Origin of the sequence: Streptomyces pyxinicus, from assembly GCF_024753135.1 — a bacterium.
In the GTDB taxonomy this organism is placed as follows: domain Bacteria; phylum Actinomycetota; class Actinomycetes; order Streptomycetales; family Streptomycetaceae; genus Streptomyces; species Streptomyces pyxinicus.
Genome location: NZ_JANUGP010000003.1, coordinates 1 through 115,033, shown reverse-complemented (window position 1 = coordinate 115,033; position 115,033 = coordinate 1). Strand labels below are relative to the sequence as shown.

Genomic DNA, 115,033 nt, shown 5'->3' with positions numbered 1-115,033 from the left:
GTGGAAAAGGCAACAAACGGGGCGGAGCATGCTTTACCCATCGGTCACAATCAGTTCGTGATCACGCAACACCCTTCCTTCACAGTGGTTGCATGACTCCAGATATGTCTGATGTGACCCGGACGAAGCACGGGCGGCCCGTGCACCACTGGCGGCGGGACGTCGTCGAGCTGGCCGCGCTGTTCACCGCCGTCGCCGTGGCCGACGCGGTGGCGAACCTGATCGGTCACGGGCCCGACGGCCCGGCCCTGCTGATGATCTCCGCGATGGTCCTGGCGGCGACGGCGGGCTTCCATGTGTGGTGGGCGAGGCGCCACGGCCACGCACCGCCGGCCGGTGATACCGGCGCCCGGCCGGCCGTGGGGATACGGCCGGCCGGGCCCGTCGAGCGGAGCACCGCCGGGGAACCGGGCGCCGGCACGGACGACGGGCCCGGGCCCGGCGCGCTGTGGCGGATGCGCACCACGGTGAAGGACGAGCCCGGTTCGCTGGCCGCGTTGTGCGCCGCGCTGGCCGGGCGCCGGGTGGACATCCTGAGTCTCCAGACGCACCCGCTGGCCGACGGCACGGTGGACGAGTTCCTGCTGCGGGCGCCCGGTGAGCTGTCGGCGGCGGAGATCACCCGGGGCGTGTCGCTGTCCGGGGGCCGGGACACCTGGATCGAGCGGGCCGACGCTCACGATCTGGTGGACGCCCCCACCCGGGTGCTCGGCCTCGCGGCGCGTACCGCGCTGGACGCCGCCGAACTGCCGCTGGCACTGCGGCAGTTGCTGGGCCGCTGCACGATCCGTTCGCTGCCCGGCTCCCCCGTCGGCGGCGGCCGGGGTGCCGAGCCGGTGCCGGTCGAGGGAGTGCTGGAGGACACGGTGATGCGGCTGCGGGCCCCGGAGGGCGGGGTGCTGACCGTGGAGCGGCCGTATCTCCCCTTCACGCCGACCGAGTTCGCGCGGGCCCGGGCGCTGGTGGAGCTGGACGGCCGGCTCGGCCCGCGTATCCCGCGCGGCCACGACGTGCTGACGCTCGCGGAGGGCGACGACATCACCGTGCGCCGGGTCGACACCGGGGATCTGGTGGCGGCCAGGGAGATGCACGAGCGGTGCTCGGCGCGGACGCTGGAGCTGCGCTACCACGGCCCGGTCCGGGACGCGGACCGCTACCTCAACCACCTGCTCAGCCCGCGCTTCGGGCGGACGCTGGCCGCGCAGACCTCCTCGGGGCGCGTCGTCGGGCTCGGGCATCTGCTGTGGGACGGTGACGAGACCGAGGTCGCGCTGCTGGTCGAGGACGAGTGGCAGCGGCGCGGGATCGGTGCCGAACTCCTCGGTCGGCTGGTGGCGTTGGCCGTGGAGGCCGGCTGCGAGAGCGGGTACGCGGTGACCCGGGCGTCCAACACCGGCATGGTCGCCGCGATGCGCGGCCTCGGGCTGCCGCTGGACTACCAGGTGGAGGAGGGCACGCTGGTGATCACGGCCCGCCTGACCCCGTCGTCGCCGGCCGCGCGCCCGCCCTACGATCCCGCCCAGCGCCACCTCGGCACCCCGGCCCACCGCGACTGACCGGCCCACCACGGGCAGGGGGTGCCCCAGCACACCCCCGACCCGCCGTCCCGGTGCCCCCTCACCAGGTATGTCGGCCCCTGTCGTAGCCGGGTGCGCCGGACATCGATCCCCGCGACCGCCGGGATGCGCCGGACGGCCGGTCACGTCACCCGGAACCCGGCGGTGGGGTGCCGGCCGCGCTGCGCGTTCCGATGACGCGGCCGTGAACGACTGGCCGACCGGCTGGGTGAACGTGGGCGAGGTCGGGGTGGGATGCCGCCCCACTCGGTGGGATCGAGTGCCGGTCTGGCGTTCGGGCGCGTCGAGAGAACCCGGCGGTCGCGGCAGCGGCACGCGACCGCTCCGCGCACCGCTGCTCTTGCCGGCCCCGGTCCCCCAGGCGCGCCCCGAGGTGTGCGCGGCACCGCCGCACCTGATCAGCGGCGCCCGCGCCCGGCCGGCCGCACACGGCCGCCCCTGCCGGCCGTCCCCATGTCGGCGCTGGACCCCAGCCGTGCCCCGACCACGCGCGGCACCGCCGCACATGATCCCCGCGCATGATCGGCGATGCCCCGGCCCGGCCCCTCGGCCGTCAGGCCGCAGCCGTCCGCCCCGCGCTCCCCCGCGACAGTGCCCAGCATCACCTTGCCCGATCTGCGCCCCGGTCGCGGCCGCCCGGACCTCAGTGGCTCCGGCTCGCCGTGACGGCGTTCGCCCTCGTCCCCTCCATCCCGGCCGGGTGTCCCGGGGAGCCCCCGAGGGCCTGGTCCAGGTCGGCCCACAGGTCGTCGGCGTCCTCCAGGCCGACCGAGAGGCGGAGGAGTTTGTCGCTGACGCCGGAACCGCGGCGGTCGTCGGCGTCGACGATGCGGTGGCTGATGGACGCCGGGTGCTGGATGAGGGTGTCGACGCTGCCCAGGCTGACCGCTGGGGTGACGAGCCGTACCCGGGAGATGACCTCGTGGGGGTCGCCGTACACCTCGAAGGCGATCATCGCGCCGCCGAGCCGGGGATAGCACACCCGGGCCACGCGCGGGTCGGCGCCGAGCCGGCGGGCCAGTTCGGCGGCGTTCGCGGAGGCGGCCCGGACCCGCACCGGGAGCGTGGACAGGCCGCGCAGCAGCAGGTAGCCGGCCAGCGGGTGCAGGACACCGCCGGTGGCGAACCGGATCTGCCGCAGCCGCCCCGCCAGTTCCTCGTCGCACGCCACCACGCCGGCCAGTACGTCCCCGTGGCCGCCGAGGTACTTGGTGGCGCTGTGCAGCACCAGCCGGGCGCCCTGCTCGGCCGGGCGTTGCAGCACCGGGGTGGCGAAGGTGTTGTCGGCGAGCAGCGGCACGGAACCGCAGGCGTGCGCGACGGCGCGCAGGTCCAGTTCGGCGAGGGTCGGATTGGCCGGGGACTCCACCATCACCAGGCCGGTGTCCGGACGCAGCGCGTCGGTGATGCCGGCCGGGTCGGTCCAGGTGACCTCGGTGCCGAGGAGCCCGGCGGTCAGCAGGTGGTCGCTGCATCCGTACAGCGGCCGTACCGCGACGACGTGGCGCAGGCCCATGGCGGAGCGGGCGAGCAGGACGGCGCTGAGGGCGGCCATGCCGCTGGCGAAGGCGACCGCCGACTCGGTGCCCTCCAGGCGGGCCAGGGCGGTTTCGAAGCGGGCGACGGTCGGGTTGCCGAGGCGGCCGTAGACGGGCGGGCCGACCGGGTCGGCGCCGTCGCCGGCGAAGGCGTCGATGCGGGCGGCCTCGGCGCGGCTGTCGTAGGAGGGGTAGGTGGTGGACAGGTCGATCGGCGGGGCGTGCAGGCCCTGGCCGGCGAGGTCGTCGCGGCCGGCGTGCACGGCCTCGGTGGCCAGGGCTCTCGGTGCGGTGCGTACGTCGCCGTAGGCACCGGTGCTCGCTGTGTCCATGCGCGGAAGGGTGAACATCGAACGGTTCTCCTGAGCGAGACGCCGTGCTACGTTCGGCATATGGCCGAATCTGTCGTACTGGATCCGGTGGATCTCCATCTTCTGCGGCTGTTGCAGAACGACGCCCGGACCACGTACCGCGACCTCGCCGCGCAGGTGGGGGTGGCGCCGTCGACGTGTCTGGACCGGGTGGCCCGGCTGCGCCGCTCGGGGGTGATCCTGGGGCACCGGCTGCAACTCGATCCGGCCAGACTCGGCCGTGGCCTCCAGGCGTTGCTGTCGGTGCAGGTGCGTCCGCACCGCAGGGAGTTGGTCGGGCCGTTCGTGGAGCGCATCCGGGCACTGCCGGAGGCGTGCACGGTGTTCCATCTGACCGGGCCGGACGACTACCTGGTGCATGTGGCCGTCGCGGACATGGCGGACCTCCAGCGGCTGGTGCTGGACGAGTTCACGGCGCGGCGGGAGGTCACCCGGGTGGAGACGCGGTTGATCTTCCAGCAGTGGGAGTGCGGGCCGCTGTTGCCTCCCGGCCACGCCGAGAGCTGAATCCCCGGTTACCCGGGTGACGCGGTGATCCTCTCCGTACGAGGATGGGCCGCATGTCTGAGACCCAGAGCCCGCTGCCCCGTCAGGTCGCCGACGCGTACGTGGACGACCTGATCGCCCTCGACCCGGTCACCGGTACCTACCTCGGTGTGAAGGAGAGTTCGAGCCGCCTGCCCGACTACTCGCCGGCGGGCCGGGAAGCGCTGGCCGAGCTGGCGCGGACGACCCTCGCGCGGCTGGACGAGGCGGAGCGGCGGCCCGGCGCGGACAGCGACGCCGAGCGGCGCTGCGGGCGGCTGCTGCGGGAGCGGCTGACGGCGGAACTCGCCGTGCACGAGGCGGACGAGCACCTGCGCGCGATCGGCAACATGGCCACGCCCGGCCACGCGGTGCGGGAGATCTTCACGGTCACCCCGGCGCAGACGGACGAGGACTGGGCCGCGATCGCCGAGCGGCTGCGGGCCGTGCCCGGCGCGTACGCGGGCTACCGCGAGTCGCTGCGACTCGGCCTGGAGCGCAAGCTCTTCGCGGCTCCCCGGCCGACCGGGACGTTCATCGGGCAGCTCACCGAGTGGGCCGGCACGGACGGTTCGGGCCGGGGCTGGTTCGAGGACTTCGCCGCCGCCGGCCCGGAGGCGCTGCGCGCGGAACTGGACGCGGCGGCGCGTGCGGCGACCGTCGCGGTGGTGGAACTGCGGGACTGGCTGCGGGACGTGTACGCGCCGGCCGCCGAGGGCGCGCCGAACACGGTCGGCCGGGAGCGCTACGCTCGCTGGGCCCGCTACTTCAACGGCACCGACCTGGACCTGGACGAGGCGTACGCGTACGGCTGGGCGGAGTTCCACCGGATCCTCGCGGAGATGCGGCGGGAGGCGGAGAAGATCCTGCCCGGCGCCGCGACCCCGTGGGTGGCGCTCGCGCACCTCGACGAGCACGGCCGGCACATCGAGGGCGTGGAGGAGGTGCGCGTGTGGTTGCAGGACCTGATGGACAAGGCCATCGAGGACCTGGACGGCACGCACTTCGAACTGGCCGAGCGGGTGCGGAAGGTGGAGTCGCGGATCGCCCCGCCCGGCAGTGCGGCGGCGCCGTACTACACGGCTCCGACCGAGGACTTCTCCCGGCCGGGCCGCACCTGGCTGCCGACGATGGGACTGACCCGGTTCCCGGTCTACGACCTCGTGTCCACCTGGTACCACGAGGGGGTGCCCGGCCATCACCTCCAGCTCGCGCAGTGGGCGCACGTGGCAGAGCACCTCTCGCGCTACCAGGCCACGGTCGGCGGGGTCAGCGCCAACGCGGAGGGCTGGGCGCTGTACGCGGAGCGGCTGATGGACGAACTGGGCTATCTGACCGACCCGGAGGAGCGGCTCGGCTATCTGGACGGGCAGATGATGCGGGCGGTGCGGGTGATCATGGACATCGGCATGCACCTGGAGCTGGAGATCCCGGCGGACTCGCCGTTCCATCCCGGTGAGCGGTGGACGCCGGAGCTGGCCGAGGAGTTCTTCGGCGCGCACAGCAGTCGGCCGGCGGACTTCGTGGAGAGCGAGCTGACCCGCTACCTGACCATCCCGGGGCAGGCGATCGGCTACAAACTCGGCGAGCGGGCCTGGCTGCTGGGCCGGGAGAAGGCGCGGGCACGGCACGGGGAGGCGTTCGACCTGAAGGCCTGGCACATGGCGGCGCTGTCCCAGGGCTCGCTGGGCCTGGACGACCTGGTGGACGAGCTGGCCCGGCTGTAACGGGCGGGGACGGACGCGGGCCGCCCGGATGTGACGGACACGGCCCGGCGGCCACGGACGCGTCCCGGCTCGCGGCTCGCGGCTCCCGGCTCGCGGCTCGCGGCTTCGGCTCCCGGCTCCCGGCTCCCGGCTGTGAGGGCCGTACTCCGGCGGCCACGAGCGCGGCGACGCGGCCGGTTCGGCGGGCGGGCTGTCGGCCGTACGGCCCTGTTCCGCTGGCGCCCGCGAGCGCCGCACCGCTAGCTGGGGGCGGGAGCCGAGCGGTGGAGGTGGCCGGTATGCGGGAGAAGGGGCCGGGGCAGGAGGCGCTGGAGACGCCGCGGGCCGCCGCGCTGGCCGGGGTGGTGTTCGCCCTGCTGCTGGCCGCCGTGATCGTGCTGGTGCGGCTGGGACTGCCGGAAGGCGCGGACGCCGCCACGGCGCAGTGGTTCACGGACTCCGGGCAGCGCGACGCCTTGCGGACCGCGCTGGCGCTGGTGCCGTTCGCCGGCATCTTCTTCCTATGGTTCGTCGGCGCCGTCCGGGCGCACGTCGGCGCGGGCGAGGACAAGTTCCTCGCCACGGTCCTGCTGGGCAGCGGCCTGGTGTTCACGGCGACCTTGTTCGGGGCCGCCGCCGCGGCCGATGCCGTACTCGACGTGGGCCACTCCGGCGGAGCGGCGCCCGTGCCGGAGACCTGGGGCTTCGGCCGGGACTTCGCGTACACGCTGATGACCGGGTACGCCATGCGGATGGCGGCCGTCTTCGTCTGCTCCATGTCGGTCATCGGGCACCGGCTCGGTGTCCTGCCGCGCTGGCTGACGGTGCTCGGCTTCCTGACCGCGCTGACACTGCTGTTCCTGTCCTCCAACGTCCCCTGGGCGGAGCTGGTCTTCCCCGGCTGGTCGCTGGTGCTCAGCGGCTACATGCTGGCCGTGGCCCGCCGCACCCGGCCGGCCGGGGCCTGACCTCGGCGAGGCGCCTGACCTCGGCGGGGCCCGGGTGAGCCGGTCACCCGAACGGCGCGCCCGGCGCGCGGCGCCCCCGGCCCGGCTCCCATGCTGGCGTGCGGGACAAGACCGCCGTCCGGAGACGCTCGCACGCCACGGGCGGCGCCCTCCGGGCCTGGCCACCGGAAAGGGCGGAGCGTCGATGAGGCTCGTCGTCGATCTCAACAAGTGCCAGGGATACGCGCAGTGCGCGTTCCTCGCCCCCGACGTCTTCGCCATGCACGGCGAGGAGTCGCTGATCTACGACCCGCGCGCGCGGGAGGAGCAGCGGGAGCGGCTGGCCCGCGCCGTCGCCGCGTGCCCGGTGCAGGCGATCACCGCCGACGGCCTGGAGGGGGCGGCCGGGGCGGAGGCGAGCGCCGGTATGGGCGCCGGGGATGCCTCCGATGCCCGCTGACCACCTGGACTGGTTGCGGCGGGAGGGCCGGATCGTCGTCGTCGGCGCGTCGCTGGCCGGTCTGCGGGCCGCCGAGACGCTGCGCGCGGAGGGCTTCACCGGTTCGCTCACCATGATCGGGGACGAGCCGTACGAGCCGTACGACCGGCCCCCGCTGTCGAAGGGCGTGCTGCTGGGCAAGGCGTCCCCGCTGCACACCGAGCTGCCGCACCGCCGCGAGATCGACGCCAAGTGGCGGCTGGGGGTCCCGGCGACCGGGCTCGACCTGTCGGCGAAGCGGGTACGGCTGGCCGACGGCGACGAGGTGGAGTACGACCGGCTGCTCATCGCGACGGGAGTGCGGGCGCGGCCGTGGCCGAAGGAGGACGAGGCCCGGCTGGACGGGGTGTGTGTGCTGCGCACCCGGGAGGACGCGGCCGACCTGTACCGGCGGCTGAAGGCGGGGCCGCGCCGGGTGTTCGTCATCGGTGCCGGGTTCGCCGGTTCCGAGGTCGCCTCGGCCTGCCGGGAGATGGGCATCGAGGTGACCGTGGCGGAGCGGGCCGGTGGCCCGCTGGTGGGCGCGCTCGGCGGGGTGGTCGGCGCGGTCGCCGCCGACCTCGCGGTCGAGAACGGCGTGGACCTGCGCACCCGGGTCACGGTGACCTCGCTGGAGGGGGACCAGGCGGGCCGGGTGCGGGCCGTGCACCTGTCCGACGAGAGCACCGTCGAGGCGGACGTGGTGGTCGTCTCGCTGGGCTCGGTGCGCAACACCGACTGGCTCGCCGGGTCCGGGCTCGGCGCGGGGCCCCGGGGCATCGCCTGCGACGCGGGGTGCCGGGCCTTCGACTTCCGGGGCATCGTCACCGACGACGTGTTCGTGGCCGGTGACGTGGCCCGCTCCCCGCACGCCCTGTTCGGCTACCAGTTCCTGTCGCTGGAGCACTGGGGCAACGCCGTCGCGCAGGCGGAGACCGCCGCGCACAACATGATCTGCCACGGCGCCGACCGCCGGCCGCACCTGTGGATGCCGGCGTTCTGGTCCTCGATGTTCAAGGTGAACATCAAGTCGGTCGGGGTGCCGCCCATGGGCGAGCAGATCATGATCGCGCAGGGTTCCCTGGCCGAGCGGCGGTTCGTCGGGGTGTACGGGCACAAGGGCCGGATCGTGGCCGCCGTCAGCTTCGACAACACGCGGTGGCTGGAGTTCTACCAGCGGCAGATCGAGCGGGGGGCGCCGTTCCCGGTGGAGTACCCGACGGTGGACCGGCGCCCCGAGGGCCGGCAGCCGGTGGACGCCCAGTTCCCCGACCCGTCGCTGCCGACCCACGGCCCGATGGTGACCATGAGCGGTTACTCGCCGGCCGACCAGCAACTGGTCTTCCACCCCGCCCGCCACTGACCGACCGACGCCCCGAGGAACTGCCATGCCACAGCCCACGCTGCTGAGCCGGATCACCGACTTCGCCAACCGCGCGAACCCGTACCCCCTCTACGAGGAACTGCGCGCGGCGCCGGTGCTGCACGAGGAGGAGGACGGGCCGTACGTCCTCAGCTCGTACTTCGACATCGAGGCGCTGCTCCACGATCCGCGGATCAGCTCCGACGCCCGCAACCTGGCCGCCGCCGGGGACGACGAGCTGGCCGGGGACGAGACGGGCGGGCTGCCGCCGTCGTTCCTGCGGCTCGACCCGCCCGAGCACGACCGGCTGCGGCGGATCGCCAACAGCGCGTTCGGGCCGCCGCACCGGCCGCGGCGGATCGAGAACCTGCGCGGGGACATGCGGCAGACCGTCAAGGAGCTGATCGACGGCTTCGGGGACGAGCGCCGGATCGACCTGGTCGACCAGTTCGCCTATCCCTTCCCGGTCACGGTGATCTGCCGGCTGCTCGGGGTGCCCCGGGAGGACGAGCCGAAGTTCCGCGGCTGGGTCGATCCGCTGGTGGCGAGCCTCGACCCGGCGGCGGGGCAGGACACCGGCGGCGAGTTCCAGAAGTCGGCGCAGGAAGCGCGGATGCAGCTCGGCATGTATCTGGCCGGACTGGCCGAGCAGCGGGCCAAGGAGCCGCGCGACGACCTGCTGTCCGACCTGGTGAACAGCGAGGGCCCGGACGGCGCCATGACGATGATGGAGGTGCTCAGCACCTCGGTGCTGCTGCTGATCGCCGGGCACGAGACGACGGTCAACCTGATCACCAACGGCATGCTGACGCTGCTGCGCCACCCCGAGGTGCTGGCCCGGCTGCGGGAGGACCCGGGCCTGTCGGTGCGGATCGTGGAGGAACTGCTGCGCTACGAGCCGCCGGTGCAGCTCGTGCCGCAACGCACCTGCATCGCCGACGTCGAGGTGCGCGGGGTCACCATCCCGAAGGGCTCGCGGATCTGGCTGGTCCTGGCGGCCGGCAACCGGGACCCGGAGCGGTTCAAGGACCCGCAGCGCTTCGACCCGGACCGCGAGGACATCCAGCACCTCGGGTTCGGCAGCGGCATCCACAGCTGCTTCGGCGCGCCGCTGGCCCGGCTGGAGACCCAGATCGCCCTCTCCGAGCTGGCCCGGCGGCTGGAGAACCCACGGCTGGTCGAGGACCCGCCGCCGTACCGCCAGAACGCCGTACTGCGCGGCCCACGGCACCTGAACATCGAGTTCGACGGACTGCGCGACTGACCGAGCCGGCGGGGGCCGGGTCACCACCGCACCGACGCGTGCACGGCTGACCGGCCGGGCAGGCCCGGGTCACCACCGCGTCGACGGTGCCCGCGGCTGACGGGGCGCCCGGCGCGGGTCAGTCGCGGGTCAGTCGGGTCTGTCCCCAGTCCGCCGAAGCCGCTGCCCCGCCCGAGCCACGTCTCGGGACCCGGCACGACCCGGCCCGGCCCACGCACACCGCGTATCGGCCCGGCGCCAGCGGGACGCGGAGACGGTCGGCCGGGGCCGGGTCGCCGCCGGGCGGCACGGAGTCGAAGAGGTCGACCGGGCCCGGGACGGTCCAGTGGATCTCCTCGTTCCATTCCACTCGGCCTCCGCCGGCGCGGTGGGGACGGCGGCGAGGAGTTCGGCCTCGGAGCCGACGGCGGACCGGCGGACGAAGGTGCCGTGTTCGGGCAGGTACGGCGTGGCGTCCGGTTCCTCGCCGAGGACGAGGGCGGCGCTGTCACCGACCGGCAGGACGCCGACCGGTCCAGGGGCCTCGCACGCCCGGTCGTAGTCGGTGTCGAGGTCCTCGGTGTCGGCGCCCGCCCAGAACGGCAGCATCGCCTCCGGGACGGCGATCAGCGAGCCACCTCCCGACTCCACCCACTCCAGCACGCCTTGGTCCGCGTATCGAGCCACGGACAGGCAACCCGCCCGGGCCGCTCTCAGCAGCCGCAGGCGCCCGCCACCGGAGCGGTCAGCGGATCGGCGGCGCGGTGGGCGGTCCCCTGCCAGGTCTCGTAACCGAGGCCCTCTCGCGCCCAGTACTCGAAGCCGCCGAGCAACTCCTTGACCTGGTAACCGAGTTCGGCGAGGGCGAGGGCCGCACGGGCGGCGCCGTTGCAGCCCGGCCCCCAGCAGTACGTCACCACCGGCATGCTTCGGTCGAGGAGTTGGCCGGCCTGTTCGGGGATCAGGGCGGTCGGCAGGTGGCGGGCGCCCGGGATGTGGCCCTGCTCCCAGGACTCGGCGGACCGGCTGTCGACGAGCGTGAAACCGGGGTCGCCGCCGGAGGCGAGGGCGGCGGCCACGTCGGAGACGTCGGTGTGGAAGGCGAGGCTCGCGCGGAAATGGGCGGCGGCCTCGGCGGGGGCGGCCGGGGGGACGCTCAGCACGGGGTGGCCGGAGGTGGTGTGGGTCATGTCCGGAAATCTACGGGCGGTGTCCGGCTTCCTGAACCGAGGATCCCCGGTGCTCCCCTTGCCCGGCCGCTGTTTTCCCTGCTGTTCCTCGCGGATGACCGTGTATTCCCCGGACGCCACCGACTGGCGCATCCTCGAAGTCCTCCAGCGCGCGGGGCGGGCCGGCTACACCGAACTGGCCCGCGAGGTCTCGATGTCCCCGAGCGCCGTCACCGAGCGGGTCCGGCGTCTGGAGGAGGCGGGGGTGATCCAGGGCTACGCGGCGGTGGTCGACCCCGCGCGTCTCGGCCTGCCGATCCTGGCGTTCGTGCGGCTGCGCTACCCCAACGGCCACTACAAGCCCTTCCACGACCTGGTGGCGGTGACGCCCGAGATCCTGGAGGCGCACCACGTCACGGGCGACGACTGCTTCGTCATCAAGGTGGCCGCCCGCTCCATGCCCCACCTGGAGGAGATCGCCGGGAAGATCGGCGCCCTGGGCTCGGTGACCACCAGCGTGGTGTACTCCTCGCCGCTGCCCCGCCGCCCGCTGGGGCGATGACTCACGCCCGCTGCCGCAGCACCGACCCCGATCTCCCCTTGACGACCTCCAGTTGGGCATGGACGCGGCGGCGCAGGTCGGCGACGTGGCTGACGATGCCGACGCTGCGGTCGCGTTCGCGCAGGGAGTCGAGGACGTCGAGGACCTCGTCGAGGGTCTGGTCGTCGAGGCTGCCGAAGCCCTCGTCGATGAAGAGGGTGTCCAGGCGGACCCCGCCGGCCTCGTCGGTGACGACGTCGGCGAGGCCGAGCGCGAGGGCGAGGGAGGCGAAGAAGGTCTCGCCGCCGGACAGGGTGGCCGTGTCCCGCTCCCGGCCGGTCCAGGCGTCGACCACGTGCAGCCCGAGCCCGCTGCGCCCGCGTCCGCTGCGGTCGTCGGAGTGCACGAGGGTGTAGCGGCCGGAGGACATGCGCTGGAGGCGGGCGGTCGCGGCGGCGGCGACCTGCTCCAGGCGGGCCGCGAGCACATAGGACTCCAGGCGCATCTTGCGCTCGTTGTCGGCGGCGGTGCCGGCGGTGAGGGCGGCGAGCCGGGCGACCCGGTCGTACTCGTCGCGGAGTGGGGCGAGGTCGCGTACGGCCCGGGTGGCGCGCGCGGAGAGGCCGTCCAGTTCGGTGCGGCAGCGGGCGGCGGCGTCCCGGGCGGAGGCGGCGGTGCGCAGCCGCTGTTCCGCCGTCGCTGCGGTGCGCTCGGCCGCGGCCGGGTCGGCGGCCGGCCGCCGGGCGGCCTCGGCGGTGTCGGGCTCGGCGAGGACGGCCCGCACGGCGGCCTCCTCGTGCTGCCAGGCGTCCAGGCGGTGCTGGAGTTCGCGGTGGGCGGCGGTGTCCAGCAGGGCGGCGGTCGCGGCCTCGGGGGTGTCGAAGCCGGCTCGGTAGGCGGCGTCGGCGAGGCGGGCGTCGGCATCCTTGAGGCGCTGGGCGGCCTCCTCGGCGGCGCGGACGGCGTCGGCGGCCCGGGTGAGCAGCGCGGCCCGCCGCTCCAGGTGCGCGGCGCGGGCGGCCACGCTCTCGGCCGCGCCGCGCGCCTGCGTCAACTCCGCTTGCAGCGAAGCCTGTTCGCGCTCCAGTCCGTCGCGCCGGGTGAGCCGGGAGGCGACCCGTACGGCGGCCTGCTGGCGGTCCGCGAGCCGCTGTTCGCGCTCGCGCTCGGCGTGCCGCAGTTCCTCGTGGGCGGCGTGCAGGGCGGAGGCGTCGTCCCGGGCGCGGACGTATTGCCGTGCCAATTCATCCGTCTCGGCGGCCAGTTGTCCGGTGGGAATGTCGCCGGCCTCGGCGGTGGCGGCGGCGAGGGTTTCGCGCAGGACGCCGAGGCGCCGCTCGTCCTCGGCACGCTGTTCGTCGGCGCGCTGGTGGGCGGCCAGGGCGCGGTCCTCGGCCTCCCGGTCGACGTGTCCGGCGACCTTGCGGGCCGGTGCCGGGTGCTCGGTGGCACCGCAGACGGCGCAGGGTTCGCCCGCGGTGAGGTGCGCGGCGAGTTCGGCGGCGATGCCGGTGAGCCGCTGCTCCTTGAGGTCGAGCCAGTGCGCGCGGGCGTCGAGGGCGCGCTGTCCGGCGGCGCGGGCCCGGTCCTGCGCGTCCGCCAGGTCGGCGGTGAGGGCGTCCCGGGTGCGGGCGGCGGTGAGCCGCCGCTCCATCGGCTCACGGCGGACGGCGAGCTGCTCGGCGCGGGTGGCGGCATCCTGGGCGGCGTCGACGCGGGCCTGGAGGGCGGCGCGGGTGGTATCCCAGTCGGCGAGCCAGGCGTCGGCCTCGCGCAGGACGTCCTCGTCGGCGCGCTCCTGCCGGTCGAGTCCGGTGCGCTCCTCGACCAGCTCGGCGAGCCGCCGCTCGGCGCGCCGGGCGGCGTCCAGGCCGCCGAGTTCCTCGGCGGTGCGGCGGGCGGCGGCGGCGAGTGCGCTCGCGCCGGCCTCGGTGTCGGCGGCGGGCAGCGGGTCGAGCGCCCGCGCCTTCGCCCAGGCGGCCCGGCGGTGCTCGCGCTCGGCCTCCTCGCGCAGGTCCAGCGCGGGCGTGACGGCCTCCGCCTTGCGGGCCCGCTCCATCCGGTCCAGCGCCTCCCGGTGGGCGCCGGCCCGCTCCCGGAGCCGTTCGGCACGCTCCTGGGCCGCGGCGAACCTGCCCTGCAGCCGGGCCAGTTCGCGTACGTCGGCGAGGGCCCGCTGTGCTTCCGCGTGGGCGGACTCGGCGGCGCCCAAGCGCAGGTGGGCGTGGGTGAGGCGCTCGCGGACGGTGCTGCGGGCGATGGCGGCGGCACCGAGGACGGCCTCGGCGAGTCCCGGGTCGCCGGGGGCCAGCTCGGGCAGCTCCATGACGGCCCCGGCGGCCTGCTGCATGCGGTGGGCGTCGGCGAGCAGGGCCGTGTCGCCCTCGCGCACGCGTGCCTCGGTGGTGCGGCGGCGCTCGGCGAGGCGCTTCTCCGCATCGGCGAAGCGGCGGGTGTCGAAGAGCCGGCCGAGCAGCCGGCCGCGCGCCTCGGCGTCGGCGCGCAGGAACCGCGCGAAGTCGCCCTGGGGCAGCAGGACGACCTGGCAGAACTGCTCGCGGCTCATGCCGAGCAGCTGGGTGACCTCCTCGCCGATCTCCTGGTGGGAGCGGCTGCGGTCCTTCCAGGCGCGGGCGGTGGTGTCGTACTCGCGCAGCCAGGTCTGGGCCTTGTCGACGGTGGTGCCGGTGCCGCGCAGCTTGGGGCGTTCCCAGGGCGGCTGCCGGGTGATCTCCAGGCGGCGTCCGGCGACGGTCAGTTCGAGGCGGACCTCGGTGCGGGTGCCGGGGCCGGCGTGGTCGCTGCGCAGGTTCATGCCCTGGCCGCTCTGGCGGGCGCCGGGGACGGTGCCGTAGAGGGCGTAGCAGACGGCGTCGAGGACGGAGGTCTTGCCGGCGCCGGTCGGGCCGTGCAGCAGGAAGAGGCCGGCGGCGCCGAGCGCGTCGAAGTCGACGTGCTGCGCGCCGCCGAACGGCCCGAAGGCGGTGATGTCCAGCCGGTGCAGCCTCACCGGGCGACCTCCCGGGCGGCGTCGTCGGCGCGCACCGCGTCCAGGGCGTCGCGCAGCACGGCCGTCTCCCGGGCGTCGGGTCCGGCGCCGCGCACGTGGGCGACGAAGTCCTGGGCGATCTGCTGGTCGGTGCGGCCGGCGAGGCGCCGGGCGTAGGACACCCGGGGGTCGTCCGGGTCCCGGTCGGGGGCGAAGACCAGGCTGAGGGTGTGCGGGAAGCGCTCGGTGAGCCGGGCCATCGGGTCGGCCGGGCGGACGGTGTCGGTGAGGGTGGCCTCGACCCACGCCTCCTCGTGCCGGGTCAGCTCCGGGTCGGCGAGCAGGTCCTCCAGGGTGCCGCGCAGGCGGGCGAGCGGGCGCGGCACCGGGCAGTCGAGGCGTTCGGCGGCCACCGAGCCGTCGGCGCCGAGGTCGATCAGCCAGGTGCTCTTGCGGTGGTCGGCCTCGGAGAAGGAGTAGGCGAGCGGGGAGCCGGAGTAGCGCACGCGCTCGGTGAGGATCTGGCAGCCGTGCAGGTGCCCGAGCGCCACGTAGTCGACGCCGTCGAAGACACCGGCCGGTACGGCGGCCACTCCCCCGACGGTGATGTCCCGCTCGCTGTCGCTGGCCCGGCCGCCGGTGACGAAGGCGTGGGCGAGGACGACGGAGCGGGTGCCGGTCGGGCGGCCGGCGAGGTCGGCGCGCACCCGGTCCATGGCGGCGCCGAGGACAGCCTCGTGACCGGCCCGCTCGACCCCGAACTCATCCTTGACCAGGGCGGGTTCGAGGTACGGCAGCCCGTAGAACGCCACGTCCCCGTGGGCGTCCGGGAGCAGGACCGGGGTGCCGACGGCGGCGGGTTCGGTACGCAGGTGGACGCCGGCCCGGCCGATGAGTCCGGCGCCGACGCCGAGGCGGCGGGCCGAGTCGTGGTTGCCGGAGATCATCACCGTGGGCACACCGAGGCCGGCGAGCCGGTGCAGGGCGTCGTCGAACAGCTCGACCGCGGCGAGCGGGGGCACCGCGCGGTCGTACACGTCACCGGACACGACCACCGCGTCGACCTCGCGCTCGCGCGCGGTGCCGACGAGGTGACCGATGAACTCGGCCTGGGCCCCGAGCATGTTCACCCGGTGGAAGGCCCGGCCGAGATGCCAGTCGGACGTGTGCAGGAATCTCATGATTCACGAGACTAACGGCAGGGTCGGACATCACGGACGCGCCCGCAGATCGTCGCGGCTGTCCTCGGCCGGCTACAGGGGCCTGGACGGCGTCGCCACCGGAAAGGTTCGGCGATTTCCGGCCAATGTGAGAAGAAGCACCCCTGGTGTCCTCTCCCTCCTCTAGATTGACTGCCCTGTTCGAGCGGTACTTCGGGGGGAACAGCTATGGATCCGGTGACGGCTGTGGCGGCGGCGGGGGTCGCGCTCGTGGTCAAGGGAGCGCTGGAGTCGGCGGGTCAGGAGGCCGGTCGCTCTGGCTGGGCCGGCGGCGCCCGCCTGATCGAGCGGCTCCGCGTCCGGTTCCGGGGCGACACCACGGCGGAGCACGCCCTGGAGCGGGTCGCCGGCACCCCGGACGACGAGGCCGCCCAGCAGGCCCTGCAACGGCAGCTCGCCGCGCACATGCTCCTCGACCCGGACTTCGAGACGGAGATGCGGCGCCTGGTCGACGAGGCCGTGGCCGCCCAGGGCCGGTCCGGCGCCCAGATCAGCGCGGCGCTCGTCAAGAACGCCCAGGTGTTCAACGGCAAGGTCGAGGTCCAGGGGAACTGGACCACGTCGTAGCGCCCGTCGGCGCGCCGCCGACGGGCTTTCGCACCGACGGCGGCTGCGCCTCCTTCGTCACACCCGTGCGCGTGCGGGGCGCCCGCACGGCGCGCCCCGTGCCGCGTCCCCCGCCGGCGACCGCCGACCGCACCACAGATCCGAAGGCCGAAGAAGACCGCACATGAGCGAGGACAGCTCCACCGAGAGCCGCCGGCCCACCGCCGGCGCCCCGGACCGCACCGACGATCCGCCCCGGCACCGGGAGAAGGAACCCGCCGGACGCGACCCGGGCACCGACCGGGACGGCACCGAACCCGCCGAGCGCGACCGCGCCAAGGAGACGCCGGCCCCGCGCTCGGACGCCGAGGAGCGGGACGGCCCGATCAGCGAGAAGGACGCCCTGCGCTCCCTGGCCGAGGGCAGCGGGCCCGACGACGCCGAGCGGTCCGAGGCGCTGCGCGCCGGGGCCATCGCCGACGAGATCGCCCGGCGGCTGAGCGCCGACGCCGCCGGGACCCGCATCGGCACCCTCGCCCTGTTCAACGCGGATGTGAGCTTCGGCGGCGGCTTCCACACCGGTGGTGCGCGCACCGGCGGCCCCCGGCCGCCCGGCGTGTCCGTGCTCGCGCTGGACGCAGCCGACATCGGCGGCCACACCGAGCTGTTCGTCACGCCCGAGGGGTACGCCGAGGCGCTGGACGCCCTGTGCGAGCAGCGGGTGCTGGTCCTCACCGGGGCGCCGGGCAGCGGCCGGGAGGCGGCGGCCGTGAATCTGCTCGGGGAGGCCCTGGCGATGGACGGTGGCGGCGCCGGCTGCCACCGGCTGCTGACCCCCGCCACTGTGCTCGGCGCCGGCTGGGAACCGCCCGTCAAGAACTCCGGCTACCTGGCCGCCCTGGACGACGGACCGGCCGTCGACGGGGAGTTCGCCGCCGCCTTCCTCGACGGGCACGGCACCGCCCGGTGGTCGGCGGTCGTCGCCGCCCTGCGCGCCCACGGCTGCTTCCTGGTCCTGACCGGCGGCCACGATCTGGACGCGCTCGCCGCCGGGCCGGCCGGCGACCGGCTGGCCCGGCATCCGCTCGCCCCGGTCGACCCGCTGGCCATCGTCGAACGCCGGGTGCTCGGTCACGGCGGCGGCAGCGACGCCGAGTCCGAGCTGCACCGGCTGCTGGAACGCACCGGGGCCGCTACGGCGCTGCGCGAGCAGCCCACGGCTCGCAACGCGGCACGGCTCGCCTCGGTGATCCGCGCCGACGGCGACGTGGCCGCCGTGGTGGCCCAGTTACGCGACCCGAGCGAACAGGTCCGCGCCTGGTTCGGCCGGCACCGCACACCGGACGCGGTCTCCTTCGCGCTGGCGGCGGCCGTGCTGGAGGAGTGCGGCTACCTCACCGTCGCGGACGCCGCGGTGCGGCTGCGCGCCGCCCTGGTCGGACCCGAGACCGCCCCGCCCGACCTCCGGTTCGCGGACCGGCTCGGCCATGAACAGCAGTGGATCCGGCTCGACGCCTCCCCCGAGGGCGGTTTCGCCCCGCCCCGGGTACGGTTCCGCAACGCGCTGCTCGGGCAGGTCATCCTCGGCCACGCCTGGACACTCCTCGACGGCCGTCGCGAGGCGCTGCTCGACTGGCTGCGCGGCCTGCTGAACCACCGTGACTTGGAGGTGCGGGCCCGGGCCGCGGTCGCCGCCGGCGTGGTGGCGCTGGCCGACCCGCACCACGCCGTGCACCGCTTCCTCACGACCTGGGCGGGCAGTACGTCCTGGCCGCTGCGCCAGGCCGCCGCCACCGCCCTCGGCGTCGCGGGCAGCCGACCGGAGACGGCGGAGGGGGTGTGGGAGCTGCTGCACCGGTGGGCGCGCGGTGACGCCTCCGCCCAGCAGCGCCGCCTCGCGGGCACGGCGGCGAACGCCGTGGGCGGCCTGCTCGGCCGTACGGCCCCGGAGCGGGCCGTCGCCGTCCTGCGCGACGCGCTGGACCGGAAGGACGACTGGGGCACGCTGCCGTCCGTGGCGTGGGGCGGCGTCCACCTGATCCACCAGGGGCAGAGCGCGGCGGTCCTGGACGCCTACCTGACCTGGTCCGAGCCGCAGGACCTGTCCCCGATGGTCGTGAAGTCGCTGTCCGCGTTCGTGTTCGCCGTGACGCGGCCGTACGAGGAGCCGGTCGTCCCCGCCGTCGACAGCCGCCGCGGCACACCGGTGCCCGGCGTCCCCGTACTCCTCGGCGACCTGCCGCGGCACCACGACCGGCTCGCCGAGCTGTGGGCCCGGGCGCTGGCCCGACGGCCCGTCCAGGACTCCGCGCTGGAGGCGCTGCGCCTGTGGGTGAACGAGTACGCGGACAGGAGCCCCGGTTCCCTGGACGCCCTCGCCGCGTTGCTGGTGTCCGTCGCCGCCCGGCCCGGACGCCACCGGGAACGGCTGGCCTGGTGGCTGGAGAAGTGGGCCCGTGACCGCGAGCGCCCGTCGGCCAACGCCGCCCGCCTGCTCCGGGCTCTCGACCGCGCCCGTTGAGGCGCACCGCCTCGACGGCACCGACAACAGCACCCGCAAGGAAAGGGGGAGACATGGAGGAGCAGACCTACGACCCGGTCCTGGGCAGCGAGGACGTGCCCAAGTGGCGGCTGGTGAACCCCTTGCGGCCACCGGCTCCCGGCCGGGCCCTGGTCCTCGTCAGGGACAGCGGCCCTTCGTTGACCATCCGCAGCGGCGAGGAGATCCCCTCGTCCCGGTTCGGGTCGTACCGCCGAGTGTTCACCGTCGACATGACCGAGCACCGGCTCGTCCTGGACATCCCGCTGCTCAGCCGGGACCCCACGTTCTCCTTCCGCAGCCGCGTCGACCTGGTGTGCCGGGTCGCGGACCCTGCCGAGGTGGTCGCGCGCGGCATCCGCGACATGAGCGGCGCGCTCTACGGCTATCTGCGCCGCACGCTCCAGTCGGTGGCCCGGAACCATGACATCGCCGAGTTCCACGACACGGAGATCGCGCTCAACGCGGCTCTCGTGGGGTTCGGCGGCGACGACGCGATCCGACTGCGCAACATCCAGGTCGAGTTGCTCGTCGACGAGGAGGAGATCGCCACCAGCGGGCGCGAGTACCGGGACGTGGTGCGCGAGACCCGCCTGGAGGGCATGCGGCGCAGACGGCACCTGGACATGGTCCGCGAGGAGGGTGTGGACGGACTGATCGCCGCGATCATGGAGAAGGAGGGCCCGCGTGCCGCCCTCGCCTGGATCGAGAAGGGCGAGGCGGAGAAGCGCGAGGTACGGCGCGAGGTCATGCGCATGGTCCTGGAACGCGGTGACGCGGACCGGGAGCCCTTCGAGCAGGCGGAGTTGGAGCGCGCCGTGCTGGACGAGGTGCTGCGCGACGGCGACGGCCTGTTCGAGACGGCCACCCGGCGCGGACGGCTGCGTGGAAGCCTCGCCCGCGCCCTGGAACCGGGCACCGAGGGCGACGACCACACCGTTGACGAGGACTCGGGCGGGCCCGCGCCACTCAAGGGGGAGGTGCTGCGGGAACCGTACGCGGACGACACCGGGCGCGGACCGGGCGCCGGGGATCCGGGTGCCGGGGACGGCGGGCGTGACCGGGACGCGGGCCGTGCCCCGCGCTCCCGGCTGTCCGGCACCGGGGGCCGTCGCTCCGGCCCGGCCGCCACCGCGGGCCCGCCCGCGGACGAACCGCTGCCCGGCGTCGGCGGCGGACGGGACGGGACGGGTCGTCTCACCAAGCGCGACGAGTACGACAGCGGGAGCCGTTCCGGCGAGCGTGCCGGGGCCGGCGGGCTGGCCGACGGTGGAACGGCGACCTTCACCGGCGCCGGGTACGACGCGGCTGACCGGGCGGCCGATGACCGCGCCGCTTCCCGCGACGGCGGTCTCACCGGACCGGGCGGTGGCGGCAGCGGCGGGCCCAGGGTGAGCCGCGTGCGCGGCACCGCCAAGAGGCGCCTCGGCGCCTCCGGAAGCGACGAGGAGCGGCGATGACCGGCCATCAGGACCACAGGGAAGCACCCACGGCGCCGGCCGGCATGCTGTCGCCGTACCCGGCCGCTCCACCGTCCGTCCCGACGCCCTGCCCGGCCGGCCCCCCGGACCCCGCGTCCCGCGCCCCCGTCCAGCCCCCGCCCCCGCCGACCCCTGCCTCCTACCAGCCCGATCCGGCGCCGCCGGACGCCCGGCCGACCGGTACGGCGGACCGGCCGCCGGTGCCGCAGCGGCTCTGGTGCGCCGACGAGGAGGGGCTGCTGGCGCTGTCCGTGTGGACCGAGCGGGTCGCCGGGCGGGGCGAGGACGCCGAGCCGTTCGTCGCCCATCACCGGGCCGGCCTGCAGGGGATGCTTGCGGTCTTCGACGGGTCGGGCGGCGCCGGTGCGGCCCCCGTGTGGCAGGCGTCCGACGGTGCGAGCCGTACCGGCGCCTGGGTGGGCGCCCGGGTGGCGCGGCTGGCCACGGACGTCTGGTTCCACGACGTCACGGTGGAGGGTGAAGAGGCCACGCCGAAGACCCTGCGGGAGTACCTCCGGTTCTTCCTCGGCTACGCGCCACAGCGGCGCAGCAAGATCAGCGGCACCATGCGGCGCCAGCTGCCGACCACGCTGGCGGGCGTGCACTACCGCGTGGCCGGCAACGGGTACGAGCCGCAGGTGGAGCTGCAACCGCTGTGGGCCGGTGACTCGCGTGCGTACGTGCTGCGTCCGCGCACCGGGCTGCGGGTGCTCACCCGGGACCACACCCGGGAGAGCGACGCCCTGGAACTGCTGCGCACCGATCCGCCGATGACCAACCTGGTGTGCGCGGACCGGGAGTTCGAGATCGCCGGCCGGCGGCTGGCCTATCCACTGCCCTGCGTGCTGGTGGCCGCGACCGACGGGTTCTTCGGGTATGTGCACACCCCGGCCGACTTCGAGACGCTGCTGCTGCGCACCCTGCGCGACGCCGGCACCGTCGAGGAGTGGGCCGACCTCGTCCGGCGGGAGGTGCAGGGCTACACGGCGGACGACGCCTCGCTCGCCCTCGTGGCCCTCGGCTACCACGGCTTCCCGGACCTGCGCGCCCAGTTCGCCTCGCGTCATGAGGAGTTGACCGTCCGCTACGTCCGCACTCGGCCCCGTGGCCTGGACCGCCCCTCCCTCGCCGCCGACGGGACGGGGGGCCGGGTGACCGGAACGGAGGACGCCGCCGGACTGCCCGCGCGGGTCCGCCTCTGGCAGGACGACACCTGGCGCGCCTACCGCGCCGGCTACGAGACCGATCTGCCGCCGGCACCTGAGGAGCACGCATGAAGAAGGGCGACCTCATCGGGGGTTACCGCATCGTCAGCGAGCCCACGAACGCCAACGGCGGTAAATGCATCTGGGCGTTCGCCGAGAAGGGCGGCGGCCAGTACTTCGTCAAGCGGTTCCTGGAGCCCAAGCGGCCCCGCGACGACGCGGCGGACTCGCGGAGCGTACGCATCCGGCGGCAGCTGGCCCGCGAGTTCGAGGACCGGCACCGCACGATCATGGAACGGCTGCGTCCGGACGCGCGCGGCGGCGGCAACCTGGTGCTGGCCACCGACTTCTTCCACGAGGGCAGCACCTACTACAAGGTCACGGAGCGCATCGACACCTCCAGCCTGGAGAAGCCACAGACCCTGGAGCCGCGCAACAAGATGGTGCTGCTCAAGACCCTCGGCAACAGTCTGCAGCAGTTGCACGACATCGACGTCGTACACGGCGACCTGAAGCCGCTGAACGTCCTGGTGCAGAGGCGGGACGGTGCCGCGTTCCACACGGCGAAGCTCATCGACTTCGACGACTCCTACGTCTCCGGCCGGCCGCCGGAGCCCGACGACATCGCAGGCGACTCGGTGTACGGCGCGCCCGAGTGGCGCCGTTTCATGCAGCGCGACGAGTCGGTCGGTCCCGAGCATCTGACGTGCGCCGTGGACGTGTTCGCGCTCGGGCTGATGACCCATCTGTACCTGACGGGCGACCTGCCGCACCACGACGGCCGGTACGGCTCACCGGCCGACGCCGTCAACGCCGGTGAACTCCTCGACCTGGACACGCGGCTGTCGGACGAGATGCTGGGCCTGCTGCGGGCCATGACCACCCGTGCCCCGGGCGGCCGTCCGCGCGTCGCGGCCTTTCTGAAGGCGCTGTCCGACCCGAAGGTGTGCGCGCTGCGGCACCGGCGGCCCGGCAGCAGCAGAACCAAGGCACCGGCGGACGAGACGGCGGCGGCCACGGCAGCGGAGACCACGAAATCGTCCGGCCCGGGTGTGCGCACCAGCAGGATCAAGGCGAAGAACCTCGCCTCGGCACCGCGTCCGCGTACCGCGACACCGCCGCCCGGCTCCACGGGCACCGAGAGCCCCCGGGATGCCGGGGACACCGGGAGCCCCGCTGCCCCCGCCGCGCAGCCGGCCGCCGAGACGCCGGTGGAGCGCACCTCCCGCGTGCGCATCAACCTCGGTGACCGGCATCGCCGGCCCGGCTCGTCCTGAGAGCCGGACCCATCGACCGACGCATCCCGCCCGCACCGCCCAGGAGACATGGAATGAGCAACATCGAGCAGTACCAGGGGAACCTTCAGTACGCCGTCGACATCGTGCTGTGCATCGACGCGACCGGCAGCATGTTCCCGGTGCTGGACAGCGTGAAGTCGAGCGCGCTGCAGTTCCACGACCGGCTCAACGACGAGATGGCGAAGAAGGGCAAGGCGATCAGCCAGCTGCGGCTGAAGGTCATCGCCTTCCGCGACTTCGGCGACGACCCCTCGACCGCCATCCAGCAGACCGGGTTCCTCCGGCTTCCGGACCAGTCGAAGGACTTCGAGGGGTTCGTCCGCGGGATCGACGCCTCGGGGGGCGGGGACATCCCCGAGTCCGGTCTCGAAGCGCTCGCGCTGGCCATCAACTCGCCCTGGGAACAGGGGCTCGACCGCAGACGGCACGTCATCGTCATGTTCACCGACGCCCCGGCCCACCCGCTGGGCACGCACGCGTCCGCGCCCTCCTACCCGGCCGGAATTCCGGGCAGCCTGGACGACCTGTTCGAGCAGTGGGGGTACGCCCGCAGCCAGACGTCGGTGATGGAGCAGTCGGCCAAGCGGCTGGTGCTGTTCGCACCGGATCAGGCGCCGTGGTCCGACCCCATCGCCGAGGAATGGGACCTCACCCTGCACTTCGCCTCCAAGGCCGGCGAGGGCCTGGAGGAGTTCGAGATGGACGAGATCATCGAGACGATCGCGAACAGCCTGTGAGGTTGGACTGGCCAGGCTTCGAGCTGCGGTGCCATGAGGACGGCCGGCTGGCCTTCTACTGGCACCGCTACAGCGTCATCGAGTCGAACGTACGGCACTGCTCGCAGGTGCGGTTGCTGCCCCAGGGCTCGGACGGACTGTCCCAGTGGGTCTTCCATCTGCGCTTCCCCGAGGGACCGACGCCCGGACTGCTCGTGGTCCGGGTGGACGTGCCGGCGGACCGGCAGGAGGAGGCGGCGGACTACACCGACGTGCTGCGGCGCCACTTCGGCATCCCCGAGCAGGTGGACGACGCCGAGGACGAGTCGGAGCTGCGGCGGGTGCCTCTGAACACGCCCCACTGGGTGGCCGCGCCCGTGTCCGCCGACTCGGAGGAGCTGTTCGCCGCGGTGATGGCCCGCGTCGAGGGCGACGCGGGCTGACCGGGCGGCCGTAGGTCGACGAGACGGACACGAGAAGGAGGAGCTGCACGAGGTGGCGGCATCGACCAACTGGCGCTGCGTGGACTGCGACACGTTCAACGAGCCCGCGGACACGTCCTGCGCGGTCTGCGGCGGCGGTCGGCGTGGCACCGCCCCGCCCCGGCCGCCGGCCACGCCGAAACCGGCCGCGAAGACGGGCACGACCACGAAGGCGGGAACCGGCGCGAAAGCGGGCACGGCCACGAAGGCGGGAACCGGCGCGAAGCCCAAACCGGTCGAGAAGCCGAAACCGAAGCCGGCCGCCGCATCGGGGGCGAAGGAGGGAAGCTCCGGCGGCGGTGCCCGGCCGGCCGCCAAGCGGCCCGGTGGGGCCGCCCGCCCGCCCGGCCCCTGGCGCTGCGCCGAGTGCGACACGAACAACGGGCGGACGGACACGTCCTGCATCGCGTGCGGCACTTCGTACAAGGCCGCGAGGAAGCGTACGGCGAAACCGTCCGCCTCCTCAGAGCCGGCAGCGAAGAAGAGCACGCCGCGCAGGACGACACCCCGCAGCACGTCCTCCGCACCGTCCGCGACGCCCCGGGCCACCCCGCGCAGCCGGCCCGTCACGCCCAGGACCACGCCACCCAAGTACACGGCACCGGCCACCGGGGAAGGCGTCTTCTTCCCGCACGCCACGACGACGGGCTACCGGCCGCCGACGACCCCCGCCCCGAGCGTCGCGCCCCCGCGTCCGAGGCCGATCTACACGCCCTCCCCCAGGCCGACCCGGAGCCCCCGGAGCCCCCGGAGCAGCGGCTGTCTGAGCGGCTGTTTCGGGGTGGCCCTCCTCTTCGGCCTGTTCGCCCTGGTGGCACAAGGCTGCGACGACTCGTCGGGCTCCGGCGGCTCCAGCTCCGACAGCACCTCGGCCACCTGCCCCGACCGGATCGCGGCCGAACTGCCCGGTGGGCACGGCGCCGAGCTGGTCCAGGCGTTCCGCACGAAGAACAAGCAGATCACCCTGTGCCGTACGACGCCGGGGACGCTGTACTACTACGGCGAGTTCAGCGACGGCCGGGAGCCGGGCATCGCGATGAAGGCGAGGACGACGAGCAAGGGCTACGAGGCCCGCAACGGCGAGTACCGCTATGTCGTGCACGGAGGAGTCGTGACGGTGTACCAGTCCGGCCGGCGGATCGGGGAAGAGGATCTCACCCCCGATCCGTCACCGACCTGAACCGCCCGTTCCCGGCACGCACTCGCCCGGCACACACGCCCCTGCCTCACACGTCCCCGTAAGCCTCCCCGCCCAGCGCCAACCCGGCCGTGCCCGCCGTCGCGTCGGCGAGCCAGGCGCGGAAGGCGTCCACGTCGGCGTCGGGCAGGCCGATCTCGATGGTGACGGCCTCGGCGTAGTGGACGTCGCGGACCTCGCGGCCGGCGGCGCGCAGGTCGTTCTGGAGCTTGCCGGCGCGCTGGTGGTCGACGGTGACGGTGGCCAGCCGGAAGCGGCGGCGGGTGAGAGTGCCGAGCGCGTCCAGGGCCTCACCGACGGCTCCGCCGTACGCGCGGATGAGGCCGCCGGCGCCGAGCTTGACGCCGCCGTAGTAGCGGGTGACGACGGCGACCACGTACCGCGTGTCGCGGCGCAGGAGCATCTGGAGCATCGGGAGGCCGGCGGTGCCGCCCGGTTCGCCGTCGTCGCTCGCCTTCTGTACGGAGGCGTCGGCGCCGATGACGTACGCCCAGCAGTTGTGGGTGGCGTCGGCGTGCTCCTTGCGGACGGCCGCGATGAAGTCCTGGGCCTCCCGCTCGGTGCCGGCCGGGGCGAGGGCGCACAGGAAGCGGGAACGGTTGATCTCGGTCTCGTGCACGCCCGCGCGGGCGACTGTGCGGTACTCGTCCTGCATCCCGTCACCCTATGCGAGGGTGCCCGGGGACCTCAGTGCGGCTTCTTCGCTCCCCGGGGCACGGTGAGCGAGGTCAGCAGGGCGGTGCCGGGCGCGAGGTCGGACCAGCGGGTGCCGCGCCAGGTCAGGACGGCGATGGCGGAGGTCGGGAACTTCGTCCGCAGCCGGTCGAGGGTGTCGTCGAGGCCGTCGCCGGCCAGTTCCAGGGCGAGGTCCGCGAGGCCCGGGTTGTGCCCGACGAGCAGCAGTGTCTCGACGCGGCCGGGCACCTCGTGGACGACGGCCAGCAGGTCCGCCGCGTCGGCCGCGTACAGGCGCCGGTCGTGGCGGACCGGGGGCGGCGTGCCCCACTGGGCGGAGGCCAGCTCCCAGGTGCGGCGGGCGCGCTCGGCGGTGGAGCACAGGGCGAGGTCGGGCAGGCCGCCGGACTCGGCGAGGGCGCGGCCGGCGGCGGGGGCGTCCCGCAGCCCGCGCGCCGCGAGCGGCCGGCCGTGGTCCTCGGTGCCCTCGGGATAGGCGGACTTGGCATGGCGGAGCAGGACCAGCCGGCGCAGCGGGCCGGCGCCCGCCCGCTCGATCACGCGAACCTGCCGAGGTCGCGGGGCAGGTCGAGGGCGAGCAGCCGGTCGGCGTGGGCGTACGTCTCGAAGCGGGCGCCGTCGGGCAGGCCGGGGTCCTGTGCCACGTCCCGCAGTACCGCCAGCACGCCGGGCAGGTCGAGGTCGTCCTCCCTGGCGTCCCGGAGCCGTGCCCGCACCTCGTCGGGCACCGGGCGCGAGGGCTGCCGGGCCCATTCGGCGACGGCCCGCCGCCACCGGTCGAGCGTCGCGGCGGCCTCCGCCAGCACGGTGGCGTCCAGGCGTACGGGCTCCCCGCGGGGGACGCGGAGCAGGGTGAGCCGCAGGGCTGCCGGGTCGGCGAGGAGAGCGGGGAAGGGAGCCTCGGCGCCCTCCCAGTGGACGGGGGCCACGGCCACCAGGGGCCCCCGGGCGGGGGCGTCCGGCGCGGGTGCGTCCGGCCGCTCGGCCCGCCGCACCCGGATCACCTGGGCGGCACCGAGGCCGGCGGTGCCGTCGTGGGCGCTCTCGAAGGGGCGGATGGACAGGGCGGTCGCGGCGGCCGTGAGTCCGGGGTCGGGCTCCGGATCGCTGAGACTCGCCCAGACGGGCGTGTCGTCCAGTTCCAGGGTGCGGACCAGCAGGTCGGCGGTGAGCAGCACCCGCAGGCTGGTCGGGTCGAGGCCGGGGGCGTGGGCCTCGATCCGGGTCAGGCCGCGCCGGGAGGGCGCGGCGTCGGCGGGCTGACCGGTTCGGGAGTCGAGGATGCGCAGCACGGGGCGAGCGTAGGCGCGCGGACCGCCGTGCGGGGACACCGCGCGCCGATTCCGGCGGCCGTGGCGCGGTACGGGGCGGGAATCAGCCCGCCCGGGGCGCTGTTGCCGCCGGTGCCGAACACCCCTGTCCACCAGCAGTCACCGCCCGAGGAGGCGCCCATGTACGGCGACCAGGCCACCGTCCGCAGGATTCTCACCGAACTCGGCGACACCTGGGCCGTGGTCGGCCTCTCGGCCAACCGGAGCCGGGCCGCGTTCGGTGTGGCGCAGGTGTTGCAGCGGTTCGGCAAGCGGATCGTGCCGGTCCACCCGAAGGCGGAGACGGTGCACGGCGAGCGGGGCTACGCCTGTCTCGCGGACATCCCGTTCGAGGTGGACGTGGTGGACGTCTTCGTCAACAGCGACCTGGCGGGTGCGGTGGCCGACGAGGCGGTGGCGAAGGGGGCGCGGGCCGTGTGGTTCCAGCTGGGTGTGGTGGACGAGGCCGCCTACGAACGGACCCGGGCCGCGGGACTCGCCATGGTGATGGACCGGTGCCCGGCGATCGAAATTCCCCGTCTGAGGTGACCTGTCTCTCTTTTGCCTCGCCCGTGTCTCTCCTTCTTCTCACAATTCGGCGCTGAATATTGACATTCCAAGTCCGTGTCTGACCTGTGCGAAGCCTGTCCTCGCCGTCGCTCCAAGACAGCGAAGATCCCGGGTCAAGTTTTCGGAAACTGTCTTTTGTAACTCCGGAAAGTGTTCCTAGCCTGTGGCCTCCTTCCCCGTTAATTCCGCGTTCACGAACTGAGAGGCCACTTGACATGGCGAAAGTCGACGCCCTGCCACAGGCCAGGACCGACTCCGACGGGCTGCGCCGAGATGTCGGTCTGATCGGCCTGATGTGGGCCTCGGTCGGCTCGATCATCGGATCGGGCTGGCTGTACGGCGCCGAGAAGGCCGTCGTCGTGGCCGGACCGGCGGCGATCATCTCGTGGGTGATCGGCGCCGTCGCGATCGTCCTGCTGGCGCTCGTCCACGCCGAGCTGGGCGGCATGTTCCCGGTGGCCGGCGGCACCGCCCGCTACCCGCACTACGCCTTCGGCGGTCTGGCCGGCATGTCCTTCGGCTGGTTCGCCTGGCTGCAGGCGGCGACCGTGGCCCCGATCGAGGTCGAAGCGATGATCGGCTACGCCGGTCACTGGAAGTTCGCCCAGGGGCTGCAGCACGCCGACGAGACGCTCACCACGAGCGGTTTCCTCACGGCCGTCGTCCTGATGGCGGTGTTCGTCGGGGTCAACTTCTTCGGCGTCCGGGCCCTCGCGCACACCAACAGCGCGGCCACCTGGTGGAAGATCGCCGTCCCGCTCGCGGCGATCTTCATCATGGCGATAGGCAACTTCCACACGAGCAACTTCACCTCGGAGGGCTTCGCGCCGTTCGGCGCGAAGGGCATCCTCGGCGCGATCAGCTCCAGCGGCATCATCTTCGCGCTGCTCGGCTTCGAGCAGGCGATCCAGCTGGCGGGCGAGAGCCGCAACCCCAAGCGCGACCTGCCGCGCGCGACCCTCGGCTCGGTGGCGATCGGCGCGGTGATCTACATCCTGCTCCAGGTCGTGTTCATCGCCGCGCTGCCGCACACCGCCTTCGCGCACGGCTGGGCCCACCTGAACTACCCCGGCATCAGCGGTCCGTGGGCGGGCCTCGCCACCGTGGTGGGCCTGGGCTGGCTCGCCTGGGTGCTCTACGTGGACGCGATCATCTCCCCGGCCGGCACCGGCCTGATCTACACCACCGCCACCTCGCGCCTCTCCTTCGGCCTGGCCAAGAACGGCTACCTGCCCAAGGCGTTCGCCCGTACCGACAAGCGCGGCGTGCCGTGGTTCGGCCTCGTCATGTCCTTCGTCACCGGCGTGGTCTGCTTCCTGCCGTTCCCGAGCTGGCAGGAACTGGTCGGCTTCATCACCTCGGCGAGCGTGCTGATGTACGCCGGTGCGCCGCTGGCCTACGGCGTCTTCGCCGACCGGCTGCCGCACCACGAGCGCCCCTACCGGCTGCCCGGCGGCCGGTTCCTGTCGCCGGCGTCGTTCGTGGTCGCCAACCTGATCATCTACTGGGCCGGCTGGGACACCCTGTGGCGGCTGGGCTTCGCGATCCTGCTCGGCTACGTCCTGCTGGGCTCCTACGCCTGGTACGCCACCCGCAAGCGGCTGCCGGACGCACCCCGGCTGGACTTCCGGGCCGCGCAGTGGCTGCCCGCTTACCTGATCGGCCTGGGCGTCATCTCCTGGCTCGGCGGCTTCGGCGGCCGGGGCACCATCCCGCTGTGGTGGGACATCGTGGTCGTCGCGGCCTTCTCCCTGGTCATCTACTACTGGGCCAAGGCCACCGCGTCCGCCCCGGAGGCGATCGAGCGCAGCATCGACGAGGTCGTGGTCACGGACGCGCCCGCGCACTGACCCGCTCCGCCCTCCCCGCACGGTGGCCCGTCGGCTCTGCTGACGGGCCACCGTCATAATGCTCGCGTGATCTCACCTTCCCCCCACCCCGATTCCCCTGCCCCGGAGAGCTTTCCGGTCGTCGTCGTGGGCGCCGGACCGGCCGGCCTGACCGTCGGCAACATCCTGCGGGCCGCCGGTGTCGACTGCCTGGTCCTGGAGGCCGAGAGCCGGGACGTCGTCGAAGAGCGGCCCCGTGCCGGCGTCATGGAGGAGTGGGCCGTACGCGGCCTGGAGCGGCGCGGGCTCGCCGGCCGCCTGCTGGAGCGGGCCGAGCGGCAGTCCGCGTGCGAGTTCCGCTTCGACGGCCAGGGCTACCGCTTCCCGTACACCGAGCTGACGGGACGTCACCACTGGATCTATCCGCAGCCGATGCTCGTGACCGACCTGGTGCGCGAGTACGCCGAAGTGCGCGGCGGCGCGATCCGCTTCGGCGTGCGCGACGTCCGCCTGCACGACCTGGACTCGGACCGCCCCACCGTGTCCTACACCGACCCCGGCAGCGGTGAACGGCGCCTGGTCCGCTGCGCGTTCGTGGCCGGCTGCGACGGAGCGCGCGGGGCGAGCCGGGCCGCGCTGCCGACGGGGACCCGGGTCGCCCGGCACGACTACGGCATCGGCTGGCTGGCGCTGCTCGCCGAGGCGCCGCCGTCCTCGGACCGCGTGCTGTTCGGCATGCACGCGAACGGGTTCGCCGGGCACATGCCGCGCAGCGCGGAGACGACCCGGTACTACCTCCAGTGCCCGCCCGGCGACGACCCGGCCGACTGGCCGCACGACCGGGTCTGGGAGGAACTGGGACGCCGGCTGCACGCGGCGGACCGGCCGCCGCTGACCGAGGGGCGGCTGGTCGAGAAACGGGTCCTGGACATGCACAACTACGTGGTGGAGCCGATGGTGTCCGGCCGCCTCCTGCTCGCCGGCGACGCCGCGCACCTCGTCGCGCCGATCGCCGCGAAGGGCATGAACCTGGCCCTGCACGACGCGTTCCTGCTCGGGGACGGGCTCGCGGCGTACCTGGTCAAGGGCGAGTCGGCCGGCCTGGACGGGTACTCGGAGGCCTGTCTGCGGCGGGTGTGGGACTACCAGGAGTTCTCGCAGTGGCTCGCGGAGATCTACCACGGCACGTCCTCCGGCGACCCCTACCGCGCCGGCACCGCCCTGGCCCGGCTGCGCCGGCTGTTCACCTCGCCGGCCGCGGCGGCGGCGTTCGCGGAGCAGTACCTCGGGACGGCCGAGGCGTACTGAGCCCGGGGCCGGTCAACCGCCGGGCTTCTCGGCGATGCGATGGCCGGCCGTCCGCAGCGCCTCCTCGACCAGCCGGCGCACCTGCCCGTGCCGCAGGGCGTAGACGACCCGGCGCCCCTCCTTGCGCGTGTGCACCAGCCCCGCGAGCCGCAGCCGGGCCAGGTGCTGGCTGACGGCGGGGCGGGCGGCGCCGCACGCCTCGGTGAGGGTGGTGACGTCCGCCTCCCCGGCCGTGAGGGTGTGCAGCAGGGTGAGCCGGGTGCGGTCGCCGAGCAGGGCGAGGAGTTCGGCGGCGAGCGCGAACTGCTCCTCGCCCGGGCTGCGCGGGTGCGCAGAGTGCGCAGGTGACAGGTGCATGCGTGCGCTCATACGCACATACTGGCTCCGTGGGCGCCGCGCGTCCACTCCCGCTTCCGCGCACGGGAAGGACGATCCAGGTGAGCGACCACCACGATCACGGCAGGCACGAGCATCACCACCACCCCGGCGCCCCCGGCCCCCGGCACCGCCTGGCGCATCTGCTCACCCCGCACTCGCACGAGAGCGCCGACAAGCTGGACGCCGCGCTGGAGTCGTCGGCGCGCGGTATGCGGGCGCTGTGGGTGTCGCTGGGCGTGCTGGGCGCGACGGCCCTGGCACAGGCGGCCGTGGTCGCGGTCTCCGGGTCGGTGGCGCTGCTCGGCGACACGGTGCACAACGCGGCCGACGCGCTGACCGCCGTACCGCTCGGCATCGCCTTCCTGCTGGGGCGGCGGGCGGCGACGCGCCGGTTCACCTACGGCTACGGGCGTGCCGAGGACCTGGCGGGACTGGTGATCGTGCTGACGGTCGCGGCCTCCGCCGCCTTCGCCGCGTGGACGTCCGTCGGGCGGCTGCTCGATCCGCGCCCGGTCGCGCAGGTGCCGGCGGTCGCGGTGGCGGCGGTGCTGGGCTTCGCCGGCAACGAGTGGGTGGCCCGGTACCGGATCCGGGTGGGCCGGGAGATCGGCTCGGCCGCGCTGGTGGCCGACGGGCTGCACGCGCACACCGACGGGTTCACCTCGCTGGCCGTGCTGGTGGGCGCGGGCGGCTCGGCGCTCGGCTGGCACCTGGCGGATCCGGTCGTAGGGCTCGCGATCACGGCCGCGATCGCGCTGGTGCTGCGGGACGCGGCGCGCGAGGTGTTCCGGCGAGTGCTGGACGCGGTCGATCCGGCGTTGGTGGACCGGGCCGAGCGGGCGGTGCGCGAGGTGCCGGGCGTGCGGGAGGTGGGCGAGCTGCGGCTGCGCTGGATCGGGCACCGGCTGCGGGCCGAGGTGGCGGTCGTGGTCGACGGCGAGGCGACGGTACGGCAGGCCCACGCGATCGCCGTCGAGGCCGAACACGCCCTGCTGCACGCCGTACCGCGGCTGACCGCCGCCCTGGTGCACGCCGACCCGGCGCCGGTGCCGGGCGAAGCGGACCCGCACCAGGCGCTGGCCCACCATCCGACGGCCTGAGGCACCTCGCCGACGGGACTCAGGCGACTCCGAGCCCCTCCAGCACCACAGCGCCCGGGAGTTCCGCGAGCGCCTCGCCGGGGACCAGGAGTTTGCCGCGCCGGCGCCCGCTGCCGACCAGGACGTACGGGAGGGCGGCCACGGCCGCGTCCACGAACACCGGCCAGCCGGTGGGCAGTCCGATCGGGGTGATGCCGCCGTACTCCATGCCGGTCTCGCCGGTCGCCGTCTCCATGGAGGCGAACGAGGCCTTGCGCGCGCCGAGTTGGCGGCGCACCACGCCGTTGACGTCGACCCGCGTGGTGGAGAGCACCACGCACGCGGCGAGGGAGGTCACGCCGCCTCGTTTCCCCGCGACGACCACGCAGTTCGCCGACCGCACCAGCAGGTCGCGGCCGTAGTGCTCGACGAAGACGGCGGTGTCGGCCCAGCGCGGGTCGGTGTCGACGTGGACGATACGGTCGGCGGGCACCGTGCCCCGCCAGTCGCGTACGGCGTCGGCGACCGGGGCGGTCAGCTCGTCCAGGCGGTCCGGGGCGGGGGCGGCGGTGTCGAAGTCGCCGATGGGTGCGCGCATGGCCGCACGGTAACAACCCGCGCCCGGCCGCCGTACCGGTGTCTCAGTGCACGGGCGGCACGGAGACGGCCATGACGAGGCGCATCGGGGCCTCGCCTCGGTTGGCGTAGACGTGCGGGCTGCCGGCCTCGAAGGAGGCGCTCGCGCCGGCCGGCACCCGGTGGTCCTCGCCGTCCACGGTCAGCGTCAGCTCGCCCTCGGTGACGTGCACCAGCTCGACCGTGCCCGCCGGGTGCGGTTCGGAGGGGCTGGACTCGCCCGGCATCAGCCGCCAGTCCCACATCTCCAGCGGGCCGGGGGCCTCGGTGCCGGCCAGCAGCCGGTTGTAGCTGCCGGCCTCGGTGTGCCAGAGCCGGACCGCGCGCTCGGCCGGGACGATACGGACCCGGGGTCCTCGCTCGTAGTCGAGCAGGGTGGTGACGCTGATGCCGAGCGCGTCGCCGATCTTGACGACGGTGCCGATGCTCGGGTTGGTGCGGGCCTGCTCGATCTGGATGAGCATGCCCCGACTGACGCCGGACCGGGCGGCGAGCACGTCGAGGGTGAAACCGCGCACCGAGCGCCAGTGCCGCACGTTGCGCGCGAGGGACTGGGTCAGCGTTTCCAGGTCCGACACATTCCGTCCAAATTCCGGGGACTACGACAGAGAGCACCCGCTCGTGCGACGAACTGTACTGCGAGGCATCGCCACCACCCCGGCGGGTGCCGGGCCGGTCAGCTCTCCGGCTCCAGCTCGGCGAGCCGGGCCACCGCGTCCTCGTCCAGGTCCGCGAGCGCCCGCAGCTCGCCCGGGGTGGTCCCGGCCGGGATGGGGACCGGGGCCGGGGTGCGCAGCGGTGGCTGCCAGCCCTCCTCGGCGGTCCAGCGCCGCACGACCCGGGCGGGCGCCCCCGCTACCACGGCGTGGTCGGGCACCGTGCCCCGGACGACCGCGCCGGCGGCCACGACCACGTTCCGGCCGATCCGGGCGCCGGGCAGGATCACCGCGCCGGTGCCGATCCAGCAGCCCGGGCCTATCTCGACGGGCTCCATGCGGGGCCACTGCCGGCCGATGGGCTGGTCAGGGTCGTCGTAGGAGTGGTTGGTGGAGGTGACGTAGACGTAGGGCCCGAAGTAGCAGTCGCTGCCGATGGTGACCGTGGTGTCGGCGATGACGTGGCTGCCCCGGCCGAGGACCACGCCGTCGCCGATGCGCAGGATCGGGTCGGGGCCGAGGTCCAGGTCGGGCATCAACCCGGCGGTCAGGGTCACCTGTTCGGCGATGATGCAGTGGGAGCCGACGTGGATCCAGGGCTCGCCGAAGACCGTGCCGAGCGGGAAGGCGAGCCGGGTCGCCGGGCCGAGCGCGCCGAAGCGGTACTTGGCCGGGTGCTCGGCCGTCACCGAACCGGCCCGCTGCGCCCAGGCCCATGCCGCGTGGACCGCGCGCTGGGTCAGGCGGCGGCGCCAGGACGGGAACGTGTTCTTGCGCTTCGGCACCCGCTCACGTTACTCACGGGTCGCCTCCGGGAAGAGGGTGGCCCGCTGTGATCTTCGCCCCACGGTCTGTCGTACGGTTCACCGGACACCAGGACGTCGACGGGTACGAGGAGCCGTGATGACGCAGCAGGCGCTGATCGTGGGCATCGGTGGCAAGGAACCGCAGGTCGATCCGGGGGCGTTCGTCGCGCCGACGGCCTCGGTGATCGGTGACGTGACCGTGCGGGCCGGGGCGAGCGTCTGGTACGGGGCCGTGCTGCGCGGCGATGTGGAGCGCATCACCGTGGGCGCCGACGCGAACGTCCAGGACAACGTGACGCTGCACGCCGACCCCGGTTTCCCGGTGACGGTCGGGGAGCGGGTGTCCATCGGGCACAACGCGGTGGTGCACGGCGCGACCGTCGAGGACGACTGCCTGATCGGCATGGGCGCGACCGTGCTGAACGGCGCGGTGATCGGCGCGGGATCGCTGGTCGCGGCGCAGGCGCTGGTGCCGCAGGGCATGGTGGTGCCGGCCGGGTCGCTGGTGGCGGGCGTGCCGGCGAAGGTGAAGCGGGAGCTGACCGAGGAGGAGCGGCAGGGCGTGACCCTCAACGGCACCCTGTACGCGGAGCTGGGCAAGGCGCACAAGGACGTGCACGCGTAGCTCACTCGCCGGCGCTGACGGGCTCCGGTTCGGGCGCGGGCCGCTGCTGGGCCTTCTTCGCCTTGCGCTTGACGACCAGCATGGAGGCCACGCCGATCACGACGGCGGCGGCGAGGCCCACGTACGAGAACCGCTTCAGCCAGTCCTCGGCGACCGTGCCGACGTAGTAGACGACGGCCGTGGTGCCGCCCGCCCAGCAGATGCCGCCGAGGACGTTGGCGATCAGGAACTTCCAGTACGGCATGTGCAGGACGCCGGCGAGCGGGCCGGCGAAGATGCGCAGCAGAGCGACGAACCGGCCGAAGAAGACGGCCCACATGCCCCACTTCTCGAACGACCGCTCGGCGGTGGCCACATGGCCCTCGCCGAAGTGCCGCGGAAACTTCCGGCCGAGCCAGGCCAGCAGCGGGCGGCCGCCCTTGCGGCCGATCGCGTAGCCGATGGAGTCGCCGATCACGGCACCGGCCGTGGCGCAGGCGCCGAGCACGAACGGGTTGATGTCCGCGTGCTGCGAGGACATCAGCGCCGCCGAGACCAGCACGATCTCGCCGGGCAGCGGGATGCCGAGGCTCTCCAGACCGATCACCAGGGCCACCAGGCCGTAGACGGCGACCGCGGGCACCGAGTCGAGCCATTCCTGGACGTGCACCGCCGGTTCCTCCCCTGTTCACTGTCCCTGCCCGGGGCACCACCGGCCGTCGCACACGGCCCACGCATGCAAAGGGCGCCCCAAGGGAAGGCTACCTGGTCGGCGGTGAACGGCCGCCCGCGCGCACCCGCCGGGCGGCACCGTCCCGCCCACGCCCCTTGGGTTTCCGGCCACCCCGGCGTCACGCGGGAGGGGAAGGTTCCCCCATGTCCGCCCGACCCGCCTCCCCCGGCCCCCGCCCGGGGCCCGCGGCGGAAGGACGACGTCCCCGTGCCCCCGCTGTCCCCGCTCGGTTCGACCGTCGCCGCTCCGCGCCCGGACCGGGGCGGCTCTCCCGGACCGACGGCCCCGGCCGAGCCCGCGAGACCCGGCCCGGGGTCACGGGCGCCGGTCCGGCCGGCGCCCGCGCTGTCGGCCCGGACCGTGCGGCTCGCCCTGTGCCTGGCCCCGGCGCTGCTCGCCGCCGGCTGGGCCGTCACCCATCGGGCCGTGCTGGACGAGGGGGTGCGGCGGCTGGTCGCCGCCGATCCGCGCCGGCTGCCGGCCTGCACTGTCTGAGCTGGGTGGCTGCCGCGTCTGTCCGGCAGGGCGCGCTGCCCAACCGGCCGCCGCCGGGGTCACTGCCGGCCTCGCGGTTCGCCGCCGGTGCCGCCAACCACGCGCTGCCCGGCGGCCTCGGCGCGCGCGGTCACGCTGCGCTTCCTGCGGGCGGGGGGCCGCCGCGTCGATCGGGCTGTACTCCACCGCGAAGACACTGGTGCTGCTCGGCTTCCTCGCGGCCTCCCCGGCTCGTGGGGCCTCGGGGACCTGGTGCCGGACGTACGGCTGCCGCTGTCGGCAACGGGCGGGGTGCTGGCGGTGGCGGGGGTGGTGCTGACGATCGTACGGCCCTGGCGGCGGCCGGTGACCCGGCTGGTCCGGGCGGCGCCGGCCGATGCCCGGGCGGTGCGCGCGGCCGTGCCGGGTGCTCGCGCTGTGGGGCGGGGCGCTCGCGTGCCGCTGTTGCAGTGCGCCGGGGCCGCGCTGGGCCTGGGGCTGCCGTGGGCGCAGGTGGCGCTCGGCTACCTCGCGGCCGGGACGGCGGTCGGCACGGTGCCGGGGCCGGGCGGCCTCGCCGTGGACGCGGCCGTGGTGCGGACGCCGGTCGCCTTCGGCGCCCCCCGGCAGCGGCCGCGGCCACCGTGATCGGGTACCGGGTCCTGACCGACCGGCTTCCGCTGCTGCCGGGCGCCCTGGTGCGGTCGGCGCTGATCCGCGCGAAGGCGCTGTGAACGCGGCACCGGTGCGGGTCTCAGTCCCGGCGGGCCACCAGGCGGTAGGCGTTGGACAGGTGCAGGCGGTGGGAGAGCGGGCGGACGGCCAGGCGGTCCAGGAGGGGCGCGGCGGCGAGGGCGGGGATACCGGCCAGGACGAGGGCGGTGCGCAGGGCGCGGCGGAGCGGGCCGGGGCGGCTCGGCAGCCAGGGGGCGTCCTCGCGAGGCGCGAGGTGGTCGAGGGCCAGCCAGACCGCGGCGAGCAGGTCGACCGGGTCGTGGGGTTCGGCGTGCTGCTCGGCGAGCACCGTGAAGCCCAGCTCGGTCAGGCGCCGCCGCAGGTTGGCGACCGGCATGAGGTGCAGGTGCTGCGGCTGGAGCCAGGGCAGCCACCAGCGGCCCAGCAGGCGCGCGTAGCGGCTCTCCGGGTCGGGGACCTCGATGACGAGGTGGCCGCCGGGCCGGACGGCCTCGTGCGCGGCGCGCAGTTCGCGGTCGGGGTCGGTGCTGTGCTCCAGGTAGTGGAACATGCTCACCACGTCGTAGCGGGCGGCCAGTTCGGGGGCGAGGTCGGGGAAGGCGCCCCGGTGGGCGTGGGCCACCCGGCCCTCGCGGGCGGCGAGTTCGACGCCCTCGGTGAAGTCGAGCCCGTCGAACACGGTGTCCGGCAGGACCTCGCGGGCGACGGCGCAGAAGTGGCCGTGCCCGGTGCCGACGTCCAGCCAGGACTTCGGGGCGGCGTCGTGCGGCAGCAGTGCCTCGGCGCGCCCCCGGTACATGGCGCTCCGGCCGCCGAAGGTGCCGCTCATCCGCTGCTCGCCGAGGCCGTCGTAGAAGTCCCGGTAATAGAACTCCAGTCCCGCTTCCGTCAGTCGCGGGTTCTGGAAGACGTGTCCGCAGTCGGCGCAGCGGTCGAGGGTGAAGCGGCCAGGTTTGTGCTGGAGGAGGTCGGTGGTGGCGAGCCGGGCGGTCAGCCGGCCGGAGCCGCACCAGGGGCAGCTGGTGCGCGGGGCCGCGAGGAAGCGGTCCGGGCCGGAGGCGAGGTCGGACTGGTAGGCGGGGCGCAGGGCGGCGATCCGGGCCGTCCGGTCGCTGTGGTCGCTCATCGGCTCTCCGCTGCGAGTCGTTCGAGGTGGTCCGCCGCGGCCCGGGTGCCGCCTGCCGCGCGGAACGCGGTGCGGACGCGGGCGGCGGCTGCCCTCGGGGCGGGGTCGTACAGGACGGTGTCGAGGGCCGCGCCGAGGCGGGCGGCGGTGACGCGGCCGAAGCGGACCCGGACACCCGCGCCGCGGTCGGTGACCTGTCCGGCGACCACCGGCTGGTCGTCGCGGATCGGTGCGACGACCAGCGGGACGCCGTGCCACAGGGCCTCGCACACGGTGTTGTGCCCGGCATGGCAGACGACCGCGTCCGCGCCGTCCAGCAGCCGGAGTTGGGGCACGGACGGCAGGACCAGGACGTCCTTGTCGCCGGTCCCCGGGGGCAGCGTCCCGCCCGGGTCGGCGACCACGCCCTGCACCCGGTCGGCGCGTGCGCGCAGCGCGGCGACGCACGCGGCGAGGAAGCGTCCGCCGGTGTCGGAGTTGGCCGTGCCGAGGGTGACCAGGACCCGGGACCGGCCGGGGTCGAGCCGTTCCCAGGGGAAGCCGGGGCCGGCCGGGCGGTCGGCGACCGAGGGGCCGACGTACCGGATGTGCGGGGCCGAGGGCGCCTGGGGGCCGATGAGTTCGGGGGTGCTGAACACCAGTTGGAGGTGGGGCGAGAAGCGCGGGTCGGTGGTGCCGGACGGGGCGCCGATCCGGTCGCGCAGCTCGGCCAGGCGCCGCTCCAGCCAGGCGGCGACCTTGGGCAAGTCGTCGTAAGTTCCAGCCAGTTCGGCGGTGGTGGTCGCGGAGCCGGCCCAGACGAGCCCGAGCCGCTCGGCCACCAGCGGCCCGGCGAAGGCCTGCTGGTCGGCGACCACCACGTCCGGGCGGAACGCGGCGACGGCCGCGTGGACGCCCGGGGCCATCGCTTCGGCGAGCGGGAGCAGGTAGCCCTCCCACAGGAACTTCAGCGCCTCCGCGCCCCGCAGGTCTGGCGGCCGTACGACGCCGTCGGCGCCCGGCACCGGGCCCGCGCACCCGAACACCTCGGCGCCCGGGCCGGCGAGCCGCCGGACCAGTGCCGGGTCGGCGCAGGCCCAGGCGACCCGGTGGCCGTGCGCGGCGAGCCGGGCGGCGACGCCGACGGCCGGGTTGACGTGCCCGGTCAGGGGCGGGACCACGAAGAGGAAGCCGCTCACCGGACGCCCGCCCCCGCTCCGAGGAGGTCGAGGATGTGCCCGCCGACCGTGCCGGGCGCCTCGACCAGGACCGAGTGCTCGTGCCCGGGCAGCACGACCGCCCGGAAGTCGCCGAGCAGCCCCCGCTTCAGGGGCACCAGGTCCACCAGGTCCGAGTCACCGCCGTACACGCCGAGCACCGGGCAGCGTACGGCGCTGATCTGCGCCTCGGTCAGCACGCGGCTCGCCGGGATGTCCCGGCCGAGGGTGGTCTCGCGGGCGAGGCGGGCCGCGCCCTTGGCGAGCCGGGCGGTGTTGTGGCCGCGGTGGGCGGTGATCCAGGCCAGGGCGGCGGCCTCGTCGCCGGCGAGCTGGGTGGTGACCCGGTGCAGGATGCGGCCCAGTTTCGCCGCCCAGCTCGCCGTCGCGGGCTCGGACTCGATCAGGGCCAGGGTGGCGACGCGGCCGGGGTGGCGGGCGGTGAAGCCGAAGGCGATGGTGCCGCCGTAGGAGTTGCCGACCAGGTGCAGCGGCCCGGTGACGTCCAAGCGGTCGAGCAGTGCGGTGAGGTCGTCGATGTTGTGGTCCAGGGTGTAGCCCTCGGGCGGGCGCTCGCTGCGGCCGTGCCCGCGCAGGTCGTACATGACGACGTCGAGCCCGGCCGCCGCGAAGGCGGGGGCGACGGTGAAGTAGTAGCTGGCCAGGCTGTCGGTGAGCAGTCCGTGCACCAGGACCACCGTGGCGTGCGGGACCCGGCCGGCGGGCGGCCCCAGGCGCTGGACGTGCAGCCGGACCCCGCCGGCGTCGACCATGGCCACGGCTCAGCCCGCCTGCGTGGACTTCAGGCTCCACACCACGTACTCCACGAGCCGGCCGACCGTCAGTTCGATGATCTCGTCGAAGTCCATGCCGGCCAGGAACTCGGCGAGGTTGACCCGGCCCCCGTACCGCTCCTCCATGAGACCGGCCAGGGTGACGAGGTCGATGCTCTCCAGTTCCAGGTCGCGGTTGAAGGTGGTGGACATGCCGATCACCACGTCGTCGTCGCCGTACTCCGCCAGCACCTCACGGAGCATGCCGGCGAGATCGGCGAGCACGGTGTCGGCGGTGGGGTGCGCCGGGGCCGGCGGGGTGGGGTTCATCGGGGGGTCTCCTCGGCTGCTGCGGGGGCGTCGGGGTGGCCGTCGTGGGCTGCGGGACCGCTGGTCCAGGCCACCACGTAGGAACGGTCGGACAGGGGGGGCGGGTTGGTCACCTGGGCGCAGTGCACGGTCCAGGCGGCTTCGGTGCGGCCGGTCACCAGCAGGCGGCTGCCGTCGTCGGTGGTCTCCCGGACGGTGAAGTCCCGTGGCCGGCCGCCGAATCCGGTGCCCTCGGCCTTGGCGACGGCCTCCTTGGCGGCCCAGAAGCGGGTGAACCACAGGGCGCGCGACGCGGGTTCGGCGGCCGACCGGGTGTGCAGCAGCCGGAGTTCGTCCGGCCCGAGCGCGGTGGCGTGGGTGGCCGGGTCGCGCTCGGCGATCTCCTCGACGTCGATACCGGGCCCGGGACCCCCGGTGCGCGGCCGGACGATGGCCACGCCCGCCTCGGCCCGGTGGGCGAGGGAGACGTCCAGCGGGGGCAGGGTGCGGCCGTGCGCGCCGGTGACGTACGGGCGGCCGGAGGCGTCGTTGCGGACCCGGATCTCGGCCGGGAAGACCGGCCCCTCGCCGTGCCGCCACAGCCACTGCCGTACCGCGTCCTTGACCGCGATCCGGCCGAGCAGCCACTGCCGGCGTCCGCGCGGCGGGTGTGCGGCGTACTCGGCGCGTTCCGCCCGGCCCAGCGCGTTGCGCATGATGAGTTCCCGTGAGGCGAGGTCGGGCCAGCGCTCGTGGACCAGCGTCCAGCCGCCGGGCCGGGCGGCGGACAGGGTGTGGCGGTCGGGGAAGCGCTCGACGGGCCGGGTCGTCGGGTCGTTGTCGAAGCGCCGGTCCTGCCAGCCGGTGAGCACGGCCCACACCCGCCCGGCGACGGTGAGTTCCGCGTCCGCCTCCAGGACGGTGTCCGTGAGCGCGGTGATCCGCAGGACGCAGTGGACCTCCGTGCCCGGCGCCGGGTGCGGGCCGTGGAACCGCATGGACCGCAGCTGCACCGGGAAGACGACGGTCCGCTCGGTGCGGGTCGCCATGATCCAGTAGCCGAGCAACTGGCCCACGTTGTCGAGCAGGGCGCCGGGGGCAGCGGGCGCGGTGACGACGCCGCGTACGTGCCGTTCGCCGATCGCGGTCAGCTCGGTCAGGCCCTGGAAGGCCGGGCCGTGGAACATCCAGCGGTCGCGGTAGATCTCGGACGCGGTGTGGTCGGGGGTGCGCTCGGGGGTGTCCGGGAGAGGGCCGGGCGGGGGCGGTGCCGGGTGGTGCGGGGCCAGTTCGACGTCGGCGCGTGCCGTGGGGCCGAAGGTGACGGTGACGCGGCCGGGCCCGCCGCCTGCGGCCGGGGTGACGGTGACCGGGACGTCGACGGGGGGTGTGGCGGTGAGCCACTTGTCGAACCTCGCGCCGTGCACCGCGACCGCGCGCAGTCCGGGCGCCGCCCGCTCCGCCGCGTCCATCATGTGCCGGACGATCGTGGTGGCGGGCACCACCGGCCAGCGGTCCTCCAGCTCCGGCCAGCCGGGGCGCTGCGGGAAGAAGCAGTGGTCGAGGAGGTGGGGCATGGTGGCCGGGGAGATGTGCAGGGTGGTGGTGACGGGTGCGGCCGCTTCAGCGGGGGCCGGGGTGCGTGCCGGGCGGTGAGCGCCTGCCGTGATCAGCTCGGCCGCCGTGTCCGCCGTCTCCCGCAGCAGGGCGGTGAGTTCGGCGGCGGCCGGGAAGCGGGCGGTGAGGCCGTCCAGCGGGGTCGGTGCGCCCGGGGCACGCGGCCGTAGCTCGGCACGCAGCGCGTCGCGGGCCGACGGGGCGAGGGAGACCAGCGAACCGCCGAGGTCGAGCGGGACGGGCGGGCGGCGGTCGCCCGACCGGTCTGTTGCCCTCGGGGGGCGCAGACTCGGGGCCACCGCCGCGCCCGCCGTCCACAACGCGGTCGCCACGCGCCGCAGTTGGGCCATGCCCTCGTGGTAGGGCGAGTTGGCGGCGACGGTGAGGTGGTCGCGGTCGCCGAGGGTGTCGCCGATGAGGGAGGTCAGCCGGCCGGGCCCGAGCTGGATGAAGACGCGGTGCCCGGCGGCGTACAGCGCCTCGGTCAGCTCGCGGAACCGGACCGGCTCCAGCAGATGCCGTACGAACAGCTCGCGTACCTCCGCCTCCCCCGCCGGGAAGGGTGCGGCGGTGGTGCCGGACCAGAGCGGCACGGTGGGCGGGTGCAGCCGGAAACGGTCGGCGGCCGCCTTGATGGGGCCGAGGTACGGCGCCAGCATCGGTGTGTGGAAGCCGGACCGGAAGGGCAGCACCTGGCAGATCACACCCCGGGCCCGGAAGGCGCGCACGAACTCCTCGACCGCCGCGTCCGGGCCGCAGACCATGGACTGGCGGGGCGCGTTGTCGTGGGAGAGGACGATCCCGGAGTCCGCCGGGGCGTCGGCGAGCGCGGCGCGCACGTCCCCGGCGGGGGCGGCCAGGGCGGCGAAGGCGAGGCCGGGCACGGACAGGGCGTCGGGGTCGAACTCGGCGAGAAACGTGTCCACTTGGTCCGCCGAGTACAGTCCGGCGGCCACCATCGCCGTCCACTCCCCGACGCTGTGCCCGGCGACCGCGTCCGGTACGACGCCGGTCCGGCGCAGTGCCCGGTCCAGCAGCCGGCCGACGCCGACCATGCCGACGCCGTGCCGGCCGACGTCCCCCACGCGCGCGTCGGTGCCGCTGACCGGCGGGAGGCCGAAGTGGGCGGCGATGTCGTCGGTGCGCGGGCTGAAGTCGCCCTCCAGACCGGGGAAGACGAACGCGAGCCTGCCGCTGTCCAGCAGGGGGCCGGGCCGGAACCACACGTCGTTGCGGCCCTGCCAGGCCCGGCCCTTGGCGACCGCGCGGCGCGCGAGGGCGAGCCGTCTGGCGGTCGGGTCCACGATCCCGAGCCGGGCGGGTCCGGCCGCCGGGTGCGGCCGGTCGGGGTCGAGTCCGGCGGCGAGTACGGCGGTGTCGTCGGCATCGAGCAGCGCGGCGAGGCCGTCCGGGCTCGGGGCGGCGAGCAGCAGGACGCGTTCGGGCTCGGCGACCTGGGCGGCGGCCGCCGCGACGGGGAGCGCGGCGGCGGACGGGGCTGGGCGGCGCGGGGCCTCCTCCAGCACCACGTGGGCGTTGATGCCGCCGAAGCCGAAGGCGTTGACGGCGGCCCGCCGGACCGGCTGTTCCGGGTCGGCGGCCCAGGGCCGGGCCCGGTCGAGGGTGCGGAAACGGGTGGCGGCGAGGGCGGGGTGCGGGTCGTCGCAGTGCAGGGTGGGCAGCAGGGTGCGGTGGTGCAGGGCGAGCGCGGCCTTGACCAGTCCGGCCACGCCGGCGGCCGGCATGGTGTGTCCGATCATCGACTTCACCGAGCCGATCACGGCACGGTCCGCCTCGGCTGACGGCAGCCCGAACACCTCGGCGAGCGTGGCGAGTTCGGCGGCGTCTCCGGCGGGTGTGGCGGTGCCGTGGGCTTCGAGCAGGCCGAGCGATCCGGGTGCGGCGGGGTCGAGTCCGGCGGCTTCCCAGGCCTGCCGGACGGCGCGGGCCTGGCCGCCGGGGTCGGGGTTGACCAGCCCGGCGGCCCGGCCGTCGCCGGCCACGCCGGTGCCCCGGATCACCGCGTACACGCGGTCGCCGTCCCGCTCGGCGTCCGCGAGGCGCTTGAGGACGACGACGCCGGTGCCCTCGCCGATGAGGATGCCGTCGGCGTCGCGGTGGAAGGGTCGGCTGCGCTGGCTCGGTGACAGGGCGCGCAGTTGGGAGAAGACGCTCCACAGGGTGATGTCGTGGCAGTGGTGCACTCCCCCGGCCAGCATCAGGTCGCAGCGGCCGGTGCCGAGTTCGGTGACGGCCTGGTCGACGGCTACCAGGGAGGAGGCGCAGGCGGCGTCCACGGTGTAGGCGGGGCCGCGCAGGTCGAGCCGGTTGGCGATGCGGGAGGCGGCGAGGTTGGGGACGAGGCCGATCGCGGAGTCCGGGCTGTCCGGGCCGAGCCGCTCGGTGAACGCCTCCCGTACCCGGTCGAGTTGGGCCGTGGACAGGCCGGGCAGCAACTCCCCCAGGGTGCGCACCAGTTGGCGGGTGGTGCGGACCCGCTGGTCGAGCCGGGCGAGTCCGGGGGTGAGGTAGCCGCCCCGGCCCAGGGTCACGCCGACCCGGTGCCGTGCGGGCAGCCGTGCCTCGCCGCCCGCGTCGGCGAGCGCGGCGGCGGCCACGTCGAGGGCGATGAGCTGGTCGGGCTCGGTGCCGGGGACGGCGGCGGGCATGATGCCGTACCGGGTGACGTCCACCTCGGCCAGGCCGTCCACGAAGCCGCCGCGCCGGCAGTACACCTGGTCGGGCGCGACGGGTCCGGGTGCAGGACCGGGACGGTAGTAGTCGGCGTCCCAGCGGCCCTCGGGGACGTCCTGGATGGCGTCGACGCCGTCGCGCAGGTTGCGCCAGTAGGCGTCCAGGCCGGGCGCGCCGGGCAGCAGCACCGCCATCCCGACGATGGCGACGGGCAGGGCTCCGGGTGTCATGTCACCAGCCCGACGTGGTGTGGACGACGGCCCGCGTCGCCGGGTCGCCCCAGGCGAGTTCGCGCAGCAGGGCGGCGGTGCCCTCGTCGGGGTCGATGAGGCTCACCCCGCGACGGGCGTACGCGCGGCCGAGTTCCGCGCCGACCATCCCGGTGTGCGCGCCGGACGGCGCCCAGGGCCCCCAGTGGACGGTGAGCGCGCGTCCGCCGGTGCGGGCCGCCCAGTCCGCGCCGAGGGTCGCCATGGCGTCGTTGGCCGCCGCGTAGTCGGACTGTCCGCGGTTGCCGAGGACGGCGGCGATGCTGCCGAACAGGACGGTGAACGCGGGTGCGGCGGGCAGGTCGTCCAGGGCGGCGAGCAGCGCGGCGGCGCCGGCCGTCTTCGTGCCGTACACCCGCTGGAAGGACTCCGGGGTCTTGTCGGCGATGAGCCGGTCCTCGATCACCCCGGCCGCGAAGACGACTCCGTCGAGGCGGCCGTGCTCGGCGTGGATCTCCTTGACCGCGCGCAGGACGGCGTCCCGCTCGCGGAAGTCGACGCTGCGGTAGCGGGCCGCGCTGCCGAGGGCGGTGAGTTCGGCGAGGGTGGTGCGGATCTCCCGTTGAACCAGCAGCAGTTCGGCGGTCCGGTTGATCTCGGCGGGCCTCGGCGCTCCGGGTTCGGCGGCGAGGGTGGCGCGCAGTTCGGCGAGGGTCTGCGCGGCGGCGGTCCGCGCGGCTTCCGGGCCGGTGGGCGCGGGGGTGCGGCCGAGGAGTTCCACCCGGCACCCGCAGGCGCCGGCCAGGGTGGCCGCGAACCGCGCGGTGATGCCCCGGGCGCCGCCGGCCAGGAGCACCACGGAGTCCCGGCCGAGGCCGAGCGCGGCGGCCTCGGCGGCACCGTCCCCGGCTGGTCCGGCACCGGTGCTGCCGAGCAGGCCCAGCGGGGCGGGGACCAGGTCGAGCCCCTGCCGGACGCCGGGTGCCGGACGCAGCACGACGGGGGCCGGTGCCGGGGCGAGCAGCTCGGCGAGTACGGCGTCGGTCACGGCGGACGGGCTGGTGTCGGCGACGGCCACGACCCGGGCGAGCAGGTCGGGGTACTCCCGGGCGACGGTACGGAACAGGCCGTCCAGTCCGGCCGCGCGCACCGCCCCGGCCGGGTCCGAGGACCGTACGGCCAGCAGCCGGCGCGGCCCCTGGGCGAGCGCCGCGCGCAGCACCGGGAAGGCGGCCGGCAGTACGGGGCCGGCCAGGGGGTCCGGGTCGAGCGCGCCCAGGTACAGCACGCCGTCGAAGGTGCCGTCGGCGGGAGCGAGGAGGTGGGTGGGGGCGAGGGTGACGGTGTCGGCGCCGTGGGCGGCGAGCCGCGCGGCGAGGTCGGCGGCCGGCTGCCGGGTCCGGGGATCGCCGTCGCCGAGTATCGCGAACCGTTGGCCGGACAGGGTCGCGGCGGTGTCGGGGTCCGGGTCGGGAAGCGGGACGGGGAGCAGTTCGTAGCGCCGGGGCGCGGCCACATCCGGCATGTCGCCCGGGCCGTGGGGCGCCGGGTCCTCCGCGGTGCCGGGACCGAAGGCCGGGACCGGTGGCCGCGCGCTGTCCTCGTCAGCGCCCCTCCCGGCTCCGGTCCGTGCCGTCAGCCACGCCGTCACCGCCGCCGCCGTACGCGCCTTGGCCAGTTCCTCCAGCTCGGCGTCGTCCAGCAGCTCGGCCCCGCCCGCGATGCCGAGCCGCTTGGCGAGTTCGCCGGCGATCTCGGCCCGCTTGATGGAGTCGATGCTCAGGTCCGCCTCCAGGTCGAGGTCGGGCTCGATCATGTCGACGGGATATCCGGTGCGTTGGCTGATGATCTCCCGCACGACCCGCTCGACGTCGTCCACCGGCTGCGTCTCCGGCTCCGCAACGGTGGATTCGACAGGCGCGACGGGCGACGGGGCTTCGAGGACGGGCACGTGCACCGGCCCGGCCGGCTGCGGGGGCGGCGGTACGGCCGGTGCCGCCGAGGTGCCGAAGTAGGTCAGCAGCACGTCCCGTTGGGCGGCGATCAGCTCCCGGCTGGTACGCAGGTACTCGGAGAGCAGGGCGTCCCGGTCGGCGGGGGTGCCGGAGGGCTGGTCGGTCGTCACGGTCGGCTCCTGGACACGTCGGGCCGGTGCGAGGGCACCGGGGAGGAGGGCTCCGTCGGCGGTGCGGACGAGGTGGCCGTCGACGGTCCAGCCGGGCCGCGCGGGTGCCGGGGCGCGCAGCGCGTCCACGGCGTCGCGGCCCCGGAACAGCCACGCGGTGCGCACCGGGGCTCCGGCGACGGCGAGTTCGGCGAGCGCGCCGAGCCAGCCGGGCAGGCCGCTGTCGGCGTGCGGTTCGGGGGCGATCACGCGGTGCGGACGGCCGTCGAGGATCCGGCCGACCAGGCGGGTGAGGACCGTACCCGGGCCCGCCTCGACGAAGATCCGCGCGCCCGCCTCCCACATCGCCTCCACCTGGGCGGCGAAGGCGACCGGGGCCCCGATCTGGGCGGCGAGTTCGGCGCGCACCGCCTCCGGGTCGTGCGGGTAGGGGGCGGCGGTCCGGTTGGCCCACACAGGGAACTCGGGGGCCCGGACGGTCTTGTCGGCGAGGATCTTGCCGAATCGTTCCCCCGCGGAGGCGACCACCGGGCTGTGGAAGGCGCAGGCGACCGGGATGCGCCGCGCCCCGAGGCCGGCCGCGCGCAGCATGCCTACGGCGGCCTCGACGTCGGCCGTGGGGCCGGAGATCACGGTCTGCTCGGGCGAGTTGACGTTGGCGACGACCACGGACCCCGGGGCCCCGGCCGCGCGCAGGGCGGCTTCGACGTCGTCCGCGCCGGCCCCGACGGCGGCCATGGTGCCGGGTTCGTCGCCGGCCGCCGCCAGGATCGCGGCGGCCCGTTCGGCGCTCAGCTCCAGCAGGGTCTCCGGGTCGAGGGCGCCCGCGGCGGCCAGCGCGGCCAGTTCGCCGTAGCTGTGCCCGGCGGCGAGGTCGGGGCGTACGCCGGCCGAGGTGAGGAAGGCGTGGGCGGCCAGGCCGGTGACACCGAGGGCGGGCTGGGCGGTGCGGGTGTCGGTGAGGGCGGTGCGGCGGCGTTCGCGGGCGGTGTCGTCGAAGGCGGCCGGGGGGTGGATGACGTCGGCGTGGGCGCGCGCCAGGTGCAGGTGGTGGCGCAGCTCGGGGAGGGTGACCAGGAGGTCGGCGAGCATGCCGGTGCGCTGGCTGCCCTGGCCGGGGAAGAGGAAGGCCACCTTGCCGTCGGCCGGGTCCGCGAGGTGGATGCCGGCGGCCGGGTCGTGGTCGCCGGCGAGGACCCGCCGCAGTTGTCCGGCGAGTTCCGCCGTGTCCCGGGCCACGAGGGCGACCCGCACCGGGGAGTCGGAGGTGTCCGAGCGGCGGGCGGCTGCCAGGGCGAGGTCGCGCAGCCGCCACGGGGTGCCCTCGGTCTCGGCGGCACGCAGCAGTTCGGCCACCTCGCGGTGGGCCGCCGCCGTGTCCCGGCCCCGGAACAGCAGGAGTTCGACGGGCCAGGCGTCCAGGGCCTGCCGGGGCGCGGCGCCGCTCTCGTGGGCGGCCAGTACGGCGTGGAAATTGGTGCCGCCGAAGCCGAACGCGCTGACCCCGGCGAGGCGTTCGGCGGCCGGGGCGGTCCAGGGCCGGGCGCGGGTGTGGAAGGCGAAGGGGCTGGACTCCTCCGTCCAGGCTGGGTTGGGCCGCTCCAGGTGCAGGGTGGGCGGGGTGACCCCGGTGTGCAGGGCGAGGGCGGTCTTGATCAGACCGGCGAGTCCGGCGGCGCACTTGGTGTGCCCGATCGCCGACTTGACCGAGCCGACCGCGCAGTCCCCGGTGGCGGCGCCGGCCTCGCTGAACACCTCTTCGAGTACGGCGAGTTCGGTGCGGTCACCGACCACGGTCCCGGTGCCGTGCGCCTCGACCAGGCCGACGTCGGCGGGTGAGACACCGGCGTTGGCGTAGGCCCGCTCCAGCGCGGCCCGCTGTCCTTCGGGGCGGGGTGCGGTCAGGCCCAGGGAGCGGCCGTCGCTCGCCGAGCCGAGGCCCTTGACGACGCCGTAGACGCGGTCGCCATCGCGCTCGGCGTCGGCGAGCCGTTTCAGGACCAGGCAGGCCACGCCCTCGCCGAGGGCGATGCCGTCGGCGGAGGCGTCGAAGGCCCGGGACCGGCCGGTCGGGGAGAGGGCGTGGACGGAGGAGAACAGCACGTAGTCGTTGATGCCGTTGTGCAGGTCGGCACCGCCGCACAGCACGACGTCGCTGGTGCCGGACACCAGTTCCTTGCAGGCCACGTCGAGGGCGGCCAGGGAGGAGGCGCAGGCGGCGTCGACGGTGAAGTTGGCGCCGCCGAGGTCCAGCCGGTTGGCGATGCGGCCCGAGATGACGTTGGCGAGCATGCCGGGGAACGAGTCCTCGGTCAGCCGGGGCAGTTGCTCCTCGACGCCCTCGGGGACCTTGCCGTAGTAGGAGGGGAGGACCGCGCGCAGCGTGACGGCGTTGGACAGGTCGCTGCCCGCCTCGGCGCCGAAGACGACCGAGGTCCGCGAGCGGTCGAAGTGCCGCCCCCGCTCGCCGTACCCGGCGTCCTCCAGGGCCCGGCGGGCCGCTTCGAGGGAGAGCAGCTGCACGGGTTCGATGCTGCCGAGGGAGGCGGGCGGGATGCCGTAGCGCAGCGGGTCGAAGGGGATGCGGGGCAGGAAGCCGCCCCACTTGGATGCGGTGGCGCCGCCGGCGTGGTGCACGGCCGGGTCCCAGCGCCCGGGCGGGACCTCGGTGACGGCGTCGTGCCCGGAGACCACGTTGGCCCAGAAGGTGGCGAGGTCGGGCGCGTCCGGGAACATGCAGGCCATGCCGACGATGGCGATGTCGAGCGGTGCGGGGGCCGGCGGTTCGACGGTGGGCTCGGGACCCGTCCGGGCGGCCAGGAGGTCGGCGGCGCCGTCGCTCACCGCGTGGTGCAGGGCGGCGACGGTGGTGGTGGCCGTGCGGAGCACCGCGACCTCGCCGGCCATGAACATCCCGTCGCTGAGCTGCCGTTCCTCGCCGACCGGCCGCAGCTCGCCGCCTTCGGTCCGCTCCACGCCCTTGCTGGCGAGGCGCAGCCGGCCCACGTTCAGGCGCTCCAGCGACTCCCAGACCTCCCGGTCGGGCAGACCGCCCTCGCGCAGCGCCGCTTCCCGGTCGCGGTAGTCGCCGGTGAAAGGGCTCGGCACACAGCGGGTGGCGTGACCGGGAGCGGTCTCCAGCAGGGCGGTCGCGGTGGCGGCGAGGACCTGGCGCTGGAAGAGCGGCCGGACGGCACCGTGGGCGACGGCCTCCTCGGTGAACAGGTAGGCGGTGCCCATGAGGACGCCGACGGCGGCGCCGCGCGCGGTCAGCGGGGCGGCCAGCGCGGCGACCATCGCGGCGGACCGCTCGTCGTGAATGCCGCCCGCGAAGAACACCTCCAACTCCCGCGCCATCGCGTCGCCGTCGGCACCGGTGTCGGCCAGGAAGTCGTCCAGCACCGCGAGTTGGGCCTCCCACAGCGGGAAGGAGGCCCGGGGTCCGACGTGTCCGCCGCACTCGGACCCCTCGAAGACGAACCGGCGTGACCCGGCCTCCAGGAACTGCCGCAGCAGCCCCGGCGAGGGCACGTGCAGAAAGGTGCGGATTCCGGCCCGCTCCAGCGCCTCGGCCTGCGCGGGCCGGCCGCCGGCGATGACGGCGTGCGTCGGGCGCAGCTCTCGTACGGCTTCGAGCTGGGCGTTCTTGATGTCCTCGGGCGCGAAGCCGAGGACGCCCACGCCCCAGGGGCGTCCGTCCAGTACGGCACGGGCCTCGGTCAGCAGGGTCCGGGTGCGCTCGCCGTCGGCGAGGGCGAGGGCCAGGAACGGCAGCGCGCCCGCCTCGGCGACGGCCGCCGCGAAGCCCGCCCGGTCGCTGACCCGGGTCATCGGCCCCTGTGCGACCGGGAGCCGGGTCCCGAGCGCCCTGCTCATGGCGGAGCCGGCCCGCAACGCGTCACCGGGCCCGCTCACCTGGCCACCGTCGGGGGGCTCCGGGGACACGGCGCGTACCGCCTCCGTCATCCCCCGTACGACTCCCCGCACATCCCGCCAGCGCCCGGCGAACCGGGCGGCGAGGAAGCCGTCCTGGCCGACGGGGAGGAGCTGGGCGCGGGGGTCGTCGGTCCCCAGCAGGGCGGCGACCGCGCCGGGATCGTCGGCGGGCGGCTGCGGTCCGTCGGGGCCGCGCCTGCGCAGGACCCGGTGTCCGCCGAGTACGACGGTTTCGGAGCCGTCCAGGGTGCGCAGTACGGCCTGGACCCGCTCGGGCAGCGACGACTCGGCCAGCAGGGCGAGTTGGGTGTCCAGGACCACACCGGCCGCCCCACCGGCCACCGCGGCGGCGGCGGTCCGCGGTCCGACACCACCGCAGGCCCACACGGGCAGCCCGGTCAACTCCTCGTCGGCGAGTAGCTGTTGGAGTAGGACGAAGGTGCTCAGCTCCCCGACCCGGCCCCCGCTCTCGGCGCCCCGGGCGATGAGACCCCGAGCGCCGGCACGACGGGCGGCCCGCGCCTGCGCGAGGTCGGTGACCTCCGCCAAGCCCCTTGTGCCGGGATCGAGTTGGCCGATGGCCCAGGCGGCATCGGGTGCGAGCACCACGGTGTCGGGTACGGCACCGTCGAGGTCGCCGGGGGTCAGGGCGCAGCGCGAGGTCACCCGCACCCCGAAGGGTCCGGGTGCCGTCCGTCTGAGCCGGGACAGCGCTTCGCGGGACGTTCGGTCGCCGGTGCCCAGGTCGAGGACGCCGAGCGCGCCGGCGGCGCAGGCGGCGGCGGCCAGGACGGAGTCGGGGGCGCCGAGGGGCGAGAGGCAGAGGATCAGGTCATGGGCGCGCACAGGGGAGGTCATGAGGCTCCGGCACATAGGGCGAGACAGCACGGTGGGGGGTTTGTGCGGCGGTACGCTCTGGTGCGAGGCACCGGAACCTAGCGAGCTGTTACTGACGGGTCAATAACGCCGCGTCCTTTTCGCGCGGGGTGGCATCGATTCGGCCAGCACCCCGAATTCCCCGCAAGGAACCGGAAACCCGATCAATTGCCCTGACCGGTCAGGGGTGACGACGGCTCCACCCGAGCCGCACACCACCACAACCCCACCAAAGCGCACACGCGCTTCACCGGGCGATCACCCGGGCGCAACGCTCCATGACAGCGGGGCTTCGTCTGTAAATTCCACATGACCATCGCCCCGTGGCGCGAACCCGGCCCACCACGGCGGCGGAGGGCCCGCACGCCGGAGGCCGGCGGGGAATCCCCCGCCGGCCTCCCGTGCGCGACCGCGCCACATCACCCCGCCGAACGTCGGGGCGGGCTCGGTCCTAGCTGTTGGGACGCAGCGTCCAGACGACCGTCATCTCGCAGGTCACCGCGCCGTCCGCGCGGCAGATCTCGATCGCGACCGGGAACTCGGGGCGCTGTCCGGCGTCCAGTTCGGCGACGACGTCGGCGGCCGGACGGCCGAGGGTGGCGGTGGCGGTGACGGCGCCCATGGCGAGCTTCCGGTAGGCGATCTCGGCCCGCACGGCGAGCGGGACCGCGCGCGAGAGCTGGTCGCCGAACGCGGCCAGCACGATGGCTCCACTGGCCGACTCCCCGAGCGTGAACATGGCGCCGGCGTGCGGGCCGCCCACGTGGTTGTGGTAGTCGCCCTGGTCCGGCAGGGAGACCACGGCCCGGTCCGGGGTGGTCTCCTGGAACTGGAGGTTCAGCGTCCGGGCCATGGGCACGGTGGCGGCGAGCATCTCGCCGATCGACATCTGGTCTGCGCTCATGACCCATAGGTTACTCACGAGTAGCCGATGCTGACCAGGTGCTGTGCCGACGGTCACGGCGCATCGCTACGCGTCTGACGAGGACCGGTGACCGAAACGTGTCCCTGGCCGCACTAGGGTTGCTGGCCATGTGGCCAGATCAGCAGCCGCCAGGGGGCGCGCAGAACCCGCAGCAGGGCCCGGGACAGCAGGACCCGGGACAGCAGAACCCGGGACAGCGGAACCCGGAGCAGCCGAATCCGTACCAGCAGCCGGGTTATCAGCAGCACAACCCGTACCAGCAGCAGCCCGGGGCTTCGCAGTACCCGCAAGCCGGAGCGTACGGACAGCAGCAGCCGGGGCCGGCCCCGTACGGGCAGCAGCCCGCCCATCCCTACGGGCAGCAGCAGCCCAACCCCTACGGCCGGCAGCCGCAGTGGGGTCAGCCCCCGACCGTGTCCGTCCCGGGGCCCCCGCAGGGCGGCGGCGGCAACACCAAGCTGATCGCGATCATCGCCGCCACGGCGGTCGTCGTGGCGGCCGGCGTGACCGGCTTCCTGGTCCTCGGCGGCTCGAAGGACGACAAGGCGGACGGCGGCAAGGACGACAAGCGGGCCGGCCAGTCCCCCACCACCGAGCCCAGCCCCGACCCGGTCTCCTCGGGACCGGAGGACAATCCGCGCGGCAACGAGACGGAGAAGCCGACCGTCGCGGGCTGGAAGGTCGTGGTGAACGCCAAGTGGGGCATCGCCTTCGACGTGCCCGCGAGTTGGCAGGTGCAGTCGCCGGGTCTCTACATCGGGTTCGATTTCGAGAACCAGAAGGAGAAGGCGATCGTCATGTCCGGCACGGCGGAGTACCAGCCGAAGTGGTGCACCTCCGACGACGACAAGGACGGCCGCACCGAGGACACCCCGCTGGCCGTGGTGGGCACCAAGGGGGCGGGCACCGCGAAGAACACCGACCAGATCGCGCTCGCGAACCCGCCCTGGTGGGTGTTCGGCGGCTACACCGACCCGGACAAGAAGAGCCTCTCCTGGGACAAGAAGGCCACCCCGTTCACCACTGCCTCGGGCATCAAGGGCAGCTATGCCTGGGCCCGGTCGACGAACACCCCGCGCAAGGGCAAGTGTGTCACCGACGGCAAGGCGCTCACCTTCGGCTTCCGCAACTCCACGCAGAACTTCGTCTCCTTCAACTTCTTCGGGGCCAAGGGCATCAAGGAGGAGGTCTCCCAGCAGACCATCCTCAAGATCCTCGGCACCGTACGGCTGCACGGGACGCCGACGAACGAGTGACCGGCCGCCACGAAGGACGGGGCAGCCGGCTCAGCCGATGCCGAACGCGCCGTCGGGAGGCTCGGGTGACGGCACCGCGTCCGCGTCCTCGACCGGCCGGGCCTGCCCGCTGAACTCCCGTACGGCCGCCCCGTGTTCGACCCGTGCCGGGAACGCGTCCGCGGCGGTGCGGCGGGCCAGCGCGGCGAAGTCGAGGGGCCGGTGCGCGGCGAGGAGCACGGCGTTGCCGAACCGCCGGCCGCGCAGCACCCCCGGTTCGGCGATCAGCGCGAGCTCGGCGAACACCGCGCCGAACGTGGCCAGTTGGGAGCGCAGGAAGCCGAACGGCGCCGCGTCCGCGAGGTTGGCCAGATAGACCCCGCCGGGCCGCAGCACCCGCTCGGCCTCCCGCGCGTAGGCCAGGCTGGTCAGGTGCGCGGGCACCCGGGACCCGCCGAAGACGTCCGCGACCAGCACGTCGGCGTGGTCGTCCGGGGCCGACTCCAGCCAGGCCCGGGCGTCGGCGGCGTGCAGGGTGACACCCGCGCCTTCCGCCAGCGGCAGGTGCTCGGCGACCAGGTCCAGCAGGCCCCGGTCCGCCTCCACGACGTCCTGCCGTGAACCGGGCCGGGTGGCCGCCGCGTACCGGGGCAGCGTCAGCGCGCCGCCCCCGAGGTGCACCAGGTCCAGCGCCCGCCCCGGCCCGGCCACGACGTCCAGCACATGCCCGAGCCGCCGCGCGTACTCGAACTCCAGATGCTCAGGGTCGTCCAGGTCGACGTACGACTGCGGCGCCCCGTCGACCGTGAGCAGCCAGGCCCGCGGGCGGTCGACGTCGGGCATGAGCTTGGCGGTGCCGTGGTCGGTGACGCGCTGGACGGGTATCGATTCGTTCACCCGCCCATTGTCGGCGACCACGGGACCAGGTGGCGCGGGGTGGGCGGGGTGCGCGGGGTGCCGCGCCCGGACGCGGCACCCGGGCCCGCCCCGGCCGTCCCCAGCCGGTCACGGAGACGACCGCCCCCGCCCACCCCGGCCGGCCCTAACCGGTCACGGAGATGACCGTCCCCGCGCCCACGGTCCGGCCGCCCTCGCGCACGGCGAACCCGAGCCCCGTCTCCAGGGGGACCTCCCGCCCCAGCTCGACGGTCATCTCCACCGTCTCCCCGGGCCGGGCGACCGCCGCCGCGCCGAGGTCGACGTCGCCGACCACGTCCGCGGTGCGGAGGTAGAACTGCGGCCGGTACCCCGTGGTGATCGGCGTCGTACGGCCGCCCTCGCGCCCGGACAGGACGTGGACACGCGCCGTGAACCGCCGGGCGGGCAGCACGCTGCCGGGCGCCGCGACCACGTGCCCGCGCCGGACGGCGTCCCGTGGCACGCCCCGCAGCAGCAGGGCCACGTTGTCGCCGGCCCGCGCCTCCGTCATGGGCTTGCCGAAGGTCTCCAGGCCGGTGACCACGCTCTCCACGTCCGCGCCGAGCACCGCCACCCGGTCGCCCAGGCGGAGCGTCCCGCGCTCCACGGCACCGGTGACGACCGTGCCGCGCCCGGTGATGGTGAGCACGTTCTCCACTGGCAACAGGAACGGCGCGTCCAGGTACCGCTCGGGCATCGGCACGTACGTGTCGACCGCGTCCAGCAGCGCCTCGACGGACGCCGTCCACCGCGGGTCGCCCGCCAGCGCCCGCAGCCCGGAGACCCGTACGACGGGTACCGCGTCGCCCGGGTAGCCCTGGGCGGTGAGCAGGTCGCGGACCTCCAGTTCGACCAGGTCGGTCAGTTCCTCGTCGCCCGCGTCGGCCTTGTTGAGGGCGACGACGATGTGGTCGACGCCCACCTGCCGGGCGAGCAGCACATGCTCCGCGGTCTGCGGCATGATCCCGTCGAGCGCGGAGACGACGAGGATCGCCCCGTCGAGCTGCGCGGCGCCGGTGACCATGTTCTTGACGTAGTCGGCGTGGCCCGGCATGTCGACATGGGCGTAGTGCCGGGTGTCGGTCTCGTACTCGACGTGCGCGATGTTGATGGTGATGCCGCGGGCGGCCTCCTCCGGGGCGCGGTCGATGCGGGCGAAGGGGACGAAGGTGCCGGTGCCGCGCTCGGCGAGCACCTTGGTGATGGCGGCGGTCAGGGTGGTCTTGCCGTGGTCGACATGACCCATGGTGCCGATGTTCAGGTGCGGCTTGGTGCGCACGTAGGCCGTCTTGGACATGGGTGTACCTCGGAGCCTCTCCGGTCGTACGGGAATACGGGACCCCGGTGAGTGGCCGACCCTCCCCCTGCGGGGTCGCCGGACGATCCGGAGAGGGTCAGCTTCGGGCGCCGTCGACGGCGGCCACGAGGAACGGGACGGCAGCCTTCGGCGCATCCGCGACGGCGGATGCTGCGAGGAGGAAGGCGTACCGGAACATGCGTCGAGTCTCGCCGACGGCGCGTCCGGCGTCGAACGAATTACCAGGAAAGCGGACGTCAGACGGGCCCGGCCCCGATGTTCTTCAGCGCCTCGCGCACGGTCAGCGGGGCGAACCGGCCCCGCTCCCGGTCCAGGAAGGCCCGTACGGCGCCGGGGTCGGTCCTGGCGTACTCGCGCAGCGCCCAGCCGATGGCCTTGCGGACGAAGAAGTCGGGATGGCCGGACTGGAGCAGGCAGTACGCGAACAGCCGCTCGGTGTCGGTGTGTTCCTTGTACCGCAGCTGGTGGAGCAGGGCGGTGCGGGCCACCCACAGGTCGTCGGCGGCGATCCAGCGGTCCATGTCGGCGGTCAGCGCCGGGTCGGCGGCGACCAGCGCGCCGACGACGTGCGCGGCGAGCAGGTCGACGGTGTCCCACCAGGGCACGGTGGTGACCAGGTGCCGGGCCACCGGCAGGAATCCGGAGGAGCAACGGCCCGCGTACCGGCGCAGATAGTCGACGGCGAAGTAGTGGTACTCCCGCTCGGGCAACTCCCAGCAGCGCAGGGCGAGCGCGGTGCAGTCGGTCTCGTCGGGGCGCGGCGTGCCGGCCTGCGCGGTCCGGGACAGGGCGCGGCGGGCCGGGGTGGGAATGCCGAGGAAGGGGGCGACGTCCTTCATGTACGCCCGCATGGCGGCGGCGCGTTCGGGGTCGGCCGCGGTCCGGTAGGCGCCGGTCAACCGCTCCAGCAGGGTGTCGGCGAGGGCGCTCGGCGGCACGTCCGGCGGGGCCGCGCCTGTGACGGTCATGACACGAACCATACGGCGATCACACACGTTCTTCGGTTAGGGTCGCCGAATGCTCGCTGCCAACCGCTCTGGCACCGCCACGGCCGCTCCCCCGGCCGCCGCCACGGAGCTGACCCTCCCCGTGCCGCCCCTTCCGGTGCCCGCCCTCCCCCGCGCCCTGCACACCAGAGTGCTGCTGTCCCCGTACACCCGGCTCTCGTTGCTGGTCGCGCTGCTCGCCGCCGGCGTCGCCGGGGTGCTGGCCTTCGAGCCGCAGCGGCTGCTGACCCAGGGCTGGCCGGCGGGGCTCGGCGGGGCCGCCGCGTCCCTGATTTTCGCGGTGGCGTACGGCCTGTGCACCGTGGCGTTCGTGCCGCGCCCCCTGCTGAACCTGGCGGCGGGCGCGCTGTTCGGCTCCCAGTTCGGGCTGGCGTCCGCGCTGGCCGGCACGGTGCTCGGGGCCGGGGTGGCGTTCGGACTCGGCCGGCTCCTCGGGCAGGACGCGCTGCGCCCGCTGCTGCGGGGCCGCTGGCTGAAGGCGGCCGACGGGCAGCTCAGCCGGCACGGGTTCCGGTCGATGCTGGCCGCCCGGCTCTTCCCCGGGGTGCCGTTCTGGGCGGCCAACTACTGCGCGGCCGTCTCCCGGATGGGCTGGCTGCCGTTCCTGCTGGCGACGGCCGTCGGCTCGGTCCCGAACACGGCGGCCTACGCCGTCGCCGGTGCCCGTGCCTCCTCCCCGACGTCCCCGGCCTTCCTGATCGCGATGGCCGCCATCGCCGTACCGGCGCTGGCGGGCACGCTGGTGGCTTGGCGCAAGCGGCACCACCTGCGCGCCCGCTGATCCGTCAGACGCTCTCCAGGATCATCGCGTTGGCCAGGCCGCCCGCCTCGCACATGGTCTGGAGGCCGTAGCGGGCGCCGCGTTCGCGCATCGCGTGGACCAGGGTGGTGGTCAGCCGGGTACCGCTGGCGCCGAGCGGGTGGCCGAGGGCGATGGCGCCGCCGCGCACGTTGACCCGGGCGAGGTCGGCGCCGGTCTCCTGCTGCCAGGCCAGGACCACGCTGGCGAACGCCTCGTTGACCTCGAACAGGTCGATGTCCGAGAGCCGCAGTCCGGCCCGGTGCAGCACCTTCTCGGTGGCCGGCACGACACCGGTCAGCATCAGCAGCGGGTCGGAGCCGGTGACGGCGAAGCTGTGCAGCCGGGCCAGCGGGCGCAGGCCGAGCCGGGCCGCCATCTCGCCGGAGGTGATCAGCACGGCCGAGGCGCCGTCGTTGACGGGGCTGGTGTTGCCGGCGGTGACGTTCCACTCGATCCCCGGGAAGCGTTCGGCGAAGGCGGCGTCGTAATAGGCGGGCTTGAGCCCGGCCAGGACCTCCGGGGTGCTGCCGGGTCGTACGCTCTCGTCGCGGCCGACGCCCTCCAGCGGCGCGACCTCGGCGTCGAACAGGCCGCCCTCCCACGCGGCGGCCGCCCTGCCGTGCGAGGAGACGGCGAACTCGTCCATCCGCGCCCGGGACAGCGACCACTTGGCGGCGATCAGCTCGGCGCTGATGCCCTGCGGGACCAGCCCCTCCGGGTAGCGCTCGGCGACCCCGGGCCCGAACGGGTCGGCGCCGGCGGGCACGTTGGACCACATCGGCACCCGGCTCATCGACTCCACCCCGCACGCCACGACCAGGTCGTAGGCGCCGGCCATGACGCCCTGCGCGGCGAAGTGCACGGCCTGCTGGGAGGAGCCGCACTGGCGGTCCACGGTGGTCGCCGGGACCGTCTCGGGCAGCCCGGCGGCGAGGGCGGCGTACCGGGTGGTGTTCATGGCCTGCTCGCCGACCTGGTCGACGGTGCCGCCGATGACGTCGTCGATCAGCGCCGGGTCGACACCGGACCGCTCGACCAGGGTGCGCAGGGTGTGGGCGAGGAGCTGTACGGGGTGGACGTGGGCGAGGGCGCCGGTCGGCCTGCCCTTGCCGATGGGGGTGCGTACGGCTTCGACGATGACTGCGTCTCGCATGGTGCGGGCCTCCTTGACCGCCGGCCGCGGCCGGCGCGCGTCGACCGGCCGCCGGGAACCCTGGCGATTACCGGTGAGTAGGAAATCTGGACTCACCATAACCCGGTCGGTTGGGAATTCAAACCCATCCCGTCGCGCCCCGGCCTCCGGGCCCTACACTGGCCCGCATGGCCGTCCGGAAAGACCCGCGCCCCTGCTCCATCGCCGACGCCCTCGCGGTGGTCGGTGAGAAGTACTCCCTGCTGGTCCTGCGGGAGGCGTGTCTCGGCAACGGCCGTTTCGACCAGCTCGTCCGCAACATCGGCGCCCCCCGCGACATCCTGGCCACCCGGCTGCGCCGGCTCGTGGACGCCGGGATCCTCACCAAGCACGCGTACAGCGAGCGCCCGCCGCGCTTCGAGTACCGGCCGACCGAGGCGGGCCTCGAACTGGAGCCGGTCCTGATGGCCCTCAAGGACTGGGGCGACCGGCACGTCCGCGGGGGCGCCGACCTGCCGATGACGGTGCGGCACTCCTGCGGCAGCGAACTGGTGCCGCGGGTCACCTGCCAGGCCTGCGGTGAACCCGTGCGCCACGAGGACCTGACGGCGCACGCCGAGGCACCGGGCTGGACGGTCGCGGGCCCGACGGCGGCCTGAACTCACGCCCGCGCCAAGCTTGTACGACCCCGCCAACCCCTGTGTCCGCGCCGGCACCGGGGCCCGCTACCCTGCCTTCGTCACATGATCACCACTTCCTCCCCCAGCGCTTGGACGCCCTACCTCCATGTCTTGGTTTGAATCCCTCGTCCTCGGACTCGTCCAGGGGCTGACCGAGTTCCTGCCCGTCTCCTCCAGCGCGCACCTGCGGCTGACCGCGGCGTTCTCGGGCTGGAAGGACCCCGGCGCGGCCTTCACGGCGATCACGCAGATCGGCACGGAGACCGCGGTCCTGATCTACTTCCGCAAGGACATCGGCCGGATCGTCTCCGCCTGGGCCCGTTCCCTGTTCGACAAGGCGATGCGGCGGGACCACGACGCCCAGATGGGCTGGCTGGTGATCGTGGGCTCGATCCCGATCGGTGTGCTGGGCGTGACGCTGAAGGACCAGATCGAGGGGCCGTTCCGGGATCTGCGGATCACCGCCACCATGCTCATCGTGGTCGGCGTGGTCATCGGCATCGCCGACCGGCTGGCGGCACGCGACGAGACCGGCGGCCGGCACCGGGCGCCCAAGCAGCGCAAGTCCCTGGAGAACCTGGGCGTCAAGGACGGCCTGATCTTCGGCCTGTGCCAGGCCTGCGCCCTGATCCCGGGCGTCTCGCGCTCCGGCGCGACCATCAGCGGCGGCCTGTTCATGGGCTACCGGCGCGAGGCCGCCGCCCGCTACTCCTTCCTGCTGGCCATCCCGGCGGTACTCGCCTCCGGCGCCTTCGAGGTGAAGGACTCGCTGGAGGAGGGCCATGTGGACTGGCCGCCCACCCTGTTCGCGACGGTCATCGCGTTCGTGTCCGGGTACGCGGTGATCGCATGGTTCATGAAATGGATTTCCCACAAGAGCTTCATGCCGTTCGTCTGGTACCGCGTGGCCCTCGGCATCGCCATCATCGCGCTGGTCACGGCGGGTGTCCTGAGCCCGCACGCGGCCGAGTCCGCCGGCTGATCCCAGGGAGCCCCGCCGTTTCGGCCAACTACGGCGTCCCGCGCCCGGACCGGCATATGCCGCCTGGGCTGGGCGTACCGGAGGTCCCACCCGGCGGGGTCCGGCCCGACGGTGACCAACCGCATACCTTCTGGGTAGCGATGCGGTAGCGCAGTGTCAGTGCTTGCCCCTACGCTGGTCCGCATGTCCCCCGATTCCCCGATCCCTGGTTCCGCGCGCTCCGCCGCCGAGGTGAACGAGCAGATCCGGGCCCTGTGGCTGCGCGCGGGCGGCAAGCTGTCGGCCGAGGAACGCGCGGAGTACGAGCAGTTGGTGATCGAGTGGGCCGCGGCGATCCGCATCGCGGTCATCGAGGCGGCCTGATCCTGCCCGTTTCCGCAGGGCCGTGACAGGCGGCACTCACCTTTTCAGCCGATGGGCAATCCGCTTCCCCCTGCCTGATCTGTGAGCGCGTCAGCGAGGGATCTCGCGCGCACCAGGCATGACCGGTAGCGGTCGTCACCATCGGAGCCCACGCATGAATGACCACCGGAATTCCCCCGGAATCCCTCGCCGTCATTTCGTCGCCCTTTCCGGCGCGGCCACGGCACCCGCGACGCCCGCCCCGACCCGTGCCCCGGCTCCCCTCCGCCCCCGGGGTCCGGTGCCGCCCCCTGCCCCCCGGCCCAGCAGCAGGGCCTCTGCGGCAGCCCCACCGACAACGAACCGCTGTGGAACGACGTCCGGTACTGCACGCAGGGGATCGCCCCACCGTCGGGGCAGAAACCCGACTGTCTGAAGGTGACCCCGGATTACGTCGTCCTGCACGGCACAGAACCTCTTCAGGCTGCTGTACGTCAACGTGGTGCGGCCGGCCGGACCGAGCATGGCGAACCAGACCCTGATCGTGGTGCCGAAGGCGAACACCCCCGGCTTCATCGGGCCCTTCTACGTCCTCAACAGCGACACCTCGCTGCACGACGGGACGAGCACCTGCGACTACCTGCTAAGTACTGACGCCGGCCCGCCCCTAGGCACACAGGTGCGCGAGCGCCCCGTCCGCCACCGGGTACGGCCGCTCCTCGGGCAGCAGCGCTCGCGCCCGGTCCGCCTCGCCGGCCCTTACCCGGGCGTGGATCTCCGTGGCGAGCGGCGTGACGTCCGTGATGCCGACGAGCCACTCGTCGGCGTACCGCGCCGCCGCCTCCCCGGCGAGGCCGAGCTGCAACGAGCGGTGCGGCAGCGGGTTGTGGTGCAGGTCGCGTTCGGGGTCCCACTGCACCCGGGCCGGCGACTGCCGCAGCCGGCGTTTCCAGGCCGCCTCGTCCCCGTGCAGGGCGGGCACGTGGTGCGACAGGCAGGCGTTGCGCAGGGCCCACTCGAAGCCCGCGCGGTCGATCTCCACGGCGAGCACGGTCTCCTGGCTCTCCTTGGTGCCCCAGCCGCAGCGGTACATCATCCACAGGAACGACGGCTTGATCCAGGTCATCCGGTCCCGCTTCCAGGCGGCCGGGAAGCGTCCGGTGCGGGCCGCCGCCCGGCCGATCTCCGGGCGGTAGGCCTGATAGACGGTGACCGTGGTGTCCGTGTACCGGGCCCGGACACGGAAGCGGGGCTCGTCGGGGACGGCTTGTTCGTTCATGAGGACAGATTCGGCCGCCGACCCCACCCGGCACCACCGAATATCCGGCAACCACGCACACTGGAGGCATCGCTGGGTACGGAGGGTCCATATGAGGACGATCAACCACTGGCTCACCTCCCCCTGGCGCCGCTCGGCCGTCGCGGTCCTGGCCGGAGCCCTGCCCGTACTCGCCTTCCCGGCCCCCGCCCTGTGGTGGTTCGCCTACGTCGCCCTGGTCCCCTGGATCCTGCTGGCCCGCGCCGCGCCCACGGGGCGGCGCGCGGCGTACGACGGCTGGTGCGGCGGGTTCGGCTACCTGATCGCCGTGCACCACTGGCTGCTGCCCAGCCTGCACGTGTTCATCTTCCTGATAGCCGCGCTGATGGGCGCGCTGTGGGCACCCTGGGGCTGGCTGGTGCGCCGCTTCCTCGGGGAGACGCCGACGCCGGGCCGGGGCGCCGCCGCACTGCTGGTGCTGCCGTCGGCGTGGCTGGCGGTGGAGCTGGTGCGGTCCTGGCAGGGACTCGGCGGCCCGTGGGGCATGCTGGGCTCCAGCCAGTGGCAGGTCACTCCGGCGCTGCGGCTGGCCTCGGTCGGCGGGGTGTGGCTGCTGAGCTTCCTGGTGGTGGCCGTCAACGTGGCGGCGGCCGTGCTGGTCGCCGTGCGGGAGGCCCGGATACCGGCCGTGGCCTCGCTGGTCGCCACGGCGGCGGCGACCTCGGCCGCGTGGGCGTGGGCGCCACGTCCCGACGTCGACGGGCGGGTGCGGATCGCGGTCGTGCAGCCGGGCATCGTGGCCGGTGACGACAGCGGCGACCGCCGGTTCGACCGCGAGGAGCGGCTGACCCGGCGGCTCGCCGGGCAGGGCGTCGGCCTGGTCGTCTGGGGCGAGTCAAGCGTCGGCTTCGACCTGGACGACCGGCCCGACCTGGCCCGGCGGCTCGCCGCGCTGTCCCGGGAGACCGGAGCCGACGTCCTGGTGAACGTGGACGCCCGCCGCTCCGACCGGCCCGGCATCTACAAGAGCTCGGTACTGGTCGGCCCGTCCGGCCCGACCGGCGACCGGTACGACAAGATGCGGCTGGTCCCCTTCGGCGAGTACATCCCGGCCCGCTCCCTGCTCGGCTGGGTCACCTCGGTCGGCAAGGCGGCCGGCGAGGACCGCAGGCGCGGCAGCGAGCAGGTGGTGATGAACGTCGGGCACGGGCTGCGGATCGGACCGCTGGTGTGCTTCGAGACCGCGTTCCCGGACATGAGCCGGCACCTCGCCGAGGACGGCGCGGACGTCCTGCTCGGGCAGTCGTCCACCTCGTCCTTCCAGCACAGCTGGGCCCCGGAGCAGCACGCCTCGCTGGCCGCGCTGCGCGCCGCCGAGACCGGCCGCCCGATGGTGCACGCCACGCTGACCGGCGTCTCGGCCGTGTACGGCCCGGACGGGCGGCGCCTCGGACCGTGGCTCGGCACCGGGTCCAGCTCCGCGCACGTGTACGACGTACCGCTCGCGCACGGTGTCACGCCGTACGTCCGCTACGGCGACTGGCCGGTGCACGGCGCGCTGCTGGTGCTGGCGCTGCTGTGCGCGTCCGAGGGCGCCCGGGCGCTCAGGCTGCGCCGGACTGCTCCCGCACCGCTCGTACCACGCGCTCGCACAGTTCGTGAGTCGCCAGTGCGTCCCGGGCGCTGAGCCGCCGGCCGTCGCGGACCGCGTCGAGGAAGGCGAGGACGGCCTGCTCGATACCGCGCTGGCGGGAGACGGACACCCAGTCACCGCGGCGACGGGAGGTCGGCTGGCCCTTGTGGTCGATCACCTCGGCGAGGTTGATCACCTGGCGCTTGGTGTCCTGTCCGGAGACCTCCAGGATCTCCTCCGCCGAGCCGTTGAGCCGGTTCATCACACCGAGCGCGGTGAAGCCGTCCCCGCCGAGCTGGAGCACCAGGTGGTGGACCCGCCCGTCCCGGACCAGCGAGCGGACGGCGACGTCGTCCACCGGGCCCGGCACCAGGAAGCGGAGGGTGTCGACGACGTGGATGAAGTCGTCCAGGATCATCGTCCGCGCCTCCTCGGGCATCCCGATCCGGTTCTTCTGCATGAGGATCAGCTCGCGCGGGTGGTCCAGGCACTGCGCGTACCCGGGGGCGTAGCGGCGGTTGAACCCGACGGCCAGCGAGACCCCGCGCCGCTCGGCGAGGTCCACCAGGCGTTCGGACTCGGCGAGTTCGTAGGCGAGCGGCTTGTCCACGTAGGTCGGCACGCCCGCGTCCAGCAGCTGGCCGACGATCTCGGGGTGGGCGGCGGTCGGCGCGTGCACGAAGGCCGCGTCGAGGCCCGCGTCCAGCAGCGAGTCCAGGGTGGTGTGCCGCCGCTCCTCGGCCACGTGCAGACTGTCGCCCATCCAGCTCAGCGTGTCGGGCGTGCGCGTCTGCAGGTGCAGGTCCACCCCCGGCTGCATGGCCAGCACCGGCAGGTAGGCCTTCTGCGCGATGTCCCCGAGTCCGATACAGCCGACCTTCACGTGCTCTCCCCTGCCGCTTGCCTGCGTGGACGTCTCCGGCAGCATACGGCGCCGGCCGGCGGTCGCCCGCCCGGTAAAACGTTGGCCTCGCCCTCCGGCGCGGGCCATGATGCGGGGATGACGATCACAAGGGAAGAGCCCGCGCTCGACGCCGGCGAACGCGCCATGCTGGAGGGCTGGCTCGACTACCACCGTCAGACGCTCGTCTGGAAGTGCGAGGGCCTGACGGACGCGCAGTTGCGCACCCGGCCGCTGCCGCCGTCCGAGCTGTCGCTGCTGGGCCTGGTCCGGCACCTCGCGGAGGTCGAGCGGTTCTGGTTCCACGAGGTGCTGCTCGGCGCGGACCCGGGCGCCCTGTACTGCACCGAGGAGGACCCGGACGGCGACTTCCATCCCACGGAGTCGGACACCTGGGACGACACCCACGCCACCTGGCAGGCCGAGGTCGAGCGGGCCCGGCGCCACACCGCCGGCCGGGATCTCGACGCCTTCTCCCGGGGCACGAGCCGGGACACCGGCGAGCCCTTCAACCTGCGCTGGATCTACACCCACATGATCGAGGAGTACGCCCGGCACAACGGCCACGCCGACCTCGTCCGGGAGCAGCTCGACGGCGCCACCGGCGACTGATCGTCACCCCGGGTACGCCGTAATCCCTCGTACCCGGGCAGCGCCTCCGAAGGGGCGCGGGAAACCGCGCGACCAGCCACGACGCACCCGCGGCCGGACGAGGCCGCCCGAAGTTGCCGCCGGCCCCGCGCAGCCCTCAGCTGGGCCGGGGCCGGGGCGGTCCCCACTGCTCGCCGCCGGCCGGCCCCCCGTCCTTCCCCAGCCGCAGTTCCAGCCGCCCGATCGCGGCCCGCACGCCGTTGCCGTACCCGTCGTCCGCCAGCGCGTCCGCGGCCGACCGGGCCCGCCGCAGGTGGCTGCGCGCCGCCTCCGCGCGCCCGAGCTTGACGTAGTCGGCGGCCAGGTTCAGATGCAGGGACGGCAGGAAGCCCCGGACACCGGTCCCCTCCCCCGACTCCTCCGACTCCCCCGACTCCCCCGGCTCCCTCGGCCTCCCCGTCTCCCCGGCCTCCTCGGCCGCCGACAACGCCCGCAGGTCCCAGGCGAGTTCGTCGGCCGGGTCGTCCTGGGTGTCGGCGAGGTAGTGCGCCAGCGTGCACCGGTGCAGCGGGTCCCCGTCCTGGCCGATCTCCGCCCACAGGTCGAGGAACCGGCTGCGGGCCTCCTCGCGGTCGCCCCCGTGGTGCAGCATGACGACCTGGCCGATCCGCGTCAGCACCGCGTCCGGCGCCGCCGCCTGTTCCCTTCGCTCCGCCACCGCGCCCTCCGGCCCCTCGTCCGCTGTCGCCCCCGACGCTAACCGCAGCCGTCGGGATTCCCGGTCAGGCGGCCCCGCACGGCACGGCGGGACCGCGTGGTCGGCGGGCCTCAGCCCAGGTTCGGGAGCCGCCAGTCGATCGGCTCGTGGCCCTGGCGGGCGATCGCCTCGTCGATCTGCGTGAAGGGGCGGGAGCCGAAGAACTTCCGCGCGGACAGCGGCGAGGGGTGCGCGCCCTTGACCACCGCGTGCCGGCTCTCGTCGATCAGCGGGAGCTTCTTCTGCGCGTAGTTGCCCCACAGCACGAACACCGCCGGGTCGGGGCGGGAGACCACCGCGCGGATCACCGCGTCCGTGAACTTCTCCCAGCCCTTGCCCTTGTGCGAGTTGGCCTCTCCGGCGCGCACGGTGAGCACCGCGTTGAGCAGCAGCACGCCCTGTTCGGCCCACGGCATCAGATAGCCGTTGTCCGGGACCGGCAGGCCCAGCTCCTCCTGCATCTCCTTGTAGATGTTCCGCAGCGAGGGCGGGGTCTTCACCCCCGGGCGCACCGAGAAGCACAGGCCGTGGCCCTGGCCCTCGCCGTGATAGGGGTCCTGGCCGAGGACGAGCACCTTGACCTTGTCGTACGGCGTCGCGTCCAGCGCCGCGAAGACCTCCTCGCGCGGCGGGTAGACGGGACCCTTCGCCCGCTCCTCCTCGACGAACTCGGTCAGCTCCTTGAAGTACGGCTGCTGCAGTTCGTCGCCCAGAACCCCGCGCCAGGACTCGGGCAGCATGGCGATGTCGGTCACGTCAACGTCCTCACGATGTGCGGTCACTTCAGGTTCCAGAACCTACAGGCGACCACTGACAACGCGTTCCGGAGGGCGGCTCACCAGCTGGTCTTGCGGTGCAGCGTCCACATCATCATGATCGTGGACGGGTCGAGGGCCTGCTCGCCGCCGGAGATGTCGTCGCTGGCCGCCACGAACTGCCGGCCCTGCCACAGGGGCAGCAGCCGGGCGTCGTCGACCATGATCTGCTGCGCGGCCTCGACGTCCTTGACCGTCTCGGCGCGGTCGCTCTCGGCACGCGAGCGAGGCAGCAGCCGGCCGGTGATCTCCTTGGCCGGGTAGGGGGTGCCGAGCGCGTTGTGCTCGCCGACGAAGGGCGCGATGAAGTTGTCCGCGTCCGGGAAGTCCGGGAACCAGCCGCGTCCGAACACCGGGTACTCGCCCTTCTGGTAGCCGACCACGTAGGTCTTCCAGGGGCGGCTCCTGAGGGTGATGGTGAACAGGCCGGAGTCCTCCAGCTGCCGCTTCAGCTCCTTGAACATGCGGGCGGTCTCGGAGCCGTAGCGGTCGGTGGTGTACCAGAGGGTGAGGGGGACCCGCTCGGTGATGCCGGCGTCGGTGAGGAACTTGCGGGCCTTGGGGACGCTCGGGTCGCCGTAGTCGTCGAAGAAGCCGGTGGCGTGGCCGGTGAGGCCCTTGGGGACCATGGAGTACAGCGGGTCGACGGTGTCCTCGTAGACCTTGTGCGCGATCGCGCCCCGGTCCACGAGCTGGGCGACGGCCTTGCGTACGGCGGCCCGCCCGGCCCACCGGTCCTTCGGGTTGAACACCAGGTAGCTGATGTCGGTGCCGGTGCCGTCGACCAGTTGCAGGTCCTCGGTGCCGTGCCGCTGGAGGGCGACGATGTCGTCGGCGCCGAGGCCGCGGTAGGTGACGTCGATCCGCTTGTCCCGCAGGGCTTCGACCATGCTCGCCGAGGTCGCGAAGTAGCGGATGGTGACCCGGTCGTTCTGCCGCTCGGCGAAGCCCTTGTAGTTCCTGTTGCCGGTCAGGACGGCCTCCCGGCCCTCGGTGTACGACCGCAGTTCGTACGGTCCCGAGCCGTGCGCCTCGTCGCCCTCGCGCAGGGAGTGCGCGGGGTAGTCCTTCGGGTCGACGATCGACAGGGCGGGGGTGGCCAGGACGAACGGGAAGGTGGCGTCGGGCTGGTTGAGGTGGAAGACCACCTCGCGGTCGCCGGAGGTCTCGACCCGGTCCAGGCTGCCGAGCAGTCCCGCGGGGCCGCCGGGGGCGTCGATGGCGCGGATGCGGTCGACGGAGTGGCGGACGGCCGCGGCGTCCAGCCGGTCGCCGTCGGCGAACTTCAGGCCCGGGCGCAGCACGCAGCGGTAGACGCGGCTGGCGGTGTCGGTGAAGGCGCAGCGCTCGGCGGCGTCGGGCTGGGGGGTGGTGGCGCCGTCGGGGTAGGCGAGCAGGGTCTGGAAGACGTTGCGGTACAGCTCCCAGGAGCCGTCGTAGGCACCGGCCGGATCCAGGGTGCTGGGGGCGCTGGTGGTGCCCACGACGATGGGACCCTCGCCGTCGGTGTCGCCGTCGGACAGCAGACCGCACCCGGCCGTCAGCGCCAGGGAGGCGATCATCGCGGCTCCGCGCAGGACTCGGTTCGGGTTGAACACGCGCACGCTCCTCGATCCGCCGTGCCAAGGGTCGGCAGACCATACCGCAGCGTCCGGGCAGCCGAACCGCCCCGAAAACAGGGGCGGTTGATCGATTGAGCTGTGACTACGTTGTCATCCGGCTGTGTGTGTCCGGGAGCGCGTCCCGGGCGCCGTTCCGCGGGGAAACGGCGCCCGAAAGCGACGATCGGCGGCCGGGATCAGCCGACGCCGGCGTTGAGGAACAGGCCGCCGTCCACCACGAGCGTCTGGCCGGTGACCCAGTCGGACTGCTCGGAGGTGAGGAACGCGGCGGCGCCGCCGATGTCGGACGGCACGCCGAGCCGGCCCAGCGGGTAGGAGGCGGCGGCCTCCTCCTCGCGGCCCTCGTACAGGGCCTGGGCGAACTTGGTCTTGACCACGGCGGGGGCGATGGCGTTGACCCGCACCCGCGGCGCGAACTCGTGCGCGAGCTGCTGGGTCAGGTTGATCATCGCGGCCTTGCTGATTCCGTAGGCGCCGATGAACGGCGAGGGCGCGAGGCCCGCGATCGAGGCGATGTTGACGATCGCGCCGCCGTTGTCCTTCTGCCAGGCGTGCCAGGTCTTCTGGGCGAGGCCGAGCGCCGAGATCACGTTGGTCTCGAAGACCTTGCGCACCACGTCCAGGTCGAGGTCGGCGATGGGGCCGAAGACCGGGTTGGTGCCCGCGTTGTTGACCAGGAAGTCGACGCGGCCGAAGGCCTCCATGGTGCGCTCGACGGCCTCGCTCTGGTGGGCGAGGTCGTGGGCCTTGCCGGCGACGCCGATGACCCGGTCGGCGCCGAGCCGGTCGACGGCCTCCTTCAGGGCGTCCTCGTTGCGGCCGGTGACGCACACCCGGTCGCCGCGCGCGACCAGCGCCTCGGCGACGCCGTAGCCGATGCCGCGGCTGGCGCCGGTGACGAGGGCGGCCCGGCCGGAGGGCTCGGGGAGTTCTGCGGAAGTCATGTACCCGTGTCCCTCTAGTTCAGCGGTCCGCCGGCGACGTACAGCACCTGGCCGGAGACGAAGCCGGCGGCCTCGCCGGTGAAGAAGGCGATGGCGTTGGCGATGTCCTCGGGCTCGCCGACACGCTGCACCGGGATCTGGGTGGCGGCGGCCTTCTTGAAGTCGTCGAAGCCCATGCCGACGCGGTCCGCGGTGGCCTTGGTCATCTCGGTGGCGATGAAGCCGGGGGCGACGGCGTTGGCGGTGATGCCGAACTTGCCGAGTTCGATGGCGAGGGTCTTGGTGAAGCCCTGGAGACCGGCCTTGGCGGCGGAGTAGTTGGCCTGGCCGCGGTTGCCGAGCGCCGAGGAGGAGGAGAGGTTGACGATCCGGCCGAAGCCCGCGTCGACCATGTGCTTCTGGACGGCCTTGGTCATCAGGAAGGAGCCGCGCAGGTGCACGTTCAGGACGGTGTCCCAGTCGGAGGCGCTCATCTTGAACAGCAGGTTGTCGCGCAGCACGCCCGCGTTGTTGACGAGGATCGTCGGGGCGCCCAGCTCCTCGACGATCCGGGCGACGGCCACCTCGACCTGGGCCTCGTCCGAGACGTCGGCGCCGACCGCGACGGCCTTGCCGCCGGCCGCGGTGATCTTCTCGACGGTGTCCTTGCAGGCGGCCTCGTCGAGGTCGATCACGGCGATCGCGTGACCCTCGGCGGCCAGCCGTACGGCGGTGGCGGCGCCGATGCCGCGCGCCGCGCCGGTGACTACCGCGACCCGCTGTTCAGTGGTGGACATTGCTGCTTCTCCTCGCCCTTGAGAGAACCTGGGGCCCTCGAACCCGTGGGGCCCTCGGAGAGAACCCCTCATGCGGTGAGCGACCGCTTAGTACCTTCAGCACCCGTGACGCTAGAAGCCCTGGCACCCGGTGTCAACGGCACATCCGGCCGGTGTGATCCATTACCTCACCAGGAGGTCGAGCAACCGCTCCGTCTCGGCGGCCGGGTCGGCGGTGAGGCCGGTGTGCACGGAGCCGGGCTGGACCACGGTCGAGCGCGGCGCGATCAGCCAGCGGAAGCGCCGCCCGGCGTCGTCCCCGGCCGCCTGTCCGGCACCGTCCCCGCCCGCGCACACCTTCTCCACGGCGCCGAGCGCGGCCCGGATCCCGGCCACGTCGGCCGCCGGGTCCAGCGCGAGCAGCCGGGCCTCGTCCAGATGGGTGCGCGCGCCGACGTATCCCCGGGCGCGCGAGTAGACGATCACGCCCGCGTTGACGCACTCCCCCCGCTCCACCCGGGGGACGACCCGGAGCAGCGCGTACTCGAACACGTCCCGGTCGCCGCCCTGTCCGGCCCGGGTGATGTGCCGCTCGGTGACGTGTCCGGCCATGTGGATGTGGGTCTCGCTCACTTCTCCCCCTCGCGGCCCGCACCGGTGCGGGCGTCGATGCCGGCGACGCGCCCGGCGATGACGGCGGCCCGGGCGAGCAGCGGCCGTGCGTAGGCGCGGCGCAGCGCGTCCGGGGTGTCGAAGCCGGGCTCGTCGGTGAGCCAGGCGTCCGGGACCTCGGCGGTGACCTCGGCGAGCAGGTCCTCGGTGACCCGGGGTGCCAGCTCGGCCGCCGCGCCGGCGACGTCCGGCGCGAACCGGGCGAGGGCGTGCTCGGAGGCGTCGTAGGGCCGGACGGCCGAGGCTTCGGCGGCGGGCCAGTTGTGCTGCCAGATCATGGTGGCGCCGTGGTCGATGAGCCACAGCTCGCCCCGGTGCACGAGGAGGTTGGGATTGCGCCAGGAGCGGTCCACGTTGTTGACCAGCGCGTCGAACCAGACGATCCGGCCGGCCTCCTCGGCGCTCACCGGGAAGGCGAGCGGGTCGTAGCCGAGGGCGCCGGAGAGGAAGTCCATGCCGAGGTTGCTGCCGCCGCTGTGCCGCAGCAGGTCCTGCACCTGCTGCTCGGGCTCACCGAGCCCGAGGACCGGGTCCAGCCCGACGGTGACCAGCCCGGGGACACGGAACCCGAGCCGGCGCGCGAGTTCGCCGCACACCACCTCGGCGACCAGCGTCTTGCGGCCCTGCCCGGCGCCGGTGAACTTCATGACATAGATCCCGAAGTCGTCGGCCTCGACGAGCCCCGGCAGCGAGCCGCCCTCACGCAGGGGGGTGATGTAGCGGGTCGCGGTGACTTCCTTGAGCATCGCCCCAGGTTACTGGCGTCACGGACGGACTCGGCCGGAACCTGTCGTTGTCTGGTGAACAGGTGTGGCGCCCGGGCCGTACCCCTGAGCGGACCAGGAGACGCGTCTCGGGAGGAAACCCACATGGCCAGCACTTCACTCCAGCCGGGGGCGGGACCGGCCCGCCGTACCGTCATGGCCGCGGCCGGGACGGCGGGGCTCGCGGCAGCGCTGAGCGCCTGCGGGGCGGGCGACGACTCGTCCGGCGCCGGGGACTCCGGGGCCGGGTCAGCCGGTTCCGCCGGTGGGGCCGGTGGCGTCGCGCTCGTGAAGACGTCCGACATCCCGGAGGGCGGCGGCAAGGTCATCAAGGGGCAGGGGGTCGTGGTCACGCAGCCGAGGGCCGGCACGTTCAAGGCGTTCTCCGCCAAGTGCACCCACCAGGGGTGCGCGGTGAGCCGGGTGGCGGACGGCGTGATCGTCTGCCCGTGTCACAACAGCCACTTCTCCGCCGAGGACGGCAGCGTGCGGCAGGGTCCGGCGACCCAGCCGCTGCCCGCGGCGAAGATCACCGTGGCCGGCGGGGAGATCAGGCTGGCCTGAGCACATTTCTTTTCCTGACGTCATGTCAGACAATCGGCGGAACAGGAGAGTTCGGCACGACGTGGGGAAGAGGGGGCCGTATGACCGTCACCGGGCAGCGCCGGGGCCGGAAGATCATGATGACGCCGGGCGAGCTGGACGCGTTCCTCACCGGTCAGCGCACCTGCCGGGTCGCGACCGTCTCGGCGGACGGCGCACCGCATGTCAGCGCGCTGTGGTTCGCCTGGGACGGCACGTCGCTGTGGCTGTACTCGGTGGTGCGCAGCAGGCGTTGGGCGCAGTTGCGCCGTGATCCTCGGGTGGCGGTCGTGGTGGACTCGGGCGAGGAGTACGACCAGTTGCGCGGGGTCGAGCTGTCCGGCCGGGTGGAATTCGTCGGCGAGGTGCCGCGCACCGGGGAGCTGTGCGCCGAACTGGACACGGCCGAGACGCTGTTCGCGCGCAAGAACTTCGGCCTGGACGAGATGCCGCACGACGGCCGGCACGCCTGGGCCCGGCTGACCCCCGAGAAGATCGTCTCCTGGGACTTCCGGAAACTGGGCGGCGTGTAGGGCCTCGGCCGGCCCGCCAAGCCGTCGCGTTCAGCCCAGCCGCCGCGCCGTCGCGCGGAGGGTGTCGACCGCCGCGTGGATCGAGGGCCGCCGGTCGGCGTCGGCCCGCCAGACGACGTACACATGGCGGCGGGCACGCTGCCGGAGCGGCACCAGGACCACGCCCGGCGGCACCGGGTGCCGTCCGAGCAGCGGCGCGATGCACACACCGAGACCCGCGGCGACCAGGCCGAGCTGGGTGTGGGTCTCACCGGCCCGGTGCCGCACGTCGGGTTCGACGCCCTTGGAGCGGAGCGTGAACAGCAGCCACTCGTGGCAGAACTCGCCCTCGCCCCAGGTGATCCACTCCTCTTCGGCCAGCTCGGCGAGGTCCACCTCCTCCCGGCCGGCCAGCCGGTGCCCGGCGGGCAGCGCCACCTCGGCGGGGTCGTCCAGCAGGGGTGCCGTGACCAGGCCGTCGGGGACGGGCAGCGGCTTGTTGTACCAGTCGAGGACCACCGCGAGGTCGAGGTCGCCGCGGACGACCCCGGCGACGGCCGGCTCCGGGTCGAGTTCGGCGGAGCGCACGCGCAGGGCCGGGTGCGCGGTGCGCAGCGCGGCGAGCGCGGCCGGGAAGAGACCCCGCGCGGCGGTCGGGAAGGCGGCCACCCGCAGCTCGCCGGCGACCTGGCCGCGCTGCGCCTCCAGGTCGGCCTCGGCGAACGCGACCTGGGAGAGGATGCGCCCGGCGTGCTCCGCCAGCAGCCGGCCGGCGTCGGTGAGCCGGACGCCCCTGCCGTTCCTGGCGAGCAGCCGCTGCCCGGTCTCCCGCTCCAGCTTGGCCAGTTGCTGGGAGACCGCGGACGTGGTCACGTGCAGAGCACCGGCGGCGGCACCGACGGAGCCGTGCCGGGCGAGGGCGTCCAGGGCGCGCAGGCGCTCCAGGTTCAGCATGGGAAGACTGTACGAGCAGGCCGGTGCGAGGCTAGGCGTAGGAGCGCCTCGGTGAGGGTCGTACCGCCGCCGCCACCGCCGCCGCCAGTGGGGTGATGTCCGCGTCGGTGAGCGGGGAGACGGTGACGCGGATGCCCGGCGCGGAGGCGATCCGGAAGCGGGCGCCGGGCGCAACGCCCCAGCCCGCCTGGAGGAGCCGGGCCACCGCGCCGGTCTCGTCCGGCACCGGGATCCAGACGTTCATGCCGCTGCGCCCGCGCGCGTCGACCCCGTGTCCGGCCAGCGCCTCGACCAGGGCGTCCCTGCGCGCCCCGTACGACCGCGCGACGGCCGCCCGGTCCACCGCGCCGTCGGCCCACAGCCGGGCCACGGTGCGCTGGAGCAGCAGGCTCACCCAGCCGGGGCCCAGGCGCTGGCGGCCACGCACCCGGTCGACGGTGGTGGCGTCCCCGGTGAGGACGGCGAGGCGCAGGTCGGGGCCGTAGGCCTTGGCGGCGGAGCGGACGAGCGCCCAGTGACCGGTGACGCCCGCGAGGGAGTGCAGCGGCTGGTCGACGATGCCGTGACCGTGGTCGTCCTCGATCAGCAAGGTCTCCGGATGCGCGCGCAGCACCGCGCGCAGGGCACGCGCGCGCGTGGCGGTCACCGAGGCGCCGGTGGGGTTCTGCGCACGGCCGGTGACGACCAGGGCGCGGGCTCCGGACTCCAGGGCGCGGCGCAGGTCGGCGACGAGCGGGCCGTCGTCGTCCACGCCGACGGGGACGGTGCGCAGTCCGAGGGCGGGCACCAGATCGAGGAGGCTGCCCCAGCCGGGATCCTCCACGGCCACCGCGTCACCGGGCCGGAGGTGGGCGGTGAGAAGGCGTTCGATCGCGTCGAGGGAGCCGGAGGTCACGGTCAGCGGGCCGGCCGGGACACCGTCGGCGTCGAGTTCGGCGCGGGCGACGCGCAGCAGGTCCGCGTCGACCGGGTCGTCGCCGTAGCGGACGGGGCGCCGGTCCCCCTGTCCGGCCGCCGCGGCGAGCGCCGGGGCCAGCCGGGGCAGCAGGTCCGGGTCGGGGTTGCCGGTGGACAGATCCCGGCCGTCGGCGGGCACCTCCACGCCCAGCTGTTCACGGCCGGTGGTGGCCGGCTTGGGGCGGATGCGGCTGCCGCGGCGGCCGGCGGTCTCGATCACACCGCGCTCCCGCAGGACGCGGTAGGCGGCGGCCACCGTGTTCGGGTTCACCCCGAGCCGGGCCGCCAACTCCCGCATCGGGGGCAGGTGTTGCCCCGGCTCCAGCTCCCCGCCGGCGACCGCGCGTTCGACGTCGGCCGCGATCTCGGCCGCACCGCGCCCCTGAATCCGATACTCTCCTAGCACAAACATCATTATGCACTAGTGCAATGACAATCGCCACTGGGACCGCCACGGAGGGAACCCATGCAGGACAGCACGACCGGGCAAGCGCCAGACACCGCTTACACGCCGACCGACCGCACCGTACCCACGCGCTCCGCGGACCGGGCGTCGTACGACAGGGAGCTGGTGCACGCGATACTCGACGAGGGGTACGTCTGCCATCTGGGCTTCGTCCGGGACGGCGCCCCGGTGGTGCTGCCCACGCTGTACGGCCGGGTCGGCGAGCGGCTCTACGTCCACGGGTCCACCGGTTCCCGCCCGCTGCGGATGACCGGCCGGGCCGACGCCGGGCTGCCGGTGTGCCTGACCGTCACCCACGTCGACGGACTGGTGCTGGCCCGCTCCGCCTTCCACCACTCGGTCAACTACCGCTCCGTCGTGGTGCACGGCGTCGCGCACGAGGTCACCGACCCCGAGGAGCGGCGGCTGGCCTTGGACGCCCTGGTGGACCACGTCGTACCGGGCCGGGCCGCCGACTCCCGGCCCGCGAACCGGAAGGAGCTGGCGGCCACCGCGGTGATCCGGCTGGACCTGGACGAGGTCTCGGCGAAGGTCCGCACCGGCGGCGCCCACGACGAGCCCGAGGACCTCACCCTGCCGCACTGGGCCGGCGTCCTCCCGCTCCGCAAGGGGTACGACACCCCCGTCGCCAACGCCGACCTGGCACCCGGCATCGGCCTGCCGGACTACCTGGCGGCGCGTTAGGACGCGCGGGCGCCGCACCCGGCACGATCGTCAGACCGGTACCGGTCCCCGCCGGCCGGCCGCGCGGGCCCCCCGAGCCTGCCGGGCCTCGCTCACCGCGAGGCCCGCGACGGAGCCGAGCATCAGCAGGGTGCCCGCCGCGGTGGTCGCGGTGAGCCGTTCGCCGAGCAGGGCGACGGCGAGCACGGCCGCGGTCACCGGCTCCAGGAGCATGATCACGGAGACGGTGGCGGACCGTACGACGGCGGCGCCCGCGAAGTACAGCGCGTAGGCGAGGGCGGTGGGCACGGCGGCGACATACACCAGCAGCACCAGCAGCCACGCCGGGTGGGCGGTGTGCGGCAGCAGGCCCTCGTGCAGCGCGAACGGGAACAGGCACAGGGTGGTCACCGCGAACGCGCCGACCGTGGTGCCCGAGGCGCCGGCGCCGCCCGCGCGGCCCCACCAGCGGGTGAGCAGGGTCATCACGCCGTAGCCCGCCGCCGAGGCCAGCGCCAGGAGCACGCCGGTCGGGCGGACGGTCGCCGCCGAACCGCCGAGGGTCAGGACACCGAGCCCCGCGAGCGCGCCGCCGACCGCCAGGACACCGCCGGCGCCGAGCCGCTCGCCGAGCAGCAGCCGGGCGCCGAGCGCGATGAGGACGGGCCCCGCGCCGAGGGTGACGACGGTGGCGACGGCGAGCCCGGTCGACCGTACGGCCGCGAAGTACGCGGTCTGGAACACGGCGAGGCCGACCCCGGTGGCCAGCGCCCGCACGGCCTTGCGGCGCAACCGCTCGCCGCCGGCCGGGCGGACCGGCGGACGCAGCCCGCGACCGGCCAGCAGGAGGACGAGACCCAGCGCGCAGCGCCAGAACGACAGGCCGAAGGCGCCGAGGTCGCTGGCCCGGTAGACCAGCGAGGCGGCGGCGCCCGCGGTGCCCCAGGCGGCGCCGGTGATGATCAGGTAGAGCAGGCCGCGCCCGACGGGGAGGCGGGTGGCGGGGGTCGACTGTGTCGACATGTCGAGTTGCCGCGACTCGTTGAGGTGGTTCGGCTGACTCGGCTGACTCGACAGCTTCGGGAGCTTGGGAAGCTTCGGGAGATTCGACAAGGGGGTTTCTCCGCAGGAACGCACCTCAGGGGTGCGGAAGTTCGAGGAGCGTCCCGCCGCAAGAGCGGGGCGCGCGGACTTCGTCTGCGGGCAGCGCCGTCGGGCCCGGCGCGGCGACGCGCGCGGGGCCGGTGTCCGGGAGGCCCGCCTCAGGCGGTCGGAGGCGGAAGGACGAGTGCGTTCGACGGCATGCGCGCAACCCTATGCGGCGGTGCCGCGGGCCGACAACTCCCGTTCCGTGCCGCCGGAGGCGACCGGTTCCGAGGAGCCCTTGGCGGGCGCGGCGGACTGGGCGATGAACGCGCCGACCAGGACGACGGCGCCACCGGTGACCTGCGGCGCCGACAGCTGCTCGCCCAGCAGCACCCAGGCCAGCACGGTCGCGATCACCGCCTCCAGACAGGCGACCACCCCGGCGACCGGCGGCGACAGGCGCCGTACGGACGTCACGCCGGTGATGTAGGCGATCATCGTGGCGACGAGCACGATCCAGGCCAGCAGGGCGGCGGCCGGGACGGCGGTGCCGTCCAGGTACGCGGGGCCGGCGAGTACGGACCAGTCCGTGCGCCAGGGCCGGGCGACGAGAGTGAGGACGGCGGTGCCGGCGAGCAGTCCGTAGGCGATGACGCCGAGCGGGTCCGGCGCCTCCTCGCCCGCGTCGCCGCCCTGGTCGGAGAGGACGAAGTAGCCGACCTGGCAGCACGCGGCGCCGAGCGCGAGCAGCAGTCCCAGCGGGTCGAAGCTCAGCCCGGACCAGACCTCCACCACACAGGCCAGGCCGGCGGCGGCGAGGACGACACCGAGGGCGGCGGCGCGGGTGACCGGCCGCCGCTGCACGAACCGCACCCAGCCGAGCACCAGCGCGGGCGCGAGGTACTCGACGAGCAGGGCCACGCCCACCGGGATGCGGGAGAGCGCGGCGAAGTAGCAGGCCTGCACGCCGGCGACCGCGAGCAGCCCGAACCCGGCGAGCAGCGCGGGCCGGTGCCTGGGCAGGGCCCGGTGCCGTACAGCGAGCGGCAGCATGACCAACGCTGCGCCGGCCACCCGCAGCCACACCACGTGCAGCGGGTCGAGTCCCGCCTCGATCAACGGCTTGGCGGCGACCCCGGACCCGCCGAAGGCCAGCGCCGAGACGAGCGCGAGTCCCAGCCCGACACCCCTGCCCCGACCGCCCTGACCGCTCTCCGACGTACGCACCGGCACATGATGGCAGGAGGCGTCAGGAGCGTCATCCCCGTTGACACCTGTCTCAGCTGGTGGACGACGGGCAGTCGGCCTCGGTGCCGGTCGCCGCCGCCTCCCTGCACTCCTCCGCGTACTCCTCGGCGGCGTCCGGTGGGCCTTCGACGGGGATGCCGACGTGCCGCAGGACCTCCGCGGCACGCGAGCGCGGATCGCCGACCAGCGCGGCGAACAGGTCGGCACCGGTGACCAGGGACGCGCCACGCCGTCGGGCCCGCTCCCGGGCCCCGGCCAGTGCGACGGCCGCCGTCGGGGACCAGCCCCCGCTCTCGCGCGCCTCGCCGCGAGCCGCCGGGACGGCGGACAGGAGGTCACCCGCGGGTACGGCGGCCGTCCCGCCGGAGTCCTCCACGCTTGCCTGCCAGCGCAGCCCGTAGCCGATGCTGCGCTGCACGAGGTACCCGAGCAGCCGGGCGAGCCGGGGCGGTGCGCCGACGGCCGCGCGGACCTCGGGATCGTGTTCCAGCAGGGAGTGCAGCAGATGCGCGGTGTCGACCTGCCGGTCCCCGTCCCGCACGGCCCGGCGGCGGGCACCGGCGAGCACCGCTGCCAGCTCGGCGCCGAGTCCGGCATCGTCGTCCAGGTGCGCGCTCGCCTCGTCGGGGGCGGTCCAGCGGGCGGTACGGGTGTGCACGTCCCCTACCTCATCAGCCGCGACGGCCGGAATCGTCCGCGAGGGGAACCATTTCCGCGTCCCACGGAGAGTGGAGGCCGCCCGCCGGCATCTCATCCTTGCGGAGGAGATCTGGAGGAGATCCGACCGAACCACCACCAGTGCGCGGGCGCGCCGGATTGCGCACCCGCACCTCGGGTATACGAAGGGCGCCCCACGCGCGTGGGGCGCCCTTCCCATTCCGGCCGCCGAGAGCCGGCCGTCAGCCTTCTGTCCTCAGTCCTCGTCGGCGAGGATGAGATACAGCTTCTTGCGGGCGTCGTTGATGACGGTCAGCGCCTTCTCGCGCTGCTCCTTGCTGCCGGTCTTCCAGACCTGGCCGAAGGCCTCCATCAAGCCGACCCCGGCCTGCCGGATCTCGTGCAGCGCCTCCCAGTCGACCCCGCGGGAGGCCTCCTCCCAGGGGGCGTCGGGCCCCTCGTCGGCGGCAGTGCGGCCGCTCTCGGTGAGCGAGAAGAGCTTCTTGCCGCCCTCGCTCTCGCTGGCGATCAGGCCCTCGTCCTCCAGCAGTTGGAGCGTGGGGTAGACCGAGCCGGGGCTCGGCTTCCACGCGCCGCCGCTGCGCTCGGCGATCTCCTGGATCATCTCGTAGCCGTGCATGGACCGGTCCTTGAGCAGGGCCAGGATCGAGGCCCGCACGTCACCGCGCCGCGCCCGCCCCCTCGGCCCGCCACGCCCTCGCGGCCCCCAGGGACCGGGACCGAATCCGGGACCACCGGGACCGCCCGGACCAAAACCGGGGCCACCGGGACCGAACGGCCCGAAGGCGGCCCGGCGCTCGTCGAACCCGAACCCGCCCCGACCCCGTCGGCCGTGACCCTCGTGTCCGTGACCACGCTCGAATCCGTGGGTACGCATCACGATCACTCCATTCCATCGTTGATCTGTCACGTATGCATCGCGTATCGTTCGCGATGTCTCAACGATATATCGGAACCGATCGCCTGACAAGCCCCAGTCGAGGATGACCGCATGACCTGTCTCAGCGAAGTTCGATCGGTCTCACTGAACTTTGACCACTGCCCGTTTCGTCTCATCGGAGTTTGACCGGCGCTGGCGGTATGCCTTCTGCCTGCAGCGTTGAGAGCACGTCCTGCGTAGGTTCTGGTTGCGCCCTGGTGGCAGCGGTCCTTCGCAGACTTCGCAGGGTCGTGACGGCTGTGCGCTGGCCGGTTGAACCGGCTTGCGTGGCGGTGAGGGCCGCGCCGGTGGCGGGGGTGGAGGAGAAGGGATCGCAGGGGGCTGCCGGGGTTTCTGGCGATGTGCCCGTTGGCGGCATCGGTCCGAGCATGTCCGGCGTGGTGTGAGCATCTGGTCGCCGCAGATCGGGCAGCGGAGTGGGTCAGATGGATCTGCTGGGTCTGCTGGGTCTGCTTCGGTGTTCCATTTCTGCTGGTGTCTGAGGTAGTTGGCGCGTCGGCAGGCGGAGGAACACGGGCGGTAGCGCTGTCCGGGCTGGATCTTCATGCTCTTGCCGCACTCTCGGCAGGGGGCTTTCAGCGGGGCAGCGAGAGGGTGGCGTTTCCGGTGTGCCTTCTCGCGGCAGGCCTGGGAACAACGCAGGGCCCGGCGTCCGAAGACGTCCGAGGGCGGCATCTCGGCGTCGCACTCCAGGCAGCGTCTCGTCTCCAGGGTGGCGAGGAGGGTTTCGGGGTCGCGGCCGGTCGCGGCGGCCAGCCGGGTCCAGCTGGGAAGGCCCAGATGGTCGGGCGGTTCGCAGAGGTAGGTCCGCAGGTAGCTGGGCGGGAGATGGTTGGCGTGGGCCAGGCGGACGATGAAGGACCGGATGCCTTCGCCAGCCTGGGGACGGACCTGGAAGGGCAGGACGCGGATGTTCTCCTGGGTCATCGGGAGTTCCCGGACCTGCGGAGCTGAGCCGATTCGGCGGCGACGTCCAGGGAGACGGCCTTCAGCCCGGCTTTGGTGATCTTCTCGGTGCCGTTGAAGATCGCGTCGATCGCGGCTCCGCGGATCTGATGGGAGAGGGCGCCGATCATGCCGCCGGTGCGGTCGTGCAGGTAGCGGTCGAGTTTCGCCAGGGTGCCGAGCTCGTGGCGCCGCAGGGCGAGGGTCTTCTCCATGGTCGCGACCAGGCCCCGCCACTCACTGTTGTAAGGGAAGGGCTGGGTGGGGATCAGAGTGAATCGGCCGGCGATCTGGGCTCCGCGGGTGCCGGTCAGGAGGCTGCCGTGCTCGATGTCGATGCCGGCGTAGATGAACGTGGCGGGGATCCGCTCGGAGAAGTACTTGAGGGTGTCGGCGACTTCGGCGCCGTGCTGGGTGGTGAGCGAGATGTTGTGGAGCTCGTCGACCAGGATCATGCCGGTGCGGGCGTCGGTGCAGACACCGACGACGGACTCGATGAGGTCGGTGATGTTCATGCGGGCCATCACCGGCAGTCCGAGGAACCGGGCGAACTCGGCCGCGATCATCCGGGGTGTCGCGGCGGGCGGGACGGTGATGTAGATCACCGGCTTGCGGTCGGTGGCGGTGGGGTGCCGGGCCCGGTCCAGCAGCTCGTGGGACAGACCGAGCTGAGTGATCGCGATGGTCTTCCCGGTGCCGGCGGGGCCGGAGACGATCAGGCCGCGGCGGGCGCTGATCGCATGGCGGTTCAGCACGACCAGACGACGGCCGCTGGCGACGGTGTGCCGGACGACGGAGGTCGCGACCACCAGCAGACGGCCGTGATGGTCGAGGCGGGCTTCGTCGAAGGCTGCCCGACCCGCCTCGCCGAGCGCGTCGTACTGAGCGTCGTCGAGCCGGGGCGGTGGCCCCGGCGGCCCGTCGACGAAGCGGCGCCAGCCGTCGATCGTGGTCAGGTGCCGCTGGGAGTCCTGGGGCAGCGCGGACGAGGCCGTCATGAGCGCTTCCAGGGGTCTTCCAGCGGGTCGAACAGTCCGAGTGGGATCACCTCGGCCAGCGAGTCCTCGCTCTCTTCCTCCTCCTCGGGTTCCGCCTGAGTGCTGGGAACCGATGCCGGAGTGAGGGGACCTGCGGCTTTCGTGCGGGCAACCACCCGCCGATCGCGCTTGCCGGGCTTGGAACCCTGCTTGGGCTCAGGACCGGCATGGGCCCGGGTGAGCAAGGCGGCGACCGCGTCAGCGATCTCCGTCTCGGTGGCGCGAGGAAGTTTGCCGCTGACGTGGTCCCAGGCCAGGTCTCCAAAGGGAACCGGGACACGGGCGAGGTGTTTCCAGGTGGCCTGGACCCATGAGTTGTCATCGCGGTGGTCACGTACCCAGATCCGGGACACGTCGTAGGGGTCGTGGTGGACCTCCCAGAGGCCGCGTTTGGCCACGATCCCGGAGTCCTGGCGGCGCATGCGTCCGAGCTCGGGGCTGTCGTAGGTGCGGTTCTTGATCCGGATGCCGTATTCGTTGACCACCCGCCATTCCGCGGGCAGGAGTTCGACGTAGTCGTCGCCGCTGAGCGCGACGGGGACGTAGCCGCAGGCCTCGATCAAGGTGGCGTACTTCTCGTTCGGTGTGAACAGCCGGCCCGGGTGGGAGGGGTCGCGCAGTCCGTCGTGCGGACGGTTCTGCCACTTCGCGACGATCCATTCGTCCAGGAGTTCCTGCAACTCCAACAGAGACCAGAGCCGTTCACGTTCCAGGTGACGGCCGCGGCGGTCGCTGTTGCGGCCGGTGTAGCCGGGCAGGAACTGGGCGAACAGCGTGGCCACCGAGCCCAGCATCTTCTCGATGTGGCCCTTCTCGAACCCCGAACCCTTGTGCGTCGGCTGGAAGTCGATCTCCAGGAAGCGGCAGGACGAGCGGAAGTTCCGCGAGATGAACACGCTTCCGTGGTCGCAGACGATCACCTCCGGGACGATCACCGGCCGGGCCGCGGCATGGGCCAGACGCTCGTCGAGGGCCAGAAGTCGGCGGTGCGGCAGCACCGAGCGGGACATCGTCAACGCATCTGTCCAGCCCGGCCGCATCGGCTCGGGTGTGACGCTGCGGGCCAGCAGCACGCTGGCGTCCACCGACTTCGTCGTCGGCCGCAGCACCGCCGCGGTCAGGGTCCTGGTCGCGACGTCGATCATGGCGGTGAGTTCGACCTTGCCGGTGACCCCGTTGTCGAGCAGGACCAGCACGTCCAGCGGGGTGGAGTCGATCTGCATGACCTCGCCTGGCGCGAAGACGTGAAGCTGCCCGTGCGGTGTCGTGGCCCCGTTGGCCTTGGACCTGCGGGTTTCCGCCGATCCAAGGGCGTGTGTGCCCGCCGTCAGCTTCGTCAGCAGCCGATAGAGCGTGGCGCGGGAAGGGAGCTTCACCTCCCGCCCCTCGGTGTCCTCTTTGAGGATCTCTTCGGCCCTCCACAAAATGTATGAACCGGTGCGGGTGGACCCATTGACGCCTTCTTCGATCGCCCGCCGCACCGCATCGACCACCGCTTCGTCGACCTCGCCGAACCGCGGAGTCCTGCGGACGGGCCGGTGGTCGGCCAGGCCGATCACCCCGAGTTGCTGATAGCGGCGACGCCGGTGGGCGACCGTGCTGGCGGTCACCTTGTGCCCGGCGGCTGCCAGTTCGGCGGCTTTGGCCCGCTGGCGTGCGGTCAGAGAGCGATCCGGGCTGTACTCGTCTCGCGGCAGCGTGCCGGAATCGACCCCAGGTGGCAGGCCGTGCAGCACCTCCAGGATGTGCCCCTCCCACCACAGAGCCCGCTCGACCACGTCTTCGGGAAAGGTCTCCAGCAGCGACGCGGCCGGCAGCGGCATCCGAGCCGGAGTGTCCACGACCTCGAAGTCGTCGGCCTCGAACAACTCGAGCAACGACACGACCAGATGCGGCTGTTCGTCATCGCTCAGCGTCGCGGTCAGAGCCGAGACGGCCAGCACCGCCCGCAGCTGCCCGGCGAACCGAACCCGGTCTCCGACCGCCAGCCTTCCCGGCCGCTTCAGCCGACTCATACCGACCGACCTGCGGCCCAGACCAGGCTCTCCGAGTCCAGCAGTTCGGATTCGAGGTCCGCATCGAGCCGGCCCGACCACAACAGGTGGAACAGCACCGGAAGCACCTGCAGCCGGTCGCCCACGAGTTCGGCCCCGGCCCACGTGCCCATCGGCTCGTTAAAGACGTCGATCAGTGCAGACGCGACCGATGCCGGGCGTCCCGAACGGGCCCTGCGGTAGCGGGCCAACCAGCGGACATTCGCCATGAACACCGGATCCGGCGTGCCCACCCACTCGAACTGCCAGCCCACCGCCTCACAGGCCCGCCGGGTCGCCTCGAACGACTCCTCGGTCCGTTCGTCCATACGGTCCGCAGAGCGGACGTCGACCACCCGAGCCCGACCGTCGACAAGGCGTACGAAGTAGTCCGGGGCGTGACGACGCCCTTTGTGCCCGTCATCCCAGCGCAGCCAGAACGGCTGAGCAGCGATCCCGACGACCTCCCGATCCCGGTCCATCAAGATCAGACGGTCTCGCTCCAGCCACGACTCGTAGCCCACGTGGCCGGCCGTCGTCACCGCGTAGTACCAGCCTGGGAAGCTCTTACCTCCCTTCACCCAACGGAACTCGCGTACCGGATCGGCCACCTCGAACGGGACACTCCATGCCTTCCCCAGCGGCAGCCGACGCCGACCATCAGGATGGGAAAACTCCAGCTCAAAAGCCGAAAGTGCCTCGTCGCCAAACGCCTGTGCAGCTGTCGCCACCGCCGCCCCCTCGCAAGCCTCGACCGCTGCGAACGTAGAGCAGACGCCGGTCAAACTTCAGTGAGAACGGTCAAAGTTCGCTGAGACGAGTCACCGCAGACAGCGACGATCACTCCGATCGACGGGTCTGTAGTGTGCGGCGATGACAAGAAGCGAGCGGCTCGCGGAGCAGTTGGACTGGTACTGGCGCAAGAACCTGCGGCCACGGCTGGACGGTCTCACTGACGAGGAGTACTTCTGGGAGCCGGTGCCCGGCTGCTGGAGCATCCGCCCACGTGGCACGTCGGCCGCACCGATGTTGGAAGGCTCGGGGGAATGGACGATGGACTCCGCGTCCCCTGCCCCGGTGCCGGTGCCGGTGACCACGATTGCCTGGCGGCTGGCGCACATCATCGTCTCGTGCCTGGGCTATCGGGTGGGCTGGTACTTCAGCGGCCAGGACGTCGACTCCCGGACATTCGCCTACGCGGGGACCGCTGACGAGGCGCTGAAACAGCTCGATGAGATGTATGGGAGATGGAACGCGGGGGTCCGCGAGCTCTCGGACGCCGACCTGGACAATCCGCCCACGGTGGGTCCCGAGCGGTTTCCCATGGAGAACAGGGTCCTGCACGTCAACAGGGAGCTGATTCATCACGGCTCCGAGATTTCCCTGCTGCGTGACCTCTACCGCTGGCAGGACGAAGCAGGACCGCACCGAGTATGACGTCCACAGCCTCGAACGGCATGTCCCAGCCGGCCCCCGGCGATCGGCGCACGAGCCTGTCGTTGACGGAGAAGGCCAGGTCAAAGGCCTCAAGGCAGCCTCTTGTGATGACGGGGAACGAGATGATCGCCATCCCGCCGGGGCAGGTGACGCTGTCGGACCGGCGGACACAGCGCAGGTGGTCGGTCGAGCTCGCGCCCTACCAGCTCGCGGCAGTCCCGGTCACCCAGGCGTTGTACGCACGGATCACAGGCCGGCGGCCGAGCACCACCCCTGGGGAGCAGCTGCCCGTCGAGTGCGTCTCGTGGTGGGACGCGGCGCGGTTCTGCAACGCCCTGTCCCAGTGCGCCGGCCTCACGCCCGCGTACCACTTCCCTGCCGAGACCGAAGACATCGAGTGGGACGTGAGCGCCGACGGGTATCGACTGCCGACCGAAGCCGAGTGGGAGCACGCCTGCCGTGCCGGGACGACCGGGCCGCGCTACGGGGAACTCGACGAGATCGGCTGGTACCGCGGTAACTCGCACGAGCGCATCCACGAGGTGGGCGGCAAACGCCCCAACTCGTGGGGGCTCTACGACATGCTCGGCAACGTCTGGGACTGGTGCTGGGACGTCTACGACGCCGAGGTCTACGGCGCCTACCGGGTGCTCCGTGGCGGTGGCTGGTTCGATGAGCACTGGAGTTGCCGGGCCTCCGCGCGGCGCCGCAGCCACCCGACGTTCCAGGTCGACGACGTGGGGTTCCGCGTCGCGCGTTCCGTCGTGCGCTGAGCCACGTCGCGCGCGAAGCACCCGGCCTGTGCGGGTCGATCCGGCGGTAGCGTGATCCTCGTGACGGCTGAGGACGAGGCGCTGGTCGGCGGGATGGTGAACACGGGGGCGGTTTTCCGCCGGGGGGAGTCGGTGGAGCGACCGGCACCGCGCAACGCGCCCGCCCTGCATGGCTGTCTCCTCGTGCTGAAGGAACACGGCTTCGACGGGGCGCCGGTCCCCGTCGGTCTCACCGCGGACGGCCGTGAGCAGCTGACCTTCGTGCCTGGCGACGTGGCTCTGCCGCCGTTCCCGGACTGGGCGATGACGAGTTCCGCCCTCGAATCGGTGGGAGGCCTGCTGCGGCGCCTGCATGACACCAGTGCGGCCGTCGCGGTCGACCTCCGTGCCGAGTGGCCCCGGGCCGTCCTCTCTGGGACGTCGCCATGACTGCCCGCTACTGGGTGCCCATGCTCGATCCCGGGTCCGCGGCTGCCGTCCACCCCTCCGGACTGGACGCGCCCGCACGGCTGCGGATCCTTGCCGACGGCTACGGCCTCTCGGCGGAGGACCGCGCCGAGTTGCCCGGCGTCATCGAGCAGGCCACGGAGGTCTGCCGGGCCTTCGTCGCCCGCCGCGTGGCCGACGGAGACCCCGGCTATGTCAGGGCGTTGACCGAGCATGGTGGATGGGAACGCTGGGGCCGTGCGCAGACCTGGCTGGTGGGCCACCGCCGGACCTTCACGGCTGCCCTGCTGAACTGACCATCCGAGCCTGGACCACACAACCCTGACCCGCAGGGAAAGGCCAGGACTCGCGAATTGGCCTTGGTCCCGGCGGTGACGCAGCCGCTAGCGTCGCCGCCATGCGCATTCGAATCGTGGACGCCTTCACCGACCGCCCCTTCGCCGGCAACCCCGCCGGGGTCCTGCTCCTCGACGACGTCTTCCCGGACGACGACTGGCTCCAGAACGTCGCCATGGAGGTCAACCACGCCGAGACCGCGTTCGCGCACCGGCTGCCGGCCGGCGGGGAGGCGGACTGGGCGCTGCGCTGGTTCACGCCGGCCGCCGAGGTGAACCTGTGCGGACACGCCACGCTCGCCACGGCCCACGTCCTGCACACCACCGGCACGCACGAGGGCCCGGTACGGTTCGCCACCCGCAGCGGCGTGCTGATCGCCACGCCCGCCGCCGACGGCTCGATCACCCTCGACTTCCCGACCGCCCCACTCACCGCGGTGGAGGTCCCCGCCGGGGTCGCCGAGGCACTGGGCGCCGCGCCGGTCGCCACCTTCGACACCGGCCCTAACGTCGGCGACCTGCTGGTGGAGCTGGCCGACGAAAAGACCGTCCTCGGCCTCTCCCCCGACCTCAGGACACTCGGCGCGTACTCCGCGCGCGGGGTCATCGCCACCGCCCGCGCCGAGGACCCCGGCCGCGGCTACGACTTCGTCTCCCGCTGCTTCTTCCCGAACATCGGCATCGACGAGGACCCGGTCACCGGCAGCGCCCACACCGTGCTGGCCCCGCACTGGTCGGCCCGGACCGGCCGTGACGACCTCACCGGGCTCCAGGCGTCCCGCCGTACCGGACTGGTCCGCACCGGTCTGCGCGGTGAGCGCACGCTGCTCACCGGCCGGGCGGTCACGGTCATCGAGGGCGAGCTGCGCGCCTGAACCGCGGCTGCCGGCGGCACTCAGGCCGTCGGCAGCCAGTCCACCCGGCCGGCGAGCAGGGCGTAGCCGACGAAGGCGCCGATGTCGAGCAGCGAGTGCGCGACGACCAGCGGGCCGACCCGGCCCCAGCGGCGGTACAGCAGGACGAAGACCACGCCCATGGCCATGTTGCCGAGGAACCCGCCGACGCCCTGGTAGAGGTGGTATGAGCCGCGCAGCACCGAACTGGTCACCAGCGCGGCACCCGGCGTCCAGCCCAACTGGCCGAGCCTGCGCAGCAGATAGCCGACGACGATGACCTCTTCGAGGACCGCGTTCTGGAGGGCGGAGAGGATCAGCACGGGGTACTTCCACCACACGTCCGGCAGGGCCTCGGGCACCACGGTGAGGTTGAAGCCGAGGCCGCGCGCGGCCAGGTAGAAGGCGATGCCGACACTGCCGATCACGGCGGCGATGCAGGCCCCCCGGCCCAGGTCGGGCCGGGGGCGGCCGCGGTCGAAGCCCAGCGTGCGCAGGCTCGTGCCCTCGCGGATCAGCAGATGGGCGACCAGGGCGACGGGGACCAGCGCTGAGGCGATGCCGAAGAGCTGCCAGGCGAGGTCCAGCCATGGGCGTCCCGGCGCGGCCGAGGCGTTGAGGGTGGCCGCCTGGTCCTTGAGGCCGCCCGGTTTGGTGACGGAGCCGACGAAGCTGATCAGCGCGGAGACCCCGCTCGCGCCCAGCGAGAGCGCGAGGACGAGCAGCGTCTCGTCCCGCAGGATCCGTCGCGGGTCACGCTCCCGCGCCGGCGACTCCCCCACCGACTCAGCCTCCACCTGCACTCCTGCCTCCTGCCGCTCACGGGCCCACGGCCCCTCTCGCCCGGCAAGGATCGCAGAAGAAGATATGAACACCACGCAGCCCACGGGCCAGCGGCGGCATGGCCGGTTCCGCACCACACCGGCCGACCGGTCCCCAGGACGCGGCGCGCGACGCGGCGGCGGCCGGCTCCGGGACACGGTCAGCCGCCCAGCGGCGTACACGTCACGCGACCCGGTCGCCGACCGTCCGTCCGGCGCCCGGCACCCGGCACCCCGCGCGACGGCAACGGGACCGGCCGGGCAGAGCCCACACCGCCCACCGCCACAGCGACGGCGCGCCGCGTCACCCCGCCGGAACCGTCTCCGGCAACCCCACCGGCCACATGTGCACCGGCTCGCCCCCGTGCATCAGCTCGGCGTAGCGCCGGGTCGTCGCCGCCAGCGCGGCGTCCCGGCTCAGCCCCTGTTCCAGTGCCTGGTGGAAGGTGGCCGACTGCCAGGAAGCGCCGTTCACCCGGCGCCGGCACCGCTCCTCGATCACGCCGAGGTAGAGGTCCCGGTCGGCCGGCTCGACGCCCCACGCGTCCAGGCCCGCGTAGGCCAGCGGCAGCAGCTCGTCGCGGACCAGTGTCACCGCGTCCACCTCGCCCGTGCCGCCGTACCGGCCGCGCCGTGGCCAGGTGAAGCGGGCGTCGATGCCATACCGGCACGCCGCGTCGAAGTTGGCCTCGGCCGCGGCGAAGGGCAGCCGGGTCCAGATCGGGCGGGAGTCCTCGGCGAGGGCGCGTACCAGGCCGTAGTAGAAGGCCGCGTTGGCGATCACGTCGGTGATGGTCGGTCCGGCGGGCAGTACCCGGTTCTCCACGCGCAGGTGCGGGACGCCGTCCGCGATGCCGTACACCGGCCGGTTCCAGCGGTAGATGGTGCCGTTGTGCAGGACCAGTTCGGCGAGCTTGGGGGTGCCGCCGGCCTCCAGCACCTCCAGCGGCTCCTCGTCGTCGCACAGCGGCAGCAGGGCCGGGAAGTACCGCAGGTTCTCCTCGAAGAGGTCGTACGCGGAGGTCACCCAGCGCTCCCCGAACCAGGTGCGCGGCCGTACCCCCTGCGCCTGGAGTTCGGGCGGCCGGGTGTCGGTGGACTGGAGGAACAGCGGCGGCCTGGACTCCTGCCACAGCTCGCGGCCGAAGAGGAAGGGCGAGTTGGCTCCCAGGGCGATCTGCGCGGCGGACGCCACCTGCGCCGCGTTCCACACGTCGGCGAACCGGCCCGGGGTGACCTGGAGGTGCAGTTGCACGGAGGTGCAGGCGGCCTCGGGCACGATCGACTTCGACGTGCAGACGAGGTGCTCCACGCCGTCGATGTCGAGCCGGAAGTCCTCTCCGCGCGCGGCCACGATCTGGTCGTTCAGCAGCGTGTAGCGGTCCACCTCGGAGAGGTTGGAGGAGACCAGGTCGTCCCGGTCCAGCGTGGGCAGGATGCCGATCATGACGATGCCCGCGTCCACCTCGCCGGCCTTGCGGTCGGCGTAGGCGAGTGAGGTGCGCAGTTCCTCGGCCAGCTGGTCGAAAACCCGGCCCCCCAGTCGGTGGGGCGCGATGTTCACTTCCAGATTGAACATGGCGAGTTCGGTCTGGAAATCACGGCTCGCGATGCGTTCGAGCACCTGACCGTTCAGCATGCGCGGCATACCGTCCGAACCCGCGAGATTCAGCTCGATCTCGACGCCCATGAGGTTCTTGGGGCGGTCGAATCGCTTCTCTACCAGCAACCGCTCCAGCCCCGTCAGGCACTTCTGGAGCTTTTCGCGGTAGCGCTGGCGATCGGACAGGTCGAACTGCCCTGCCACGACCTTCTCCCCCATCGAAGTTTCCCTCCTCGGATGGGCGGGCCGTCGATCCGGCCGCCGGGCTCCCGGAGCAGGTCCCCGGGTCAGGATGGATGATGCCCAGCGGAAGCGATCGATAACGTCCCGCGCGGGACCGGCGCCCGCTACTCTGTCTCATGTTCCCTGCGGCACATTCACGAGGCATGCCGCAACTTGCACCTTCGTGTGCCCCGGAACGCCTCGTGAAAAACGCCGACGACATTCGGCCGACCGCTACCGGCGTGTATCGCCAGGTCAGTGACGGCGAGACGGCGCCATAATCGGGATGAGCCACGCAAATCGACGACCCAATAGCGCCTTGCGGGATTTCCCGGCATGGGATAGCTGAAACAACGGTCGAACATCCGTCATATAAACTTCGCCCACAAGGCAGAAGGTTGGCGCCCTCGGTCCTGGTTCCTGCCGTGTTCCGGCCGTCACCCTGACGGACGGCAGGACGAGCCGCACTTTCGTTCACCGACCCGGGCCCCCACCCCTCACGCCTTTCCGTGAGCAGACAGCGCCGTCCGCCCCACCCTCCTCGCGCCGCCGCGCCTGTCGAATGAGAGGCGACCCACATGCCGCTGCACGTGCCCCCTGCCCCCGCGCCCGCCCTGCGCACCGTCCTCACCGCCCTGGACTCGCCCACCGCGGTCCGTGAGGCGCCGACCCCCTCCCTGCGCGCCGCTCAGGGCCCGGTGACACCTGAACTCCCGTTGCCCGTACACGTGTTGGACCGGATCACCGCGCAAGGCCTGACCGCGACCCGGCTGGCCGGCTGGCGTTTCCTGATCCGCTGTGACGGCCGGGCGGTGGCCGCGGCGGAGACCATGCTCACCCCGGACGGCTGGGCCTTCTCGCACTTCTTCGAGGGCCCCTACGTCGCCTCGACCGAACGCGCCCTGCAACAGGCCGAGGTGCTCCAACAGCCGTACCAGGCAAGGCTTTTGTCCCTGCCCGGGCTGTACATGCTCACCCTGTGGCTGCACGGCGACTGCGCCTGCGACGGCGCGGCGGGGCATCCGGCGGCGACCGACCTGCTCATCCCGCTGGCCCCCGCACCGCCCGGTATCTCGGCGCACCGGCCGTTCCGCGTCGCCGAACTGCTCCCGGTGCTCTCCCTCAGAGCGACCACCGTCCCGCTGCTCGGCTCGCCCGCCTGAACCCGCCATCGGTGCCCCGCCGTCCGCACGGACGGCGGGGCACCGCCGTGCGCGAGAAGGGGCAGGCCGATGTGCACCGTGGGCTGAGCCGCTGTGACTAGCCCGTTCCGGCCACCGTAAACCACCCGAAGAGACAGTGCAGTTGGACTGAACCGTCCGCTCGGGTGACGCGTCCTCAACCTGTGAGAAGCGGTGCTGCGAAATACCTGCGGAACGACGCCCAGAGGGCAACACTTGGTTCCGACCGACTTGTCACCACGGGGGACGGACATGACCACGACCCAGCGAAAGATCCCGCCCATGTGCCAGCATCAACCGCCGTGCCCGCAAGCAGAGTCCGCCGACCGGGAGTCCGCCCGCCTCGTGGCGCACCACCCGGAGCAGGGCTGGAGCCTGCTGTGCAACGGCGTCCTGCAGTTCGAGGACACCGGCGAGCTGCTGCCCGACGGCCGGGTCATCGCTCCGCACCGCCCGCTCGGTGCGGAGCACGTGATGACCGCCGCCTGAGCAGGGCGCGTACGACCTGAGGGGCCGGCCGCACACACTCGGTGCGCACCGGCCCCGACGTGTGTCCGATGTCGGTCACAATCGGTAGCCGTACGGAATCGGAGCGCCCGCCTCGGCAGGTTGACGTCCCCTCCCCCTCCCCTGGCTGGTCGAATCGCCCGCATGGGAGTGGGATGGCCCGCGTGGGAGTGGGATGGCAGGAGAGGCCCATGCCGCCGGACCCGTCCGCGGCAGTCGTCCGGCCGGGTCCGGCGGCTGGGGGAAGCTGTGGCGGTGCCGGCCCGGGAACCGCCCGGCGCTGATCCGGCGGAGCGGCACGGCCTGCATGCCGGCCTGCTGACCGAGGAGTGGCAGCGGCTCGCCAAGCAGCGGCTCGCGGCGGTCCTGGGCGAGATCTTCGGCACCCCGGGGCCAGGTGTGCCGACCCACGCCGTCATCGTCCGCGGCACCCGGGCCGGGCACTGCTGGCGACCGCCGACCGGGAGGTCGACCTGCTGATGGTGGGCGCGGGACGGCGAGGACTCCGGCGCGCCTTCTCCGCGCCGGGTCCCCCGGCACTGCCTCGCCCACGCCGCCTGCCCGGTGCCGGCCGTCCCGCCCTCCCCGCCCGAGTCCGCGTTGTCGGCCGTCCGCCGGCGCACCTCCTGGCATCCGCGCCTGGACACCCGGGGACGGTGACCGCGCGCCCGCCGGCCGGTGTTGCCGGCGCGTCAAGGACGGCCCCCACGGCGTCAGCACGCCGTCAAGGTGCCTGCGGCCGGCGCGCGCCGGGGCCGGGAGTGACTACCGTCGAACCCATGGAGCACCGAGACGACACCCGCCCCCGGACGCGGCCCGTACCTCCCGCCGGCCCGGTCCGCGAGGTGAGCGACCGCGACTGGGCGGACGACGTGCGCACCGCCGCCGGCTGCGCCGCCGGGCTCTTCGCGCTGCTGCTCCTCATCGACGGCGCGGCCGGCTCCCTGAGCTGGTGGCGGGCCGGCCTGTGGCTCGTCCTGGCCCTGCTGCTCCTGCTCGTCCTGTTCCCGGCCCGGGTGTCGGCCGGCCCTGGCTGGCTCGCCACCCGCCGGCTGCTGCGTACCCGCCGGGTCCGCACCGACCTGCTGACCGCCGTACGTCCGGAGGAGGGTGTGACCCAGCGCCTCATCCTGCGCGACGCCCTCGGCAACCGGATCGAGATCGACCCCGAGGTGCTCGTCCGCAATCCCGGTCTCTGGTACCGGCTCGCTGAGGGTGCCCGTGCCGCCGAGGCCGCCGGAACCCTGCTGTCCGGCACGACCGCGCTGCACCGTCTCGCCCGCCGTCTGGACACCGCCGCGGCACTGGGCGCGTTCCGGGAGTCCGGTCTGGAGTGAGGCCTCGACGGCTCGGGAGATGACGCAGGGTCGCTGGTCGCCGGGCAGCTCCAGCCACCGTCATCCGTACGGCCCCGCTCCGCCCGGCACACCCCCGGCCTCGCCTTCTTGATGCGGTGGCCGCGTTCCCGGGCCATTCTTAACGCAAGTTTGACGCCCCCAGGCCCCTTGATGCGTGGGCCCTGACGTCACTCTCTGCATACGCTGGTGCCGCCGTCCGCGTGATGGCCGGAAACAGCGGAGTCACATCTCAGGAGCACGCCGATGGCCACGACCGAGCGCCCTCCCAGTCGCCTGCGCACCTGGATGCTCCAAGGGCTGTCCGACATGGGCAAGAACGGCGGGCACACCGGTCCGCACGCCGAACCGGAGCCCCCGCACCGGGGACAGCGCTGGTGGCGGGTGATGTGCCTGACCGGCGTCGACTACTTCTCCACCCTCGGCTACCAGCCCGGTATCGCGGCCCTCGCGGCCGGCCTGCTGTCCCCGATCGCCACCATCGTGCTCGTGATCGTCACCCTGGCCGGCGCCCTGCCGGTCTACCGCCGGGTCTCCGAGGAGAGCCCGCACGGCGAGGGCTCCATCGCGATGCTGGAGCGGCTGCTGTCGTTCTGGCAGGGCAAGCTGTTCGTGCTCACCCTGCTGGGCTTCGCCGCCACCGACTTCCTGATCACCATCACCCTCTCCGCGGCCGACGCCTCCACCCACCTGGTGGAGAACCCGCACCTGACCAGCACGTTGCAGGGCCACCAGATGGTGATCACGCTCATCCTGGTGGCGCTGCTCGGCGCGGTCTTCCTCAAGGGCTTCCTGGAAGCGATCGGCGTCGCGGTCGCCCTGGTCGGCATCTACCTGGCGCTCAACCTCGTCGTCGTGATCACGGGACTGTGGCACGTCGTCACCGCCGGCCATGTGATCACCGACTGGAGCAACGCCCTGACCGCCGAGCACGGCAACGTGTTCGTGATGATCGGTGTGGCTCTGATCGTCTTCCCGAAGCTCGCCCTCGGCCTGTCCGGCTTCGAGACCGGCGTCGCCGTCATGCCCCATGTGAAGGGCGACCCCGGCGACACCGAGGAGCACCCGCGAGGCCGCATCAGGGACACCAAGAAACTGCTCACCACCGCCGCGATCGTGATGAGCTGCTTCCTGATCACCACCAGCTTCATCACCACGCTGCTCATCCCCGAGAACGAGTTCAAGCCCGGCGGCCAGGCCAACGGCCGCGCGCTCGCCTTCCTCGCGCACGAGTACCTCGGCAGCGCCTTCGGCACGGTCTACGACGTCTCGACCATCGCCATCCTCTGGTTCGCCGGCGCCTCCGCCATGGCCGGTCTGCTCAACCTGATGCCGCGCTACCTGCCCCGCTACGGCATGGCCCCGCACTGGGCCCGCGCGGTGCGCCCGATGGTCATCGTCTTCACCCTGATCGCGTTCCTGGTCACCTGGATCTTCGACGCCAACGTCGACAAGCAGGGCGGCGCCTACGCCACCGGTGTGCTGGTGCTGATCAGCTCCGCCGCGATCGCCGTGACCATCGCCGCGCGCAAGGCCGGCCAACGGGGCTGGACCATCGCGTTCGCCGTGATCTCCGCCGTGTTCCTCTACACGACGGTCGTGAACGTCATCGAGCGCCCGGACGGTGTGAAGATCGGCGCCTGCTTCATCGCCGGCATCATCCTGGTGTCGCTGCTGTCCCGCCTGGCCCGCGCCTTCGAGCTGCGCGTGACCAGCGTGACGCTCGACCCGCTGGCACAGCGCTTCATCCGGGACATGGCGAGCCGCAAGATGCGGTTCATCGCCAACGAACCGGACCACCGTGACAAGGCCGAGTACCGCGACAAGGTCGAGCAGATCCGCGCCGACAACGACATGCCCGAGCAGGACGACTTCGTCTTCGTCGAGGTCACGGTCACCGACCCGTCCGAGTTCGAGGCGGGTCTGACGGTGCGCGGCGAGGTGCTGCACGACCGCTACCGGGTGCTCACCCTGGAGTCCGCCTCCATCCCGAACGCCCTCGCCGCGCTGCTGCTGCACGTCCGGGACATCACCGGCTGCACCCCGCACATCTACTTCGAGTGGACCGAGGGCGGCCCGTTCGCCAACTTCCTGCGCTTCTTCCTCTTCGGCCAGGGCGAGGTCGCCCCGGTCACCCGCGAGGTGCTGCGCGAGGCGGAGCCGGACCGCGAACGCCGGCCGCGCGTGCACACGGGCTGAGCGCACCGGCACCTGTGGTCACCGCTTGCCGCCCGCGTGTGCCGGCACCCCCATGGCCGTGGTTCCCGGCCGCCGGCCCTATCGTGGCCGGTATGCAGTCCTACACGATCGGCCAGGCGGCACGGCTGCTCGGCGTCAGCCCCGACACCGCCCGCCGCTGGGCCGACGCGGGCCGGGTGGCCACCCACCGCGACGAGGCCGGACGGCGTCTCATCGACGGCCGGGACCTGGCCGCGTTCTCCGTCGAACTCGCCAAGGCCGGCGGCGGCGACGAGGACCCCTCCTACACCTCCGTGCGCAACGCCTTCCCCGGGATCGTCACCGCGATCAAGCTGGGCGACGTCGCCGCCCAGGTGGACATCCAGGCGGGCCCGCACCGGCTGGTGTCGCTGTTGACCCGGGAGGCGGTCGAGGAACTCGGCCTGGAGGTCGGCATGGAGGCCACCGCACGCGTGAAGTCCACCAACGTGCACATCGACCGCCTCTGACCAATGTCGCGCGTTCTGCTCAGGAGGCGGCGGCCACGGGGGCGGGGTACGTGGCCTCCGGGGCGGGGTGCGCGGCTTCCGGAGCAGGGTGCGTGGCCTCCAGGGCCTTCGGCGGGGTCGCCGCCGCCTCGAAGCGGTAACCGCCGTCCACCCGGATTCCGGTGATCCCGCTGATGTGCCGCGCCCCGCACCGGTCCTGGGGCAACACCAGTTGGGGTCCGGCCGCGTCCAGCGGGGTGCCGTCGATGCCGACCGCGAGCAGGACGGGCGCGTGCGCGAAGTCCGGGTCGATCTCGGCCCAGGACAGCACCGCGCGGTGACCGTCGGTGCCGAGGACCGCGATCAGGAACCGCAGCCGGTCCTTGCGCCGTACCGGGTCGTATCCGGGTCCGGCGTCGGCGAGGACGTCGTACAGGCGCGGGCCGGTGAAGCGGTGGTGCTGGGTGCCGCTGGTCGCGCACTCGAAGCTGACGTCCGCCCGGTGCTGGGGCCAGCGGAGCAGATCCGGCACGGTCAGCCGGGCGGGTCGTAGCAGATCGCCGGTCAGGGCGACTTCCGCGAGCGTCACCGTCGACCACCTCCGGCTGGACCGTACCCGCGCGGGAGCACCGTACAAACGCACATGCGACCCGGACGTCGCGAGTGTGCAGCTCATGCGATGTGACAGGAGACTTACAGGTGGCAGATGCGGCAGTATCATCGCCGCACGGCCGTAGTTGGGCCGGCAGGGCGCGACAGATGTTCCAAGGACCCGAGGAGTAGAACCGTGATGACCCGTTCCGTGCGCCGGACCCGGACGCTTCAGCTGGCCGGCGCTGGAGCCGCTGCCCTGATGGCACTCAGCGCCTGCTCCTCGTCGTCCGACTCCGAGAAGGATTCCGGCGCCACGGCCTCGTCGGCCTCCCCGAAGCTGTCCGGCACGGTCAACGTGTTCGCGGCCGCCTCCCTCCAGGAGAGCTTCACCACCCTGGGCAAGAAGTTCGAGAGCGAGCACCCGGGCACCAAGGTCACCTTCAACTTCGGCGGCAGCGACACCCTGGCCGCGAACATCACCGGCGGTGCCCCGGCGGACGTGTTCGCCGCCGCCAGCCCCAAGACCATGGCGATCGTGACGGACAAGAAGGACGCGGTCGGCACCCCGGCCACCTTCGTCCGCAACCAGCTGGAGATCGCCACCGTGCCGGGCAACCCGCACAAGGTGGACTCCCTGAAGGATCTCACCGGGTCCGGTCTGAAGGTCGTGCTGTGCGACAAGACCGTGCCGTGCGGCGCCGCCGCGCAGAAGGCCCTCGACGCCAGCAAGCTCAAGCTCACCCCGGTCTCCTACGAGCAGGACGTCAAGGGCGCCCTGACCAAGGTGGAGCTGAAGGAGGCCGACGCGGCGGTCGTCTACAAGACCGATGTGCACGCCGCGGGTGACAAGGTGGAGGGCGTGGAGTTCCCCGAGTCCGCCGACGCGATCAACGACTACCCGATCGCCCTGCTGAAGAACGCCCCGAACGCCGAGGCGGCCAAGGCGTTCATCGCCCTCGTGCGCTCCGCCGAGGGCCAGAAGGTGCTGAGCCAGGCCGGGTTCCTCAAGCCGTGACCTCGCTCGACAAGCCCGCCGCGGCCGGTCCCCGCACGGACCGGCCGCGGCGGCGCCGTGTCGGTACCGGGGCCCGGCGCGGCGTGCCGTTGCCCCTGCTGGTTCCCGGCCTGCTGGGCCTGGCCTTCCTCCTGGTCCCGCTGCTCGCCCTGCTCGTACGGGCGCCCTGGCGAGGCCTGCCCGAGCAGCTGACCAGCCCCGAGGTGTGGCAGGCGCTCCAGCTGTCCCTGATCACGGCCACCGCGGCGACCGCCGTGAGCCTCGTCCTCGGGGTGCCGCTGGCCTGGCTGCTGGCCCGCACCGAGTTCCCCGGCCGGGGCCTGCTCCGCGCGCTGGTCACCCTGCCCCTGGTGCTGCCGCCGGTCGTGGGCGGTGTCGCCCTGCTGCTGGCCCTGGGCCGCAACGGCATCGTCGGCAAGTGGCTGGACGCCTGGTTCGGGATCACGCTGCCGTTCACCACCACCGGAGTGATCATCGCCGAGGCGTTCGTCGCGATGCCGTTCCTGGTCATCAGCGTCGAGGGCACCCTGCGCGCCGCCGACCCACGCTACGAGGAGGCGGCCACCACGCTCGGCGCGTCCCGCTTCACCGCGTTCCGCCGGGTCACGCTGCCGTTGATCGCGCCGGGTATCGCGGCGGGCGCGGTCCTGGCCTGGGCGCGGGCGCTGGGCGAGTTCGGCGCGACGATCACTTTCGCGGGCAACTTCCCCGGCCGCACCCAGACCATGCCGCTGGCCGTCTACCTGGCCCTCCAGAACGACCCCGACGCCGCGATCGCCCTCAGCCTGGTCCTCCTGGCGGTCTCCATCGCGGTACTGGCAGGCCTCAGAGACCGCTGGATGACAGCCTCATGACCAACCCCCACCACCCCACCGACGCCGACCCGTCCCCCACCGACGGGACCCCCAACCCCGCCGAAGGCCGGCGCATGCCCCCGCGCCGCACCGACGGCCCGGACACGCCACCCGCAGCCGCCGACGGCGCTCCCACCCCACTAGGGCCACCCGCACCCGACCACGAAACCGATACGGGTGGTGCGGGTGGGAACCCCAATCCGGCCGAAGGCCGGCCCACGGCCCCGCACCGACCCGCCGGCCTCGACGCCCACCTCGTGGTCGACCGCGGAGCGTTCAGCCTCGACATAGAGCTCACCGCCGCCCCAGGGGACGTCCTCGCCCTGCTCGGCCCCAACGGCGCCGGCAAGACCACCGCCCTGCGCGCCCTGGCCGGCCTGGTCCCCCTCACGGCCGGTCACCTGCGGCTGGACGGCACCCCCTTGGAGCGCACACCCCCGGAGTCCCGCCCCGTAGGCGTCGTCTTCCAGGACTACCTGCTCTTCCCCCACCTCTCCGCCCTGGACAACGTCGCCTTCGGCCCCCGCTGCCACGGCGCGAGCAAGTCCGAGGCCCGCGCCCAGGCCACGGAATGGCTCACCCGCATGGGCCTCGCCGACCACACCGGCGCCAAACCCCGCCGCCTCTCCGGCGGCCAGGCCCAACGCGTCGCCCTCGCCCGCGCCCTGGCGACCAGCCCCCGCCTGCTCCTCCTGGACGAACCGCTCGCGGCCCTGGACGCCCGTACCCGTCTGGAGATCCGCGCCCAGCTCCGCCGCCATCTCAATGAGTTCGAGGCCGTCGCCGTCCTGGTCACGCACGACCCGCTGGACGCCATGGTGCTCGCCGACCGCCTGGTGGTCGTCGAGCACGGCCGGATCGTCCAGCACGGCACGCCCACCGACATCGCCCGCCGCCCCCGCACCGATTACATCGCCCAGCTCGTCGGCCTGAACCTCTACCGCGGCCACGCCGAGGGGCACACCGTACGGCTCGACTCCGGCCCCTCGATCACCACCACGGAGGCGCTGTCGGGCCCGGCGTTCGTCGCGTTCCCGCCGTCCGCCGTGAACCTCTTCCGGGAGCGGCCGGCCGGGGCCGGCGCCCGCAACCTCTGGCGCTGCGAGGTCGGCGGCCTGGAGACGCACGGCGACCAGATCCGCGCCGACCTGACCGGCGAACTCCCGCTCGCCGCCGACCTCACCACGGTCGCGGCGGCCGAACTCGACCTGCGCCCCGGCGCACCGGTCTGGGCGACGGTCAAGGCGACGCAGACCCACGCGTACCCCGCCTGAGCAGGCTCGCCCCGTACGGTGGGTGCCCATGACCATGAGCATCCGCAACCAACTGCACGGCACCGTCACGACGGTCAACACGGGCGAGGCCATGGCCACCGTCGGAGTTCACCTCGACGGCGGCCAGAACATCACCTCCGCCATCACCCTGGAGGCCGCCAAGGACCTCGCCCTCGCCCCCGGCACGCCCGTGCGCGCCCTGGTGAAGTCGACGGAGGTCTCGCTCGCCACCCACCGCGTCGAGGGTCTGTCGATCCGCAACCAGTTGCCCGGTGCGATCATCGGCCTCACCACCGGCGCCGTCATGGCCACGGTCAAGGTCTCGGTGCCCGGCGGCGAACTGACCGCGGCCATCACCAAGGAGGCCGCCGCCGACCTCGGCCTCTTCGTCGGCTCCGACGTGGTCGCCCTCATCAAGGCGACCGAGGTCTCCCTCGCGACGGCGTAGCGCCGGACGGAGAGACGCCCGAGGGCCCGCCCGGTTTCCGGACGGGCCCTCGGCCACGGCTGCCGACTCAGTCCTCGTACGCGTCCAGCGGCGGGCAGGAGCACACCAGGTTGCGGTCGCCGTAGGCCTGGTCCACACGGCGCACCGGCGGCCAGTACTTGTCGGCCACCGAGACACCGCCCGGGAAGACGGCCTCCTCGCGGCTGTACGCGTGCGTCCACTCGCCGCCGAGCGCGGCGGCGGTGTGCGGGGCGTTGCACAGCGGGTTGTCGTCCGCGGGCCACTCGCCGGCGCCGACCTTCTCGATCTCCGCGCGGATGGCGATCATCGCCTCGCAGAACCGGTCCAGCTCGGCGAGGTCCTCCGACTCGGTCGGCTCGATCATCAGCGTGCCGGCCACCGGGAAGGACATGGTCGGGGCGTGGAAGCCGTAGTCGATCAGGCGCTTGGCCACGTCGTCCACGCTGACGCCGGTCGCCTTGGCCAGCGGGCGCAGGTCGATGATGCACTCGTGCGCGACCAGGCCGCCGGGGCCGGTGTAGAGCACGGGGTAGTGCGGCTCCAGCCGCTTGGCGATGTAGTTGGCGGAGAGCACGGCCACCTGGGTGGCGCGCTTGAGGCCCTCGCCGCCCATGAGCCGCACGTACGCCCAGGAGATCGGCAGGATGCCCGCGGAGCCCCACGGCGCCGCCGAGATCGGGCCGACGCCCGTCTCCGGGCCGGCCGCCGGCTGGAGCGGGTGGTTCGGCAGGTAAGGCGCCAGGTGCGAGCGGACCGCGACCGGGCCGACGCCGGGGCCGCCGCCGCCGTGCGGGATGCAGAAGGTCTTGTGCAGGTTCAGGTGGGAGACGTCGCCGCCGAAGTGGCCCGGCTTGGCGAGACCGACCAGCGCGTTGAGGTTGGCGCCGTCGACGTAGACCTGACCGCCCGCCTCGTGCACCTGGGCGCAGATGTCGGCGACGTGCTCCTCGAACACGCCGTGCGTCGACGGGTAGGTGATCATCAGCACGGCCAGCTCGTCGCGGTGCTTCTCGATCTTCGCCCGCAGGTCCTCGACGTCGATCTCGCCGTCCTCGGCGGTCTTGACGACGACGACCTTCATGCCGGCCATCACCGCGCTGGCCGCGTTGGTGCCGTGCGCGGAGGACGGGATCAGGCAGATGGTGCGCTGCTCGTCGCCGTTGGCACGGTGGTAGCCGCGTACGGCGAGCAGACCGGCCAGCTCGCCCTGGGAGCCGGCGTTCGGCTGGAGGGAGACCTTGTCGTAGCCGGTGACCTCGGCGAGACGTTCCTCCAGCTCGCGGATCAGGGTGAGGTAGCCCTCGGCCTGCTCGGCCGGCGCGAAGGGGTGCAGTGCGCCGAACTCCGGCCAGGTGACCGGCTCCATTTCGGTGGTCGCGTTGAGCTTCATGGTGCAGGAGCCCAGCGGGATCATGCCGCGGTCGAGCGCGTAGTCCCGGTCGGCGAGCTTGCGCAGGTAGCGGAGCATCGCGGTCTCGGAGCGGTGCTCGTGGAAGACCGGGTGGGTAAGGAAGTCGTCGCTGCGCAGCAGCGCCTCGGGCAGGGCCTCCCCGGCCGCCGCGTCGAGGGCCTCGATGTCGCCCTCGACGCCGAACGCGGTGAACACGGCGCCGAGCAGCGGGCGGTCGGTGGTCTCGTCGCAGGCCACGGAGACGTGGTCGGCGTCGACGAGACGCAGGTTGGTCCCGTTGTCCCGGGCGGCGGCGGCGACCTCGGCGGCCCGGCCGGGCACGCGCGCGGTGACGGTGTCGAAGTAGGCGCCGTGCACGACCTCGACGCCGCCGGCCCTGAGGCCCTCGGCGAGGATCGTGGCGTAGCGGTGGGTGCGCCACGCGATGGAGCGCAGCCCCTCGGGACCGTGGTAGACGGCGTACATGCCGGCCATGACGGCGAGCAGCACCTGCGCGGTACAGATGTTGCTGGTGGCCTTCTCGCGGCGGATGTGCTGCTCACGGGTCTGCAGCGCGAGACGGTAGGCCTTGTGGCCGTCCGCGTCGACGGAGACGCCTACGAGACGCCCAGGCAGGCTGCGCGCGAACTTCTCCTGCACCGCCATGTAGCCGGCGTGCGGCCCGCCGAAGCCCATCGGGACGCCGAAGCGCTGGGTGGTGCCGACGGCGATGTCCGCGCCCAGCTCGCCCGGCGAGGTCAGCAGGGTCAGTGCGAGCAGGTCGGCGGCCACGGTGACGACGGCGCCCAGCTCGTGCGCCTGCTCGATGACGGGCCTGATGTCGCGTACGGCACCGGAGGCGCCCGGGTACTGGATCAGCACGCCGTTGATCTCCCGGCCGGCGACCTCGGCCGGGATGCCGTCGCCGAGGTCGGCGACGACGACCTCGACGCCGGTCGGCTCGGCGCGGGTCTGGATCACGGCGATGGTCTGCGGCAGGGCGTCCGCGTCGACCAGGAACAGACCCTTCTTGTTCTTGCCCATGCGCCGGGACAGCGCCATCGCCTCGGCGGCGGCCGTGCCCTCGTCCAGCAGGGAGGCACCGGAGGTGGGCAGTCCGGTGAGGTCGGCGACCATCGTCTGGAAGTTCAGCAGCGCTTCGAGACGGCCCTGGGAGATCTCCGGCTGGTACGGCGTGTAGGCGGTGTACCAGGAGGGGTTCTCCATGACGTTGCGCAGGATGACCGGCGGGGTGAACGTCCCGTGGTAGCCCAGGCCGATCATGGAGCCGAGGACCTGGTTGCGGTCGGCCAGGGAGCGCAGCTCGGCCAGCACCTCGGCCTCGCTGCGGGCACCCGGCAGGTCCAGGGAGTCGGCGTTCTTGATCACGTCCGGCACCGCGGCGGCGGTCAGCTCGTCGAGGGAGCCGTAGCCGACCTGCGCGAGCATCTTGGCCCGCGCCTCCTGGTCGGGCCCGATGTGGCGCTGCTCGAAGGGGATGCCCTGTTCGAGCTCGGAGAGCGGAATGCGAGGGGCGGTCATTGCGGAGGCCTCCTGGTCTGACGCGACCTTCGGGGGGCACCACGGCGCGGGTGCCCCGACGGCCTCCCCCTCTGTCATCACAACCTGAGAGCTTCACCGGTGCCCGAGGGACCCGGCTTTCCCCGTCGGTGAGAGCGGACGCCGTCGACGCCCGCCCCGCTTTCCAGAGTGACCTCGTCCGTGCGGTACGTGGGCCTGAGAGATTCCGGGGAGGATTTGCTCCTTCGGCGCCTCCGAGGTGGGTCGGAGGACTCTCCCGCACGGGGTCAGCAGCCGCTGTCAGCCTACCAGCGGGGTCAATGCCCGGACTTTCGAGTGGCCGCCCGCTTGAATCTGCTCTTTTGTAGTGCTTACGGATGAGTTGCGACCAAGTGGAGGGAGAGGGACCGTGCAGACCGACATCGATCCGCGCAACCTGATCGGCCGCAAGGCGTTCGACCGCAACGGCACCAAGATCGGCACCATCGACGAGGTGTACCTCGACGACGCCACCGGTGTCCCCGAGTGGGCGGCGATACGCACCGGCCTGTTCTCCCGGGACGCGTTCGTCCCCCTGGAGCCCAGCGAGCTGATCGACGGCACTCTGCGGGTCCCCTTCGAACGCGCCCTGATCAAGGACGCCCCCGACTTCGGCGTGGGCCGCCACCTCTCCCCCGAACAGGAACTCCAGCTCTACCACCACTACGGCCTGGACACCGCCGCACCCCCCGACTTCCCCGACCGCGACTTCGGCCACCTGGCAGGCACAGAGGAACCCTGAAGACCCGCCGGGCAGACCCACCCCGCACACCGCTGCTTCAGCGGACCGCCCCACGGCACCCCGGAACCACAGCCCCTGCGCAAGACAACCGCCGCCCGCAACGACTCCGGGCCCCCACCCACGGCATCGGGGTCCCGAGTCAGGCCCCAGCCCCGGCCCTCACGCCCCTGCCCGCGTCACGGTCGCGCACCCCCACCCGAGACACCACAGCCCGCCACAGGACCCGTACCCACACCGTCCTGACGCCGAGGCACGACCCCTGCTCGACCAAACTCCGCCCCTTCCTCCCGGGTCCGAGGCGCAGCCCCATGAGGGTGGGCGTCCGGCTGACCGAGACGGGTGGGCGGGTCGGCAGGCCCGTCCGCCTCACCACCACACCGGACGCCCTCGCTACACCGCGCCCCTTCCCCCGGGGTCCGGGGCGGAGCCCCGTGACGGTCGGCTTCCGGCTGACCGAGGCGGGCGGGCGGGTGGGCAGGCCTGCCCGCCTCGCTCCCGCACCGGGTGCCCTCGCAACACTCCGGCTCTTCCTCCGGGGTCCCGGGCGGAGCCCCGTGACGGTCGGCTTCCAGCTGGGCGAGACGGGCGGGCGGGTGGGCAGGCCCGTCCGCCTCACCACCGCACCGGGTGCCCTTACAAGATCCTGCCCCTTGCCCGGGGGTCCGGGGCGGAGCCCCGTGAGGGTCAGCGTCCGGCTGGGCGAGACGGGTGGGCGGGTGGGCAAGACCCCGTACCAACGGCAACGCCTCACCCGGCGACAACAGAGGATCCTCGACCAAGAACGTCCGCACCCGCCCCGGAGGGGACTGCGGCGTCTCGAACCGCACCGTCACCCGCCCCAGCCCACTCCCCTGCACCCACCCGGGCCCCCACTCCACGTGCCGCACGTCCTGCCCCGCCCGCCACCGCCGCTCCTCGGCCGCCGGCGTCTCGGCCACCGCCTCGGGCACGGTGTCCTCCGCGAGCTCCCCCTCCGCCCCCTCCCCGGCCGCCTGCGCGAACAGGTCCTCCTGCGTGTAGTCGGCGAGCCCGGTCGCCCCCACGCCGAGCAGCCGTACCCCGCCCGTCGTGTCCACGGAGTCCAGCAGCCGCGCCGCCGCCTCCCGGATCACCGCCGGATCGTCCGTCGGCCCCCGCAGCGTCTCGGAACGGGTCAGCGTCGAGAAGTCGTACCGCCGTACCTTCAGCACGATGGTCCGCCCGGACAGCCCCGTTTCCCGCAGCCGCCGTACACACCGGTCGGCCAGCCGCCGCACCTCCAGGCCCACCCGCAACCGGTCGTGGATGTCGACGTCGTACGTGTCCTCCACCGACACCGACTTGGCCTCGCGCTCGGCCACCACCGCCCGCTCGTCGCGGGCCAGCGCCATCGCGTAGAGCCCGTGCCCGTGCGCCTTCCCGACCAGCCGGACCAGCTCGTCCTCTCCCGCCTCGGCCAGTTCCCCGACCGTGGTGATCCCGGCCCGGCGCAGATGGTCCCCGGTGGCGGGGCCCACGCCCGGCAAGGTCCGCACCGACATCGGCCCCAGCAGCTCCCGCTCGGTCCCCGGCTCGATCAGCACCAGACCGTCCGGCTTGGCCTGCTCCGAGGCGATCTTCGCGAGCATCTTGGAGGCGGCCAGCCCCACCGACCCGGTGAGCCCCGTGACGGCACGGATGTCGGTCCGCAGCGCCGCCCCCACCCGCCGCGCCGACTCCTCGTCCCGAGCGCTCCCCCCGGCCTCCAGGTCCACGAACGCCTCGTCCAGGCTGAGCGGCTCGACCAGCGGCGACAGCTCCCGCAGCAGTGCCATCACCTGCTCGCTGATCGACCGGTAGACGGCGAAGCGCGGCACGAGATACGCGGCGTTGGGCGCCAGCCGGCGGGCCTGGGCCATGGGCATCGCCGAGTGCACCCCGAAGACCCGCGCCTCGTACGACGCGGTGGCCACCACCCCGCGCGGCCCGAGCCCGCCCACGACGACCGCCTTCCCGCGCAGGCTCGGCTTGGAGGCCTGCTCCACCGAGGCGAAGAAGGCATCCATGTCGAGATGCAGGATCGTGGGCGCGTTTCTCACACCACCGATGCTGCACCACGGCACTGACAATGCGGTGGCACCGGCGCGGGCAGGCGCCCCCGGGCAGTCAGACCACGCGGTCAGGCACCGTCAGACCGCGCGGTTGCGACGCCGTGCCAGCTCATCCGCCGGGTTGTGCCCGACCAGCGTCTCGCCGGAGTCGATCCGCTCGCCGTGCAGCTGGGAGAGGGCGCTCTCCACGTCCCGCCACACCACGCCCACGGCGATCCCGAAGATGCCCTGGCCGCCCTGGAGCAATGCGTGGACCTCGTCCGGCGAGGTGCACTCGTACACGGTGGCGCCGTCGCTCATCAGCGTCATTCGCTCCAGATCGCGGAAACCGCGCTCGCGAAGGTGCTGGACGGTCGTGCGGATGTTCTGCAGGGACACCCCGGTGTCCAGAAACCGCTTCACGATCTTCAGGACGACGACGTCCCGGAAGCTGTAGAGCCGCTGGGTGCCCGAGCCGTAGGCGGGCCGCACGCTGGGCTCCACGAGACCCGTACGGGCCCAGTAGTCGAGTTGCCGGTAGGTGATGCCGGCCGCGGCGCAGGCCGTGGGCCCGCGATAGCCGATCTCCTCGGACGCCATGGCCGCCCCTCCGCCGTTCGGCACCGCCGTCGGCCGCTGCGGAGCGTGATCCACAGCGTCGCCGTGAACCGGGTACGGACCGCTCTCCCCGAAACCCCGCACGGGAGCACCCCCAGCCGTACCGTCGCCGCTGGTTCTCACGCCGACCTCCGTCCTTGACCTGCCTTCTCGACGGTAGGCAGTCACCAGGGGTGCGTCAACGATCGCCACACTCGGCACGCCGAGTGATAATCACCCTAGGAGTGGTTTTTCGTGCCCCACCGCGGGGAAAGGCTAGCCGAATGCCCTCGCGGCGGGTCGGACGACGCTCTCAATGGCCGGTGGCAATTGCCCGCGAGCCGACGGCGCGCCGACGCCGTGACCGGCACCCGACGAGCCCCGCCCCGGCGGGGCGGTCACTGGCTGCTGGAGCCGAAGTCCTCGGGCGAGATCTGGTCGAGGAACTCACGGAACTTCTCCACCTCGTCCTCCTGCTCGTCCGGAATGGCGATGCCCGCGTCGTCCAGCACCCCGTCACTGCCGTAGATCGGCGTGCCGGTGCGCAGGGCCAGCGCTATGGCATCGGAGGGACGGGCGCTGACCTCGACACCGCTGGCGAAGACCAGCTCGGCGTAGAAGACGCCTTCCCGCAGATCGGTGATGCGGACTTCGGTCAGTTCCTGGCCGACGGCCTCCAGCACGTCCTTGAACAGGTCGTGGGTCAGTGGCCGCGCAGGCGCCATGCCCTGCTGGGCGAAGGCGATCGCCGTGGCCTCCCCAGGCCCGATCCAGATGGGGAGATACCGGTCGCCCCCCACTTCGCGCAGGAGCACGATCGGTTGGTTGGAGGGCATTTCGACCCGGACACCTACGACATCGAGCTCGTTCACACAGCAACCCTAGGCCGTGCTCGGGACGTTTGGGTAGTCGGGCCGGGAACAGCTGACCGATCCGGCCGCCCGGCAACCCTCGGCGACTAGGGCAGACGCACGCCGAGCGCCGTCTGCACCAGGGCCGCGTGCAGCTTCACCGCGAGCGCCGCCAGCTCCTTGGCGCGGGCCTCGGCATGCGCCCTGGTCTGCGGATTGCGGTGGCGCCTGAGCGGGGCCACCACCTGGTCCACCAGACCGGCCTCCCGGTCGGCGGCGGCCTTCATCACCCGCAGATGGCGTGGCTCGATACCGAACCGGCCCAGCTCGGCGACGAGAGAGGCCACGGTGACCGCCTCGGCGTCGTACACCCCGTCCCCGAGGGGTGCGATGAGTCCGTACGACTCCCACTCCGCCAGGTCGCCCTCACCGATCCCCGCGGCCGCCAGCAGCTCGGACCTGCCCACCCGGGCCACGGTGCGCCCCTCGGTGGACCGCGGCGCGTCGTCCGGGGTGCGCTGGCGCCCCACCAGCGGCAACGCAACGGCCTCGCCGCGCTCCATCGCGTCCAGGTGCTCCCGGATGACCTTGAGCGGCAGATAGTGGTCTCGCTGCATCCGCAGAACGTGCCCGAGTCGCTCCAGGTCCCGGGCGCTGAACTTGCGGTACCCCGACGGGGTGCGCCGCGGCTCGACCAGGCCCTCCGCCTCCAGGAAGCGGATCTTGGAGATGGTGACCTCGGGGAACTCCTCGCGCAGCTCGTTGAGCACCGTGCCGATGCTCATCAGTCCACTGTCCCTGGCGGCGGTACCGCTTCCGGCACCGCCGCTCGGTGGTTGAAGCATGGACCTTCCCTGGGGTTGCCCCCCGGACGCCGGTCCGGGGGCGGGTCAGATGCCCTGCCGGCTCGCGTAGAACACCAACCGGTACTTGCCGATCTGCACCTCGTCACCGTTGGCCAGAGCGACCTGGTCGATCCGCTCGCGGTTCACGTACGTGCCGTTCAGGCTGCCGACGTCGGCCACGGTGAACGAACCGTCCGGGGAGCGGCGGAACTCCACATGGCGACGCGAGACCGTCACGTCGTCCAGGAAGATGTCGCTCTGCGGGTGCCGGCCGGCCGTGGTCAGGTCGCTGTCCAGCAGGAAGCGGCTGCCCGAGTTCGGCCCCCGGCGCACCACCAGCAACGCCGAGCCCAGCGGCAGCGCGTCCACCGCGGCCTGCGCCTCCGGGGAGAGCGTCGGCAGCACGGTCTGGCCGGTCACCTCGGAGTCGTACGCCTCAAGCCCGGAGATCGAGATGGTGGACGTCGTCTCGGAGGCACGCTCGGGCACCACACCGGGGCGCAGCGGCGCGCCGCAGTTGGAGCAGAAGCGGGCGTTCTCCGCGTTGCGGTTACCGCACCTCGTACACACCAGGACCGGCATCGACGGATCCTCCTGCCGCGGCTGCCCCGCCGGGGCATGGGACGCGTACGGTCCGGAGGCGAACCCTCCACCCGTACCTGAGGTTGACGGTTGCCCGAAACCTATGCCGCCGGACTGGGCAGGGTCAACAGACGCCGCGCCCTGACCACCGGAAATGTCACCGCCCGGACCAGCGACCTGGTCCCGGAACAGCGGGCGCCGACCTTCCGCGTCAGGCTGGGCGCGATGGCGGGCGGTCGCGTTGTCGCCGCCCTCTCGCGCGCTCTTGCCGAACAACTTCGCAAACAACTTCACGGGCGATTCCCCTTGACCGAAACAGACCCGCCCGTGGGGCAGGACGAACCCAGAATGCCTACACCGGCCGAGCCGGACATCTTCACAACGTCCGTATCCACCAAACAGTTTCCATCACGCACCACCCCTTCGATGCGCCGACCCCCCGCAACCTCATGCCCCTGTCGGACGGCCCCCATGCACCGGCGGTTCACTGGGAGGACGACCGAGCGTAGTCAGGCCGCTTCGGCTGCCGCAAGGCGTCCACGACGATCTTGTCCGTCTGCTCCACGGTCACCGTGGCCTGCTCCTTCTCCACGCTCTGCACCACGCCCCCCGGGATGTTCAACGCGGGCTCCAGATCCTGCGGCTTGCCGATGACCTTGAAACGATAGGGAGCGTTGATCTTGTTCCCGTCGACGCTCACCGACTTCCCCGAGTCCGTGAAGTAGCTGTTCGCCACCACCCGCACGCCGTTGACCTGGATCGCCTCCGCGCCGGCCGCGCGCAGTTCCTGGATCGCGTCGAGCAGCATGTCCGCCTTGACCGTCCCCTTCGTGTCCTCGATCGTCATCGTGATGCCAGGACCCTGAGCCGCCACGGTGCCCGCGAGGATGCCGAGTTGCCGTTCCTTCTCGGCCGTCTGCTTGCGCGCCTCCGCGGCCTGATCGGAACTGCTCTGCAACTCCTGCCGCTGCTTCTCCAGTCCCTGCTTCTCGTCCTGAAGACGCTGCGTACGCGAATCCAGTTCATCGAGGATGCGGACAAGATCCTCCTGGCGTGCGCCGCGCAGCGCGCTGTCGCTGTCGCTGTTGGAGGCCACCTGCACGGCCAGACCGAAACCGAGGCCGAACAGCAGCAGGGCGACGATGAGTTGGGCGCGGGTGACGCGCGGCGGCCACAGTCCCTTGACCAGCCGCTGCCGGCCCGTCACCGATTCCCGGGGCGGCTCGGGCGCGGGCGCGGGCACCGGCACGGGCACCTCGTCCGGCAGTTCCCTGCGCAGCCAGTTCTCCGGCTGCTCGTTCTGGTCGCTCATGAGACTCACGCCCGGAACACGTGCCGCCGGATGGCCGCGGCATTGGAGAAGATCCGGATGCCCAGGACCACGACGACACCCGTGGACAGTTGCGCGCCCACACCCAACTTGTCGCCCAGGAAGACGATCAGGGCGGCGACGACCACGTTCGACAGGAACGACACCACGAAGACCTTGTCGTCGAAGATGCCGTCGAGCATGGCTCGCAGACCGCCGAAGACGGCGTCCAGCGCCGCGACGACGGCGATCGGCAGGTAAGGCTCGACGACCGCCGGAACCTCGGGCCGGACCAACAGTCCGGCCACGACTCCCACGACGAGGCCCAGTACGGCGATCACGATGTGCCCTTCTCAGTCTTCTCGGTGGTCGGCTGTGCGGTGCGGACGATCACACTCGGTGCGGCCGGCAAACTGACGTCACCCTCGGTGGAGATGGTGGCGCGGATGCCGTAGTTCTGCTCCAGGGCGTGCAGGTACAGCCCGTCGGCGCTGTTCTGGAACCGAGTGCTCAGCCGTTCCCCGTCCCCCACCGCGAGCACCGTGTACGGCGGCACCAGCGGCTTGTTGTCGACCAGTATCGCGTCACCCGCGGCCCTGATCGCGGACAGGGCGGTCAGCCGCTGCCCGTTGACGGCCACGGCCTCGGCCCCGGACGCCCACAGGCCGTTGACCACCCGCTGCATGTCCCGGTCGCGGACCCGGCCGGTGTCGGAGAACCCCGAGGTCTCCCGCGGATTGCTCCCGCCACCACCGCTGCTGGCCTCCTTGGCGTCGTTCACGACGAGCTTGACGCCCGGCCCGTGCACGGAGGTCGCACCGGACAGCACGCCCACCAGGTCGGCCTCGGCGCTGCCGCCGGTCGACCGCAGGGCCGCCCGCTGCCGCGCGGCCACCTCGTCGCGCAGCCTGTCGACGGATCCCTCCAGCTTGTCCGCGGCCGCGGTCTCGCCGTCGATGCGGTCGATCAGTTCCTGGCGCTCCTTGGCCACCACGGGAGCCGCCACCCGGGCCTGCGCCGCCCCTACGGTCACGACCAGCGCCGCCAGCACGAGCCCGGCCGCGAGACCCAGCCGCGCCCGGAGCGTCTTGGGCAGCCCGCTCTCGCCCTGGGCCTTCCTGCGGGCGGCGGCCTCGGCGTATCCGTCGTCGAGGCTGTGGTCCATGACGTTGGTGATCAACGACATGGAGGCGTCCGGGCGCCGCGACCCTGCGGGGCTGCTCCGAACGGGGGGTTGCTGCGGCATGCCGCACATCGTCGCATGTCGCGACCAGTACCTCCGAATGGCCCCACCGGCGTGCCGGGCCGGCCCCCCTGGGGAGACGTGTCCGGCACGCACGCGTACAGCACGTCACGCCGCCCCCGGACCTCGGGGACGGCGTGACGAAGGCCCTCGCCAGGGCCCTTTCGGGCGCTACCGGCCGGCGCTGTCCACGACCGCCGACCACTCGTCGAGCAGGGCCTGCGCCGAGGCGTCGTCCGGCCCCTCGGCCCACAAATGAGTGACGGCCTCGGCCGGGTCGGGCAGCACCATCACCCAACGGCCGTCCGCCTCCACGACCCGCACGCCGTCGGTGGTGTCGACGGAGCGGTCCCCCGCCTCCTCGACGACCCGCCGCATGACCAGGCCCTTGACCGCCCACGGCGTCGCCAGGTCCCGCTTGAGGACGTGCGCCCGCGGGATCCGGGCGTCGATCTGGCTCAAGGTGAGCTGGGTCCGCGCCACCAGACCGATCAACCGTACGAAGGCGGCGGTGCCGTCGTAGACACTGCTGAACTCGGGGACGATGAAGCCGCCCTTGCCGTCACCGCCGAAGATGGTGCCTTCCTCGCCGCCCACGCGCGTGAGGTCGTCGGGCGAGGTCGTCGTCCACTCCACCTGGGTGCCGTGGTACGCGGCCACCTGCTCGGCGATCCGGGTCGTCGTGACCGGCAGGGCCACCCGGCCGCTGCGCCGCTCGGCGGCCACCAGGTCCAGCATCACCAGCAGCGCCCGGTCGTCCTCGATGATCCGGCCCTTCTCGTCCACGAGCGACAGCCGCTCGCCGACGGGGTCGAACCGCACACCGAACGCGGCCCCGGAGGACGCCACTATCTCGCCGAGCCGCATCAGACCGTTACGGCGGACCTCGGCCGTCTCCGTGGGCCTGGACTCGTCGAGACCCGGATTGATGGTCAGCGAGTCCACCCCGAGCTTGCCCAGCAGGCTGGGCAGTACCAGACCCGCACTGCCGTTCGAGGCATCCACGACGACCTTGAGACCCGACTCCTTGATCCCGGTCGAGTCGACGTTCCGCAGCAGCGAGCCGGTGTACGAGTCGAACACGCTCGCCGGGAAGTGCAGGTCACCGATCTCGCCCGGGAACGCCCGCCGGTACTCCTGACGTGCGAACACCCGGTCCAGCTTCCGCTGGCTGCCCTGGGAGAGATCGGCGCCGTTGCCGTCGAAGAACATGATGTCGACCGAGTCCGGCACCCCGGGCGAGGTACGGATCATGATGCCGCCGGCGCTGCCGCGCGCGGTCTGCTGCCGGGCCACGGGCAGCGGTACGTTCTCCAGGTCGCGTACGTCGATGGCGCTGGCCTGCAACGCCGAGATGACCGCCCGCTTGAGCGCACGCGCGCCTCGGGAGTGGTCACGGGCCGTGGTGACGGTGGACCCCTTCTTCAGGGTCGTCGCATAGGCGCCGGCGAGCCGCACCGCCAGCTCCGGTGTGATCTCGACGTTCAGGATGCCGGACACCCCGCGGGCGCCGAACAGATGGGCCTGACCGCGCGACTCCCAGATGACCGAGGTGTTGACGAACGCGCCGGCCTCGATGGTCTTGAAGGGATAGACCCGGACGTTGCCCTGGACTATCGATTCTTCACCGATCAGGCACTCGTCACCGATGACCGCGCCGTCTTCGATCCGGGCGGCGCGCATGATGTCGGTGTTCTTGCCGACGACACAGCCGCGCAGATTGCTGTGCTGCCCCACATACACGTTGTCGTGTACGACGGCCTTGTGCATGAAGGCGCCGCTCTTGACGACGACGTTGGAGCCGACCACCGTGTGCTCGCGGATCTCCGCGCCGGCCTCGACCTTGGCGTAGTCACCGATGTAGAGCGGGCCGCGCAGCTCCGCGTCGGGGTGCACCTCGGCCCCCTCGGCCACCCATACGCCCGGGGAGATCTCGAAGCCGTCGATGTCGACGTTGACCTTGCCCTCGAGAACGTCGGCCTGGGCCTTGACGTAGCTCTCGTGCGTGCCGACGTCCTCCCAGTAGCCCTCGGCGACATAGCCGTAGATCGGCTTGCCTTCCTTCATGAGCTGCGGGAAGACATCGCCGGACCAGTCGACCGGGACATCGGGCTCGACGTAGTTGAAGACCTCGGGCTCCATCACGTAGATGCCGGTGTTCACCGTGTCGGAGAAGACCTGGCCCCAGGTCGGCTTCTCGAGGAAGCGCTCGACCTTGCCCTCCTCGTCCACGATGGTGATGCCGAATTCCAGCGGATTCGGCACCCGGGTCAGGCACACCGTGACCAGTGCGCCCTTCTCCTTGTGGAAATTGATCAGCTCGGTGAGGTCGAAGTCGGTCAGGGCATCGCCGGAGATCACGAGGAAGGCATCGTCCTTCAACGCCTCCTCGGCGTTCTTGACGCTTCCGGCGGTACCGAGTGGCTTCTCCTCATTGGCATAGGTGAGCTCCATTCCGAGCTCTTCGCCGTCACCGAAGTAGTTCTTGACGAGCGATGCCAGGAACTGCACGGTGACGACGGTCTCGTTGAGCCCGTGCCTTTTGAGCAGCCTCAGCACGTGCTCCATGATCGGCCGGTTGGCGACCGGCAGGAGCGGCTTGGGCATGCTAGAGGTCATGGGGCGCAGGCGCGTGCCTTCGCCTCCGGCCATCACGACGGCCTTCATGTCGGAAGCGTCCTCCTCCAAGAGACGACTGACTAGCCGACTTCACCCGTTCAGATTGTCCCGCACATTTCCACTGCGGGCCATCGAGGCGTTGGGTCGGGACAGTCGCCGAGTTCATTCGGCCATGGCATCCGCCCGCACCAGACGGCGGACCTGTACCACGTACAACACTCCTGCCCACCAATACAGGGTTGTACCCCACCAAGCGAACGCCCATCCGAAAACGGCGGCGAGTGACGCGATCCCACCAGTTCCGTCGCTGAGCAGCAGGAGCGGGAAGGCGTACATCAGGTTGAAGGTGGCGGCCTTGCCGAGGAAGTTCACCTGCGGCGGCGGGTACCCGTGCCGGCGCAGGATGCCCACCATCACCAGAAGCACCAGTTCCCTGGCCAGAAGGAGGGCGGTCAGCCAGAGCGGCAGGATCTCCCGCCAGGTGAGTCCGAGCAGTGTGGAGAGGACGTACAGCCGGTCGGCGGCCGGGTCGAGCAGCCGGCCGAGGCTGCTGATCTGGTTCCAGCGACGGGCGAGCTTGCCGTCCAGATAGTCGCTGACCCCGCTGAACGCCAGCACCAGGAGTGCCCAGCCGTCGCTGTTCGGGCCCCCGAACTCCGGCCTGAGGATCAGCCAGAGGAAGAGGGGTACGCCAACGAGCCGTGCCATGCTGAGGACGTTGGGGATGGTGAGGACCCGGTCTGTCTGGACACGGGTCTCCTGGACCTCCACCCGGGGGCCTCCTGTGCGAAATGAGCCAACGATGCTCCCCGACCCTACCTCAATGCAAAAAAGCTCCGGCCCTCGGGCGGATGCCCAAGAGCCGGAGCTATAAAAGGA

100 protein-coding genes, 4 pseudogenes and 1 riboswitch are annotated in these 115,033 nt (G+C 73.1%); of the genes and pseudogenes, 48 read left to right on the top strand and 56 right to left on the bottom strand.

The features are described 5' to 3' along the window. The first annotated feature begins 104 nt into the window (after positions 1-104). Positions 105-1,556: a GNAT family N-acetyltransferase gene (locus NX794_RS05725; RefSeq protein ID WP_428985855.1), complete on the top strand. Its 1,452-nt coding sequence runs from the start codon at positions 105-107 to the stop codon at positions 1,554-1,556. Between the two features lie 664 nt (positions 1,557-2,220). On the opposite strand, the gene NX794_RS05720 is transcribed toward NX794_RS05725, so the two are convergent. Then, positions 2,221-3,447, bottom strand: coding sequence for a trans-sulfuration enzyme family protein (locus NX794_RS05720; RefSeq protein WP_258777083.1), 1,227 nt, complete (start codon positions 3,445-3,447; stop codon positions 2,221-2,223). Between the two features lie 60 nt (positions 3,448-3,507). Here NX794_RS05720 and NX794_RS05715 point away from each other — a divergent pair, with 60 nt between their 5' ends. From NX794_RS05715 to NX794_RS05690, 6 genes are all read left to right on the top strand, one after another. Further along, a complete protein-coding gene (locus NX794_RS05715) occupies positions 3,508-3,993 on the top strand; it encodes an Lrp/AsnC family transcriptional regulator (protein ID WP_258777082.1) in 486 nt (161 codons plus the stop codon). Positions 3,994-4,046: 53 nt separating this feature from the next. Then, positions 4,047-5,738, top strand: a complete 1,692-nt coding sequence (locus tag NX794_RS05710; RefSeq protein ID WP_258777081.1) for a DUF885 domain-containing protein — start codon at positions 4,047-4,049, stop codon at positions 5,736-5,738. Positions 5,739-6,016: 278 nt separating this feature from the next. Continuing rightward, positions 6,017-6,685, top strand: coding sequence for a hypothetical protein (locus NX794_RS05705; RefSeq protein ID WP_258777080.1), 669 nt, complete (start codon positions 6,017-6,019; stop codon positions 6,683-6,685). Positions 6,686-6,869: 184 nt separating this feature from the next. After that, positions 6,870-7,124: a ferredoxin gene (locus NX794_RS05700; RefSeq protein ID WP_258777079.1), complete on the top strand. Its 255-nt coding sequence runs from the start codon at positions 6,870-6,872 to the stop codon at positions 7,122-7,124. After that, entirely contained in the window at positions 7,114-8,505 is a 1,392-nt protein-coding gene (locus tag NX794_RS05695) for an NAD(P)/FAD-dependent oxidoreductase (RefSeq protein ID WP_258777078.1), read from the top strand. Before NX794_RS05700 ends, NX794_RS05695 begins: the two co-directional genes overlap by 11 nt. 25 nt (positions 8,506-8,530) lie before the next feature. Further along, entirely contained in the window at positions 8,531-9,769 is a 1,239-nt protein-coding gene (locus NX794_RS05690; protein WP_258777077.1) for a cytochrome P450, read from the top strand. A 170-nt stretch (positions 9,770-9,939) separates the two neighbouring features. Here NX794_RS05690 and NX794_RS05685 read toward each other — a convergent pair. Further along, positions 9,940-10,435: pseudogene (locus tag NX794_RS05685) on the bottom strand (Imm21 family immunity protein); the annotation flags it as partial. Positions 10,436-10,461: 26 nt separating this feature from the next. Further along, positions 10,462-10,938, bottom strand: coding sequence for a rhodanese-like domain-containing protein (locus NX794_RS05680; protein WP_258777076.1), 477 nt, complete (start codon positions 10,936-10,938; stop codon positions 10,462-10,464). Positions 10,939-11,032: 94 nt separating this feature from the next. On the opposite strand from NX794_RS05680, the gene NX794_RS05675 reads away from it, so the two are divergent. Next, on the top strand, positions 11,033-11,479 hold the full coding sequence (locus tag NX794_RS05675) for an Lrp/AsnC family transcriptional regulator (RefSeq protein ID WP_258777075.1): 447 nt from the start codon (positions 11,033-11,035) through the stop codon (positions 11,477-11,479). Between the two features lies 1 nt (position 11,480). Here the strand turns inward: NX794_RS05675 and NX794_RS05670 are convergent, their stop codons facing one another. Continuing rightward, positions 11,481-14,468, bottom strand: a complete 2,988-nt coding sequence (locus NX794_RS05670; protein WP_258777074.1) for an AAA family ATPase — start codon at positions 14,466-14,468, stop codon at positions 11,481-11,483. Continuing rightward, positions 14,465-15,628 (bottom strand): exonuclease SbcCD subunit D, encoded by a 1,164-nt coding sequence (locus NX794_RS05665; protein WP_258777073.1) that lies wholly within the window; start codon positions 15,626-15,628, stop codon positions 14,465-14,467. The genes NX794_RS05670 and NX794_RS05665 overlap by 4 nt, the downstream gene beginning before the upstream one ends. A gap of 207 nt (positions 15,629-15,835) precedes the next feature. On the opposite strand from NX794_RS05665, the gene NX794_RS05660 reads away from it, so the two are divergent. From NX794_RS05660 to NX794_RS05625, 8 genes are all read left to right on the top strand, one after another. After that, positions 15,836-16,234 carry a hypothetical protein gene (locus NX794_RS05660; protein ID WP_258777072.1) on the top strand — a complete coding sequence of 133 codons (399 nt, stop codon included), beginning with the start codon at positions 15,836-15,838 and terminating at the stop codon, positions 16,232-16,234. A 163-nt stretch (positions 16,235-16,397) separates the two neighbouring features. Then, positions 16,398-18,734, top strand: a complete 2,337-nt coding sequence (locus tag NX794_RS05655) for a hypothetical protein (protein WP_258777071.1) — start codon at positions 16,398-16,400, stop codon at positions 18,732-18,734. A gap of 53 nt (positions 18,735-18,787) precedes the next feature. Then, positions 18,788-20,212 carry a hypothetical protein gene (locus NX794_RS05650; RefSeq protein ID WP_258777070.1) on the top strand — a complete coding sequence of 475 codons (1,425 nt, stop codon included), beginning with the start codon at positions 18,788-18,790 and terminating at the stop codon, positions 20,210-20,212. After that, a complete protein-coding gene (locus NX794_RS05645) occupies positions 20,209-21,510 on the top strand; it encodes a serine/threonine protein phosphatase (RefSeq protein WP_258777302.1) in 1,302 nt (433 codons plus the stop codon). The genes NX794_RS05650 and NX794_RS05645 overlap by 4 nt, the downstream gene beginning before the upstream one ends. After that, complete coding sequence (locus tag NX794_RS05640; RefSeq protein ID WP_258777069.1) at positions 21,507-22,715, top strand: protein kinase domain-containing protein; 1,209 nt, start codon at positions 21,507-21,509, stop codon at positions 22,713-22,715. Before NX794_RS05645 ends, NX794_RS05640 begins: the two co-directional genes overlap by 4 nt. Before the next feature lie 53 nt (positions 22,716-22,768). Further along, positions 22,769-23,473, top strand: coding sequence for a vWA domain-containing protein (locus tag NX794_RS05635; RefSeq protein WP_258777068.1), 705 nt, complete (start codon positions 22,769-22,771; stop codon positions 23,471-23,473). 2 nt (positions 23,474-23,475) lie between these two features. Beyond that, positions 23,476-23,895 carry a hypothetical protein gene (locus NX794_RS05630; protein ID WP_258777066.1) on the top strand — a complete coding sequence of 140 codons (420 nt, stop codon included), beginning with the start codon at positions 23,476-23,478 and terminating at the stop codon, positions 23,893-23,895. 820 nt (positions 23,896-24,715) lie between these two features. Beyond that, positions 24,716-25,114: a hypothetical protein gene (locus NX794_RS05625; protein WP_258777065.1), complete on the top strand. Its 399-nt coding sequence runs from the start codon at positions 24,716-24,718 to the stop codon at positions 25,112-25,114. A 46-nt stretch (positions 25,115-25,160) separates the two neighbouring features. On the opposite strand, the gene NX794_RS05620 is transcribed toward NX794_RS05625, so the two are convergent. Genes NX794_RS05620 through NX794_RS05610 form a run of 3 tightly spaced genes read right to left on the bottom strand, consistent with a single transcriptional unit; the run spans position 25,161 to position 27,120 of the window. Then, positions 25,161-25,787, bottom strand: coding sequence for a YigZ family protein (locus tag NX794_RS05620; protein ID WP_258777064.1), 627 nt, complete (start codon positions 25,785-25,787; stop codon positions 25,161-25,163). Positions 25,788-25,819: 32 nt separating this feature from the next. Further along, on the bottom strand, positions 25,820-26,368 hold the full coding sequence (locus tag NX794_RS05615; RefSeq protein WP_258777063.1) for a SixA phosphatase family protein: 549 nt from the start codon (positions 26,366-26,368) through the stop codon (positions 25,820-25,822). Then, entirely contained in the window at positions 26,365-27,120 is a 756-nt protein-coding gene (locus NX794_RS05610) for a hypothetical protein (RefSeq protein ID WP_258777062.1), read from the bottom strand. The genes NX794_RS05615 and NX794_RS05610 overlap by 4 nt, the downstream gene beginning before the upstream one ends. Before the next feature lie 159 nt (positions 27,121-27,279). Between NX794_RS05610 and NX794_RS05605 the strand changes: the two genes are divergently transcribed. The 3 genes from NX794_RS05605 (at position 27,280) to NX794_RS05595 (ending at position 30,845) form a co-directional block, all read left to right on the top strand. After that, positions 27,280-27,687 carry a CoA-binding protein gene (locus NX794_RS05605; protein WP_258777061.1) on the top strand — a complete coding sequence of 136 codons (408 nt, stop codon included), beginning with the start codon at positions 27,280-27,282 and terminating at the stop codon, positions 27,685-27,687. A 236-nt stretch (positions 27,688-27,923) separates the two neighbouring features. Beyond that, complete coding sequence (locus NX794_RS05600) at positions 27,924-29,558, top strand: APC family permease (RefSeq protein WP_258777060.1); 1,635 nt, start codon at positions 27,924-27,926, stop codon at positions 29,556-29,558. A gap of 66 nt (positions 29,559-29,624) precedes the next feature. After that, positions 29,625-30,845 (top strand): 4-hydroxybenzoate 3-monooxygenase, encoded by a 1,221-nt coding sequence (locus NX794_RS05595; RefSeq protein WP_258777059.1) that lies wholly within the window; start codon positions 29,625-29,627, stop codon positions 30,843-30,845. A gap of 12 nt (positions 30,846-30,857) precedes the next feature. Here NX794_RS05595 and NX794_RS05590 read toward each other — a convergent pair whose 3' ends face one another. Continuing rightward, a complete protein-coding gene (locus NX794_RS05590; protein WP_258777058.1) occupies positions 30,858-31,214 on the bottom strand; it encodes an ArsR/SmtB family transcription factor in 357 nt (118 codons plus the stop codon). A gap of 68 nt (positions 31,215-31,282) precedes the next feature. On the opposite strand from NX794_RS05590, the gene NX794_RS05585 reads away from it, so the two are divergent. Beyond that, entirely contained in the window at positions 31,283-32,323 is a 1,041-nt protein-coding gene (locus NX794_RS05585) for a cation diffusion facilitator family transporter (RefSeq protein WP_258777057.1), read from the top strand. A 19-nt stretch (positions 32,324-32,342) separates the two neighbouring features. On the opposite strand, the gene NX794_RS05580 is transcribed toward NX794_RS05585, so the two are convergent. The 3 genes from NX794_RS05580 to NX794_RS05570 form a co-directional block, all read right to left on the bottom strand. Next, entirely contained in the window at positions 32,343-32,900 is a 558-nt protein-coding gene (locus NX794_RS05580; RefSeq protein ID WP_258777056.1) for a YbaK/EbsC family protein, read from the bottom strand. A gap of 43 nt (positions 32,901-32,943) precedes the next feature. Next, positions 32,944-33,516, bottom strand: a complete 573-nt coding sequence (locus tag NX794_RS05575; RefSeq protein WP_258777055.1) for a helix-turn-helix domain-containing protein — start codon at positions 33,514-33,516, stop codon at positions 32,944-32,946. A gap of 98 nt (positions 33,517-33,614) precedes the next feature. After that, positions 33,615-34,379, bottom strand: a complete 765-nt coding sequence (locus tag NX794_RS05570) for an acyltransferase (RefSeq protein WP_258777054.1) — start codon at positions 34,377-34,379, stop codon at positions 33,615-33,617. A gap of 118 nt (positions 34,380-34,497) precedes the next feature. On the opposite strand from NX794_RS05570, the gene NX794_RS35875 reads away from it, so the two are divergent. Next, positions 34,498-35,025: a gamma carbonic anhydrase family protein gene (locus NX794_RS35875; RefSeq protein ID WP_309505963.1), complete on the top strand. Its 528-nt coding sequence runs from the start codon at positions 34,498-34,500 to the stop codon at positions 35,023-35,025. A 1-nt stretch (position 35,026) separates the two neighbouring features. Here the strand turns inward: NX794_RS35875 and NX794_RS05555 are convergent, their stop codons facing one another. Beyond that, positions 35,027-35,674: a DedA family protein gene (locus NX794_RS05555; RefSeq protein ID WP_258777053.1), complete on the bottom strand. Its 648-nt coding sequence runs from the start codon at positions 35,672-35,674 to the stop codon at positions 35,027-35,029. A gap of 270 nt (positions 35,675-35,944) precedes the next feature. On the opposite strand from NX794_RS05555, the gene NX794_RS05550 reads away from it, so the two are divergent. Beyond that, positions 35,945-36,232 (top strand): hypothetical protein, encoded by a 288-nt coding sequence (locus NX794_RS05550; RefSeq protein ID WP_258777052.1) that lies wholly within the window; start codon positions 35,945-35,947, stop codon positions 36,230-36,232. Positions 36,233-36,484: 252 nt separating this feature from the next. After that, positions 36,485-36,859 (top strand): hypothetical protein, encoded by a 375-nt coding sequence (locus tag NX794_RS05545; protein WP_258777051.1) that lies wholly within the window; start codon positions 36,485-36,487, stop codon positions 36,857-36,859. A gap of 106 nt (positions 36,860-36,965) precedes the next feature. On the opposite strand, the gene NX794_RS05540 is transcribed toward NX794_RS05545, so the two are convergent. The 7 genes from NX794_RS05540 to NX794_RS05510 all read right to left on the bottom strand — a co-directional run bounded on the left by NX794_RS05540 (position 36,966) and on the right by NX794_RS05510 (position 52,672). Then, on the bottom strand, positions 36,966-38,033 hold the full coding sequence (locus NX794_RS05540) for a class I SAM-dependent methyltransferase (RefSeq protein WP_258777050.1): 1,068 nt from the start codon (positions 38,031-38,033) through the stop codon (positions 36,966-36,968). Then, the gene (locus NX794_RS05535; RefSeq protein WP_258777049.1) at positions 38,030-39,211 is read right to left on the bottom strand and encodes a glycosyltransferase; all 1,182 of its coding nucleotides are present in this window, start codon (positions 39,209-39,211) and stop codon (positions 38,030-38,032) included. The genes NX794_RS05540 and NX794_RS05535 overlap by 4 nt, the downstream gene beginning before the upstream one ends. Further along, positions 39,208-40,002, bottom strand: a complete 795-nt coding sequence (locus NX794_RS05530; protein WP_428985859.1) for an alpha/beta fold hydrolase — start codon at positions 40,000-40,002, stop codon at positions 39,208-39,210. The genes NX794_RS05535 and NX794_RS05530 overlap by 4 nt, the downstream gene beginning before the upstream one ends. 9 nt (positions 40,003-40,011) lie before the next feature. Beyond that, positions 40,012-40,332: an acyl carrier protein gene (locus tag NX794_RS05525; protein ID WP_258777047.1), complete on the bottom strand. Its 321-nt coding sequence runs from the start codon at positions 40,330-40,332 to the stop codon at positions 40,012-40,014. Continuing rightward, positions 40,329-44,852: a type I polyketide synthase gene (locus NX794_RS05520; RefSeq protein WP_258777046.1), complete on the bottom strand. Its 4,524-nt coding sequence runs from the start codon at positions 44,850-44,852 to the stop codon at positions 40,329-40,331. The genes NX794_RS05525 and NX794_RS05520 overlap by 4 nt, the downstream gene beginning before the upstream one ends. Position 44,853: 1 nt before the next feature. Then, positions 44,854-51,750 carry a type I polyketide synthase gene (locus NX794_RS05515; RefSeq protein ID WP_258777045.1) on the bottom strand — a complete coding sequence of 2,299 codons (6,897 nt, stop codon included), beginning with the start codon at positions 51,748-51,750 and terminating at the stop codon, positions 44,854-44,856. Positions 51,751-52,219: 469 nt separating this feature from the next. Beyond that, positions 52,220-52,672 (bottom strand): DUF4442 domain-containing protein, encoded by a 453-nt coding sequence (locus NX794_RS05510; RefSeq protein ID WP_258777044.1) that lies wholly within the window; start codon positions 52,670-52,672, stop codon positions 52,220-52,222. A 128-nt stretch (positions 52,673-52,800) separates the two neighbouring features. Here NX794_RS05510 and NX794_RS05505 point away from each other — a divergent pair, with 128 nt between their 5' ends. Beyond that, on the top strand, positions 52,801-53,949 hold the full coding sequence (locus NX794_RS05505) for a DUF8017 domain-containing protein (protein WP_258777043.1): 1,149 nt from the start codon (positions 52,801-52,803) through the stop codon (positions 53,947-53,949). Positions 53,950-53,979: 30 nt separating this feature from the next. Here the strand turns inward: NX794_RS05505 and NX794_RS05500 are convergent, their stop codons facing one another. From NX794_RS05500 to NX794_RS05490, 3 genes are all read right to left on the bottom strand, one after another. Then, a complete protein-coding gene (locus NX794_RS05500; RefSeq protein WP_258777042.1) occupies positions 53,980-54,825 on the bottom strand; it encodes a spermidine synthase in 846 nt (281 codons plus the stop codon). Positions 54,826-54,970: 145 nt separating this feature from the next. Continuing rightward, positions 54,971-56,143, bottom strand: a complete 1,173-nt coding sequence (gene tuf, locus NX794_RS05495) for an elongation factor Tu (RefSeq protein ID WP_258777041.1) — start codon at positions 56,141-56,143, stop codon at positions 54,971-54,973. 257 nt (positions 56,144-56,400) lie between these two features. Next, complete coding sequence (locus NX794_RS05490; RefSeq protein WP_258777040.1) at positions 56,401-57,132, bottom strand: DNA alkylation repair protein; 732 nt, start codon at positions 57,130-57,132, stop codon at positions 56,401-56,403. 49 nt (positions 57,133-57,181) lie between these two features. On the opposite strand from NX794_RS05490, the gene NX794_RS05485 reads away from it, so the two are divergent. After that, on the top strand, positions 57,182-57,952 hold the full coding sequence (locus NX794_RS05485) for a TVP38/TMEM64 family protein (protein WP_258777039.1): 771 nt from the start codon (positions 57,182-57,184) through the stop codon (positions 57,950-57,952). Between the two features lie 4 nt (positions 57,953-57,956). Here the strand turns inward: NX794_RS05485 and NX794_RS05480 are convergent, their stop codons facing one another. After that, complete coding sequence (locus tag NX794_RS05480) at positions 57,957-59,126, bottom strand: thiolase family protein (protein ID WP_258777038.1); 1,170 nt, start codon at positions 59,124-59,126, stop codon at positions 57,957-57,959. Between the two features lie 167 nt (positions 59,127-59,293). Between NX794_RS05480 and NX794_RS05475 the strand changes: the two genes are divergently transcribed. The 3 genes from NX794_RS05475 to NX794_RS05465 all read left to right on the top strand — a co-directional run bounded on the left by NX794_RS05475 (position 59,294) and on the right by NX794_RS05465 (position 61,130). Beyond that, positions 59,294-59,764 carry a winged helix-turn-helix transcriptional regulator gene (locus NX794_RS05475; RefSeq protein WP_258777037.1) on the top strand — a complete coding sequence of 157 codons (471 nt, stop codon included), beginning with the start codon at positions 59,294-59,296 and terminating at the stop codon, positions 59,762-59,764. Positions 59,765-59,891: 127 nt separating this feature from the next. Beyond that, a complete protein-coding gene (locus tag NX794_RS05470) occupies positions 59,892-60,767 on the top strand; it encodes an undecaprenyl-diphosphate phosphatase (protein WP_258777036.1) in 876 nt (291 codons plus the stop codon). 183 nt (positions 60,768-60,950) lie between these two features. Next, positions 60,951-61,130 carry a hypothetical protein gene (locus tag NX794_RS05465; protein ID WP_258777035.1) on the top strand — a complete coding sequence of 60 codons (180 nt, stop codon included), beginning with the start codon at positions 60,951-60,953 and terminating at the stop codon, positions 61,128-61,130. A 646-nt stretch (positions 61,131-61,776) separates the two neighbouring features. Here the strand turns inward: NX794_RS05465 and NX794_RS05460 are convergent. Then, positions 61,777-62,388, bottom strand: coding sequence for a DUF4291 domain-containing protein (locus tag NX794_RS05460; RefSeq protein WP_258777034.1), 612 nt, complete (start codon positions 62,386-62,388; stop codon positions 61,777-61,779). A 91-nt stretch (positions 62,389-62,479) separates the two neighbouring features. Here NX794_RS05460 and lnt point away from each other — a divergent pair, with 91 nt between their 5' ends. After that, positions 62,480-64,054 carry an apolipoprotein N-acyltransferase gene (gene lnt, locus NX794_RS05455; RefSeq protein ID WP_258777033.1) on the top strand — a complete coding sequence of 525 codons (1,575 nt, stop codon included), beginning with the start codon at positions 62,480-62,482 and terminating at the stop codon, positions 64,052-64,054. Here the strand turns inward: lnt and NX794_RS05450 are convergent. After that, the gene (locus NX794_RS05450; RefSeq protein WP_258777032.1) at positions 63,972-64,883 is read right to left on the bottom strand and encodes a Gfo/Idh/MocA family protein; all 912 of its coding nucleotides are present in this window, start codon (positions 64,881-64,883) and stop codon (positions 63,972-63,974) included. The two genes, lnt and NX794_RS05450, sit on opposite strands and share 83 nt — an antisense overlap. A gap of 117 nt (positions 64,884-65,000) precedes the next feature. Between NX794_RS05450 and NX794_RS05445 the strand changes: the two genes are divergently transcribed. Further along, positions 65,001-65,513, top strand: a complete 513-nt coding sequence (locus NX794_RS05445; protein ID WP_258777031.1) for a DinB family protein — start codon at positions 65,001-65,003, stop codon at positions 65,511-65,513. 136 nt (positions 65,514-65,649) lie between these two features. On the opposite strand, the gene NX794_RS05440 is transcribed toward NX794_RS05445, so the two are convergent. From NX794_RS05440 to NX794_RS05410, 7 genes are all read right to left on the bottom strand, one after another. Next, a complete protein-coding gene (locus NX794_RS05440; RefSeq protein WP_258777030.1) occupies positions 65,650-66,210 on the bottom strand; it encodes a hypothetical protein in 561 nt (186 codons plus the stop codon). Positions 66,211-66,320: 110 nt separating this feature from the next. Then, the gene (gene ung / locus NX794_RS05435) at positions 66,321-67,004 is read right to left on the bottom strand and encodes a uracil-DNA glycosylase (RefSeq protein WP_258777029.1); all 684 of its coding nucleotides are present in this window, start codon (positions 67,002-67,004) and stop codon (positions 66,321-66,323) included. Between the two features lie 80 nt (positions 67,005-67,084). Beyond that, positions 67,085-68,662 (bottom strand): ABC transporter substrate-binding protein, encoded by a 1,578-nt coding sequence (locus NX794_RS05430; protein WP_258777028.1) that lies wholly within the window; start codon positions 68,660-68,662, stop codon positions 67,085-67,087. Between the two features lie 200 nt (positions 68,663-68,862). Then, on the bottom strand, positions 68,863-69,630 hold the full coding sequence (locus NX794_RS05425; RefSeq protein WP_258777027.1) for an SDR family oxidoreductase: 768 nt from the start codon (positions 69,628-69,630) through the stop codon (positions 68,863-68,865). A gap of 14 nt (positions 69,631-69,644) precedes the next feature. After that, entirely contained in the window at positions 69,645-70,406 is a 762-nt protein-coding gene (fabG, locus tag NX794_RS05420; RefSeq protein WP_258777026.1) for a 3-oxoacyl-ACP reductase FabG, read from the bottom strand. Between the two features lie 162 nt (positions 70,407-70,568). Beyond that, positions 70,569-71,018, bottom strand: coding sequence for a DUF3037 domain-containing protein (locus NX794_RS05415; protein ID WP_258777025.1), 450 nt, complete (start codon positions 71,016-71,018; stop codon positions 70,569-70,571). After that, the gene (locus NX794_RS05410) at positions 71,015-71,803 is read right to left on the bottom strand and encodes a HipA family kinase (protein ID WP_258777024.1); all 789 of its coding nucleotides are present in this window, start codon (positions 71,801-71,803) and stop codon (positions 71,015-71,017) included. Before NX794_RS05410 ends, NX794_RS05415 begins: the two co-directional genes overlap by 4 nt. Positions 71,804-71,926: 123 nt before the next feature. Between NX794_RS05410 and NX794_RS05405 the strand changes: the two genes are divergently transcribed. Then, complete coding sequence (locus NX794_RS05405) at positions 71,927-72,385, top strand: Rieske (2Fe-2S) protein (protein WP_258777023.1); 459 nt, start codon at positions 71,927-71,929, stop codon at positions 72,383-72,385. Positions 72,386-72,465: 80 nt separating this feature from the next. Next, complete coding sequence (locus NX794_RS05400) at positions 72,466-72,936, top strand: pyridoxamine 5'-phosphate oxidase family protein (protein ID WP_258777022.1); 471 nt, start codon at positions 72,466-72,468, stop codon at positions 72,934-72,936. A gap of 30 nt (positions 72,937-72,966) precedes the next feature. On the opposite strand, the gene NX794_RS05395 is transcribed toward NX794_RS05400, so the two are convergent. Both NX794_RS05395 and NX794_RS05390 read right to left on the bottom strand, forming a co-directional pair. Then, positions 72,967-73,869, bottom strand: coding sequence for a LysR family transcriptional regulator (locus NX794_RS05395; RefSeq protein WP_258777021.1), 903 nt, complete (start codon positions 73,867-73,869; stop codon positions 72,967-72,969). A gap of 31 nt (positions 73,870-73,900) precedes the next feature. Then, complete coding sequence (locus tag NX794_RS05390; protein ID WP_258777020.1) at positions 73,901-75,232, bottom strand: aminotransferase class I/II-fold pyridoxal phosphate-dependent enzyme; 1,332 nt, start codon at positions 75,230-75,232, stop codon at positions 73,901-73,903. A gap of 60 nt (positions 75,233-75,292) precedes the next feature. Between NX794_RS05390 and NX794_RS05385 the strand changes: the two genes are divergently transcribed. Continuing rightward, the gene (locus tag NX794_RS05385) at positions 75,293-75,976 is read left to right on the top strand and encodes a pyridoxamine 5'-phosphate oxidase family protein (protein WP_258777019.1); all 684 of its coding nucleotides are present in this window, start codon (positions 75,293-75,295) and stop codon (positions 75,974-75,976) included. Positions 75,977-76,006: 30 nt separating this feature from the next. Here the strand turns inward: NX794_RS05385 and NX794_RS05380 are convergent, their stop codons facing one another. The 7 genes from NX794_RS05380 to NX794_RS05350 form a co-directional block, all read right to left on the bottom strand. After that, on the bottom strand, positions 76,007-76,978 hold the full coding sequence (locus tag NX794_RS05380) for a DMT family transporter (protein ID WP_258777296.1): 972 nt from the start codon (positions 76,976-76,978) through the stop codon (positions 76,007-76,009). Positions 76,979-77,269: 291 nt separating this feature from the next. Further along, positions 77,270-78,274 carry an EamA family transporter gene (locus NX794_RS05375; protein WP_258777018.1) on the bottom strand — a complete coding sequence of 335 codons (1,005 nt, stop codon included), beginning with the start codon at positions 78,272-78,274 and terminating at the stop codon, positions 77,270-77,272. 46 nt (positions 78,275-78,320) lie between these two features. Then, entirely contained in the window at positions 78,321-78,947 is a 627-nt protein-coding gene (locus NX794_RS05370) for a Clp protease N-terminal domain-containing protein (RefSeq protein WP_258777016.1), read from the bottom strand. A gap of 255 nt (positions 78,948-79,202) precedes the next feature. After that, positions 79,203-79,844: a PadR family transcriptional regulator gene (locus NX794_RS05365; protein WP_258777015.1), complete on the bottom strand. Its 642-nt coding sequence runs from the start codon at positions 79,842-79,844 to the stop codon at positions 79,203-79,205. A 986-nt stretch (positions 79,845-80,830) separates the two neighbouring features. Next, complete coding sequence (locus NX794_RS05360; protein WP_258777014.1) at positions 80,831-81,850, bottom strand: AAA family ATPase; 1,020 nt, start codon at positions 81,848-81,850, stop codon at positions 80,831-80,833. Continuing rightward, positions 81,847-83,904 carry a Mu transposase C-terminal domain-containing protein gene (locus NX794_RS05355; RefSeq protein WP_258777013.1) on the bottom strand — a complete coding sequence of 686 codons (2,058 nt, stop codon included), beginning with the start codon at positions 83,902-83,904 and terminating at the stop codon, positions 81,847-81,849. The genes NX794_RS05360 and NX794_RS05355 overlap by 4 nt, the downstream gene beginning before the upstream one ends. Continuing rightward, a complete protein-coding gene (locus NX794_RS05350; RefSeq protein ID WP_258777012.1) occupies positions 83,901-84,653 on the bottom strand; it encodes a TnsA-like heteromeric transposase endonuclease subunit in 753 nt (250 codons plus the stop codon). The genes NX794_RS05355 and NX794_RS05350 overlap by 4 nt, the downstream gene beginning before the upstream one ends. A 142-nt stretch (positions 84,654-84,795) precedes the next feature. Here NX794_RS05350 and NX794_RS05345 point away from each other — a divergent pair, with 142 nt between their 5' ends. The 4 genes and pseudogenes from NX794_RS05345 (at position 84,796) to NX794_RS05330 (ending at position 87,789) form a co-directional block, all read left to right on the top strand. Continuing rightward, entirely contained in the window at positions 84,796-85,359 is a 564-nt protein-coding gene (locus tag NX794_RS05345; protein WP_258777011.1) for a DinB family protein, read from the top strand. 107 nt (positions 85,360-85,466) lie between these two features. Next, a complete protein-coding gene (locus NX794_RS05340) occupies positions 85,467-86,132 on the top strand; it encodes a formylglycine-generating enzyme family protein (RefSeq protein WP_258777010.1) in 666 nt (221 codons plus the stop codon). Between the two features lie 93 nt (positions 86,133-86,225). Beyond that, positions 86,226-86,875 (top strand): annotated as a pseudogene (locus NX794_RS05335) (aminoglycoside phosphotransferase family protein). Between the two features lie 101 nt (positions 86,876-86,976). Further along, positions 86,977-87,789: a PhzF family phenazine biosynthesis protein gene (locus tag NX794_RS05330; RefSeq protein WP_258777009.1), complete on the top strand. Its 813-nt coding sequence runs from the start codon at positions 86,977-86,979 to the stop codon at positions 87,787-87,789. Positions 87,790-87,809: 20 nt separating this feature from the next. On the opposite strand, the gene NX794_RS05325 is transcribed toward NX794_RS05330, so the two are convergent. Continuing rightward, complete coding sequence (locus NX794_RS05325; RefSeq protein WP_258777008.1) at positions 87,810-88,610, bottom strand: CPBP family intramembrane glutamic endopeptidase; 801 nt, start codon at positions 88,608-88,610, stop codon at positions 87,810-87,812. A 322-nt stretch (positions 88,611-88,932) separates the two neighbouring features. After that, complete coding sequence (locus tag NX794_RS05320) at positions 88,933-90,450, bottom strand: glutamate-cysteine ligase family protein (RefSeq protein WP_258777007.1); 1,518 nt, start codon at positions 90,448-90,450, stop codon at positions 88,933-88,935. 581 nt (positions 90,451-91,031) lie between these two features. Between NX794_RS05320 and NX794_RS05315 the strand changes: the two genes are divergently transcribed. The 6 genes from NX794_RS05315 (at position 91,032) to NX794_RS05290 (ending at position 96,183) form a co-directional block, all read left to right on the top strand. Next, positions 91,032-91,616 (top strand): hypothetical protein, encoded by a 585-nt coding sequence (locus NX794_RS05315; protein ID WP_258777006.1) that lies wholly within the window; start codon positions 91,032-91,034, stop codon positions 91,614-91,616. Positions 91,617-91,916: 300 nt separating this feature from the next. Further along, positions 91,917-92,123 carry a DUF5999 family protein gene (locus tag NX794_RS05310; protein WP_258777005.1) on the top strand — a complete coding sequence of 69 codons (207 nt, stop codon included), beginning with the start codon at positions 91,917-91,919 and terminating at the stop codon, positions 92,121-92,123. 273 nt (positions 92,124-92,396) lie between these two features. After that, the gene (locus NX794_RS05305) at positions 92,397-92,621 is read left to right on the top strand and encodes a hypothetical protein (RefSeq protein WP_258777004.1); all 225 of its coding nucleotides are present in this window, start codon (positions 92,397-92,399) and stop codon (positions 92,619-92,621) included. Between the two features lie 299 nt (positions 92,622-92,920). Continuing rightward, positions 92,921-93,478 carry a hypothetical protein gene (locus NX794_RS05300; RefSeq protein ID WP_258777002.1) on the top strand — a complete coding sequence of 186 codons (558 nt, stop codon included), beginning with the start codon at positions 92,921-92,923 and terminating at the stop codon, positions 93,476-93,478. 264 nt (positions 93,479-93,742) lie between these two features. Further along, a complete protein-coding gene (locus NX794_RS05295) occupies positions 93,743-95,695 on the top strand; it encodes an APC family permease (protein ID WP_258777001.1) in 1,953 nt (650 codons plus the stop codon). Between the two features lie 92 nt (positions 95,696-95,787). Further along, entirely contained in the window at positions 95,788-96,183 is a 396-nt protein-coding gene (locus tag NX794_RS05290; RefSeq protein WP_258777000.1) for a TOBE domain-containing protein, read from the top strand. Positions 96,184-96,319: 136 nt separating this feature from the next. Here the strand turns inward: NX794_RS05290 and NX794_RS05285 are convergent. Further along, positions 96,320-96,751, bottom strand: a pseudogene (locus tag NX794_RS05285) (molybdopterin-dependent oxidoreductase); the annotation flags it as partial. A gap of 201 nt (positions 96,752-96,952) precedes the next feature. Here NX794_RS05285 and modA point away from each other — a divergent pair. The 4 genes from modA to NX794_RS05265 are packed head-to-tail and all read left to right on the top strand — an operon-like array spanning position 96,953 to position 100,347. Further along, positions 96,953-97,771: a molybdate ABC transporter substrate-binding protein gene (gene modA / locus NX794_RS05280; protein WP_258776999.1), complete on the top strand. Its 819-nt coding sequence runs from the start codon at positions 96,953-96,955 to the stop codon at positions 97,769-97,771. Continuing rightward, complete coding sequence (locus NX794_RS05275; RefSeq protein ID WP_258776998.1) at positions 97,768-98,625, top strand: ABC transporter permease; 858 nt, start codon at positions 97,768-97,770, stop codon at positions 98,623-98,625. Before modA ends, NX794_RS05275 begins: the two co-directional genes overlap by 4 nt. Next, entirely contained in the window at positions 98,622-99,899 is a 1,278-nt protein-coding gene (locus NX794_RS05270; RefSeq protein ID WP_258776997.1) for an ABC transporter ATP-binding protein, read from the top strand. Before NX794_RS05275 ends, NX794_RS05270 begins: the two co-directional genes overlap by 4 nt. Before the next feature lie 28 nt (positions 99,900-99,927). Beyond that, entirely contained in the window at positions 99,928-100,347 is a 420-nt protein-coding gene (locus NX794_RS05265) for a TOBE domain-containing protein (protein ID WP_258776996.1), read from the top strand. A 67-nt stretch (positions 100,348-100,414) separates the two neighbouring features. On the opposite strand, the gene gcvP is transcribed toward NX794_RS05265, so the two are convergent. Further along, positions 100,415-103,300, bottom strand: a complete 2,886-nt coding sequence (gene gcvP / locus NX794_RS05260; RefSeq protein WP_258776995.1) for an aminomethyl-transferring glycine dehydrogenase — start codon at positions 103,298-103,300, stop codon at positions 100,415-100,417. A gap of 173 nt (positions 103,301-103,473) precedes the next feature. Next, positions 103,474-103,569: riboswitch (glycine riboswitch) on the bottom strand. A gap of 119 nt (positions 103,570-103,688) precedes the next feature. Here gcvP and NX794_RS05255 point away from each other — a divergent pair. After that, positions 103,689-104,060: a PRC-barrel domain-containing protein gene (locus NX794_RS05255; protein ID WP_258776994.1), complete on the top strand. Its 372-nt coding sequence runs from the start codon at positions 103,689-103,691 to the stop codon at positions 104,058-104,060. A gap of 731 nt (positions 104,061-104,791) precedes the next feature. Here the strand turns inward: NX794_RS05255 and NX794_RS05250 are convergent. The 10 genes and pseudogenes from NX794_RS05250 to clsA form a co-directional block, all read right to left on the bottom strand. Next, positions 104,792-106,117, bottom strand: a pseudogene (locus NX794_RS05250) (DNA polymerase IV); the annotation flags it as partial. A 90-nt stretch (positions 106,118-106,207) separates the two neighbouring features. Next, complete coding sequence (locus tag NX794_RS05245; RefSeq protein ID WP_258776993.1) at positions 106,208-106,849, bottom strand: MerR family transcriptional regulator; 642 nt, start codon at positions 106,847-106,849, stop codon at positions 106,208-106,210. Between the two features lie 254 nt (positions 106,850-107,103). Continuing rightward, a complete protein-coding gene (locus NX794_RS05240) occupies positions 107,104-107,577 on the bottom strand; it encodes a bifunctional nuclease family protein (protein ID WP_026281837.1) in 474 nt (157 codons plus the stop codon). Between the two features lie 86 nt (positions 107,578-107,663). Then, positions 107,664-108,401 carry a transcriptional regulator FtsR gene (ftsR, locus tag NX794_RS05235; RefSeq protein ID WP_258776992.1) on the bottom strand — a complete coding sequence of 246 codons (738 nt, stop codon included), beginning with the start codon at positions 108,399-108,401 and terminating at the stop codon, positions 107,664-107,666. Between the two features lie 45 nt (positions 108,402-108,446). Beyond that, positions 108,447-109,277 carry a zinc-ribbon and FHA domain-containing protein gene (locus tag NX794_RS05230; protein WP_258776990.1) on the bottom strand — a complete coding sequence of 277 codons (831 nt, stop codon included), beginning with the start codon at positions 109,275-109,277 and terminating at the stop codon, positions 108,447-108,449. Between the two features lie 190 nt (positions 109,278-109,467). Continuing rightward, the gene (locus NX794_RS05225; protein ID WP_258776989.1) at positions 109,468-110,295 is read right to left on the bottom strand and encodes a DUF881 domain-containing protein; all 828 of its coding nucleotides are present in this window, start codon (positions 110,293-110,295) and stop codon (positions 109,468-109,470) included. Positions 110,296-110,300: 5 nt separating this feature from the next. Then, on the bottom strand, positions 110,301-110,633 hold the full coding sequence (locus NX794_RS05220; protein ID WP_003988855.1) for a small basic family protein: 333 nt from the start codon (positions 110,631-110,633) through the stop codon (positions 110,301-110,303). After that, a complete protein-coding gene (locus NX794_RS05215) occupies positions 110,630-111,538 on the bottom strand; it encodes a DUF881 domain-containing protein (protein ID WP_258776988.1) in 909 nt (302 codons plus the stop codon). The genes NX794_RS05220 and NX794_RS05215 overlap by 4 nt, the downstream gene beginning before the upstream one ends. A 168-nt stretch (positions 111,539-111,706) precedes the next feature. Then, positions 111,707-114,202, bottom strand: coding sequence for a mannose-1-phosphate guanyltransferase (locus NX794_RS05210; protein ID WP_258776987.1), 2,496 nt, complete (start codon positions 114,200-114,202; stop codon positions 111,707-111,709). 114 nt (positions 114,203-114,316) lie between these two features. Beyond that, the gene (clsA, locus tag NX794_RS05205; RefSeq protein WP_258776986.1) at positions 114,317-114,925 is read right to left on the bottom strand and encodes a cardiolipin synthase ClsA; all 609 of its coding nucleotides are present in this window, start codon (positions 114,923-114,925) and stop codon (positions 114,317-114,319) included. Between the last annotated feature and the right edge of the window lie 108 nt (positions 114,926-115,033).

Coding starts and splice junctions, on each gene's coding strand:
- NX794_RS35875 (WP_309505963.1), top strand. CDS start 34,498: ATGACGCAGCAGGCGCTGATCGTGGGCATCGGTGGCAAGGAACCGCAG.
- NX794_RS05660 (WP_258777072.1), top strand. CDS start 15,836: ATGGATCCGGTGACGGCTGTGGCGGCGGCGGGGGTCGCGCTCGTGGTC.
- NX794_RS05530 (WP_428985859.1), bottom strand. CDS start 40,002: ATGGTCGACGCCGGCGGGGTCCGGCTGCACGTCCAGCGCCTGGGGCCG.
- NX794_RS05695 (WP_258777078.1), top strand. CDS start 7,114: ATGCCCGCTGACCACCTGGACTGGTTGCGGCGGGAGGGCCGGATCGTC.
- NX794_RS05445 (WP_258777031.1), top strand. CDS start 65,001: ATGACGATCACAAGGGAAGAGCCCGCGCTCGACGCCGGCGAACGCGCC.
- NX794_RS05605 (WP_258777061.1), top strand. CDS start 27,280: ATGTACGGCGACCAGGCCACCGTCCGCAGGATTCTCACCGAACTCGGC.
- NX794_RS05485 (WP_258777039.1), top strand. CDS start 57,182: ATGCTCGCTGCCAACCGCTCTGGCACCGCCACGGCCGCTCCCCCGGCC.
- NX794_RS05210 (WP_258776987.1), bottom strand. CDS start 114,202: ATGAAGGCCGTCGTGATGGCCGGAGGCGAAGGCACGCGCCTGCGCCCC.
- NX794_RS05290 (WP_258777000.1), top strand. CDS start 95,788: ATGCAGTCCTACACGATCGGCCAGGCGGCACGGCTGCTCGGCGTCAGC.
- NX794_RS05540 (WP_258777050.1), bottom strand. CDS start 38,033: ATGAGCGACCACAGCGACCGGACGGCCCGGATCGCCGCCCTGCGCCCC.
- NX794_RS05690 (WP_258777077.1), top strand. CDS start 8,531: ATGCCACAGCCCACGCTGCTGAGCCGGATCACCGACTTCGCCAACCGC.
- NX794_RS05705 (WP_258777080.1), top strand. CDS start 6,017: ATGCGGGAGAAGGGGCCGGGGCAGGAGGCGCTGGAGACGCCGCGGGCC.
- NX794_RS05360 (WP_258777014.1), bottom strand. CDS start 81,850: ATGACGGCCTCGTCCGCGCTGCCCCAGGACTCCCAGCGGCACCTGACC.
- NX794_RS05510 (WP_258777044.1), bottom strand. CDS start 52,672: ATGAGCGCAGACCAGATGTCGATCGGCGAGATGCTCGCCGCCACCGTG.
- ftsR (WP_258776992.1), bottom strand. CDS start 108,401: ATGCTTCAACCACCGAGCGGCGGTGCCGGAAGCGGTACCGCCGCCAGG.
- NX794_RS05655 (WP_258777071.1), top strand. CDS start 16,398: ATGAGCGAGGACAGCTCCACCGAGAGCCGCCGGCCCACCGCCGGCGCC.
- NX794_RS05385 (WP_258777019.1), top strand. CDS start 75,293: ATGCAGGACAGCACGACCGGGCAAGCGCCAGACACCGCTTACACGCCG.
- NX794_RS05600 (WP_258777060.1), top strand. CDS start 27,924: ATGGCGAAAGTCGACGCCCTGCCACAGGCCAGGACCGACTCCGACGGG.
- NX794_RS05400 (WP_258777022.1), top strand. CDS start 72,466: ATGACCGTCACCGGGCAGCGCCGGGGCCGGAAGATCATGATGACGCCG.
- lnt (WP_258777033.1), top strand. CDS start 62,480: ATGAGGACGATCAACCACTGGCTCACCTCCCCCTGGCGCCGCTCGGCC.
- NX794_RS05475 (WP_258777037.1), top strand. CDS start 59,294: ATGGCCGTCCGGAAAGACCCGCGCCCCTGCTCCATCGCCGACGCCCTC.
- NX794_RS05310 (WP_258777005.1), top strand. CDS start 91,917: ATGTGCCAGCATCAACCGCCGTGCCCGCAAGCAGAGTCCGCCGACCGG.
- NX794_RS05265 (WP_258776996.1), top strand. CDS start 99,928: ATGACCATGAGCATCCGCAACCAACTGCACGGCACCGTCACGACGGTC.
- NX794_RS05645 (WP_258777302.1), top strand. CDS start 20,209: ATGACCGGCCATCAGGACCACAGGGAAGCACCCACGGCGCCGGCCGGC.
- tuf (WP_258777041.1), bottom strand. CDS start 56,143: ATGTCCAAGACGGCCTACGTGCGCACCAAGCCGCACCTGAACATCGGC.
- NX794_RS05665 (WP_258777073.1), bottom strand. CDS start 15,628: ATGAGATTCCTGCACACGTCCGACTGGCATCTCGGCCGGGCCTTCCAC.
- NX794_RS05215 (WP_258776988.1), bottom strand. CDS start 111,538: ATGCCGCAGCAACCCCCCGTTCGGAGCAGCCCCGCAGGGTCGCGGCGC.
- NX794_RS05460 (WP_258777034.1), bottom strand. CDS start 62,388: ATGAACGAACAAGCCGTCCCCGACGAGCCCCGCTTCCGTGTCCGGGCC.
- gcvP (WP_258776995.1), bottom strand. CDS start 103,300: ATGACCGCCCCTCGCATTCCGCTCTCCGAGCTCGAACAGGGCATCCCC.
- fabG (WP_258777026.1), bottom strand. CDS start 70,406: ATGTCCACCACTGAACAGCGGGTCGCGGTAGTCACCGGCGCGGCGCGC.
- NX794_RS05270 (WP_258776997.1), top strand. CDS start 98,622: ATGACCAACCCCCACCACCCCACCGACGCCGACCCGTCCCCCACCGAC.
- NX794_RS05700 (WP_258777079.1), top strand. CDS start 6,870: ATGAGGCTCGTCGTCGATCTCAACAAGTGCCAGGGATACGCGCAGTGC.
- NX794_RS05405 (WP_258777023.1), top strand. CDS start 71,927: ATGGCCAGCACTTCACTCCAGCCGGGGGCGGGACCGGCCCGCCGTACC.
- NX794_RS05720 (WP_258777083.1), bottom strand. CDS start 3,447: ATGGACACAGCGAGCACCGGTGCCTACGGCGACGTACGCACCGCACCG.
- NX794_RS05345 (WP_258777011.1), top strand. CDS start 84,796: ATGACAAGAAGCGAGCGGCTCGCGGAGCAGTTGGACTGGTACTGGCGC.
- NX794_RS05680 (WP_258777076.1), bottom strand. CDS start 10,938: ATGACCCACACCACCTCCGGCCACCCCGTGCTGAGCGTCCCCCCGGCC.
- NX794_RS05710 (WP_258777081.1), top strand. CDS start 4,047: ATGTCTGAGACCCAGAGCCCGCTGCCCCGTCAGGTCGCCGACGCGTAC.
- modA (WP_258776999.1), top strand. CDS start 96,953: ATGACCCGTTCCGTGCGCCGGACCCGGACGCTTCAGCTGGCCGGCGCT.
- NX794_RS05295 (WP_258777001.1), top strand. CDS start 93,743: ATGGCCACGACCGAGCGCCCTCCCAGTCGCCTGCGCACCTGGATGCTC.
- NX794_RS05395 (WP_258777021.1), bottom strand. CDS start 73,869: ATGCTGAACCTGGAGCGCCTGCGCGCCCTGGACGCCCTCGCCCGGCAC.
- NX794_RS05520 (WP_258777046.1), bottom strand. CDS start 44,852: ATGACACCCGGAGCCCTGCCCGTCGCCATCGTCGGGATGGCGGTGCTG.
- NX794_RS05410 (WP_258777024.1), bottom strand. CDS start 71,803: ATGCTCAAGGAAGTCACCGCGACCCGCTACATCACCCCCCTGCGTGAG.
- NX794_RS05330 (WP_258777009.1), top strand. CDS start 86,977: ATGCGCATTCGAATCGTGGACGCCTTCACCGACCGCCCCTTCGCCGGC.
- NX794_RS05650 (WP_258777070.1), top strand. CDS start 18,788: ATGGAGGAGCAGACCTACGACCCGGTCCTGGGCAGCGAGGACGTGCCC.
- NX794_RS05465 (WP_258777035.1), top strand. CDS start 60,951: ATGTCCCCCGATTCCCCGATCCCTGGTTCCGCGCGCTCCGCCGCCGAG.
- NX794_RS05590 (WP_258777058.1), bottom strand. CDS start 31,214: ATGAGCGCACGCATGCACCTGTCACCTGCGCACTCTGCGCACCCGCGC.
- NX794_RS05380 (WP_258777296.1), bottom strand. CDS start 76,978: ATGTCGACACAGTCGACCCCCGCCACCCGCCTCCCCGTCGGGCGCGGC.
- NX794_RS05470 (WP_258777036.1), top strand. CDS start 59,892: ATGTCTTGGTTTGAATCCCTCGTCCTCGGACTCGTCCAGGGGCTGACC.
- NX794_RS05515 (WP_258777045.1), bottom strand. CDS start 51,750: ATGACCTCCCCTGTGCGCGCCCATGACCTGATCCTCTGCCTCTCGCCC.
- NX794_RS05225 (WP_258776989.1), bottom strand. CDS start 110,295: ATGAGCGACCAGAACGAGCAGCCGGAGAACTGGCTGCGCAGGGAACTG.
- NX794_RS05725 (WP_428985855.1), top strand. CDS start 105: ATGTCTGATGTGACCCGGACGAAGCACGGGCGGCCCGTGCACCACTGG.
- NX794_RS05635 (WP_258777068.1), top strand. CDS start 22,769: ATGAGCAACATCGAGCAGTACCAGGGGAACCTTCAGTACGCCGTCGAC.
- NX794_RS05640 (WP_258777069.1), top strand. CDS start 21,507: ATGAAGAAGGGCGACCTCATCGGGGGTTACCGCATCGTCAGCGAGCCC.
- NX794_RS05490 (WP_258777040.1), bottom strand. CDS start 57,132: ATGACCGTCACAGGCGCGGCCCCGCCGGACGTGCCGCCGAGCGCCCTC.
- NX794_RS05480 (WP_258777038.1), bottom strand. CDS start 59,126: ATGCGAGACGCAGTCATCGTCGAAGCCGTACGCACCCCCATCGGCAAG.
- NX794_RS05525 (WP_258777047.1), bottom strand. CDS start 40,332: ATGAACCCCACCCCGCCGGCCCCGGCGCACCCCACCGCCGACACCGTG.
- NX794_RS05300 (WP_258777002.1), top strand. CDS start 92,921: ATGGAGCACCGAGACGACACCCGCCCCCGGACGCGGCCCGTACCTCCC.
- NX794_RS05715 (WP_258777082.1), top strand. CDS start 3,508: ATGGCCGAATCTGTCGTACTGGATCCGGTGGATCTCCATCTTCTGCGG.
- NX794_RS05580 (WP_258777056.1), bottom strand. CDS start 32,900: ATGCGCGCACCCATCGGCGACTTCGACACCGCCGCCCCCGCCCCGGAC.
- NX794_RS05340 (WP_258777010.1), top strand. CDS start 85,467: ATGACGGGGAACGAGATGATCGCCATCCCGCCGGGGCAGGTGACGCTG.
- NX794_RS05365 (WP_258777015.1), bottom strand. CDS start 79,844: ATGCGTACCCACGGATTCGAGCGTGGTCACGGACACGAGGGTCACGGC.
- NX794_RS05505 (WP_258777043.1), top strand. CDS start 52,801: ATGTGGCCAGATCAGCAGCCGCCAGGGGGCGCGCAGAACCCGCAGCAG.
- NX794_RS05315 (WP_258777006.1), top strand. CDS start 91,032: ATGCCGCTGCACGTGCCCCCTGCCCCCGCGCCCGCCCTGCGCACCGTC.
- NX794_RS05425 (WP_258777027.1), bottom strand. CDS start 69,630: ATGACTTCCGCAGAACTCCCCGAGCCCTCCGGCCGGGCCGCCCTCGTC.
- NX794_RS05320 (WP_258777007.1), bottom strand. CDS start 90,450: ATGGGGGAGAAGGTCGTGGCAGGGCAGTTCGACCTGTCCGATCGCCAG.
- NX794_RS05355 (WP_258777013.1), bottom strand. CDS start 83,904: ATGAGTCGGCTGAAGCGGCCGGGAAGGCTGGCGGTCGGAGACCGGGTT.
- NX794_RS05620 (WP_258777064.1), bottom strand. CDS start 25,787: ATGCAGGACGAGTACCGCACAGTCGCCCGCGCGGGCGTGCACGAGACC.
- NX794_RS05675 (WP_258777075.1), top strand. CDS start 11,033: ATGACCGTGTATTCCCCGGACGCCACCGACTGGCGCATCCTCGAAGTC.